Source organism: Vibrio sp. 10N.247.311.12, from assembly GCF_041467515.1.
Lineage (GTDB): Bacteria > Pseudomonadota > Gammaproteobacteria > Enterobacterales > Vibrionaceae > Vibrio > Vibrio crassostreae_C.
Window position 1 is genome coordinate 1 of sequence record NZ_JBFSUV010000002.1, and the last position, 115,343, is coordinate 115,343.

Annotated in this window: 110 protein-coding genes, 1 tRNA gene and 1 pseudogene; 80 read left to right on the forward strand and 32 right to left on the reverse strand. The window is 44.9% G+C overall.

Annotated features, from left to right (window positions below):
- Positions 1 to 333: 333 nt before the first annotated feature.
- The 5 genes from ychF to lolB form a co-directional block, all read right to left on the reverse strand.
- Complete coding sequence (gene ychF / locus AB6E30_RS01155) at positions 334 to 1,425, reverse strand: redox-regulated ATPase YchF (protein WP_010439159.1); 1,092 nt, start codon at positions 1,423 to 1,425, stop codon at positions 334 to 336.
- 10 nt (positions 1,426 to 1,435) lie between these two features.
- Positions 1,436 to 2,026, reverse strand: coding sequence for an aminoacyl-tRNA hydrolase (pth, locus tag AB6E30_RS01160; RefSeq protein ID WP_004739815.1), 591 nt, complete (start codon positions 2,024 to 2,026; stop codon positions 1,436 to 1,438).
- 223 nt (positions 2,027 to 2,249) lie between these two features.
- Positions 2,250 to 3,194: a ribose-phosphate pyrophosphokinase gene (locus tag AB6E30_RS01165; RefSeq protein ID WP_004739814.1), complete on the reverse strand. Its 945-nt coding sequence runs from the start codon at positions 3,192 to 3,194 to the stop codon at positions 2,250 to 2,252.
- Between the two features lie 27 nt (positions 3,195 to 3,221).
- The gene (gene ispE, locus AB6E30_RS01170) at positions 3,222 to 4,097 is read right to left on the reverse strand and encodes a 4-(cytidine 5'-diphospho)-2-C-methyl-D-erythritol kinase (RefSeq protein WP_170963334.1); all 876 of its coding nucleotides are present in this window, start codon (positions 4,095 to 4,097) and stop codon (positions 3,222 to 3,224) included.
- A complete protein-coding gene (gene lolB / locus AB6E30_RS01175; RefSeq protein WP_372102434.1) occupies positions 4,094 to 4,741 on the reverse strand; it encodes a lipoprotein insertase outer membrane protein LolB in 648 nt (215 codons plus the stop codon). Before lolB ends, ispE begins: the two co-directional genes overlap by 4 nt.
- A gap of 160 nt (positions 4,742 to 4,901) precedes the next feature.
- Here lolB and hemA point away from each other — a divergent pair, with 160 nt between their 5' ends.
- From hemA to ybaK, 8 genes are all read left to right on the forward strand, one after another.
- Entirely contained in the window at positions 4,902 to 6,161 is a 1,260-nt protein-coding gene (gene hemA / locus AB6E30_RS01180; protein WP_017062312.1) for a glutamyl-tRNA reductase, read from the forward strand.
- 28 nt (positions 6,162 to 6,189) lie between these two features.
- On the forward strand, positions 6,190 to 7,278 hold the full coding sequence (gene prfA / locus AB6E30_RS01185) for a peptide chain release factor 1 (protein WP_017062313.1): 1,089 nt from the start codon (positions 6,190 to 6,192) through the stop codon (positions 7,276 to 7,278).
- A 5-nt stretch (positions 7,279 to 7,283) separates the two neighbouring features.
- The gene (prmC, locus tag AB6E30_RS01190; protein WP_017062314.1) at positions 7,284 to 8,144 is read left to right on the forward strand and encodes a peptide chain release factor N(5)-glutamine methyltransferase; all 861 of its coding nucleotides are present in this window, start codon (positions 7,284 to 7,286) and stop codon (positions 8,142 to 8,144) included.
- A 194-nt stretch (positions 8,145 to 8,338) separates the two neighbouring features.
- The gene (locus AB6E30_RS01195) at positions 8,339 to 8,722 is read left to right on the forward strand and encodes a SirB2 family protein (protein WP_009848726.1); all 384 of its coding nucleotides are present in this window, start codon (positions 8,339 to 8,341) and stop codon (positions 8,720 to 8,722) included.
- Between the two features lie 27 nt (positions 8,723 to 8,749).
- Complete coding sequence (locus tag AB6E30_RS01200; protein ID WP_017064164.1) at positions 8,750 to 9,559, forward strand: SirB1 family protein; 810 nt, start codon at positions 8,750 to 8,752, stop codon at positions 9,557 to 9,559.
- Positions 9,560 to 9,581: 22 nt separating this feature from the next.
- Entirely contained in the window at positions 9,582 to 10,436 is an 855-nt protein-coding gene (kdsA, locus tag AB6E30_RS01205; protein WP_198927957.1) for a 3-deoxy-8-phosphooctulonate synthase, read from the forward strand.
- Positions 10,437 to 10,890: 454 nt separating this feature from the next.
- The gene (gene ushA / locus AB6E30_RS01210) at positions 10,891 to 12,552 is read left to right on the forward strand and encodes a bifunctional UDP-sugar hydrolase/5'-nucleotidase UshA (protein ID WP_136979867.1); all 1,662 of its coding nucleotides are present in this window, start codon (positions 10,891 to 10,893) and stop codon (positions 12,550 to 12,552) included.
- Between the two features lie 118 nt (positions 12,553 to 12,670).
- A complete protein-coding gene (gene ybaK, locus AB6E30_RS01215) occupies positions 12,671 to 13,144 on the forward strand; it encodes a Cys-tRNA(Pro) deacylase (RefSeq protein ID WP_016784757.1) in 474 nt (157 codons plus the stop codon).
- A gap of 91 nt (positions 13,145 to 13,235) precedes the next feature.
- Here the strand turns inward: ybaK and rluF are convergent, their stop codons facing one another.
- The 3 genes from rluF to AB6E30_RS01230 all read right to left on the reverse strand — a co-directional run bounded on the left by rluF (position 13,236) and on the right by AB6E30_RS01230 (position 15,444).
- Positions 13,236 to 14,375, reverse strand: coding sequence for a 23S rRNA pseudouridine(2604) synthase RluF (gene rluF, locus AB6E30_RS01220; RefSeq protein WP_372102436.1), 1,140 nt, complete (start codon positions 14,373 to 14,375; stop codon positions 13,236 to 13,238).
- Between the two features lie 176 nt (positions 14,376 to 14,551).
- Positions 14,552 to 15,133 (reverse strand): DNA endonuclease SmrA, encoded by a 582-nt coding sequence (gene smrA, locus AB6E30_RS01225; RefSeq protein ID WP_017062320.1) that lies wholly within the window; start codon positions 15,131 to 15,133, stop codon positions 14,552 to 14,554.
- Between the two features lie 170 nt (positions 15,134 to 15,303).
- Positions 15,304 to 15,444, reverse strand: a complete 141-nt coding sequence (locus AB6E30_RS01230; protein WP_017062321.1) for a DUF3149 domain-containing protein — start codon at positions 15,442 to 15,444, stop codon at positions 15,304 to 15,306.
- Positions 15,445 to 15,699: 255 nt separating this feature from the next.
- Here AB6E30_RS01230 and AB6E30_RS01235 point away from each other — a divergent pair.
- Positions 15,700 to 15,776, forward strand: a tRNA-Pro gene (locus AB6E30_RS01235).
- A gap of 102 nt (positions 15,777 to 15,878) precedes the next feature.
- Here AB6E30_RS01235 and AB6E30_RS01240 read toward each other — a convergent pair.
- The 3 genes from AB6E30_RS01240 to AB6E30_RS01250 all read right to left on the reverse strand — a co-directional run bounded on the left by AB6E30_RS01240 (position 15,879) and on the right by AB6E30_RS01250 (position 18,599).
- The gene (locus AB6E30_RS01240) at positions 15,879 to 16,547 is read right to left on the reverse strand and encodes a LuxR C-terminal-related transcriptional regulator (protein WP_102321508.1); all 669 of its coding nucleotides are present in this window, start codon (positions 16,545 to 16,547) and stop codon (positions 15,879 to 15,881) included.
- A gap of 494 nt (positions 16,548 to 17,041) precedes the next feature.
- Positions 17,042 to 17,899 carry a curlin gene (locus tag AB6E30_RS01245; protein WP_372102438.1) on the reverse strand — a complete coding sequence of 286 codons (858 nt, stop codon included), beginning with the start codon at positions 17,897 to 17,899 and terminating at the stop codon, positions 17,042 to 17,044.
- An 85-nt stretch (positions 17,900 to 17,984) separates the two neighbouring features.
- The gene (locus tag AB6E30_RS01250; RefSeq protein WP_372102440.1) at positions 17,985 to 18,599 is read right to left on the reverse strand and encodes a curlin subunit CsgB; all 615 of its coding nucleotides are present in this window, start codon (positions 18,597 to 18,599) and stop codon (positions 17,985 to 17,987) included.
- Positions 18,600 to 18,909: 310 nt separating this feature from the next.
- Here AB6E30_RS01250 and AB6E30_RS01255 point away from each other — a divergent pair, with 310 nt between their 5' ends.
- From AB6E30_RS01255 to AB6E30_RS01265, 3 genes are read left to right on the forward strand one after another with little or no spacing between them, the layout of a single operon-like run.
- Complete coding sequence (locus AB6E30_RS01255; protein WP_017064155.1) at positions 18,910 to 19,386, forward strand: curli production assembly/transport protein CsgE; 477 nt, start codon at positions 18,910 to 18,912, stop codon at positions 19,384 to 19,386.
- 10 nt (positions 19,387 to 19,396) lie between these two features.
- The gene (locus AB6E30_RS01260) at positions 19,397 to 19,807 is read left to right on the forward strand and encodes a curli assembly protein CsgF (RefSeq protein ID WP_372102442.1); all 411 of its coding nucleotides are present in this window, start codon (positions 19,397 to 19,399) and stop codon (positions 19,805 to 19,807) included.
- Positions 19,808 to 19,823: 16 nt separating this feature from the next.
- Entirely contained in the window at positions 19,824 to 20,660 is an 837-nt protein-coding gene (locus AB6E30_RS01265) for a CsgG/HfaB family protein (RefSeq protein ID WP_102285617.1), read from the forward strand.
- Between the two features lie 84 nt (positions 20,661 to 20,744).
- On the opposite strand, the gene AB6E30_RS01270 is transcribed toward AB6E30_RS01265, so the two are convergent.
- Together AB6E30_RS01270 and AB6E30_RS01275 are read right to left on the reverse strand one after the other, a co-directional pair.
- Positions 20,745 to 21,167: a hypothetical protein gene (locus tag AB6E30_RS01270; RefSeq protein WP_102321503.1), complete on the reverse strand. Its 423-nt coding sequence runs from the start codon at positions 21,165 to 21,167 to the stop codon at positions 20,745 to 20,747.
- Positions 21,168 to 21,298: 131 nt separating this feature from the next.
- Positions 21,299 to 22,159: a TraB/GumN family protein gene (locus tag AB6E30_RS01275; protein WP_372102518.1), complete on the reverse strand. Its 861-nt coding sequence runs from the start codon at positions 22,157 to 22,159 to the stop codon at positions 21,299 to 21,301.
- A 422-nt stretch (positions 22,160 to 22,581) separates the two neighbouring features.
- Here AB6E30_RS01275 and AB6E30_RS01280 point away from each other — a divergent pair, with 422 nt between their 5' ends.
- On the forward strand, positions 22,582 to 25,233 hold the full coding sequence (locus tag AB6E30_RS01280; RefSeq protein ID WP_372102444.1) for a beta-N-acetylhexosaminidase: 2,652 nt from the start codon (positions 22,582 to 22,584) through the stop codon (positions 25,231 to 25,233).
- Positions 25,234 to 25,766: 533 nt separating this feature from the next.
- Complete coding sequence (locus tag AB6E30_RS01285; RefSeq protein ID WP_017064150.1) at positions 25,767 to 26,459, forward strand: oligogalacturonate-specific porin KdgM family protein; 693 nt, start codon at positions 25,767 to 25,769, stop codon at positions 26,457 to 26,459.
- 254 nt (positions 26,460 to 26,713) lie between these two features.
- Here the strand turns inward: AB6E30_RS01285 and AB6E30_RS01290 are convergent, their stop codons facing one another.
- Positions 26,714 to 27,154, reverse strand: a complete 441-nt coding sequence (locus AB6E30_RS01290; RefSeq protein WP_017064149.1) for a DUF411 domain-containing protein — start codon at positions 27,152 to 27,154, stop codon at positions 26,714 to 26,716.
- Positions 27,144 to 29,948 carry a copper-translocating P-type ATPase gene (locus AB6E30_RS01295; protein ID WP_372102446.1) on the reverse strand — a complete coding sequence of 935 codons (2,805 nt, stop codon included), beginning with the start codon at positions 29,946 to 29,948 and terminating at the stop codon, positions 27,144 to 27,146. The genes AB6E30_RS01290 and AB6E30_RS01295 overlap by 11 nt, the downstream gene beginning before the upstream one ends.
- 300 nt (positions 29,949 to 30,248) lie before the next feature.
- Here AB6E30_RS01295 and gltX point away from each other — a divergent pair, with 300 nt between their 5' ends.
- The gene (gene gltX, locus AB6E30_RS01300) at positions 30,249 to 31,676 is read left to right on the forward strand and encodes a glutamate--tRNA ligase (RefSeq protein WP_372102448.1); all 1,428 of its coding nucleotides are present in this window, start codon (positions 30,249 to 30,251) and stop codon (positions 31,674 to 31,676) included.
- A 125-nt stretch (positions 31,677 to 31,801) separates the two neighbouring features.
- On the opposite strand, the gene AB6E30_RS01305 is transcribed toward gltX, so the two are convergent.
- The 4 genes from AB6E30_RS01305 to AB6E30_RS01320 form a co-directional block, all read right to left on the reverse strand.
- Positions 31,802 to 32,341 carry an isochorismatase family cysteine hydrolase gene (locus tag AB6E30_RS01305; protein WP_017060533.1) on the reverse strand — a complete coding sequence of 180 codons (540 nt, stop codon included), beginning with the start codon at positions 32,339 to 32,341 and terminating at the stop codon, positions 31,802 to 31,804.
- A gap of 40 nt (positions 32,342 to 32,381) precedes the next feature.
- Positions 32,382 to 33,779 carry an FUSC family protein gene (locus AB6E30_RS01310; protein WP_017060532.1) on the reverse strand — a complete coding sequence of 466 codons (1,398 nt, stop codon included), beginning with the start codon at positions 33,777 to 33,779 and terminating at the stop codon, positions 32,382 to 32,384.
- Between the two features lie 285 nt (positions 33,780 to 34,064).
- Positions 34,065 to 34,571 (reverse strand): Fe3+-citrate ABC transporter substrate-binding protein, encoded by a 507-nt coding sequence (locus AB6E30_RS01315; protein ID WP_123301878.1) that lies wholly within the window; start codon positions 34,569 to 34,571, stop codon positions 34,065 to 34,067.
- Between the two features lie 139 nt (positions 34,572 to 34,710).
- Positions 34,711 to 35,844, reverse strand: a complete 1,134-nt coding sequence (locus AB6E30_RS01320) for a flagellar assembly protein FlgT (RefSeq protein WP_017062267.1) — start codon at positions 35,842 to 35,844, stop codon at positions 34,711 to 34,713.
- 192 nt (positions 35,845 to 36,036) lie between these two features.
- On the opposite strand from AB6E30_RS01320, the gene AB6E30_RS01325 reads away from it, so the two are divergent.
- A complete protein-coding gene (locus AB6E30_RS01325) occupies positions 36,037 to 36,672 on the forward strand; it encodes a FlgO family outer membrane protein (protein ID WP_017064137.1) in 636 nt (211 codons plus the stop codon).
- Between the two features lie 9 nt (positions 36,673 to 36,681).
- Positions 36,682 to 37,113, forward strand: a complete 432-nt coding sequence (flgP, locus tag AB6E30_RS01330) for a flagellar assembly lipoprotein FlgP (RefSeq protein ID WP_017062265.1) — start codon at positions 36,682 to 36,684, stop codon at positions 37,111 to 37,113.
- A 257-nt stretch (positions 37,114 to 37,370) separates the two neighbouring features.
- Here flgP and AB6E30_RS01335 read toward each other — a convergent pair whose 3' ends face one another.
- The 3 genes from AB6E30_RS01335 to flgA all read right to left on the reverse strand — a co-directional run bounded on the left by AB6E30_RS01335 (position 37,371) and on the right by flgA (position 39,105).
- Positions 37,371 to 37,796, reverse strand: coding sequence for a flagella synthesis protein FlgN (locus tag AB6E30_RS01335; RefSeq protein WP_017062264.1), 426 nt, complete (start codon positions 37,794 to 37,796; stop codon positions 37,371 to 37,373).
- A gap of 66 nt (positions 37,797 to 37,862) precedes the next feature.
- Positions 37,863 to 38,180 carry a flagellar biosynthesis anti-sigma factor FlgM gene (gene flgM, locus AB6E30_RS01340; RefSeq protein ID WP_102321489.1) on the reverse strand — a complete coding sequence of 106 codons (318 nt, stop codon included), beginning with the start codon at positions 38,178 to 38,180 and terminating at the stop codon, positions 37,863 to 37,865.
- A 178-nt stretch (positions 38,181 to 38,358) separates the two neighbouring features.
- A complete protein-coding gene (gene flgA, locus AB6E30_RS01345) occupies positions 38,359 to 39,105 on the reverse strand; it encodes a flagellar basal body P-ring formation chaperone FlgA (protein ID WP_372102449.1) in 747 nt (248 codons plus the stop codon).
- 77 nt (positions 39,106 to 39,182) lie between these two features.
- Between flgA and AB6E30_RS01350 the strand changes: the two genes are divergently transcribed.
- From AB6E30_RS01350 to purF, 54 genes and pseudogenes are all read left to right on the forward strand, one after another.
- A complete protein-coding gene (locus AB6E30_RS01350; protein WP_017062261.1) occupies positions 39,183 to 40,109 on the forward strand; it encodes a chemotaxis protein CheV in 927 nt (308 codons plus the stop codon).
- An 11-nt stretch (positions 40,110 to 40,120) separates the two neighbouring features.
- On the forward strand, positions 40,121 to 40,948 hold the full coding sequence (locus tag AB6E30_RS01355) for a protein-glutamate O-methyltransferase (RefSeq protein ID WP_372102450.1): 828 nt from the start codon (positions 40,121 to 40,123) through the stop codon (positions 40,946 to 40,948).
- Positions 40,949 to 41,203: 255 nt separating this feature from the next.
- Positions 41,204 to 41,599 carry a flagellar basal body rod protein FlgB gene (gene flgB / locus AB6E30_RS01360; RefSeq protein WP_004736175.1) on the forward strand — a complete coding sequence of 132 codons (396 nt, stop codon included), beginning with the start codon at positions 41,204 to 41,206 and terminating at the stop codon, positions 41,597 to 41,599.
- A 4-nt stretch (positions 41,600 to 41,603) separates the two neighbouring features.
- Positions 41,604 to 42,017: a flagellar basal body rod protein FlgC gene (gene flgC / locus AB6E30_RS01365; RefSeq protein WP_004736176.1), complete on the forward strand. Its 414-nt coding sequence runs from the start codon at positions 41,604 to 41,606 to the stop codon at positions 42,015 to 42,017.
- 17 nt (positions 42,018 to 42,034) lie between these two features.
- Entirely contained in the window at positions 42,035 to 42,748 is a 714-nt protein-coding gene (gene flgD / locus AB6E30_RS01370; RefSeq protein WP_010439286.1) for a flagellar hook assembly protein FlgD, read from the forward strand.
- Positions 42,749 to 42,797: 49 nt separating this feature from the next.
- Entirely contained in the window at positions 42,798 to 44,102 is a 1,305-nt protein-coding gene (gene flgE / locus AB6E30_RS01375; RefSeq protein WP_017062260.1) for a flagellar hook protein FlgE, read from the forward strand.
- Between the two features lie 251 nt (positions 44,103 to 44,353).
- The gene (locus AB6E30_RS01380) at positions 44,354 to 45,103 is read left to right on the forward strand and encodes a flagellar basal body rod protein FlgF (protein ID WP_372102452.1); all 750 of its coding nucleotides are present in this window, start codon (positions 44,354 to 44,356) and stop codon (positions 45,101 to 45,103) included.
- Positions 45,104 to 45,124: 21 nt separating this feature from the next.
- Positions 45,125 to 45,913, forward strand: coding sequence for a flagellar basal-body rod protein FlgG (gene flgG, locus AB6E30_RS01385; RefSeq protein ID WP_017062259.1), 789 nt, complete (start codon positions 45,125 to 45,127; stop codon positions 45,911 to 45,913).
- Between the two features lie 88 nt (positions 45,914 to 46,001).
- Positions 46,002 to 46,778, forward strand: a complete 777-nt coding sequence (flgH, locus tag AB6E30_RS01390; RefSeq protein WP_017069006.1) for a flagellar basal body L-ring protein FlgH — start codon at positions 46,002 to 46,004, stop codon at positions 46,776 to 46,778.
- Between the two features lie 94 nt (positions 46,779 to 46,872).
- A complete protein-coding gene (locus AB6E30_RS01395; RefSeq protein ID WP_017062257.1) occupies positions 46,873 to 47,964 on the forward strand; it encodes a flagellar basal body P-ring protein FlgI in 1,092 nt (363 codons plus the stop codon).
- A 10-nt stretch (positions 47,965 to 47,974) separates the two neighbouring features.
- Positions 47,975 to 48,892: a flagellar assembly peptidoglycan hydrolase FlgJ gene (gene flgJ / locus AB6E30_RS01400; protein ID WP_017064131.1), complete on the forward strand. Its 918-nt coding sequence runs from the start codon at positions 47,975 to 47,977 to the stop codon at positions 48,890 to 48,892.
- A 220-nt stretch (positions 48,893 to 49,112) separates the two neighbouring features.
- Positions 49,113 to 50,993 carry a flagellar hook-associated protein FlgK gene (gene flgK, locus AB6E30_RS01405; RefSeq protein ID WP_017067655.1) on the forward strand — a complete coding sequence of 627 codons (1,881 nt, stop codon included), beginning with the start codon at positions 49,113 to 49,115 and terminating at the stop codon, positions 50,991 to 50,993.
- A 10-nt stretch (positions 50,994 to 51,003) separates the two neighbouring features.
- Entirely contained in the window at positions 51,004 to 52,194 is a 1,191-nt protein-coding gene (gene flgL, locus AB6E30_RS01410) for a flagellar hook-associated protein FlgL (RefSeq protein WP_017064129.1), read from the forward strand.
- Positions 52,195 to 52,612: 418 nt separating this feature from the next.
- Positions 52,613 to 53,749, forward strand: coding sequence for a flagellin (locus tag AB6E30_RS01415; protein WP_017064128.1), 1,137 nt, complete (start codon positions 52,613 to 52,615; stop codon positions 53,747 to 53,749).
- A 648-nt stretch (positions 53,750 to 54,397) separates the two neighbouring features.
- Positions 54,398 to 55,531, forward strand: a complete 1,134-nt coding sequence (locus AB6E30_RS01420; protein WP_048616124.1) for a flagellin — start codon at positions 54,398 to 54,400, stop codon at positions 55,529 to 55,531.
- 588 nt (positions 55,532 to 56,119) lie between these two features.
- Positions 56,120 to 57,250, forward strand: coding sequence for a flagellin (locus AB6E30_RS01425; RefSeq protein WP_017066381.1), 1,131 nt, complete (start codon positions 56,120 to 56,122; stop codon positions 57,248 to 57,250).
- A gap of 81 nt (positions 57,251 to 57,331) precedes the next feature.
- Positions 57,332 to 57,757, forward strand: coding sequence for a flagellar protein FlaG (gene flaG / locus AB6E30_RS01430; RefSeq protein ID WP_017066380.1), 426 nt, complete (start codon positions 57,332 to 57,334; stop codon positions 57,755 to 57,757).
- 22 nt (positions 57,758 to 57,779) lie between these two features.
- Complete coding sequence (gene fliD, locus AB6E30_RS01435) at positions 57,780 to 59,807, forward strand: flagellar filament capping protein FliD (RefSeq protein WP_372102454.1); 2,028 nt, start codon at positions 57,780 to 57,782, stop codon at positions 59,805 to 59,807.
- Between the two features lie 3 nt (positions 59,808 to 59,810).
- Positions 59,811 to 60,116 (forward strand): flagellar protein FliT, encoded by a 306-nt coding sequence (locus AB6E30_RS01440; protein WP_048661524.1) that lies wholly within the window; start codon positions 59,811 to 59,813, stop codon positions 60,114 to 60,116.
- Positions 60,117 to 60,128: 12 nt separating this feature from the next.
- Positions 60,129 to 60,539, forward strand: a complete 411-nt coding sequence (fliS, locus tag AB6E30_RS01445) for a flagellar export chaperone FliS (RefSeq protein WP_004736194.1) — start codon at positions 60,129 to 60,131, stop codon at positions 60,537 to 60,539.
- Between the two features lie 228 nt (positions 60,540 to 60,767).
- Entirely contained in the window at positions 60,768 to 62,234 is a 1,467-nt protein-coding gene (locus AB6E30_RS01450; protein WP_017064122.1) for a sigma-54 dependent transcriptional regulator, read from the forward strand.
- A 184-nt stretch (positions 62,235 to 62,418) separates the two neighbouring features.
- Positions 62,419 to 63,459: a PAS domain-containing sensor histidine kinase gene (locus AB6E30_RS01455; RefSeq protein WP_017060686.1), complete on the forward strand. Its 1,041-nt coding sequence runs from the start codon at positions 62,419 to 62,421 to the stop codon at positions 63,457 to 63,459.
- Positions 63,460 to 63,492: 33 nt separating this feature from the next.
- Positions 63,493 to 64,902: a sigma-54 dependent transcriptional regulator gene (locus tag AB6E30_RS01460; protein WP_017060685.1), complete on the forward strand. Its 1,410-nt coding sequence runs from the start codon at positions 63,493 to 63,495 to the stop codon at positions 64,900 to 64,902.
- 132 nt (positions 64,903 to 65,034) lie between these two features.
- Positions 65,035 to 65,346 (forward strand): flagellar hook-basal body complex protein FliE, encoded by a 312-nt coding sequence (fliE, locus tag AB6E30_RS01465; protein WP_017060684.1) that lies wholly within the window; start codon positions 65,035 to 65,037, stop codon positions 65,344 to 65,346.
- A 16-nt stretch (positions 65,347 to 65,362) separates the two neighbouring features.
- Positions 65,363 to 67,105 (forward strand): flagellar basal-body MS-ring/collar protein FliF, encoded by a 1,743-nt coding sequence (fliF, locus tag AB6E30_RS01470; protein WP_017068985.1) that lies wholly within the window; start codon positions 65,363 to 65,365, stop codon positions 67,103 to 67,105.
- Positions 67,098 to 68,159: a flagellar motor switch protein FliG gene (fliG, locus tag AB6E30_RS01475; RefSeq protein ID WP_017060682.1), complete on the forward strand. Its 1,062-nt coding sequence runs from the start codon at positions 67,098 to 67,100 to the stop codon at positions 68,157 to 68,159. Before fliF ends, fliG begins: the two co-directional genes overlap by 8 nt.
- A gap of 124 nt (positions 68,160 to 68,283) precedes the next feature.
- Positions 68,284 to 69,084 (forward strand): flagellar assembly protein FliH, encoded by an 801-nt coding sequence (fliH, locus tag AB6E30_RS01480; RefSeq protein WP_017060681.1) that lies wholly within the window; start codon positions 68,284 to 68,286, stop codon positions 69,082 to 69,084.
- Positions 69,084 to 70,403: a flagellar protein export ATPase FliI gene (fliI, locus tag AB6E30_RS01485; protein WP_017060680.1), complete on the forward strand. Its 1,320-nt coding sequence runs from the start codon at positions 69,084 to 69,086 to the stop codon at positions 70,401 to 70,403. The genes fliH and fliI overlap by 1 nt, the downstream gene beginning before the upstream one ends.
- A gap of 19 nt (positions 70,404 to 70,422) precedes the next feature.
- Complete coding sequence (gene fliJ, locus AB6E30_RS01490) at positions 70,423 to 70,860, forward strand: flagellar export protein FliJ (protein ID WP_017060679.1); 438 nt, start codon at positions 70,423 to 70,425, stop codon at positions 70,858 to 70,860.
- 182 nt (positions 70,861 to 71,042) lie between these two features.
- On the forward strand, positions 71,043 to 73,172 hold the full coding sequence (locus tag AB6E30_RS01495; RefSeq protein ID WP_102429083.1) for a flagellar hook-length control protein FliK: 2,130 nt from the start codon (positions 71,043 to 71,045) through the stop codon (positions 73,170 to 73,172).
- 90 nt (positions 73,173 to 73,262) lie between these two features.
- A complete protein-coding gene (gene fliL / locus AB6E30_RS01500; RefSeq protein WP_017060677.1) occupies positions 73,263 to 73,751 on the forward strand; it encodes a flagellar basal body-associated protein FliL in 489 nt (162 codons plus the stop codon).
- A gap of 7 nt (positions 73,752 to 73,758) precedes the next feature.
- Positions 73,759 to 74,805, forward strand: a complete 1,047-nt coding sequence (fliM, locus tag AB6E30_RS01505) for a flagellar motor switch protein FliM (RefSeq protein WP_017060676.1) — start codon at positions 73,759 to 73,761, stop codon at positions 74,803 to 74,805.
- A gap of 29 nt (positions 74,806 to 74,834) precedes the next feature.
- Positions 74,835 to 75,245: a flagellar motor switch protein FliN gene (fliN, locus tag AB6E30_RS01510; RefSeq protein ID WP_004739851.1), complete on the forward strand. Its 411-nt coding sequence runs from the start codon at positions 74,835 to 74,837 to the stop codon at positions 75,243 to 75,245.
- Positions 75,245 to 75,685, forward strand: coding sequence for a flagellar biosynthetic protein FliO (fliO, locus tag AB6E30_RS01515; RefSeq protein WP_017060675.1), 441 nt, complete (start codon positions 75,245 to 75,247; stop codon positions 75,683 to 75,685). Before fliN ends, fliO begins: the two co-directional genes overlap by 1 nt.
- A complete protein-coding gene (gene fliP / locus AB6E30_RS01520; protein ID WP_170791796.1) occupies positions 75,672 to 76,601 on the forward strand; it encodes a flagellar type III secretion system pore protein FliP in 930 nt (309 codons plus the stop codon). The genes fliO and fliP overlap by 14 nt, the downstream gene beginning before the upstream one ends.
- Positions 76,602 to 76,612: 11 nt before the next feature.
- Positions 76,613 to 76,882 (forward strand): flagellar biosynthesis protein FliQ, encoded by a 270-nt coding sequence (fliQ, locus tag AB6E30_RS01525; RefSeq protein WP_372102456.1) that lies wholly within the window; start codon positions 76,613 to 76,615, stop codon positions 76,880 to 76,882.
- 6 nt (positions 76,883 to 76,888) lie between these two features.
- Positions 76,889 to 77,671: a flagellar biosynthetic protein FliR gene (fliR, locus tag AB6E30_RS01530; protein WP_017060672.1), complete on the forward strand. Its 783-nt coding sequence runs from the start codon at positions 76,889 to 76,891 to the stop codon at positions 77,669 to 77,671.
- 9 nt (positions 77,672 to 77,680) lie between these two features.
- Positions 77,681 to 78,811: a flagellar biosynthesis protein FlhB gene (flhB, locus tag AB6E30_RS01535; RefSeq protein ID WP_017060671.1), complete on the forward strand. Its 1,131-nt coding sequence runs from the start codon at positions 77,681 to 77,683 to the stop codon at positions 78,809 to 78,811.
- Positions 78,812 to 79,021: 210 nt separating this feature from the next.
- Positions 79,022 to 81,121 carry a flagellar biosynthesis protein FlhA gene (gene flhA / locus AB6E30_RS01540; protein ID WP_136979579.1) on the forward strand — a complete coding sequence of 700 codons (2,100 nt, stop codon included), beginning with the start codon at positions 79,022 to 79,024 and terminating at the stop codon, positions 81,119 to 81,121.
- A gap of 27 nt (positions 81,122 to 81,148) precedes the next feature.
- Positions 81,149 to 82,711: a flagellar biosynthesis protein FlhF gene (flhF, locus tag AB6E30_RS01545; protein WP_136979577.1), complete on the forward strand. Its 1,563-nt coding sequence runs from the start codon at positions 81,149 to 81,151 to the stop codon at positions 82,709 to 82,711.
- 13 nt (positions 82,712 to 82,724) lie between these two features.
- Positions 82,725 to 83,612 (forward strand): MinD/ParA family protein, encoded by an 888-nt coding sequence (locus AB6E30_RS01550; RefSeq protein ID WP_017060668.1) that lies wholly within the window; start codon positions 82,725 to 82,727, stop codon positions 83,610 to 83,612.
- On the forward strand, positions 83,605 to 84,339 hold the full coding sequence (locus AB6E30_RS01555; protein ID WP_017060667.1) for an RNA polymerase sigma factor FliA: 735 nt from the start codon (positions 83,605 to 83,607) through the stop codon (positions 84,337 to 84,339). Before AB6E30_RS01550 ends, AB6E30_RS01555 begins: the two co-directional genes overlap by 8 nt.
- A gap of 42 nt (positions 84,340 to 84,381) precedes the next feature.
- Positions 84,382 to 84,750 (forward strand): chemotaxis response regulator CheY, encoded by a 369-nt coding sequence (cheY, locus tag AB6E30_RS01560; protein ID WP_016767062.1) that lies wholly within the window; start codon positions 84,382 to 84,384, stop codon positions 84,748 to 84,750.
- A 105-nt stretch (positions 84,751 to 84,855) separates the two neighbouring features.
- Positions 84,856 to 85,587 carry a protein phosphatase CheZ gene (locus AB6E30_RS01565; protein WP_017064113.1) on the forward strand — a complete coding sequence of 244 codons (732 nt, stop codon included), beginning with the start codon at positions 84,856 to 84,858 and terminating at the stop codon, positions 85,585 to 85,587.
- 9 nt (positions 85,588 to 85,596) lie between these two features.
- A complete protein-coding gene (locus AB6E30_RS01570) occupies positions 85,597 to 87,789 on the forward strand; it encodes a chemotaxis protein CheA (protein WP_372073040.1) in 2,193 nt (730 codons plus the stop codon).
- Between the two features lie 13 nt (positions 87,790 to 87,802).
- On the forward strand, positions 87,803 to 88,927 hold the full coding sequence (locus AB6E30_RS01575) for a chemotaxis response regulator protein-glutamate methylesterase (RefSeq protein WP_059021197.1): 1,125 nt from the start codon (positions 87,803 to 87,805) through the stop codon (positions 88,925 to 88,927).
- Between the two features lie 10 nt (positions 88,928 to 88,937).
- Positions 88,938 to 89,720, forward strand: a complete 783-nt coding sequence (locus AB6E30_RS01580; protein WP_372102458.1) for a ParA family protein — start codon at positions 88,938 to 88,940, stop codon at positions 89,718 to 89,720.
- 1 nt (position 89,721) lies between these two features.
- A pseudogene (locus AB6E30_RS01585) lies at positions 89,722 to 91,761 on the forward strand (FimV/HubP family polar landmark protein); the annotation flags it as partial.
- Positions 91,762 to 91,955: 194 nt separating this feature from the next.
- Complete coding sequence (truA, locus tag AB6E30_RS01590) at positions 91,956 to 92,750, forward strand: tRNA pseudouridine(38-40) synthase TruA (RefSeq protein WP_004734161.1); 795 nt, start codon at positions 91,956 to 91,958, stop codon at positions 92,748 to 92,750.
- Positions 92,751 to 92,926: 176 nt separating this feature from the next.
- Positions 92,927 to 93,853, forward strand: coding sequence for an acetyl-CoA carboxylase, carboxyltransferase subunit beta (gene accD / locus AB6E30_RS01595; protein WP_017062348.1), 927 nt, complete (start codon positions 92,927 to 92,929; stop codon positions 93,851 to 93,853).
- Positions 93,854 to 93,895: 42 nt separating this feature from the next.
- Positions 93,896 to 95,158: a bifunctional tetrahydrofolate synthase/dihydrofolate synthase gene (folC, locus tag AB6E30_RS01600; RefSeq protein ID WP_017062347.1), complete on the forward strand. Its 1,263-nt coding sequence runs from the start codon at positions 93,896 to 93,898 to the stop codon at positions 95,156 to 95,158.
- Positions 95,159 to 95,734: an SPOR domain-containing protein gene (locus AB6E30_RS01605; protein WP_017063432.1), complete on the forward strand. Its 576-nt coding sequence runs from the start codon at positions 95,159 to 95,161 to the stop codon at positions 95,732 to 95,734. It begins immediately after the preceding gene.
- Between the two features lie 61 nt (positions 95,735 to 95,795).
- Positions 95,796 to 96,287, forward strand: a complete 492-nt coding sequence (locus tag AB6E30_RS01610) for a CvpA family protein (RefSeq protein WP_009848678.1) — start codon at positions 95,796 to 95,798, stop codon at positions 96,285 to 96,287.
- A gap of 34 nt (positions 96,288 to 96,321) precedes the next feature.
- Positions 96,322 to 97,836 carry an amidophosphoribosyltransferase gene (gene purF / locus AB6E30_RS01615; protein WP_017062345.1) on the forward strand — a complete coding sequence of 505 codons (1,515 nt, stop codon included), beginning with the start codon at positions 96,322 to 96,324 and terminating at the stop codon, positions 97,834 to 97,836.
- 100 nt (positions 97,837 to 97,936) lie between these two features.
- Here the strand turns inward: purF and AB6E30_RS01620 are convergent, their stop codons facing one another.
- Positions 97,937 to 98,812: a LysR family transcriptional regulator gene (locus AB6E30_RS01620; RefSeq protein ID WP_017067604.1), complete on the reverse strand. Its 876-nt coding sequence runs from the start codon at positions 98,810 to 98,812 to the stop codon at positions 97,937 to 97,939.
- A gap of 228 nt (positions 98,813 to 99,040) precedes the next feature.
- Between AB6E30_RS01620 and AB6E30_RS01625 the strand changes: the two genes are divergently transcribed.
- From AB6E30_RS01625 to recR, 7 genes are all read left to right on the forward strand, one after another.
- The gene (locus AB6E30_RS01625) at positions 99,041 to 100,144 is read left to right on the forward strand and encodes a response regulator (protein WP_102320049.1); all 1,104 of its coding nucleotides are present in this window, start codon (positions 99,041 to 99,043) and stop codon (positions 100,142 to 100,144) included.
- Positions 100,145 to 100,292: 148 nt separating this feature from the next.
- Positions 100,293 to 100,430, forward strand: coding sequence for a hypothetical protein (locus AB6E30_RS01630; protein ID WP_017067606.1), 138 nt, complete (start codon positions 100,293 to 100,295; stop codon positions 100,428 to 100,430).
- Positions 100,431 to 100,504: 74 nt separating this feature from the next.
- Entirely contained in the window at positions 100,505 to 100,876 is a 372-nt protein-coding gene (locus tag AB6E30_RS01635; RefSeq protein WP_029225617.1) for a YbaN family protein, read from the forward strand.
- Between the two features lie 161 nt (positions 100,877 to 101,037).
- Positions 101,038 to 101,583 (forward strand): adenine phosphoribosyltransferase, encoded by a 546-nt coding sequence (apt, locus tag AB6E30_RS01640; protein ID WP_017062340.1) that lies wholly within the window; start codon positions 101,038 to 101,040, stop codon positions 101,581 to 101,583.
- Positions 101,584 to 101,601: 18 nt separating this feature from the next.
- Positions 101,602 to 103,818, forward strand: a complete 2,217-nt coding sequence (gene dnaX, locus AB6E30_RS01645) for a DNA polymerase III subunit gamma/tau (RefSeq protein ID WP_372102460.1) — start codon at positions 101,602 to 101,604, stop codon at positions 103,816 to 103,818.
- Between the two features lie 152 nt (positions 103,819 to 103,970).
- Positions 103,971 to 104,300, forward strand: a complete 330-nt coding sequence (locus AB6E30_RS01650; protein WP_017062338.1) for a YbaB/EbfC family nucleoid-associated protein — start codon at positions 103,971 to 103,973, stop codon at positions 104,298 to 104,300.
- Positions 104,301 to 104,378: 78 nt separating this feature from the next.
- Complete coding sequence (gene recR, locus AB6E30_RS01655) at positions 104,379 to 104,978, forward strand: recombination mediator RecR (RefSeq protein WP_019823189.1); 600 nt, start codon at positions 104,379 to 104,381, stop codon at positions 104,976 to 104,978.
- A 66-nt stretch (positions 104,979 to 105,044) separates the two neighbouring features.
- Here the strand turns inward: recR and aqpZ are convergent, their stop codons facing one another.
- Together aqpZ and AB6E30_RS01665 are read right to left on the reverse strand one after the other, a co-directional pair.
- Positions 105,045 to 105,734 (reverse strand): aquaporin Z, encoded by a 690-nt coding sequence (gene aqpZ, locus AB6E30_RS01660; protein WP_017070744.1) that lies wholly within the window; start codon positions 105,732 to 105,734, stop codon positions 105,045 to 105,047.
- Positions 105,735 to 105,834: 100 nt separating this feature from the next.
- On the reverse strand, positions 105,835 to 106,083 hold the full coding sequence (locus AB6E30_RS01665; protein WP_017059389.1) for a YkgJ family cysteine cluster protein: 249 nt from the start codon (positions 106,081 to 106,083) through the stop codon (positions 105,835 to 105,837).
- A gap of 159 nt (positions 106,084 to 106,242) precedes the next feature.
- Between AB6E30_RS01665 and AB6E30_RS01670 the strand changes: the two genes are divergently transcribed.
- Entirely contained in the window at positions 106,243 to 106,680 is a 438-nt protein-coding gene (locus tag AB6E30_RS01670) for a YcgN family cysteine cluster protein (RefSeq protein ID WP_229647121.1), read from the forward strand.
- 105 nt (positions 106,681 to 106,785) lie between these two features.
- On the opposite strand, the gene AB6E30_RS01675 is transcribed toward AB6E30_RS01670, so the two are convergent.
- The 6 genes from AB6E30_RS01675 to gap all read right to left on the reverse strand — a co-directional run bounded on the left by AB6E30_RS01675 (position 106,786) and on the right by gap (position 113,503).
- Positions 106,786 to 108,672, reverse strand: a complete 1,887-nt coding sequence (locus AB6E30_RS01675) for a BCCT family transporter (protein ID WP_372102462.1) — start codon at positions 108,670 to 108,672, stop codon at positions 106,786 to 106,788.
- A 122-nt stretch (positions 108,673 to 108,794) separates the two neighbouring features.
- A complete protein-coding gene (locus AB6E30_RS01680; RefSeq protein ID WP_017059386.1) occupies positions 108,795 to 109,148 on the reverse strand; it encodes a hypothetical protein in 354 nt (117 codons plus the stop codon).
- 276 nt (positions 109,149 to 109,424) lie between these two features.
- Positions 109,425 to 110,378 carry a ChaN family lipoprotein gene (locus AB6E30_RS01685; protein ID WP_372102464.1) on the reverse strand — a complete coding sequence of 318 codons (954 nt, stop codon included), beginning with the start codon at positions 110,376 to 110,378 and terminating at the stop codon, positions 109,425 to 109,427.
- A gap of 75 nt (positions 110,379 to 110,453) precedes the next feature.
- Positions 110,454 to 111,269: a 23S rRNA (guanine(745)-N(1))-methyltransferase gene (rlmA, locus tag AB6E30_RS01690; RefSeq protein ID WP_017059384.1), complete on the reverse strand. Its 816-nt coding sequence runs from the start codon at positions 111,267 to 111,269 to the stop codon at positions 110,454 to 110,456.
- 111 nt (positions 111,270 to 111,380) lie between these two features.
- Positions 111,381 to 112,265, reverse strand: a complete 885-nt coding sequence (locus AB6E30_RS01695; protein ID WP_017059383.1) for a D-hexose-6-phosphate mutarotase — start codon at positions 112,263 to 112,265, stop codon at positions 111,381 to 111,383.
- Between the two features lie 242 nt (positions 112,266 to 112,507).
- Complete coding sequence (gene gap / locus AB6E30_RS01700; protein WP_017059382.1) at positions 112,508 to 113,503, reverse strand: type I glyceraldehyde-3-phosphate dehydrogenase; 996 nt, start codon at positions 113,501 to 113,503, stop codon at positions 112,508 to 112,510.
- Between the two features lie 319 nt (positions 113,504 to 113,822).
- On the opposite strand from gap, the gene msrB reads away from it, so the two are divergent.
- Positions 113,823 to 114,260: a peptide-methionine (R)-S-oxide reductase MsrB gene (gene msrB, locus AB6E30_RS01705; protein WP_080582205.1), complete on the forward strand. Its 438-nt coding sequence runs from the start codon at positions 113,823 to 113,825 to the stop codon at positions 114,258 to 114,260.
- A 175-nt stretch (positions 114,261 to 114,435) separates the two neighbouring features.
- Here the strand turns inward: msrB and AB6E30_RS01710 are convergent, their stop codons facing one another.
- On the reverse strand, positions 114,436 to 115,242 hold the full coding sequence (locus AB6E30_RS01710; RefSeq protein WP_017059380.1) for a DUF2989 domain-containing protein: 807 nt from the start codon (positions 115,240 to 115,242) through the stop codon (positions 114,436 to 114,438).
- Positions 115,243 to 115,343: the final 101 nt, after the last annotated feature.

The following is a 115,343-nucleotide window of genomic DNA, read 5'->3' on the forward strand; positions in this document are numbered from 1 at the left end:
CTGCGACCCCATCATTATGAGTGATGTGCTCTAACCAACTGAGCTAAGTAGCCATTTCCATATTGTTGCTCATTTCGAAACGTTGCCGCTTCGCTGTGAACGGGGCGCATTATGCGGAGTTGAGTGAAACCCGTCAACTTTTTTTTTGAATAAATCGCGAATAAACATCTGTTCGGTTTCTTTTTAGGCAAAGAGGCGTATTTGTCGACAAAAAACAGGTCTAAAAGGCGATATATATAGGAAGTTAAGTTTCTGGTGAGGGACAATTTAGAAAGGGGAAAAACAAAAAGGCCAGTGAATTCACTGGCCTTTTTTCTAGATGTTTAATCAGAATTATACATTGAAGCGGAAGTGAACAACGTCACCATCTTTAACGATGTATTCTTTACCTTCAAGGCGCCATTTACCTGCGTCTTTCGCACCGCTCTCACCGTTAAATTCGATGAAGTGATCGAATCCAACAACTTCAGCACGGATGAAACCTTTCTCGAAGTCTGTGTGGATCTTACCCGCTGCTTGTGGCGCAGTTGCACCTACAGGGATTGTCCAAGCACGAACTTCTTTAACACCAGCTGTGAAGTAAGTCTGAAGAGTCAGTAGTTCGTAACCAGAGCGGATCACTCGGTTAAGACCTGGTTCTTCGATACCCATATCCGCAAGGAACTCTTCGCGATCTTCGTCATCAAGCTCAGAAAGCTCTGATTCGATTGCTGCACAAACAGCAACAACAACGTTGTTTTCGTTTTCTGCGTATTCACGAACAGCGTCTAGGTATGGGTTATTTTCAAAACCATCTTCTGCAACGTTTGCGATGTACATTGTTGGCTTAAGCGTTAGGAAGTTTAGGTAGCCGATTGCTGCCGCTTCTTCTTTGCCAAGTTCAACAGTACGTGCCATACCACCTTCAGTTAGAACTGGAAGTAGCTTTTCTAGTACAGTGATTTCGAATTTAGCGTCTTTGTCGCCGCCTTTCGCTTTCTTCGCGTTACGTTGAATTGCACGCTCACAGCTGTCTAAGTCAGCCAGCGCAAGTTCTAGGTTGATCACTTCGATATCTTCAATTGGAGATACTTTGCCAGCAACGTGAACAATGTTTTCATTTTCAAAGCAGCGTACAACGTGACCGATAGCGTCAGTTTCACGGATGTTAGCTAGGAATTTGTTACCAAGACCTTCACCTTTAGATGCGCCAGCAACTAGGCCCGCGATATCTACGAATTCCATTGTCGTTGGAAGGATCTTCTGTGGATTAACAATTTTTGCTAATGCATCTAAGCGTAGATCTGGAACCGGAACGATACCTGTGTTTGGTTCGATCGTACAAAATGGAAAGTTTGCTGCTTCGATGCCTGCTTTAGTCAGTGCGTTAAACAGAGTTGACTTACCAACGTTTGGTAGACCAACGATGCCACATTTAAAACCCATGATATAAACCTTATTCTGCTTTGAACGTATGTAAGCGATTTTGTGCTTTTGGTAGGCCATCTTTTAATAAGATGTCTAGGCTGCGAACCGATTCGTCAACGACGGCCTCGATACACTCTTGCTCTTTTTGAGGAGCTTTGCCTAATACATAACCTGCAACTTTATCTTTGTGTCCTGGATGGCCGATGCCTAATCTAAGACGATAGAATTCTTTATTGTTACCCTGCTTGCTGATGATGTCTTTCAGACCATTATGTCCGCCATGACCACCACCTTTTTTAAACTTTCCAATACCAGGAGGCAGATCTAACTCATCGTGAGCGACCATGATCTCTTCTGGTTTAATTTGGTAGAACTTTGCTAAGGCTGCAACTGCTTTGCCTGACAAGTTCATAAAAGTCGTTGGGATCAGCAAACGAAGATCTTCACCGTGAACCATGATACGACCCGTTAGGCCAAAGAACTTTGGTTCGTTCTTTAGTGTCACGTTATGTACACGCGCTAATTCTTCAACTACCCAAGCGCCCGCGTTGTGGCGAGTTTTGGCGTATTCTGGACCTGGATTAGCCAGTCCAACGAGAAGTTTTATTTGTTGGCTCAAGGTATGGATCTCTCTTGGGATTTCAAAAAGCGCCGTATGATATCACAGTTTATGAAAAAGGTGCGAGCTAGCTGATAGCTGCGCGATTATTCCTGTTTGTGATAACTAGCAGTGCAATATTACTCAGACATAAAAAAAGCACTTCATTGACTGAAGTGCTTAATATCTTTCTCTCGCGTGTTTCTAAAACCAAGCTTTTGTAAAAAAAGCTATTGGGCTTTGATTAGTTGAACATCGCTGAGATTGATTCTTCGTTGCTGATACGACGAATCGCTTCAGCAAGCATGCGAGAAAGGCTAAGTGTTGTCACTTTACCCGTCGCAGCCATCTCTGGAGATAGAGAGATAGAATCCGTTACGATAACTTGGTCTAGAACAGAGTTCTTGATGTTGTTCGCAGCAGTACCAGAGAAAACAGCGTGAGTTGCGTAAGCGAATACACGCTTAGCACCGCGCTCTTTTAGCGCTTCAGCTGCTTTACATAGTGTGCCACCCGTATCGATCATGTCATCAACGATCACACAGTCACGGCCTTCAACATCACCGATTAGGTTCATTACTTCAGAAACGTTAGCACGTGGACGACGCTTATCAACGATAGCGATGTCAACATCACCTAGCGCTTTAGCAGTAGCACGAGCACGTACAACACCACCAAGGTCTGGAGAAACCACAACTGGGTTTTCTAAGCCACGGTTCGCCATGTCTTCTAGAAGAACTGGAGTGCCGAAGATGTTATCAACAGGTACATCGAAGAAGCCTTGGATTTGCTCTGCGTGTAGGTCGATAGTAAGAACGCGGTCAACGCCAACGTTAGAAAGGAAATCTGCAACAACTTTTGCAGTAATTGGCACACGAGCAGAACGTACACGACGATCTTGACGGGCATAACCGAAGTAAGGGATTACAGCAGTAATACGGCCAGCTGAAGCACGGCGCATTGCGTCAATCATTACCACCAATTCCATTAGGTTGTCATTGGTTGGTGCACAAGTTGATTGAATCAGGAATACATCGCTACCACGAACGTTTTCATTGATTTGAACAGCGACTTCGCCATCAGAAAAACGGTCTACAGTAGCATCGCCAAGAGAGATGTATAGACGATCAGCAATACGTTGGGCTAGTTCAGGTGTTGCGTTACCAGCAAATAGCTTCATATCAGGCACGGTGGAAACCTCGGGTTGCGTCCAGTTTTAAATAGATTGTGGGTGGGCTGAGTGGTATTCAGCTAAAGTTTCTTTTAAAGGAGAAATGTTTCGTCCTTTCGCTACAAAAGCGGAAACTGTGTCAGGCAGTTGTTCCAACACCAATTCGGCTTCTTTTTTGCTGCTAAATTCAGCAAAAACGCACGAACCAGTGCCAGTCAATCTCGACGGCGCGTATTGTAGCAGCCATGAAAGTTGCTTATCAACCTCTGGGTACAGCATTCGCACAATTTTTTCGCAATCGTTTACGTATTCTTGCTCTAGAAGCGTTGATAGCGCTCGCTTCGGCGTATTTCGAGTTAATTCTGAATGTGTGAATATGTCTACAGTTGCTATGCTCACTTGAGGCTTAACAACAAGATACCATTTTTCATCCGGATTAGCGGGCTGAAGCTGTTCTCCAACCCCTTCCGCAAAGGCTGCATGGCCTCGAACGAACACAGGAACGTCAGCGCCAAGTTTCAATCCGATCTCTGCGAGCTGATCATCAGACAGGTTGAGTTGCCATAGATAGTTAAGTGCGACCAACACGGTTGCGGCATTTGAAGAGCCTCCACCAATGCCACCTCCCATCGGAAGTACTTTCTTAAGCTCAATATCGGCACCGAAAGAAGTCGATGTATATTGTTGAAGAGCGGTCGCGGCTTTCCAAATCAGGTTGTCTTCTGTTGCAACGCCTGGTATTTCCGGTGTGATTGTTATTGAGTTCGTTTCTTCATTAACGGCAACCGTTAGTTCATCGCCAAAATCAACAAACTGAAACAAAGTTTGAAGCTCGTGATAGCCGTTGTCACGTCGACCTGTGATGTAAAGAAATAGATTCAGTTTAGCCGGAGAAGGCCAATGCGTTGGCGTTGTTATCATTTTTTCAGTGTCCACTTCGAAACTACAATGTTGATTTTGTTATCGTCTTGCTTGAATGACAATCGAGTAGGGAGGGGGATGCTTTCTACATTAGTGTTGTCTTCATCTGAGAGGTGTTTACTCTGCATCTCAGTATTTCGATAATTAGCGAAGTTCAGTGTCCATAGCTGGCTGCTGACTTGTTTGGTGAGAGATTCAAGCGTGTTGGTGGTGTTCAATTGGTAGCTATCGGCTTGATCTGGAATGCCAAGGAACCATTGTGGTAAATGGTCAATGGGAATCTGTAATCCAGTAAGTTGCTCTACCAATACGGATGCACTTGCGTGAGTGAACACCTGATCATCATAAGTGACTACCTTGGCACCCGAACTGTCAATTGTGAGGTTCAAGGCGGTTTGACCAAGGAAAGTAGTGAGCCTCAATTGACTCTGATTTGGGGAATGTTTCCAAATGAAATTTAGGCTTTGGCGTTGCTCTGGAGAAATGTAAGCGAGCTTGCCTGAGGCTTGATAGTTTTCTATCTGTAAAAGCCGATCTTGGTGACTTTGCCACTCAACACTGGTCGGTTGTTCAGGTATAGACGAGCAACCCACCATAATTATGGTCATAAAAATAAGAGACGTGATTCTACGAAGTTTGCTCATATTTGCTCACAACTTGTTCAAATTTATCTAAAAAACGCTTCAACTATAGCATTGAATTCACGAACTCAGGAAAACAAATCCCGCTTGCTCTTTAAATAGAGCCATGCATCAAGTAAAATTCGCCCCTTGTTTCCATTCCCTGATCGAGAACTTCTGATACATGTCTTTGCTTGCCGTAGGTATCAATCACAATACAGCGTCGGTTGAATTGCGAGAAAAAGTCGCTTTTGGTCCAGATAAATTATCTGAGGCACTCAAGCAACTTAACGCAAATGCACACGTGAATGGAAGTGTCATACTTTCTACCTGTAATCGAACTGAAGTGTATTGCGACGTTAAAGGCGTGGCTAAAAACAAACTCATCGATTGGTTGTCGGTTTTCCATCAAGTTAGCCCAGAAGAGCTAAAGCCAAGCCTTTATATCCATGAAGAGCAGGCGGCGATTAAACACTTAATGCGCGTTGCTTGTGGTTTGGACTCTTTAGTCTTGGGTGAACCGCAGATCTTGGGTCAGGTGAAGCAAGCGTATACGGACTCGCGAGAGAACAAATCCGTTGATGCTTCAATGGAAAAACTATTCCAGAAATCATTTTCTGTTGCGAAGCGTGTTCGAACTGAAACTGAAATCGGCGGAAGCGCGGTTTCTGTAGCTTACGCAGCCTGTACCTTAGCCAAGCATATTTTTGAATCCATCGCAGATTCAACCGTGTTACTAGTTGGTGCGGGTGAAACCATTGAGCTGGTGGCTAAGCACCTTTCGGCGAATGGCTGTACAAAAATGATTGTGGCGAACCGAACTCGAGAACGTGCTCTAGGGCTAGCAGAAGAATTTGGTGCTGAAGTGATCAGCTTGAATGAGATCCCTGATCATCTTCATCGAGCGGACATCGTAATTAGCTCAACCGCAAGTCCATTGCCTATTATCGGTAAGGGTATGGTTGAGACTGCTCTAAAAACAAGAAAGCATCAGCCGATGTTATTGGTTGATATTGCCGTTCCACGTGATGTGGAATCGCAGGTTGGTGATCTAAATGATGCCTACCTTTATTCGGTTGATGATTTGCAGTCGATTGTTGATGGCAATATCGAACAACGTAAAGTTGAAGCGATTCAAGCTGAAGCGATCGTCAGTGAAGAAAGTGCCGCGTTCATGAGTTGGATGCGCTCTTTACAAGCGGTAGACAGTATTCGAGATTACCGTAAATCGGCTAACGAAATCCGCGAAGAATTATTAAGTAAAAGTTTACAATCGCTTGCCGCTGGCGGTGACCCTGAAAAAGTTTTACTCGAGCTCAGCAATAAGCTCACAAACAAATTGATCCATGCTCCAACGCGCGCACTTCAAAGTGCAGCTGAGCAAGGAGAACCTGCAAAATTAATGGTCATTAGACAGAGTTTGGGCTTAGAAAACCCTCAATAATATTAGACCTCCAACAAGATAAGACATTATGAAAGCCTCGATTCTAGTAAAGCTTGAAACACTTGTTGAACGCTATGAAGAAGTTCAACATCTACTTGGTGATCCAGATGTAATCGGGAATCAAGACAAATTCCGTGCACTTTCGAAAGAATACTCTCAACTTGAAGAAGTGACAGCTTGCTTCCAGTCATACCAGCAAGCGAAAGAAGATCTAGAAGCTGCTGAAGAGATGGCAAACGAAGACGACGCAGAAATGCGTGAAATGGCTCAAGATGAAATCAAAGATGCGAAAGCAGCAATTGAGCGTCTGACTGATGAGCTACAGATTCTTCTTATTCCAAAAGATCCAAACGATGAGCGTAACTGTTTCCTAGAAATCCGCGCAGGTGCGGGTGGTGATGAAGCAGGTATCTTCGCGGGCAACCTGTTCCGTATGTACTCTAAGTTTGCTGAGAAGAAAGGTTGGCGTGTTGAAATCATGAGCAGCAATGCTTCTGAGCAAGGCGGCTACAAAGAGATGATCGCTAAGGTTAGTGGCGACGCTGTTTACGGCACCATGAAGTTTGAGTCAGGCGGTCACCGTGTACAACGTGTACCTGAAACCGAATCTCAAGGCCGTGTTCACACGTCAGCATGTACGGTTGCGGTTATGCCTGAGATCCCAGAAGCGGATCTTCCAGAAATCAAAGCGGGCGACCTTAAAATTGATACTTTCCGTGCATCAGGCGCGGGTGGTCAGCACGTTAACACCACGGATTCAGCAATCCGTATTACTCACTTACCAACGGGTACAGTAGTAGAGTGTCAGGACGAGCGTTCTCAGCATAAAAACAAAGCGAAAGCGATGGCTGTTCTTGCTGCTCGTATTGTTCAAGCAGAAGAAGAGCGCCGCGCGGCAGCGGTTTCTGATACACGTCGTAACCTACTAGGTTCGGGTGACCGTAGTGACCGTATTCGTACGTACAACTACCCACAAGGCCGTGTTTCGGATCACCGTATCAACCTTACAATTTACCGTCTTAACGAAGTACTTGAAGGTGACATGCAAAGCTTGCTTGATCCTGTACTTCAAGAGCACCAAGCCGATCAGCTTGCTGCACTTGCAGAGAACAACTAACCAGTATGCAGTCAGCATATACGGTTGAAAGTGCTTTAAAAGCAGCAATCGTAAAGCTTCAAGAGGGTGATAACACATCACCCTCTATTGATGCCGCGGTACTGCTTTGTCACGCCTTAGATAAACCAAGATCTTACCTACTGACTTGGCCTGAGAAGCATCTCACCTCTGAGCAAGAGTCTGAATTCAATGCCCTTCTAAAACGTCGCTTAACCGGTGAGCCTGTGGCTTACATAATTGGTGAGCGTGAGTTTTGGTCACTGCCGTTAAAAGTTTCCCCTTCTACATTAATCCCACGCCCAGATACCGAGCGTTTGGTTGAGGTAGCTTTGGATAAAACCTTTGGCAAGCAAGGCGCGATTCTCGATTTAGGGACAGGTACAGGTGCTATCGCGTTAGCATTGGCGTCTGAGATGCCGAATCGACAGGTGACGGGTATTGATCTTCGCCCTGAAGCGCAGCAGCTTGCGACAGAGAATGCACAGCGTCTCAACATCACCAATGCGACTTTTTTGCATGGTAGTTGGTTTGAGCCTTTGAGCTCTGAAGGCGTTGTGAAATTCTCTCTGATTGTTTCTAACCCGCCATACATTGAGAAGAATGATCCTCATTTGTCTCAAGGCGATGTGCGTTTTGAGCCGATCACAGCACTGGTTGCTGAAGAGAAAGGGCTTGCAGATATTCGATACATTTCTGAAAACGCACGTGGCTTTTTGGAAAATGAAGGTTGGTTAGCATTTGAGCACGGCTATGACCAAGGTTTGGCAGTTCGTGAGATTATGCAGGCGCTCGGTTATCTCGATGTTGTCACAGAGAAAGATTACGGTGGTAATGACCGAGTGACATTGGGTCGTTACTGTTCATAGTTAGTGATTGTTAATCGTCTTGTGAGCAATGGATGATGAACTTGCTAAATTGATACCTTTAACTCGACAATACATTTAACCTGATAATGCATTTAACGCAGAAATACAGAGATTTTATGCAGAACTACAGAGCATTAACGGGTATTGTGAGGCTCGTGTTAACGAAAGCACATATAAAAATATAAAGGAATACCATGTACGAAGGTCTAAAACATTTTCACCTATTAACGATTGCTATAAGTGCGCTACTTCTCTCGATTCGTTTCGCTCTTATGATGGCTAACTCACCTAAGCTTAAGCATCCTTTCTTGCAGCGTTTCCCTCATATCAATGACTCGTTGCTATTGCTATCGGGTATTGGTTTGATTTTCATCACTGGCTTTATTCCATTTACACCAGCAGCACCATGGTTAACCGAAAAACTAACTTGTGTTATGGCTTACATCGCATTAGGTTTCTTTGCGCTTAAGCTAGGTAAAAACAAGCTACTGAGAGTATTCTCTTTCTTTGGCGCGCTTGGCTGGTTAGCGATGGCAGGCAAAATCGCAATGACCAAGACACCAACATTTTTCGGTTAATTATCTCCTTATTTCGGTTAGTTACGTATGTACGAATTTTTTGATGAAGACTTTGACCAGCTAGAGTTAGCTGAAGGTGCATTGATCTTAAATAAAGCGATTAACCCAGAAACTCAAGACAGCTGGGCTGAGCAAGAACTGGCGAGATTGTTAAAAGACGCCGAGTTTGCTTTGGTTAATGAAACCGATGAACAGCAGAAGTTTGAATCTTTTATTCGACTATTCTTTTATGAATGGGGTTTTGCTGGCGATAAAGATGCGTATTTCTCTTCGGAAAACGCGTTCATCGATAAAGTGCTTGAGAGAAAGAAAGGCATTCCAGTGAGTCTGGGGGCGATCTTTCTTTTTCTAGGTCGCAAGCTAGGCTTTCCTGTAGAGGGCGTCTCTTTCCCGACTCAATTCTTACTTAAAGTAAGTTGGTACGGGCAAGCTGCAGCCTATATTAACCCTTATAACGGTGAGTATGTTGGCGAACAAACGCTGCGAGCATGGTTAATTGGCCATGATGGCCCATTAGCTAAGGTGAAACCTGAGCACCTAGAAGTCGCCGACCACCCAACAATTATTGGTAAGTGGTTAGCCCTGCTCAAGAGTGCACTGCTGCGAGAAGAGCGTTATACGCTTGCATTGAAGTGTACTGACCTTGCTTTGACGTTTGTACCTGATGACCCATATGAAATCCGTGACCGCGGTTTTATCTATCAGCAGCTAGACTGTCACCAAGTAGCCGCAACCGATTATCAATATTTTATCGACCAATGCCCAGATGACCCTGCATCTGAGTTACTGAAATCTCAAGTGAACGTCATGAACGAAAAGACAGTGGTAGTTCACTAATTAATAATTACTTAGAGAGAATATGATGGAACAAAAAACAGTTCACATTGGCGATATGCCAATTGCAAACGACAAGCCATTTACGCTATTTGCAGGCATGAACGTTCTTGAATCTCGCGATCTTGCTATGCAGATCTGTGAGCACTATGTAAAAGTAACCGAAAAGCTAGGCATCCCTTACGTATTTAAGGCGTCTTTTGATAAAGCGAACCGCAGCTCAGTTCATTCATACCGTGGTCCAGGAATGGAAGAAGGTCTTAAAATCTTCCAAGAGCTGAAAGATACTTTCGGCGTGAAGATCATTACTGATATCCACACAGAAGCTCAAGCTCAGCCTGTTGCGGATGTGGTTGATGTAATCCAACTACCTGCATTCCTAGCTCGTCAAACTGACCTTGTTGAAGCAATGGCTAAGACTGGCGCAGTAATCAACGTGAAAAAGCCTCAGTTCATGAGCCCGAACCAAGTTGGCAACATCGTTGATAAGTTCTCTGAGTGCGGTAACGACAACATCATCCTTTGTGAGCGTGGCGCTTGCATGGGTTACGACAACCTAGTCGTTGATATGCTTGGCTTTGGCGTAATGAAGAAGTCTTCAAACGGTAGCCCAATTATCTTTGACGTGACGCACTCTCTACAAATGCGTGACCCATCAGGTGCTGCATCTGGCGGTCGCCGTGAGCAAACGGTTGAACTTGCTAAAGCTGGCCTGGCGACAGGTATTGCGGGTCTGTTCATTGAAGCTCACCCAAACCCAGACCAAGCTCGTTGTGATGGCCCATCTGCGCTACCTCTAGACAAACTAGAGCCGTTCTTGAAGCAGATGAAAGCACTTGATGACCTTATCAAAGGCTTTGAGCATATTGATATTAAATAATTGAGATGGATGTGAAGTAACGGAAACGTTATTTAACAAAGTTGATCTAAGAAAGCCCAGTTCTCTGAATTGGGCTTTTTTTAATCTCGTAAAAGCAGCCGAACATAAACCGTTCATTTAAAGAGTTGTTAACGTGGCGGGTTATTACCTAAGAAACTCTTATATGAGTGTGAGGTCAGTCCTGTTTGCAGTAAATTACTGATATTCATCACACTTTGTAAGTAAACGATTGCTTGTGATGCAGGGGAAGTTTGAGTGTAATCTCATAATTTTGTTACACTTAACTGTTGACCTATGCGTGACCAATTCGACATAAATATGAAATCGTCGTGTTACATCTAGAATGTTAATTTAAGATTAGTCATGTTGAAGTCTTATTGTTCGAACTCCAGGAAAGGGGTCGCAATAGATTATAAAAAGCAGTGGATTCCCTAAAAAGTTCAAAGGTATGACAATGAAGCAACGCCTTATTCTAAAGACAGCACTAAGTGCTGCAATTCTAGCTACTCTAGCTGGGTGTGCGTCTCAATCAGCTCATGATTGGAACCAAGACGAAACTTACAAGCTAACGATTCTTCACACAAACGATAACCATGGTCGTTTCTGGCAGAATAAATATGGCGAATACGGCATGTCTGCACGTAAAACGCTAGTTGACCAACTTCGTTCAGAAGTTGAAGCAGAAGGCGGTAGCGTGTTGCTTCTATCTGGCGGTGACATCAACACGGGTGTTCCAGAGTCAGACCTTCAGGACGCAGAACCTGATTTTAAAGGTATGAACAAAATTGGTTACGATGCCATGGCATTGGGTAACCACGAGTTTGATAACTCTTTAGACGTATTACAAAAGCAGATCGACTGGGCTAACTTCCCAATGCTATCTGCAAACATCTACGATAAAGCGACAGGTGAACGTAAGTTCCAAGCTTACGAGATGTTCGAAAAGCAAGGCATCAAGATTGCGGTTATTGGTTTAACAACTGAAGATACCCAAAAGATTGGTAACCCTGAATTTATCGCAGGCATCGACTTCCGTGATCCTAAAGAAGAAGCGAAGAAGCTAATCGCTGAACTTAAAGAAACAGAAAAACCGGATCTAATCTTTGCTGTGACTCATATGGGTCACTACGAAAATGGCCAACGTGGTGTTAATGCTCCGGGTGATGTCGCACTTGCTCGTTACCTAAACGAAGGCGATCTAGACATGATCGTTGGTGGTCACTCTCAAGAGCCTGTATGTATGGAAGGCCCTAACGTTGCGAAGAAAAACTTCAAGCCGGGTGATGAGTGTAAGCCTGACGTACAGAACGGTACTTACATCGTTCAAGCTCACGAGTGGGGCAAGTACGTAGGTCGTGCTGATTACGAATTCCGTAATGGCGAGCTAGAGATGGTTAGCTACGACCTGATTCCAGTTAACCTTAAGAAGAAAGTTAAGATCGACGGTAAGAAGCAACGTGTTCTTATTCAAGATGAAATCGCACAAGACCCAGAGCTACTTGAATTCCTACGTCCTTTCCAAGAGCAAGGTCAGGCACAGCTAGAAGTTCAAATCGCTGAGACAAATGGCAAGCTTGAAGGCGATCGTAACGTCGTTCGTTTCCAACAGACCAACCTAGGTCGTTTGATTGCGACTTCTCACATGGAGCGTGCAAAAGCAGACTTCGCTGTGATGAACTCTGGTGGCGTTCGTGACTCAATTGAAGCCGGTAATGTTACTTACAAAGATGTACTGAAGGTACAGCCTTTTGCAAACATCCTGACTTACACAGACATGACGGGTAAAGAAGTTCTGGATTACCTAAATGTAGTAGCGACTAAACCAATCGATTCTGGTGCTTACGCTCAGTTTGCTGGTATCTCTATGACAGTAGCGAACGGTGAAGTATCGAATGTATTCATCGGTGGCAAACAGCTTCGTCTAGACGAAACTTACCGCTTCACAGTGCCAAGCTTTAACGCTGCTGGCGGTGATGGTTACCCTAAATTATCTGATCACCCTGGCTTTGTGAACACAGGTTTTGTTGATGCTGAAGTACTAAAAGAGTACCTAGAAGCGAACAGCCCGGTTGACGTGAACAAGTACGCACCTTCTGGTCAAATGGTTTATAAGTAATTGACCCCAGTTGATGAGTCAATAGGTGCTAAATTAGATTGACTCTAGCACCATGATAAATTTAACTAAAGCGACGCCTCGGCGTCGCTTTGTGTTTATCTATCGTTTGGATTTTGTTATGACCCCTGCAATCAACCTTGCCAAGAAAAAGAAAATTGTTCATACCGTGCATCAGTATCATCATGATGCGAATAACACGAACTATGGATTAGAAGCCGTTGAAGCGCTTGGTCAAGATCCCAAACGTGTATTCAAAACGCTCTTGTTCTGTTTGAATGGCGTGGCGAAAAATTTGGCGGTTGCCGTTATTCCCGTCGACCAGAAGCTAAATCTAAAGTTGGCAGCAAAAGTGGCGAAAGGTAAAAAAGCAGAGATGGCTGATCCTGATATTGCTCAGAAAACGACAGGTTATGTGGTGGGAGGAATCAGTCCTCTTGGTCAGAAAAAAGCATTGCCTACCTTTGTGCATTCCAGCGCTACCGATTTTGAAACGATATGTGTGAGTGCAGGGAAGAGAGGATTAGAGATAGAGTTAGATCCGAAAGACTTAGTACTACTTACGCGTGGCCAGTTTGCGGAACTATGCCTGTAGCTTGTACTTTCCATAACGATAAACGTACATACTCACAAATAAAAACGCCCGCTAGACTAATCTAGCGGGCGTTTACCGGAAAGGGTTGTGACTACTTTTTCAGGCCTAAAGTGCCACCAACACGTTTAGCCGCTGGTTTGTTCGGTCTGTTTGAATCTTGGCTGCGGTTTGTTGGCTTACCGCTTCTACGTTCGTTATTGTCGCGATCTGTGCGATTGCGATCCGAACGGCTTTTATCTGAATTAGAACGCTCTGAACGAGAGTTTGATTTCCAGTTCTCGGTATTGCCACCGCCACTGCTTTCACTATTCGATGAATTACGGCCTCGTTTCGAGTTAGGTGCATGACGGAATTCGTCCGCATTGTTACCACGATAGGTGCGAGTACGATTTTCGTTTTGATTGCGGCGCGCTGTGGAAGTTTGGTTTTCTTCACGGCTGTCGAAAAGTTTTGCGTCTGTCGCTTTACGAATGCGTTGGCCCTTAGCGTTCATTTTTGACGCGTCTTCAGTACTTACAGAGCCTTCACACATCGCTAAAATTTCAGTGATCTCTTCGTCGCTCAGGTAGCGCCATTTTCCGTTAGGAATACCGTCTAGTGAGATGTTCATAATACGAACACGGCGCAGCTTAAATACTTCATAACCCAGAGCTTCACACATACGGCGAATTTGGCGGTTAAGGCCTTGCGTTAGTGTGATTCGGAACGAGAACTTAGTCTCTTTCTCTACCTTACATGGCAAGGTAACAGTATCGAGAATATGAACGCCAGCGCCCATTTGCTTCAAAAACTCAGTCGTAATTGGTTTGTCTACACGGACCACGTATTCTTTCTCGTGGTTGTTACCTGCACGTAGGATTTTGTTTACGATATCGCCATCGTTAGTTAAGAAGATAAGGCCATCAGAAGGCTTATCTAGACGACCAATCGGGAAAATGCGCTTGTGGTGGCCAATAAAGTCGACGATGTTGCCAGGAATATCACGCTCAGTCGTACAGGTGATACCTGTTGGTTTATTGAGAGCAATGTAAATCGGCTTCTCTTTTGAGCGAACAGGCTTATTGTCGATCTCAACATCATCACCTGGCAAGACTTTAGTACCCATTTCAGGGATCTTACCGTTAATAGTAACTCGGCCTGCATCAATCAGTTTATCGGCTTCGCGGCGTGAGCAAAAACCAGTTTCACTGATGTATTTATTAAGGCGTTTAGCTTGGGATTCTTGTGACATGATATTCTCTTAGCGTTTCACAACGGAAATGTAGATAAACAAAAAGCAACCTTTGGATAGTTGCTTTGAGTTGAAATTCGTTAACTGAGGTAATTTTAGCACTTGGTGTGAGTCTAGGCACGAAATATCGATCTTGATGCAAAATCGTTACTAGTCCATTTATCTATCTCAACCTATTAACTGGTGCGTTTTTGATGGCGCTCTCTGTTCTCTAGCTTTTTCTCATTACTCTTTCTGAGCATTACGTAGACTGCGCCCGTACCACCATGAAATTGCTGAGCAGAATGAACACATTGAACGTCGTTGATTTGTGTTAGCCAATTTGCCACGTAGCTTTTCATCATTGCAGGTGGATTCGAACGCTCACCCTTACCATGAACAATGATGACGGTACGAACATCCATTCTTAAACACTGACGCAAAAATGAAAGCACTTCGTTACGTGCGTCTTTCAGTGTTTTCCTATGAAGGTCGAGCTTGGCTTGAATAGGGTATTTTCCTAGGCGCAGCTTTTTGTATACGCCTTCTTGTACACCGTCTTTTTTATAAGCAACAACATCGTCTGGCTTGATCATTGGCGAATAGTCTAATGATAAGTAGTCTTTCTCGTCGTCAGACAGCCACATAGCGGCTTCACGCTTAGCAAGGTGAGATTCGGTGACTCGGTGTACTTTCTGGTGTTCAGCGGTGTCATGGTCGATACGTTTAACATCGCCCATCATTTCTTGGAATAGATCTAAGTCATCATCATGAGACATAGTGTGTATCTCAAGTTGGAGAAGGATAGGGTAAGTATACCTAAGTTGAGGTTAGGTTTAAAAATGAAAAAACCGGAGAAGACAATAAGTCTGCTCCGGTGCAAAGCGTTTTGACATTTACTTATAAAGTAAAAGAATACTTAAAAGTAAATGATTTAGGCAGAGCGATTCTAGTGAGGAGATTTTTCAGTCATAACTTTGTATATGAAGAAGCCTCCATAAAACATCATGAGACCCAGAGCCCCGAAGATTACTATCATTGAAGATAGTCCCACCGCATTACCAAATAGGAGATCTAGCCAAAAGTCCATGTGTATACCTCAAAGTTATATGACATGGCTTAGTGTATTAACAAGCATTATCAATTCACTGATCTGGATCAATCCTGTTTCATAAGTTAAATACTTGTTGGTAACTGTGTGTTTTTCGTCACATCATGCTCGTTGTTGTATGTCTTTTGTTCGAACGATTCAAAATCGCAATAAATATGAGAAAAAGCCCTTGCGGATAAATTCAGAACCCGTATTATACGCTCCATCGACAGGCAATGAGCCAGTTAGATATCTCGGTGAATAGCGCAGCTTGGTAGCGCATCTGGTTTGGGACCAGAGGGTCGGGGGTTCGAATCCCTCTTCACCGACCACATTAAAGAAAGCCGTAGCAGAGATGCTACGGCTTTTTTGTATTTGGGATTTCTACATTCTAACTGCATTGACTGTTTATGGTTGAGGGCAGAGAGTTAGGTCTATTGGACAAACTCATTTGTCGCAACGTTGTTCTTAACCCAGATCAAAGCTTGTAAGCGATTCTTCACCTTGATTTTTTTAAACGTGTTGTGAAGGTGTGCTTTGACCGTATTCTCACTGACATAGAGGGTATCTGCTATCTGAGTGTTAGATGCTCCATCACCGAGTAACTTAATGATCTGCTGCTCGCGTTTGGTCAGCTTGAGGTAATAAGGACTGGTTTTCGCGCACTGCCTCTCTCTGTAGAAGCTAATGTACTGGTAAATGAGCTTTCTACTCATCCACATCTCGCCTTGCAAAATGCAGTTAAAGCCGGCCACGAGCTTTTCAAGCGTGTCCGACGTATAAAAAATGCCGACAAGATACTGCCATTTAAGCATTTCAGAGTGCGGGAAATCGCCTGGTGTATTGAGTAGCACTTCATGGACATCACTTGCTACGTCATCTCTGAGCTCCTGGTATTTCTCAATGTATTGCTTACTCATTGTCGGGAAATCAATAATAATCAGAACTAAGTCATCGTTTTTTAGGGATTTAGCACTGAGCCTTTCCGGTGATATGAGTTTTATGTTCAGGTTAACTTTCTGTTCTATAGACTCTTTTAGTAGTATCGATTGTAAATTGTTCTCCGCAAGTAAAATGGTGTTATGAGCCTCCAGTTTAGCCATGTGGAACTCCTTTTCTTAACTCATTACTTGAACTTTAGGTGTTTTAGTTTAAAGCACGTATTGTTATTTTGCTAATTTTTAAAGCTAATTATTCATCAAATTTATGAAATTAATTTAATAGTATTGTCGAAGGTAAAATAATACTTAAGTAGAAAGAGGGAATTACCGAGATTTATGGTTTTATTTTATTGATTGTACAGTCTTTATGAATTTTCCAGATCCCCTTGTTTGGGTGAAGTTTTATAGTGGCAGGAAACTGATTTATATTAATAATCAACGTTGTAATACCACTATTCGTATTCTGGTTGAAATTAGAGTTGGTGTTCGTACTCAACGTTAATGAAGATGCCACACTGTTATTTATGGTCAGAATAAGACTTTTATTTTTTATCAGGCACTGTACTGAATTTAAATCAGAAGAAAATCCATTAAAATGGAAAGAAATAAATAAAACGGCGATCAACGCCGTTTTAATATATGCACTCTTTATCATATTAATTCTGATAAATTATACCGACATTACCACTTGCGCCATTACCTGAAACGAGAGCAGTATCATAAGAGGTTTGTTCAATCATAAATTGGTTTGAACTGCTGTTTGTTAAGCTAACAATGGCATCTGAATGAGATCCTGTTTGTAACGTGAATACTCGGTTATCGCTACTGCTCACGAGATCGATATAGACATAGTTATCGTCGCCACCACCAACATCGGTGTTGACTATCGTTTGAACATAGTTATTATCGCCGCTGATATCGATGTCTACATCATTATTATCAACACTCGCGTTACTAAACTCGGTATAGGTTGTATTGGAGTTACCAGAGACATTCACATCAGCTTCATTGTAGTCAGCACCACCTAGAGCATTGACGACAGAGATGTTCTCGTTACCCACTTGTGTAACTCGTAAATCATTGCTTCGACCATAAGGTTGAACTGTAATTTGGGCTTGGTTACTAACACCATCTTGATCAACCCAGGCGTTGTTGTTTACATAGCGTAACTTAACGTGAGCTTCATTGAGATTGCCATCTTGTTGAACCACTACGTCAGAGTCATAGCTAGCATGTGTGTCAACTAGTGCAACATGCCCATAAGTAACACCAGACGTGTTCTGGTTAATGGTGACATTGGCATTATTGCCACTACCCATTTGCCAAACGGCAGTATTATCCATCGCTAAAGGTTGAATACCGGCTACTGTCGATGATATGCCAAGATCGGTTGTTCCTTCTATTGTCCCCAACGCTGGCTCAGAGGCTGGAAAAGGAGCAGGTAAATTATCTGCGTATGCTGCATTAAAGCCCAGAATAGCACCGACTATAATTCCAATTTGTGTAACTTTCATAAGTTGTATCCTTATACATTTCCATGTCGACTATGTTGTTACTTCATCGAGAAGCAACGGTGAATCAAGCTTTCCATACTGCGCGCTAATTGGCTTGATTGATGTGAATTCTCATTGAGCTAGACGCTTTCACTAAAGCAAAGTCGTTGCCGTCTTGAGAAATTCCTAAATTACTTCTTCCAGAACCAACCAAATAAGCAGTATTGCCATTGCCTTTTTGGTCAATGCTCAGCTGACTACTCTGTCTTGAGAAGTTAGCTTGTCCGATAACTGCTAAATTGTTATTCCCGTCTTGGGAAATAAGCGCTTCAGAATTTACTCCGAGTTGCCCAATTGCGGCATCGTTATTTGAACCATTCTGGTCTATTAAGGCGGTATTATTGCGCCCTGTTTGACCAATGTATGCGGAGTTAGAACTTCCGCTTTGCGTTATCTTCGCTCTGTTGTTCGCGGTAATACCAGGACTGCGTTGCTTTATTATTGCTATTGAATTAGTAGCATTAGATATATTTAATTCTGAATAATTATCTAAATCTCCAGAAGAGAAGCTTTCTAAATAATTATAATCATTGACTATATCTTGATTAACATTATGTAAAAAATCCCCTTCTATATCTGACGCGATAGCATTATTAAAACCTCCTGATAAAAAATATAAACAAGTTAAGCTGATAAGTGATGCTTTCCCAATTACCATCATCTTTACCTTAAAGTGTTCGTGATTATGATCCCTACGAAAATAAACTGCGTAGGGAATGAGTGAACCTTTGTCTTATCGAAATCCTAGGCCTTGAATTTACGAACAGCTATAAACTTAAAGTTGAAAATATTTAGTTGTTCATATGAAATTTAATTAGTATTTGACCGAATCCTACCAACCTTAGTTAATCAATTCCCTTCAGTAATTAATTCGAAAGTTTATATATGCCACTGTAAGCATGAATTACGCTTTATTCAGTTTCAACGAATCACATTCTCATTTTGTAAATAGACTTTGAATGGGAGCACATATGAAAATCAAGCTGCTTACAATAACTCTGCTTTCCTTTGCTCTTCATGCAGAAGAAAAGAGTCATGGTCTTGAAAATGCTGCTCCTTTAGAAAATGGACAAAAACTTGAGGACTCGACAAATAATCTTAAGGAAAAATTCAATGACTTCAGTGAAGTCGATGGAATCATTGTGGACAGAACCATTACGCGGTTGGGAGAGGATTTCTATTTTTTCTTCTCGCAATCGCTCAATGATAGTTATCCCGACCTTAAGGAAAATTTGACGGTAAAAGAAAGGCCAACGGCGTTATCAGGAAGCATCATAGAGGTTCAACACTCTAGAAAACCGATCTTCCGTACGGCGTTGTCCCCTGGTCGTAGACAAGCGAAAGAACGCGCTGCCGATGCAACACGAGTGGTTGGGAATTACATCATCCGATGGCAAGCGGAACGGATCTTTCAGGACACTTACGATCTAGACCATGATGAATTTTAAGGAGCCAAGGATGTCGATATTTTTCAGAAAGGCCGCGCTCATTGCGCTGATAGTTTCGCCTTCGGTTTACTCAAGCGAATTAGTTTATACGCCCGTAAATCCAAGTTTTGGCGGAAACGCTTTAAACAGTTCTCACCTTTTTAATCACGCTAATGCCATCAATGATTTTGAAGACCCTAATGCTAGGGATATTTTTGATGAACAAGAGTCTGCGTTAGATCGCCTAGCTTCGAGTTTAGAGTCCCGTTTAATTAGCCAATTGCTTGCTGACGTGGGTAATGGTAATACAGGGCAGTTAGAAACAGATGACTTTTTCCTCAATATTGTTGACGACTCCGGGACCTTACTCGTTCAAATCGTCGATAAAGCGACAGGGGAATCAACAGAAATCAGTGTTTCGGGACTAAACCCAGACCTCTAATCACAAGGATTGTGTTATGAAATCGATCATTATCGTCTTCTTGACCTTTGTGTTGGGAGGGTGCACTTACTCTATGCAAATTCCAGAGACTTCTGAAACGCCAAAACTGATGCCGAGAGGATCGACTTATACCGATCTCATCTCATTACCTCAGCCTCGCGGCAAAATATTGGTCTCAGTTTATGACTTTAGAGATCAAACAGGCCAATACAAGCCTCAGCCAAACAGTAACTTTTCCACAGCAGTGCCACAGGGTGGGACGTCTTTATTGACGACAGCACTTATCGACTCTCAGTGGTTTGTACCTCTGGAGCGTGAAGGGCTCCAAAACTTATTGACTGAACGTAAGATCATTCGAGCGGCTCAGAAAAAAGATAAGGTCGTAAATAATCATGGGGCAGACTTGTCGTCTTTGAGTTCCGCTAACATCGTCATCGAAGGCGGGATTGTGGCTTATGACTCGAATATCGTGACAGGCGGTGCGGGTGCTAAGTATCTTGGGATCGGTGGTTCTGGACAATATAGAACGGATCAAGTCACTGTGAATTTAAGAGCGGTTGACGTTAGAACCGGGCAAGTTCTATTGAGTGTCACCACCACTAAAACTATCTCTTCACACGAGATTGGGTTCGGCGCATTTCGATTTGTTGACTACAAAGAACTATTAGAAGTTGAAATGGGCTACAGCCAAAATGAACCCGTTAATATCGCTGTGATGTCAGCGATTGATGCTGCGGTAATACATCTTATTGTAAAAGGCATGAAGCGTGGAATGTGGTCGCCGGGCGATCCTAATGCACTACAAAATCCAATTATTGCTCGTTATTCCGAAGAGAGCGCCGACATATTGTAAGCAACCGAGTAAGCAGCAAAATAGGGCTATGCGGAAAACGGACCTTTCCCTTAGCCCTGTTTTTTTCTTCAAGCAACTCAATGATCAATTCACATCGCACGTAATATCTTTTATCGGTGTTTCCGAGGTAACAAAACAAACATACGCTTCCGCTGGCTTATTCGGGCCTATTCGAATGTAACCTGCCTTTATTTCATCTTCATCAAACGTCACCGAGTGAGAGCTTCCCGTTTGGTTGTCGTAAAAGTTTGCTTCAAAATTGTTGTTCATTTGGCTTGCGATACGGTTTCGTGTTGTAGATGTTGTGAACGTAATATTGGCGCAGCGCATCGGTGGTTTCTCTGTAATCAAAAACTGTCCGCTTTCTTTATCTAATACACCGCCTTTGGTATCCGGTTGTATGTCTATCGCCTGAAACTGTTCGATGGTGCATGTTTCTTTGGCTGAGGCTATTGAGGGCATCAGCATCGTGAGGGCTAAAGGGAAAGCAAAAAGTACTGGTTTCATTAGAACAACGCCATAGGTAAAAAGAGCGAAAGATAATAGCACTGCAATGGTGCTATTAAATGTAAAGATTCTGTTATTAAGGAAATGCTTTTATAACGAAAACAAAATGAGGTTGAGCATCGTTAGCTTTTTTAGCTAGTCTCAAATTGACATTGGGCTGATTGGCTTTGTGATTGCTGAATGACACTGAAGCCTTTCTTTTCTAATAACTGTATAAGGTTACCTTCTCCAATTAGGTGCAAGGTACCAACTACTATCATGTAGTTCCCTTTAGTCTTAAGCTTCCAATCATTGGAGGATAGTTTGTTTGCCCAGTCTATGTTGCGATCGGTTAAGAATGCTTTCTCAAGTTCAGGCGACATCTCTGACAGTTCTGAGAAGGCTTCCAGCTTCGCTAAATCACCCGCTTTCCAGCTTTCAATCAGGCAATGAACCACGCGATCAGTTTGGTCAAATTCCTCTAGGCTACTGACTAACCATTCCTTACCGTCGTCCTTTTGTTTTGTCATCAGGTCTATTTGAAATTGCAGTGGCTCTAAGCTGATCACCGGAACGTCTTGGATGGTTGCCTTATAGGCTAATGTTGCGTCTACACCGCCCGCCGAGCCATAGCCAAGATTCTTTAATTGCTGCATTTGTATCGATAGAGATGTCGCCCAAGGTGGAGAGCTCAATAGTTGCTGAGTCGGCATACCCAAAGATTTTGAAATGCTTGTTAGTAACTGCTTTTGTTCTGTGCTGAGCACATCGGCAGTGGTGACGGTTGTAGCCGGGTATACGACACCTTCGGATTTCCTGATATCCGTTTCGATAATTAAGCCATCACTGTTTTTTAGCGCGTCGGTGATCGCCGAAGGAAGGGGGTACATACTCTCGTCTCCAACGTGCACTGAACCTAAGATAGTGAGTGTCAGATCATCCTTTTGTGCTTGCCAATAAAGGGGCTCGGCGACCGCTTGCCTAGCTGAAAAAGCGAGAACGAATAAAACCATGTACCAGAGTGGACGCAAAGGGAGCTCCTTAAGGAAGTATTAAACTCGTTAAAATCGATTTTGACGGTGTTTTTTAACGGTTTTTTTTGAGAACAATGTCACGTTGTTTGTACGAAAAGTATAACAATACGCTGAAACTCTAAATCCTTTCTGACTACCAATGACACGATTTTATGAAATCGGTAAAAAAGATTGTGATTCATTTCTCAAATTTTACGTCAAAATTAAAATGACGGAAGTGCCGTTGCTTGTAACTTGATGATTTTATTTAAATTAAATTTATCAATATTTTTGAGATTTGAAGCCGATCACTTTATTAGCTCGATTTAATTCACGGTAAAAAATAAGCCCATATAGTTTATCTAACTTTCGAAGCGCTCCATTTTGCTTCTTACTCAATTTTTAATTTATGGGTGAATACGATGTTGAAGAGAAACTTACTATCTGTAGCGGTATTGGCTGGCCTAACAGGTTGTGCAGTAACGCAAGCACCAGAACAAAAAGTAGTGAATGCACTGGCTGATAATCTTGATGTTCAGTACGAAATTCTAACTAATCATGGTGCGAATGAAGGCTTGGCTTGTCAGGACCTAGGTGCTGAATGGGCATCATGTAATAAAGTGAACATGACGTTAACTAACGATGGTGAAGCGATTGAGTCAAAAGATTGGACCATTTACTTCCACAGTATTCGCCTTATTTTAGATGTTGATAATGAGCAGTTTAAAATCACTCGCGTTACTGGTGACCTTCACAAGCTAGAACCTACTGAAAAATTTGACGGCTTTGCGGCTGGTGAAGAAGTGGTTCTTCCGTTAACGAGTGAATACTGGCAACTGTTTGAAACTGACTTTATGCCAGGTGCATTCGTGACGGCGCCAAACGCAGAACCTAAGATGATTGCATCATTGAATACAGAAGATGTTGCATCGTTCGTAACTGGTCTAGAGGGTAATAACCTTAAGCGTACGCCTGATGATAATAACGTAATGGCGACAGCGGTGACGCGTTTTGAAAAGAATGCTGATCTAGCAACGCAAGACGTATCAACTACTTTACTACCAACGCCAATGTCGGTAGAAGCCGGTGAAGGTTCAGTTAGCATTGCTGGTGGTATTGCCCTACCTAAAGACGCATTCGACGCTGAGCAATTCGCAGCAATTGAAGAACGTGCAGATGTGGTAAACGTAGATGTGAGTGGCGACCTACCTGTGAGTGTCGCTGTTGTTCCTACTCAGTTTACGGGTGATTTAGCGAAATCTGGCGCTTATGAACTAAGCATCTCGGAAGAGGGGATTGCAATTAAAGCGTTTGATAAAACGGGTGCTTTCTACGCAGTTCAGTCTATTTTTGGCCTAATAGATAGTCAGAACGCTGAATCATTACCACAACTGTCAATTAAAGATGCGCCGCGCTTTGATTATCGTGGTGTGATGGTGGACGTTGCTCGAAACTTCCACTCAAAAGGTGCCATCCTAGCAACGCTAGATCAAATGGCGGCATACAAGATGAATAAACTGCACCTTCACCTAACGGATGATGAAGGTTGGCGTTTAGAAATTCCAGGTTTACCAGAGCTAACGGATGTAGGGTCTAATCGTTGTTTTGATTTGGATGAACAAAGCTGCTTACTGCCTCAGCTAGGTTCTGGTCCAACAACAGACAACTTTGGCTCTGGTTTCTTTAGTAAAGCGGATTACGTCGAGATCCTAAGCTACGCTAAAGCGCGCAGCATCGAAGTTATCCCTGAAATTGATATGCCAGCACACGCTCGTTCAGCTGTGGTATCAATGGAAGCGCGTTACACTCGTCTCATGGCGGAAGGCAAAGAAGCAGAAGCGAACGAATACCGCTTGATGGATCCGCAAGATACATCGAATGTAACCACGGTTCAGTTCTACGATAAGCAAAGCTTCATTAACCCATGTATGGAGTCATCAACTCACTTCGTCGATAAAGTAATCTCTGAAGTGGCGGCAATGCACCAAGAAGCGGGCGTACCGCTAACGACTTGGCACTTCGGCGGCGATGAAGCGAAAAACATCAAGTTAGGCGCAGGCTTACAAGATATTAATGCAGAAGATAAAGTGGCTTGGAAAGGCAACATCGATTTGTCTAAGCAAGATAAGCCGTTCCAACAATCACCACAATGTCAGTCATTGATCGCTGATGGTACTGTAAGCGATTTCGGTCATCTACCAAGCCACTTCGCAGAACAGGTTTCTAAGATTGTTGCTGAGAAGGGTATTCCCCACTTCCAAGCATGGCAAGATGGTCTGAAATACAGCGAAGGCGAGGAAGCATTTGCGACCGAAAGTACACGCGTGAACTTCTGGGACGTTCTTTACTGGGGCGGAACTTCATCAGTATACGATTGGTCAGCAAAAGGGTATGACGTGATTGTCTCTAACCCAGACTACGTATACATGGATATGCCATACGAAGTTGATGCAGCTGAGCGTGGTTACTACTGGGCAACACGTGCAACCGATACTCGTAAGATGTTTGGCTTCGCACCAGAAAACATGCCACAAAACGCAGAAACATCATTAGACCGTGATGGCAATGGTTTTACTGGTAAAGGTGAGGTTGAAGCGAAACCTTTCTACGGTCTGTCAGCTCAACTTTGGTCAGAAACAGTACGTACTGACGAGCAATATGAATACATGGTGTTCCCTCGCGTATTGGCAGCAGCAGAGCGCGCATGGCACCGAGCAGATTGGGAAAACGACTACAAGGTTGGTGTTGAATACTCTCAAGAAACTAACTTAGTGAATAAGCAAGCGTTTAACAGCGACTTTAATCGCTTCGCGAATATTCTTGGTCAACGTGAGCTAGCTAAGCTAGAAAAAGCGGGTATTGATTACCGACTACCAGTTCCAGGTGCGAAGGTTGTTGACGGTAAGCTAGCGATGAACGTTCAATTCCCAGGTGTAGAGCTGCAATACTCTGCTGATGGCGAAAACTGGCTAACATACGATGAGCAACAACGTCCATCAGTTTCTGGTGAGACTTACATCCGCTCTATTTCAGAAAGTGGTGAGAAAGTAAGTCGAGTGACCTCAGTTAAATAATCGATAAGCACTATTAGTAGAAGAGCTCCTGACCTTTATCTTATTCAAGATAAAACGGGAGCTCTTTTTGTTTACTGCGAATTAGGTGCATATCCAAAACTGAAACATATAGAAATCGCCTTTGGTCATATCATCAACAATGCACATAAGGTGACTTTAATCCCAAAAGTGACGCGCTTCTCATTATTCTCTTCAAAAAATAAGCCCCCTGTAAAAAACTCTAAATCAGATGTGATTCAACTATCTAGATTTAATTTTTCTTCGTGAAATAACGTGATCCCGATCTGTATATTTTTCCATCTTAAGTTTTTTATCAATTTTTATGTTTTTAAGTTGTTGATTTTAAAGTTTTAAATAACTTGTCTTTTTTTGATAGTGAGAGGGATCACTCTGCTGTCCCTTTTATTTTTAAACGCGAATTAATTCGAGCAACATAGATTTCATGCCAGGGAGGCTACCAACTACTCAAGCGGTGAAGGTGAATGATGTACCGAAGATGTGCCGCTGAAAAAATTAAACTAAGGCAGTTTACTATGAAAAAAATTATCGCTCTAAGTGCTCTTTCTCTTGCTTTCGCTTCTAGTGCTTTTGCTGGTTCTTCTTACGTAACGGGTAACATCCAAATTCATGACGATGGCCGTATCCACGGTTCTGACATGACTTCTACGCTAGAAGCTGGTCACACGTTTGACAACTCTCTAGGCGGCTTCACGGTTTATTCTGAGTTTGATGGTATCCAACTGGGCAAACTTGAATCTGAAAATGGCGGTGCAGGTAATACTACTCCAGGCATCACTGTAGGTGGTGAGCAATCTTTCAACATCACTGACAACCTATGGGTTGCTGCGGGTTACCAACACCTATTCTCTGCAGGCGAAAGCATTCAGTTCCGTCCACTAGTTAAGATCGGTTACAACTTCGACAACGGCATCTCTATTAGTAACCGTACTCGTGCACACATCGATGATACTTCAGCTAATGCTGACACAGATTACCGTATGGATAACCGCATTGCTTACACAGTGAATGCTGATTTAGCGCTTAGCTACAACAACGTTTACATGATTGACGCTGAAGCGATGGACCACGAGTTACGTGCAACATGGACTCGTCAAGGCGTTCAACCTTACTTTGAGTTCCGTAGCCAAGCTAACGGTGTAGATTTCGCAAACGGCGATTCTAAGCAGAACAACGCATTCGTATTCGGTGCTTCTTACGGCTTCTAAGCTGATTCGCTTGGTTGCTTAGATTATTAGCCGAGTGAACTTCTTTGTTAAATAGCTTTGTTGTTGAATAACTTCTTAGCTAATTAGCGAGGGGAACATAGCGGTACTAACAGCCCGGTTGGTGCCGCGACAAGATTTGCTTTACTGTCCAAAAGCAAAGAGCCTAGCAAGTAAACCACAGTCTTGGGATTACTGAATGCTAGGCTCTATTTTTATGACTTCTTTTTATTGCTGTGTGTTGGTCTGTTTAGGTTCTATTTCCCGTTGTAGTGACGGTATTCAAACACCTGACCTTTTTCATTAAACGCATACACAGAATACTCGTCTTTCTTATCGCCATATTCCATGCCTGGCGAACCCATTGGCATACCCGGAACCGCTAAACCAATCGCATTACGTGGTGGGTTTTCTAGAAAGGCTTTAATGTCATCTGCTGGAATGTGTCCTTCAAATACGTATCCGTCGATCTCTGCAGTGTGGCAAGAGGCTAGCTCTTGTGTTATCCCTAGTTTCTGCTTGATTGGGTTCATATCATCGTGGAGCTTCTCAGTAACATCGAACCCAGCATCTCGCATATGTTCAGTCCATTCTGTGCAGCAGCCGCAGTATGGAGATTTGTGGTTTAGAACATCAGTAGCTAAAGCTTGTCCTGAGATTGCAGCGAGTGCAGTAAGAGTCATAATTTTACGAATCATGGTTAACCTCATGAATATGGTTTTTGTTGATATTAGAATGAGTGGGTTTGAACAGTCTTAATCTGTTGGCATTGCTGACTACGGTGATTGATGACATCGCCATCGCAGCGCCTGCAACGACAGGGCTAAGTAAAAATCCAAAGAATGGGTAGAGCACACCAGCCGCAATTGGAATACCAAGTGAATTATAGATAAAGGCACCAAACAGGTTTTGCTCCATGTTTCTCACGGTCGCTTGGGAAAGCTCAATCGCGTTACTGACAGATAATGGCGATGAGTTGAGTAGCGTCATTTGCGCACTTTCAATCGCCACATCGCTGCCGCTACCCATTGCTATGCCTATATCTGCTTGAGCAAGTGCAGGCGCGTCGTTAATACCGTCTCCGACCATGGCAACACTCTTATATTGCTGTTGCAGCTGAACAATGTGTTGAGCTTTCTGCTCTGGAAGCACTTCTGAAATCACTTCGTCGATACCGACGTTTTTACCTATCGCTTGAGCTACAGAGTCGTTGTCGCCCGTTAATAGCACAGTGTGAATTCCGGCGGATTTTAGTTGAGCTATCGCCTGTTTGCTATCTATTTTTAACGCGTCTGAAATGCCCAATATGCCTTCCAGTTTTTGGTCAATCGCAATGAAAATAGGCGTCCACGCTTGCGAGCGGCAAAGCTCGATGAAATCCGCGCCAACCTCTGTATTGATACCTAATTGGGTGAGGTACTTAAGCGAGCCAACTTGCACTTTCTTGCCGTTAATTGTTGCTTGAACCCCAAGCCCTCGTTGGTTTTCAAATTCGCTGTGTGGGAGTACTGAAACTTCCAAGCTCTCTGCATATTGGCAAACGGCTTTGGCAAGTGGGTGCTCAGATCCTACTTCTACTGAATAAGCACAAGCCAGTAATTCTTGTTCTGATAAATCGCCATAAAAGGCTTGCTGAACGGTTGGCTTACCTTGGGTTAATGTGCCTGTTTTATCAAACACGACAGCATCAATTTTGCTTGCAGATTGCAACACATCGGCATCTTTGATCAGAACGCCAAACTCAGCGGCTTTGCCAACGCCGACAGTAATTGAAAGTGGTGTCGCAAGGCCTAAGGCACATGGACAAGCGATGATCAGCACTGTGGTTGATACCACTAACATGTAACTGGCGCTTGGTTGTGGGCCAACAAAAAACCAAACTAAGGCGGCAGCAACTGCGATTGCGACCACAACCGGAACAAAAACGGCTGAGATAGAATCGGCAAGCTTGGCGATTGCTGGTTTACTGCTTTGCGCTTGGCGAACCATTTGAATGATGCGTGCCAACATAGTGCTTGAGCCAATTCCTGTCGCTTCAATAACTAAGCTGCCATCACCATTAATAGTGCCCGCTGAAACGCCATCATTAACTGATTTTACGTTGGGAAGCGGCTCACCAGTTAGCATGGATTCATCGATGTAAGACTCACCTGATACCACAACTCCATCAACCGGTACTTTCTCACCCGGTTTGACACGTATCTGCATACCCACTTGGATAGCTTCTACAGCAATGATTTGCTCTTTGCCATCGACGATAACCATCGCTTTTTGAGGCTGTAAATTAATCAGTGCCTGTAGCGATTTTGTAGTGCGAGCTTTGGCTTTGGCCTCGATGTAGTGACCCAAAGAAATAAGGCCAATGATCATCGCGCTCGCCTCAAAGTAGACGTGGCGAGAAGCTTCAGGGAACCATGATGGAATGAGCACAACCAACATTGAGTAGAACCATGCTGCGCCTGTACCCAAAGCTACTAGCGTGTCCATGGTCGCGCGTTTATGCATCAAGGATTGCCAAGCATTGGTGAAGAAGCTGCGTCCAGAAGTGGCTAACAACACTAAACAAACCACACCAATGAATCCCCAAGCCAGTTGGTCGTTAAATGTAGTAATGGTCATGCTGCCGCCGAACACGCCCCATGCCATTAGCGGTGCCCCAAGCAGTAGCGCACTCACTGAATTTTTTAGGAAGGCCTGTTGAGTGCGAAGTTGTTGCTCTTGCTGTTTTTGTTGTTGTGTTGCCGCATCATCAACAAACTCGGCGCCATACCCCGCAGCTTTGACTGATTCGATGAGCTTGTTTTCAATGAGATCACGTGTTTTGGAGGTGAAAACCAAGGCAGTTTGTTCGGCAAGGTTGATCTGAGCTTGGTCGACAAACTCATTCTTTTTCAGTGCTTTCTCTACCGAAGAGACACAACTCGCACAAGTCATCCCCTCAAGAACAAGGTGATAGGTATATTGGCTAGCTGCGGTTTTATCTTCACTCTTTTTATCTGCTTGTTCGTCTTCTAAATCTGAACTCGATGAAAGGTCATTCGTTTCTGAGTAGGGAGCTGCGTGGTAACCCAGGCTTTCGACCAGCTTAATCACCTCAGACTCAGAAAGCAGAGTAACCAGTGATAATTCCTGTTTGCTGACTTCTAGGTTTAAGGCTTGCTCAGTTTGTTCAAGCGCTTTAGTCAGTTTGCTCACACACTTGCCGCAACTCAGACCGGATAGCGAAAGGTGCAGCTGATTACCCATAGAATAGCCAAGCGTTGCTAACTGTTCGTTGAGCTGAATGTAACTAAATGGAGTCGAAATATCGATGTAGGTCGGCGATATGTCATTAATCATCGTGCTGTCGAGATCGCTAAGCAGTGTGCGAACTTTCTTCGCGCAACCCATGCAATTTAGGCCGTTGAGCGCCGTTGTGTAGTAGTTCATATCGATACTCCAATTCTCATCTACGCCTAACATAAACCTTCCCGTAAGGGTAAGGTCAAACATAAATTCAAGAATTTGATCTTGGTGGAGTGCTAGCTGGTGGTTTCAGTTTGGAATGGAAGAGGGAAATTAAGAATGTGCGGCTATAATCTACTTGCTAAGACTATCTATTTACGACTTTAAGGGCGTAATTGGCCTTTCAATAACGGCTTTCGTACAACAACAGCGCATTAATCATTCACTACTGATTGTAGATTTAAGCGGTGGTGATAAAATAGCGCCCAAAATTTAGTGATGTTTGACTATTGCAGGCCTTGTAATGGCGAGCACTAAAAGAATCACCTACATAATCAAGGTATTTAAATGACGGTTAAAACTCGTTTTGCTCCTAGCCCAACTGGCTATCTTCACGTTGGTGGTGCACGTACTGCACTTTACTCTTGGCTATTCGCTAAGAACCAAGGTGGTGAATTCGTTCTACGTATCGAAGACACGGACCTTGAGCGTAACTCTCAAGAAGCGGTTGATGCAATTCTAGAAGGCATGCAATGGATGGGTATGGAATGGGATGAAGGTCCTTACTACCAATCTAAGCGTTTTGACCGTTACAACGAAATGGTTGATAAGCTACTTGCTGAAGACAAAGCATTCAAATGCTACGCGTCTAAAGAACTGCTTGATGAAATTCGTGCAGAGCAAGAAGAAAACAAAGAAATGGCTCGCTACGATGCTAACCACCCTAAAATTGTTGCAGCAAACGAAGCAGCAAAAGAAGGCGATGCGTGCGTTATCCGTTTCCGTAACCCTAAAGAAGGCAGCGTAGTATTTGATGACCAAATCCGTGGTCGCATTGAAATCGCAAACAGCCAACTTGATGACCTGATCATTCGTCGTACAGACGGTGCACCAACTTACAACTTCGTAGTAGTAGTGGATGACTGGGACATGGGTATCACACACGTTGTTCGTGGTGAAGACCACATCAACAACACACCTCGTCAAATCAACATCTATGAAGCACTAGGCGCGCCAGTTCCAACGTTCGCTCACTGTGCAATGATTCTTGGTGATGACGGTGCGAAACTTTCTAAGCGTCACGGTGCTGTTTCTGTAATGCAATACCGCGATGAAGGTTACCTACCAAATGCATTAAACAACTATCTAGTTCGTTTAGGCTGGTCTCACGGTGACCAAGAGATCTTCTCTCAAGAAGAGATGATTGAATTCTTCAGCCTGAACGCTATCAGCAAGTCTGCTTCTGCATTCAACACTGATAAGCTACTTTGGTTGAACAACCACTACATCAAGACATCTGAGCCTGAGTACGTTGCAAAATACCTGCAATGGCACCTAGACGCACAGAAGATCGATACAACAAATGGCCCAGCTATCACTGAAGTGATCAAGCTAGTTGGCGAGCGTTGTAACACGCTTATCGAACTTGCTGAGCAATCTCGTTACTTCTACGAAGATTTCTCTGAGTTTGAAGCTGGCGCAGCGAAGAAGCACCTACGTGGTGTTGCTAAAGGCCCACTAGAGCTTGCGCTTGCTAAGGTTGAAGCGCTTGAAGATTTCACTACTGCAAACATCAAAGACGGTGTTATCGCAGCAGTATGTGAAGAGCTAGAGATCGGCATGGGTAAAATCGGTATGCCACTTCGCGTAGCAGTAACAGGCGGCGGTCAGTCTCCTTCTGTTGATGCAGTGATGGAGCTTGTTGGTAAAGAGTGCGTAATCGCTCGTATCAAGATGGCTCTTGAGTTCATCGCTGAGCGTGAAGCTAACGCTTAATCCTATTTCTCTTGTTTGAGATAGAATGTACTTGAGATAGAACGATCATCAGCCGACAGCTTAATTCGCTGTCGGCTTTTTATTGTTTAATGAAAATACGGTCAACGTATTTTAGGACGAGACAGTTATAGCAAGTCTTGAGCTTTTGCTAAAACACTGAGTTTTGGGAATATATTTTGGCAGCTGTGCTGGTGGTTCATCGGGTTCATATCTGCAATCGCATCTTCGACAATCACCACGTTATAACCCAGTTCAAATGCTTGTCTAGCCGTTGATTCGACCCCAATACTTGTTGCTACCCCGGTCAGATAAATATCCGTAATACCTTGCTCACAAAGCTGCTTCTGCAAATCTGTGTTGGTAAATGCACCCCAGGAATATTTGGTTAGATAGCGATAATTAGGGTTTAGGCGCAGGCTTTCGATGACCTCTCCCCATACGATCTTTGATGCGTCAGGCTGAGCCGCTTTATTTTGCAGTTCCGTTCGGCCTTGTGGACGACCGGCTACATTAACAATAATTACGGGTAAATCAGCATCATCAAATGCATCGCAGAGAGCAAGGCTATTCTCTATGATCGGTCGGGACACGGTTTCCGGTAATTGATCAACGATACCTTGTTGCAGGTCGATAACGACAAGCGCAGAGCATTTACTCATTTTCATTACTTTATGCCTTAGTGGTCTTTGTGTGAGGTTATAGTGGTTAACTTTTACGGTGTATTAAGCGGGTGTAAAAGCGGATGAAAGCCAGTGCAACCATCATATAAATGAGTAGGTTCAAAGGGGTAGTGACGTCATAAACAGGCACAAGTTGCGTTGCGCTCATGGTAATCATTACTAATAGGTTGCCCCCGAGAACTCGATAGACCATCCACTGATTACCAGCGAACAGGCGATACACCGTAAAGACATTAACAAAGTAAAATGCCATTAATTGCCATACTTCGGTCATCGAAGGTAACAGCAGAACATACTGAATGAGGAACAGTGACCCAAAGGCTAAGTAGCCAATGGTCCAGTGCTTTATCATTTGCCTAGGCATGTTGCTTAATATCAAGGCGCAAATGGCACTGTTAATGATGAACAGACTTCCCGATGATATTGGTAGATATATCCAGACTAGAATTGCTGAGATGAAGCTCATTGTGCCGACTAACGTATTGCTTAATCGTTGCTGGCTGTTGTCAAGTAATCGGGCAAATAAGCGCTTTTTCTTAAAGTTACCCTGGTAGAATTGTTTGACTGTCTCTGGAAAAGGGGGCTTGTAATCGACATTAACCGATGATGCTTCAATAAAAGCCATAGCCTGGTTAAGTATCGAAAAATCATTGTGATCAACCCCTTGATCATGGGCGTTTTGCAGTAACTGTTTGGCAACCCAGATTGCTTGAGTTTGCTGTTGATGCTTCCACTGCTTTCTGGCAGGCATACGGCCATGCAAATCGGGCAGGCGCATCAGATCGTTCAGCGCTTTGAAGGTCGGGCTTTCAATATTTAACTCGCAGCTCGTGTGTAACTGGAAACGCTGCGCTGAGTCATTGTAAGCGAGTGAATGAATGAGGGGAGACATCGCCTCTAAAACAACACTGACTTCGTTGTTAAAGCGTGTGTCATCATCCTCAGGCCAAACCACGCTATAGATGGTCGTATAGACCACGAAGCCAAGCAGGGTTTCTTGCAGCCTTAGTACCGCAATATTAAATGTAGCTACACCATCAAAGCTGCCAGATATCGCCAGCAGGATGCAGACAATAAATGCCGTAATGTAAGCATAGCCGATGACCGGATCGGAACCCATGTATATACAAATTGCGAGTAACAGTGCGATGTTTGCTAAAAAATAATATCGATCTTGCCCAAAAACAGCGATTAACCAAAGCCCGACAAACGCGCCACAAAGCGTCCCCAACAATCTGAGAATGCCTTTTTTCTTGCCAGCAGTAATAGTATCAGTGATGGCCAATATATTGACCACGATAGCCGCCCAGTAAGGCTTCTCAAGGTTAAAATACAACGCAAGGTAGATAGCTAAACAAAATGCTAGGGCAACCTTTATGGCATTCTTGGCTGGAGTGCTCAGTGACTTTATAATGAGTAGCATAGTGGGGTTTAGCGGCAGAGGGATCGAATACGAGGATATTGCCTGATCTTTTGGTCAGCCTAAACTCTAGTTTGAAGGCCTTGATCCATCAAATATAGCAACTCTATTGCATCGTTTAACATTCAGGGGAAGGGGGGGCGATCAGTCACTCTACTTATACGATATTGTTCGATGCTGATAATGATCGATAGATCTTCTAATAGTTAATAGCGATAGAACATCAGGTTTATCGTTCTTCTAAGCTGGCTAGTTGTTCCGATTATTTTAGCGCTGTTGAGAGTATGATTACTTCAGATCGATACTGTTTAGTCGACCCATAAAGATCAGCAGATCAATCACATCTTTGTGGGCATCCAGTAGCGCCCTTTTGGTTTGGCTATAAGCGGCAAGTCTGCCGTGCTTTCTAATGGAGCACACCTTAGTTTTGTATTTGTAGTCGCCGTTTTCTGAGAATACACGCCACTTAGCGATGTAGCATTCGTCGCGGTGTTCAGGATCACTCTGAGTTGGATTTGGTTTGAATACAATTTTGGGTTCTAAACTATGAGGCAGGCGCGTCATCAGGAAGGGCTCTTTGAGGACTTTGGGCCAAAATTTACCCCAAAGCTGTCTGCCCAGTTCATCTCTTAATTTAATGGTTTTCTTTAGTGCTTTGTCTTCACCCATACGAACAAAACCGACCGACCGATGCAGCACCGTATCTTCGGGAGTATGGATGTGGATCTTAAAAGCGGTTTTACCTTTCGAGATAAAGCGGTAACCGGTAGCACCAATTAGATTATTCTGACTCATAGTTTGCTAAGTGATGATTATGTTATTAATAAGATTACGCCAAATACTGCAAAACCGAAACTAATACCCATGAAAAAAATAAAGCCTTAGCATCTTTGCTAAGGCTTTATTAGAAACTCTGAGACGAGAGTGTCGCTAACTACATGATTTTCTGCATCACATCACCAATTTGAATGCTTCCCGCAAGGCTTGGCTGGTCAATCGTGAGTTCCGCTTCGTTTTCGTAAACGCGAGAAACCGTTAGGGTGATGTCGCTTTGAGAAACCTTGTTGCGTGGCAAACCGCGTTGGTCGATAAACGAACCTGTGTGCCACAGTTGCAACTTGTCACCTTGTTGTACGCCATGCATTCGACCTAAATCAATGGTCACAGTGTTACCAAATACCGCTGCAACCTCTGGAAGGGTGATCTTACATGACACTTCCGATTCTAAGTCCAACATAATATTACGGCTAACACGCAGCATCATGCTGCCGTAGGTTGATGCCCAGAAACGGGCACTGCGGGTGTCGACTTCACTGGTCTTAGCAAATGGCCACTTTGCCACTTCACGATAGCTACGGTTGTAAACTTGATGTCCTGTTTTACCATCGAAGACTTGCATCTCTAACGCAAACTGGCGATTGATGATGTCGTCTTTCAACAGTTTGGACTCGATGGTCGCGGTTAAATCGGTAATGTCGCCACCAATGATGTATTGTGCGCCAGTGTCTTGGGCGATCATCTTGATCACTTCAGGTCGACGTTTGTCGATGTCGTAATTGGTCGTGCCAACGGAAACAAAGCTGCGAGACTCTTGCGCCAGCTGTCGATCTACGACATGACCAAAATCATCACCGATGTTATAGATTCTGCCCATTACAGCTTGCTGTGGGGAAGTCACATCGATGTTGCCGACCAAAAATGTCTTCTTATATTGGCTCTCATGGCAAGCATTTGCCGAAGGATAGATATCGATCCTTGCGGTGATCATTATATTGCCACTGCGTTTTTTCTCTTTTTCTACCAAGATGTAGCGCACTTCATGATTGGTAAATTGAAACTCTTTTTTGTTTGCGTCGAGGTAGGGCGTGAGGTTGGCAATGCTACCAATGTCGGCTCCTGAGAACTGGATCGCTTTATATACCGCGTCTTCCAGAGCATGGACCCTTGCCGTTTCCTCTGACGATACGATGGCTGCGGTACCGGTAACCTCATACCAAGAGGCATGAGCACTGAAGCTTATGGTTATCAGTGAACTTATTGAAAATAAGTAAGAAATTATTTTTTTCATCTATTCGTTACCAGTTGGGTATAAATATTGCTTAACAAATAACTATAAGCTTGAAGCTGACTTAAGTGCGTTTTTCTTAATCTGAACCATTAATGAAAAGCAAAGACTGTTCCAACATTGTAATCCATTGAAAAGAATAATGGTGAGAACATATTGGAACAGGGAGCACTAAACCTATCTGGAGATAAGAGAATGAAAAAATGGCTCGTAGTAATGAGTGTCATGTTGTTGACCTCATGCGCTTATTCGCCAATCTATAACGGCAAGTCTGAATATTCAGGCAGTCAGTTTATGTTGATGGATAGCCCTCGTCATACCATGGATTTCTTCGTGGAAAGTATGACCGAAGATCTGATCATTTCGAATACGAGTATCTCAGCAAGAACTCCGATAGCGATTACGTCGTTTGTTGACCTGCAACACATGGACACAACGAACTGGCTAGGAAACTCGGTATCAGAAGGTTTCATTCATCAGTTTCAGCGTCGTGGCTTCAAGGTTGTTGATTTCAAAACAACAGGTTCTATTCAAGTGACTCATCAAGGTGACTTTGCGTTAAGCCGCGATTGGAAAGACTTAGCTCAAGAACAAGACGTACAGTACGTACTGACAGGCACTATGCTTCGCCAAGAAGGTGGTGTGTTAGTCAATGCTCGTGTTGTTGGCATGCAAACTCGCATTGTCGTGGCGACGGCACAAGGCTTCTTGCCTGCAGACCGTATTGGTCGTGACCTAGATACTCTAAACAGTATTCGAACTCAAGATGGCGTTATCATTCGTTCTGACCCAACGATCAGCCAGCCTTATACTGTTATTCTTCGCCCTTAGGAGTTCGAGATGAAGAAGTTAATATTTGTTGTTGCCGCTTTACTGCTTGTTGGCTGTCAGCCACTGCAAAACATGAGGCCAGACGACTACTTAGTTGCCGTTGGCTACGCGAGTATCAGTGAGCAGAAAGGACGTAACGATGAAGAAAGACGTATCCGTGCGATGAGAGCTTCTAAGATCGACGCCTATCGTGAACTTGCAGAACAAGTTTACGGTATGCGAGTGAGTGGTCGGGCAGAGTTGGAAGATCAACGCCTTGGTACGGAACGTACTTCTGGTGCGGTTGATGGCGTAATCCGCGGTGCAGAAGTGGTACGCAGCTACCCTGTGGGCGATAGCTATGTTACTGAGCTTCAGCTTGATATCCGTAAGATGGAACAGCTACGTAATTACGGTGAAGTTCAACCTGTACCTGAAAAGAGACAACAAACGCTGTTCTAGCCCAAGGGGCGTCTAGCGATAGGACTATCCAGTTATATTGGCTGCTTTCGTTTTCCAGATGGCGTATCGGCAACCAATAACTAATATGAATGTAAAAGCGGCAAGTATGAAAATACTTGCCGCTTTTTTGTTTATCGATTTTGTCAGGGCGTTCAAAGGCTGATTAGGTGTTTTAATAAAAGATAACGACAGGAATAGTCTGAGATACAGATAAACGGTTAACAAGGGGTATTACTGAAGAGGAAGAGTTAACTTAACTAGGCTTTTACGTTGGTTCCCAGCGTAGAGATAGTATGCGTTTGACCACCGGCATTGTAGGTCATGCCAATTTTTCCGTGACTTTGCTGCATCATATTGCTGAGTTTTTTGAAGCTAAGGTGCGCTCGATTTAAGGCTTCGCCATTCACAAGGTTCGCTTGCTGGCAATCGTGCACTATCGACTGGATCTTTGTGACTAACTGAGCAAGTTCAGGATTCTCGGTCAGTTCTGAGATATTGGTATGGGTCGCGATTCGCTGATCGGTTGATCTTAATTGTTCAACAAGGACTACTTTTTCTTTGGCGATTCGCTCAATATCGTTTGATTGTCGGCTCGTAATAGCGGTTTTCTCTGAACTTAATAATTCAGATAAGGCTTTGGCATTTTGAAGTTGAAAATTAACTAAATCTGCTAGTGCCGCCATAACGTAAACCTATTCATAACCTCGTATGCTTTAAGACAATCACTTCAATCAAAAGTGAGTGTTGGCTTAAAGACCTTTTAATTCATCTTCGAACTTGATCATGTTGTCTGCCAGTTTTTCTGGATCAACAGTGTATGAACCGTTCGCAATCGCTTCTTTGATCGCTGCTACTTTCACAGAATCAAAGCTTGGTTGTGCTGCCATATCTTGGTGGAGCTGACCAATCGCTTTGCCTTGTTGGCTAAGTGAAACCGCATCTTTGCTTGCTGGTGATTTAGTTGATACATCAGAACGTGATGCCTCAGAACTAGAATCAGAGCGTACTGCTGATCGGTTAGTGGTCGCTAGGGTTTGCCCTGAACGAATATTATCAATGCCTGCCATAGTTAAGCCTTTTTCTTCAAAAATGGGAACCTGTACAGTCAATATCGACCAAGGGTTCGAATACTTTAGCAATTTTTAGCTCAATAGTCGAAAAGCGACAAAACACCGCCGCCGTTATATTTGGCGTTAGAGTAGAGAGTGAAATCGCTAACGATACCGTCAATTTAGAAGTAAAGAGTTAAAAGTAAACTGTGACTTCAGACATGCTGGTAACAATTCCTTCAATTATACGCTGTGATTTGTCATTTTTCACTCTTACTTGATCACCCATAGAGCCATCGGTAAGCGCAGTTCCTTTGGTGGTAATGGTCATGCCACCTTTTACTGCCTGTATGATAACCTTCTCGTTTCGGCACACGACACAGATATCACCTCTTTCTACAACATCGCCCGGTCTTAGGTTCTTTTTTACCTTAGCGCCGATGACCTGATGTGGAGCTGTGAAACCTTGGCGACGAAACTTGTTAAGAGAAATCATAGCGGTGGTAACATCGTATTGACCGACGATTTCGCCTCTCGCGAGTGAGCGAGTGGTGGTGACAAGAGGCACCGACATCGAAAGGCGCACCGGTACATAAACTCGCCACTCATCAGGAACACATTGCACTAAAACCGTAATACTGCTGCGGGTATTGGTGGTCGTTGAAGCGCTGGTCTCTAAAGGCACTGGGCAGTCTGTCGCTTTGATTCTTGAGTCAACATTTGCTGAATTAACAAAGAGTTCGCCACCTTGTGGCTGCTCAACTGTATCAAGGATATGTTGCTCCGCTGCAGACTGAATCATCTCAATTTGTTCTGGGGTCGCAGCTTGTACAAAAAAACTAAACAATATTGATAAAATGCCGATAAACTTAGCGACAGTTTTAAAAGTAGCTCTACACATTGCTATGGAAAGAGGTGGCAAATTTGCTTTATAATACGTCATTCTGTTTCTCTGGTGGTTCGTAGCCTGCAGTAGACTAACACTTTTTATACAAAAAAGTTTGATATGGAGATGAGCTCATGACGGGTATTCTTGATTCGGTGAATCAGCGTACGCAACTCGTCGGTCAAAACCGATTAGAATTACTAACCTTTCGCCTAATGGGGCGTCAGCGTTACGGCATTAATGTCTTTAAAGTAAAAGAAGTGCTGCAATGTCCTAAGCTGACAAAGATGCCAAACTTGAACCCACTGGTTAAAGGTGTAGCACACATTCGTGGCCAAACGATCTCTGTGATCGACTTGAGCTTAGCGATTGGTGGCCGTCCTACAACGGATATTGAAAAGTGTTTTGTGGTTATCTCTGAGTTTAACCGAACCATTCAAGGTTTCTTGGTAAGTTCAGTTGAGCGCATTATTAACATGCACTGGGAATCGATTCTTCCGCCGCCAGATGGCGCAGGTAGAGCTAACTACCTGACAGCGGTAACCAACATTGATAATGAATTGGTAGAAATTCTTGATGTTGAGAAGATCCTTGCAGAAATTTCTCCTGTTGATGAAACAATGGACAGCAAGATTGCTGAAGATATTGCGAAAGTAGAACAAGAGAAAGAACTGGTTCGCCGCATCTTGATTGCTGATGACTCGACCGTTGCTCGTAAGCAGGTTCAGCGTGCTATTGAGTCGATTGGTTTTGAAGTTATCTCGGTGAAGGATGGTAAAGAAGCCTATGAGAAGCTGATGCAGATGTCATCAGAAGGCAGTATTTACGATCAGATTTCATTGGTGATTTCTGATATCGAAATGCCAGAAATGGATGGATACACGCTGACTGCTGAGATTCGTCGTCACGCCGAACTTAAAGATTTATACGTAATTTTACACTCATCGTTGAGTGGTGTATTTAACCAAGCCATGGTTGAGCGTGTTGGAGCTAACTCCTTCATCGCTAAATTCAACCCAGATGAGCTTGGTGCAGCTGTAAAAGCTGCGTTAACTAACTAAAAGAGACATTAATGACTGCTATAACAATAAGTGATCAAGAGTATCGCGATTTCAGCCGTTTCTTAGAATCTCAATGTGGCATTGTATTAGGTGACAGCAAGCAGTATTTGGTGCGCAGTCGTCTAAGCCCATTAGTAACGAAGTTTAAGTTAGCTTCTTTGTCTGATTTGTTGAGAGATGTAGTAACAGGTCGAAACCGTGAGCTGCGTGTGGCTGCTGTCGATGCCATGACGACGAACGAGACACTTTGGTTCCGTGATACTTACCCGTTTGATGTGCTTGCGGATAAGCTTCTACCGGAAATAGCGGCAAATAAACGTCCTATTAAGATTTGGTCTGCGGCAAGCTCTTCAGGCCAAGAAGCATACTCAATGGCAATGACGATTCTTGAAACTCAAGCTCGTAAGCCAGGTATGCTGCCAAATGTATCGATTACCGCAACTGACATCTCAGCAAGTATGTTGGATATGTGCCGCACTGGCGCTTACGACAACCTTGCATTGGGACGTGGACTTTCTCCAGAGCGCCGTCGTACTTTCTTTGAAGATGCGGGCGATGGCCGTATGAAAGTGAAAGATAACGTCAAGCGCATGGTGAACTTCCGCCCTCAGAACCTGATGGACAGCTATGCATTGTTAGGCAAGTTCGACATTATTTTCTGTCGTAACGTGCTGATTTACTTCTCGCCTGATATGAAGTCAAAGGTACTTAACCAGATGGCAAATAGCCTGAACCCTGGTGGGTACTTACTATTGGGCGCGTCTGAATCGTTAACAGGCTTAACCGATCGTTTTGAAATGGTTCGCTGTAATCCAGGCATCATCTACAAATTAAAGTAACGAGCGGCACCGATATTAGGTGTAAGGTTACCGTCTAAATTTAAAACCCAGCCAAGTGCTGGGTTTTCTTTTTCCTGCTTAAGCTATATCTTTAAGTCAGAGTGACATTCCAATTTACTCTATTTTTTGGCTTGTTTATTGCAAGTTTACCCACGAGTAACCTGTAAAAGCATTGATAGACCGCCTTGTTTCAAAAGTTGGTATATATATTGCTTTGGTTATTTCATAACAGTCAGTTCTTGAGTTGAGGTTTACATGGCTATTTCTTTTGACAATGCTTTGGGCATTCACCAGCACACAGTTGGTGTACGTGAGCGTAACGCTGAGGTGCTTTCCACCAATATCGCGCAAGCAAACACGCCTGGGTATAAAGCAAAGGGATTAGACTTTAAGAAATCACTGCAAGCGGCAAGTTCTGGGGCAAGCATTGGTCTTAGCCGTACAGATGGTCGGCACATTTCTGCCTCAACAACGGTGAACGGGGAAACGAAGTATCGCATTCCTACCCAACCTGATACAGGAGATGGCAACACGGTTGATTTGGATTTGGAAAGAAACCTTTTCATGCAAAACCAAATTAGGCATCAAGCCTCTCTCGACTTCTTAGGAAGTAAGTTCAAGAATTTAACTAAAGCGATTAAAGGGGAATAATTAGATGAGTTTATTCAATGTATTCAATGTGACTGGTTCTGCGATGAGTGCTGAATCTGTTCGTCTAAATACGACCTCGAGCAACCTTGCGAACGCGGACAGTGTAAGTAGTTCTGCTGAAGAAACTTACAAGGCTCGTCACGCAGTGTTCGGCGCTGAGTTAAATAAAGCACGCAACAGTGGTCACACTGTGCCTGTGAAAGTATTAGGTATTGTGGAAAGCGATAAGCCGCTAAGCGCGGAGTACAACCCGGATCACCCATTAGCGAACAACGAAGGCTATATCTACAAGCCTAATGTCAACGTTATGGAAGAAATGGCAAACATGATTTCGGCATCACGTGCGTACCAAACGAACGTACAGGTTGCTGACTCGAGTAAACAAATGCTGCTGCGTACGCTGCAGATGGGTCAATAAGGATAAGGAGGTAGCACATGGCTGGAATCAACAACAATGTTGGTCAAAGCGGCTTGTCCTATGTTGACCAGCTGAAGAGTCTTCAAGATGGCGCTAAAAAGCCCGATGAAACAACAGGTAAGCAGGATCTTAAACAAGAAGATTTCTTATCTTTGTTGACTAAGCAACTAGCACAACAAGACCCTTTCAAGCCGGTTAGCAATGACCAGATGATTGCGCAAATGGCTTCATTTGCGACCGTAGATGGCATTGGCAAAATGAATACACAGTTTGAAAGCTTGAATTCATCAATGACCTCTAACCAAGCTCTTCAGGCCTCCTCTTTAGTTGGGCGTGATGTATTGGTTCCTGGTGCGGCAGGTGTAAAACCCGGTGATGGCGGTATGGCGGCAATGGTTAAGCTTCCTCAGGCAATGGACAATGTAATGGTCCGTGTTGAGAACGAAGTTGGCCAATTGGTTCGCACATTTGATATCGGCTCTAAACCATCTGGTGATACACGTGTTGAATGGGACGGAAAAGACGAAGACGGTAACCCATTGCCGGCCGGTAAATACAACGTGAAAGCGTCGGGTTTGCTGGATGGCGAGAACACAGAGTTCCAAGTTTCCAGTTATGCGAACGTGAACAGTGTGCTTCTTGGTAAGGGCGATGGCAACGTACTACTCAATCTGGCTGGTTTCACATCGCCAGTACGACTTGCTGAAGTACTAGAAGTTGGTAAAGCGTAGCTCTTTATTGAGTGACTATGCTAGCTAGATAGATTAGGAGAATAATGGAATGTCATATGTAGCTTTAAGCGGCCTATCCGCTGCACAATTAGACCTTAATACAACCAGTAACAACATTGCGAACGCAAACACATTTGGCTTTAAAGAGTCTCGTGCCGAGTTCGGTGATGTTTATTCAAGCTCGTTGTTCACTAACGCAAAAACGACGGCAGGTGGCGGTGCGCAAGCTAGCCAAGTGGCGCAACAGTTCCACGAAGGTTCAAGTATTTATACGAACAACCCAATGGACTTACGTGTAAGTGGTACAGGTTTCTTTGCAGTATCGAAAGACCGCATGGTGCCAGAGATTAACGAATTAACGCGTAATGGTGCATTTCACCTAAACAAAGACAACTACATGGTTACCGCTAACGATGAGTTTCTTTTAGGTTACGATGTTGATCCAAACTCGGGTGAAGTTCTTTCTTACGCGCCAAAGCCTCTCGACATTCCTGCTGAGTTTGGTAAGCCAAAACAGACAGAAAACATTGAAGTAGGGGTTAACCTTCCTGCAAACGGTGATCTTAAAGACCCGGCTGCATTTAACTTCAAAGATGCTGATACTTATAACCGTGCAACGTCTTCGACGGTATACGATTCTATGGGTCAGTCTTACAAGTTAACGACTTACTACCTCAAAGATCAGACTCAACCAAACACTTGGCAAACGTACTACACCATGTCAGATGAGAACGGTGAAAAGCCGGTCAACATTACTGGTGGTGATGCGACGAATGCACAAGGTCATGTTGGTCACACAATGAAGTTCAACAATGACGGTACGTTAGCAAGCCTAAACAATGGTCAGCCGATTAACTCGGAACCACTGGGTGCTGGTGCGAACCCTATTGACTTGAACGGTGCTGATCCAACTCAAGTGCTTAAGTTTGGTTTAGATTCTTCAACTCAGTTTGCCGCTCCGTTTGAATTGACTAAGTTTGATGAAGATGGCGCGACAACAGGTTTCTTAACAAAAATCGATTTCGATGAGTACGGCAGTGTTCTAGGTACTTATTCAAATGGTGAAAACGTGATGCTTGGCCGTGTAGGCTTGGTTCGTGTACCAAATGAGCAAGGTCTGGATAAGAAAGGCGGTACTCAATGGGATTCTACCAACGACTCTGGTGACAAGATCTGGGGTGAATCGAACAAAGGTTCATTTGGTAGCATCAACAACGGCTCGCTAGAGCAGTCGAACATCGATATGACTCAAGAACTGGTTGATTTGATTTCTGCTCAACGTAACTTCCAGGCGAACTCGCGTTCTCTAGAAGTACACAACCAGCTACAACAGAATATTCTTCAGATTCGTTAATCGTTTAAAGCGTTTGAATCATCTGCGAATACCCAATTCAATGTTATTGAATTGGGTATTGTTGTTTGTCTTTTTATTTGCCGCCCCTATTGCCGCCCGGTAATGCCACTGGCAACAATTCTTCCTCAATGATCCTTTGATGATCACCCTTCTTGTTCGTTTTCTATTTAAATTATTGATAAATAACAGTTAAAAATATTGGCACAGTGTTTGCTTTATTAGCCCCAGAAGATGATTTTTGGAGCAAAATTATGGATCGCGCACTGTTTCTTGCCATGAGTGGCGCTAAGCAAAATATGCAAGCTTTGCAGCTACGTGCAAACAACCTTGCCAACGTAAGTACAACGGGTTTCCGTGCTGATTTAGCACAGGCACGTTCAATGCAAGCGTATGGCGAAGGCATGCCTACTCGTGTTTTCAGCATGACAGAGCGTCCGGGTCATAATTTCGCTCAGGGTAGTGTGGTTACTACTGGCCGAGATCTAGACGTTACCATTCAAGGTGATGGTTGGATTTCAGTGATGGACAATATTGGCCGTGAAGGTTTAACACGTAACGGTAACCTAAGGGTTGACCAAAACGGTTTACTAACCAACGCAAGCGGTCACTTAGTGCTTGGTGAAAACGATGCACCAATCACGCTGCCAATCCCAATCAGCAAAGTAGAAATTGGTACAGACGGTACGATTTCGGTGATTCCTCAAGGCGCTCCAGCTGAAGAATTGGCCGTGGTTGATCGTATTAAGCTTGTACGTCCAGACAACCAAAGTTTGTTTAAAGACACGAATGGTCTATTCCGTTCGAAAAACCCAGATCAGGCATACGAAGCAGATGCAGCGGTAACGTTGCTAAAAGGTGCTATCGAAGGCAGTAACGTAAATGCCGTAGGTGAAATGACCAGCCTAATTGACTTACAACGTCAGTTTGAAATGCAGGTCAAAATGATGAGCACAGCAGAGGAAATGGACAAGTCGTCTGATTCACTGCTTCGTATGAGCTAATAGAATTTAAAGGACATTGCTATGCATCCAGCATTATGGGTAAGTAAAACGGGTTTAGACGCCCAACAAACCAATATCTCAACGATTTCGAACAACCTTGCCAACGCCTCGACCATTGGTTTTAAAAAGAGCCGCGCGGTATTTGAAGATCTGTTCTACCAGAATATTAATCAACCGGGTGGTCAATCGTCTCAGAATACTGAGCTGCCAAGTGGTTTGATGCTGGGTGCCGGTTCTAAGGTCGTCGCGACTCAAAAAGTGCACACTCACGGTAACGCACAAACGACATCTAACAGCCTAGACATGATGATTGAAGGCGACGGTTTCTTCCAAGTTGAAATGCCAGACGGTGAAACAGGTTACAGCCGCAATGGTCAGTTCACACTGAACGGTGAAGGCGCGATCGTAACGTCGGGCCAAGGTTATCCTCTACAACCAGAAATTGTGATTCCTGAAGACGCGATCTCGGTAACGGTTGGTAACGACGGTGAAGTATCGGTTCGTCTACGTGGCGAGCAAAACAACGTCGTGGTTGGTCAAATTACCATTACTGACTTTGTAAACCCAGGTGGTCTAGAGCCAGTAGGTCAAAACCTTTACTTGCCAACTGGCGCGAGTGGCGACCCACAAGAGGGTGTACCGGGTTTTGATGGCCTGGGTAACATCCGCCAATCGATGCTAGAAACATCGAACGTAAACGTAACCGAAGAGCTGGTAAACATGATTGAAGCTCAGCGTGTATACGAAATGAATTCGAAAGTTATCTCGTCAGTAGACAAGATGATGAGCTTTGTTAACCAACAGCTGTAATTGGTTTATTCGCCGTTTACTTTTTTAATTAATCTATCTGTTTTTGCTAATTGACCCATTTACCACTGCCTGCTGAGAGTATATCGCCATGAAACGTATTTTTTGTTTAGCCCTGTTAGCTTCGATGACTGGTTGTACAGTACTGGATCCAATTGAGACGCCAGCACAAGAGAACGCGACCACAGTGGTTGATGCGGTTGAAGGCGATAAGTCGGCAGAAGAAAGTTCAGGAATTATCGACACGCTTCGTGGGCGAACCGATCCAATTGCTGGTGACCCTGCATGGGCGCCAATCAACCCCAAGCAGAAGCCAGAGCATTATGCAGCGGCAACGGGCTCACTGTTTAATGTGAACCACATTGGCAGCATGTATGACGACTCAAAGCCTCGTGGTATTGGTGACATCATCACTGTAGCGCTAGATGAGAGTACTCGAGCGACCAAAAAAGCCAACGCAGACATGTCTAAGTCGAATGATGCATCGATGGAGCCGCTGGCTGTTGGTGGTCAAGAGCTGACGATCGATAAGTACAACTTCTCTTACGATCTGAGCAACACCAATACCTTCGCTGGTGATGCATCAGCCAACCAAAGTAACAGCATCAGCGGCTATATCACCGTAGAAGTGATCGAAGTATTAGCCAATGGCAACCTAGTGGTTCGTGGTGAGAAGTGGATGACACTGAACACCGGCGATGAGTACATCCGCCTAAGCGGTACCATCCGTCCAGACGATATTGACTTCGAAAATACCATTGCTTCAAACCGTGTTTCTAACGCACGAATTCAGTACTCAGGGACTGGCGTACAGAAAGATATGCAAGAGCCTGGATTCTTGGCACGATTCTTTAATGTATCTCTGTAGAGCTTGATAGGACGACGACATACTGACAGCCTCTATCACTCAGCCACATTTAGCTAAGCTATTATAAATTAAAGCAATACAGACAGGTTACTCAATGAAAAAACTGACACTCGTACTATTCGGCATGCTATTTCTTGCCACCAGTGCCCATGCTGCGCGAATCAAAGACGTGGCAAAAGTGGCGGGTGTTCGTAGTAACCAACTTGTCGGTTATGGTTTGGTCACGGGCTTGCCGGGTACTGGTGAGACAACTCCCTTTACCGATCAAACATTTAACGCAATGCTGCAAAATTTTGGCATCCAATTGCCGCCCGGCACTAAGCCAAAAACCAAAAACGTCGCGGCTGTTATTGTGACTGCTGAACTGCCAGCATTCTCTAAGCAAGGCCAAGAAGTTGACGTAACCGTTTCTTCTATCGGTTCAGCAAAAAGCCTTCGTGGTGGTACCTTGCTACAGACCTTCTTGAAAGGTCTAGACGGTCAAGTGTATGCGGTCGCGCAGGGTAACTTGGTGGTAAGTGGCTTTAGTGCACAAGGTAACGACGGTTCTAAGATTGTCGGTAACAACCCTAACGTTGGTATCATCTCTAGCGGTGCGACGGTTGAACAAGAGATCCCAACGCCATTCGGTCGTGGTGACTACATCACCTTCAACCTAATCCAATCAGATTTCACAACGGCTCAGCGTATGGCTGATGCGGTTAATAATTTCCTAGGCCCACAAATGGCTTCAGCGGTAGACGCAACTTCAGTAAAAGTTCGTGCACCGCGTGAAATCAGCCAGCGTGTAGCATTCTTGTCGGCTATCGAAAACATCGAGTTCGACCCTGCTGAAGGCTCTGCAAAAATCATCGTCAACTCTCGTACAGGTACGATTGTGGTTGGTAAGCACGTTCGCCTAAAAGCGGCGGCGGTCACCCACGGTGGTATGACGGTTGCAATTAAAGAAAATCTAAACGTAAGCCAACCGAATGCATTCTCTGGTGGCCAAACGGTAGTGGTCCCTGATTCTGATATCGAAATCACGGAAGGCGATGGTAAGATGTTCAAATTTGAACCTGGCCTAACGCTGGACGATTTGGTACGCGCAGTCAATGAAGTGGGCGCTGCACCTTCTGATTTAATGGCAATCCTTCAAGCACTGAAACAAGCGGGTGCGATTGAAGGCCAATTGATCATTATCTAAGGAATAAAGCATGATTAAGAATAACAATGACATCGGCTTTATTCACGATATCGGTAGCCTAGACCGCCTTCGTCAACAAGCGGTAAACGGTGAAGAAGGTAGCGAGAAAGAAGCATTAACCGCGGCGGCAAAACAGTTTGAATCGATTTTCACCTCGATGTTGTTTAAGTCAATGCGCGATGCTAACTCGAGCTTTAAGTCGGATATGTTGAACAGCCAGAACGAGCAGTTCTATCGTCAGATGCAAGATGACCAAATGGCGAGTGAGTTAAGCGCTTCAGGTTCATTAGGTCTTGCAGATATGATCGTGGCTCAACTAAGCGCTGGCCAAGCAAGCGATACGTCTGAAGAGAAGGTTCGCAGTGAAGGCTTTGATGCTTCATTGCAAAGACCGCAATATTCAGGCCGTTCGGAAGAGCGAGCGTCAGACGTTCAACCTGCGCAAGCAGCAAAACAGCCAGTATCCTTTGATTCTCCAGAATCGTTTGTGACCTCAATGAAGCCTTACGCGGAAAAAGCGGCAAGTGCGCTTGGTGTGGACTCGTCTCTTCTATTGGCACAAGCTGCCCTTGAAACGGGTTGGGGTTCTAAAATGGTTAAGAACTCTTTGGGCAACAGCAATAACTTATTTAACATCAAAGCAGATAGAAGTTGGAAGGGCGATAAGGTCGCGACTCAAACTCTTGAGTTCCATGGCAAAACCGCCGTTAAAGAGTCAGCTTCCTTCCGTTCTTACTCTAATTTCGAAGATAGCTTTAATGATTACGTGAAGTTCTTGAACGAAAATCCAAGATACGAAACGGCGCTACAGCATCAAGGCAATTCAGAGAATTTCATCAAAGGTATTCATCAGGCTGGTTACGCAACTGACCCTAACTATGCAGACAAGGTTTTACGAGTTAAAGCCAAGATTGATGAGATGAACTAGCGTCATAAATCAACATAGAGAGCTTGCTACTGGCAGGCTCTTTTCTTCTCCGCCCCTTCAGTTCTTACGCGTAGTCCATAGTTATCTCCTTACACTTCAATAAATTATCGTCTTTTAATTCCCTATTGTTTTTGTTGGCACATATATTGCAATTATCTTAGTAATATACGGTTGTAGTTAATCAGTTCATTCTGGTTTTGTTAAGTTTTTTGGGGGCATTATGGCGTCGGATCTTCTGAATGTAGGGGCACAAAGTGTTCTTACGGCTCAGAGACAGCTCAACACCACAGGTCATAACATTTCTAACGCTAACACAGAGGGCTATAGCCGCCAGTCTGTGATTCAAGGTGTGAATGACCCGCGCCAGTACGGTGGGCAATCCTACGGTATGGGGGTACATGTGGAAAATGTTCGCCGCTCTTGGGATCAGTTTGCCGTCAAAGAACTTAACTTATCGACAACCAATGCCGCCAACAAAGGCGATACCGAAGCCAACCTCGATATGTTGTCGAGCATGTTGTCGTCGGTCGCTTCAAAGAAGATTCCAGAAAACCTCAACGAATGGTTTGATTCCGTTAAGACTCTCGCCGATACCCCAAATGATGTGGGTGCGCGTAAGGTCGTGTTAGAGAAAGCAGGGCTTGTAACTAAAACCTTGAATGAATTTCATGAAACAGTTCGTCAACAGTCTGATTCTACGAATAAAAAATTAGATATGGGTATCGAGCGAGTTAACCAACTTGCGTACGAGATCCGCGATGTTCAGCGTTTAATGATGCGGACTCCTGGGCCTCATAATGACCTACGAGATCAGCACGAAAAGTTGATTAATGAGCTTTCTGGCTACACCAAAGTCACGGTGACACCACGCTCAAATGCCGAAGGATTTAACGTCCATATTGGTAATGGTCACACCTTGGTTTCTGGTAGTGAAGCGAGCCAACTGAAGATGGTTGATGGCTTGCCCGATGCGCATCAGCGTCGCCTAGCAATTGTTGAAGGTAAGTCTTTAAAACCGATCACCAGCAGTGATATCGACGGAAAAATCGGCGCCATGCTAGATATGCGTGACGAACATATCCCGGCAATCATGGATGAGCTTGGTCGTTTAGCGACCGCGTTTTCATATGAGGTCAATAGTCTTCAAGAACAAGGTTTGGATCTTAACGGCAACGTAGGTAAGGACTTGTTTACCGACGTGAACTCAGAGCTGGTGGCAAAATCTCGTGTCACGGCTAGCGGGCAATCGAAAGCCGATGTTGCGGTATACATTGATGATACTTCTGCCTTAAAAGGCGGTGAGTATGGCCTGAAATACGATGGCAGTGACTATGTCGTGACTAAGCCGAACGGTGAGACCGTTAAGATGGCGACCGACTCTAGCGGTAGTGCTTTTTATCTTGATGGCATGCGAGTGGAAGTACGTAACCCTCCTGAATTAGGAGAGAAACTGTTACTGCGTCCAACGCGTAATTTTGCTGCGCAGATTCATATGGAAACCAAAGACCCGAAAGACATTGCTGCGCAAAGTTATGAGGCATCGACCACGTTTGCCAAGGGTACAGCGGGATTTAAAATCCTAGAAGCAGGTCAACTGCGTGAGTTTGAAGTGATTGTCTCACCAAAAGGTGAGCAGTTTGCTGTGACGGATCCGAAGGGTAACATTTTAATGCAGCCTCAACCGTATCCGCCACAAGGGCCAGTGACCATCAACGGTACAACGTTTGAGCTCACACCCGGTGCGGTGGCAAATGATAAGTTTACGGCAAACCTTGTCCCATCAGAAGGTGACAACGGTAACCTGCGTAAGCTACAAGATCTTCAAACAGGAAAGCTGTTGAATGATGGTGAGTCTACGATTTTAGACCTTTACCACAACTTGAATACTAATACGGGCTTGAAGTCTTCAACGGCAAATCGCCTGAGTGATATTGCGACATTAGAAAAACAGTCGGCTCAAGAACGTATTGCTTCTATCTCGGGAGTAAACCTCGATGAAGAAGCGGCAAATATGATGAAATTTCAGCAAGCGTATATGGCTTCTTCACGTATCATGCAAGCAGCCAATGATACGTTTAACACTATTTTGGCTCTGAGATAGGAAGGTATAAATGTTGAATCGTATCTCTAGCTTCCATAATTATCAGTCAGTACAAAACGACTTGCGCCGTCAAGAGAACAAGGTGCATCACAACCAAGCACAACTTGCTTCGGGTAAGAAGTTACAGTCGCCAAGTGATGACCCATTAGCGACGCACTATTTACAGAACATTGGTCAGCAGTCAGAACAGCTTAAACAGTATGTCGATGCGATTACTCTAGTCAGAAACCGTCTTGAGCATCATGAAGTATTGGTTTCTAACACTGAAGGCTTTGCTGATGAAGCAAAACGAACCGTGATGGAAATGATCAACGGTGCGCTTTCTCCGGAAGACCGTTTAGCTAAGAAGCGTGAAATTCAAGAACTGGCGAATAACTTCCTGCATTTAGCCAACTCTCAAGATGAGTCGGGTAACTACACGTTTGCAGGCACTAAGCCGAAAAATCAGCCTTTCTTTCGAGATAACGAAGGGAATGTGACATATCAAGGTGATGACTACCAACGCAAGATGCGTGTGGCAAGCAGCTTTGAAATGGCAATGAATGATCCGGGCAGCAAGATGTTTATGGAAATAGACAACCCGTTCGGTGACTACGAACCTCAGTACGAGCTTGAACCTGCGTCTGAGTTATTGCTCGGGCGTGCGACCAACAGCGATGAAGATGGGTCTACTTATAAAGTGACGTTTGTCGACATGCAGACGGGCAATTTCGCTTATCAGCTTGAAAAAGACGGCGCAGTGGTTGCGGCAGAAGATTTTGATCCTTCGACAGGCATTGTTTATGAAGGGCTGAATATTCAAATCAAAGGCCAAATCACTAAAGGTGATTCGATCACCTTAGAACCACGAGAGACTTTCTCTATCTTTGATACGTTCAAAGAGGCTGCTGAGCAGGCTGAAAACCCGGTATCGGATGCATCAGCAACAGCGAAACTGCACCAAGTAACTGAAGAGTTCCACGCTGCGTTTATCCATTTGACCAAGGCAAGAACCGATGTTGGTGCACGCTTGAGTACTTTGGATATTCAAGAGCAACAACATGAAGATTTCAAGTTGTCTTTAGCAAAAGCAAAAAGCAACTTTGAAGACTTGGATTACTCGAAAGCGATCATTGAGTTCAATGAAAACTCTCGAGCACTACAAGCTTCTCAACAAGCGTTTGGCAAAACCAAAGACCTGACCTTGTTTAACTATATTTAATGATCAATCGGTATTTAATGGTGGCTTGTCGATCACCATGGCGTTGATTCCTTGCCGTATGTGCTATGCCATACGTGCGAATGACGCCACAGTTTGCCGCTTTTTTGTACGAAGCATGATGTTTCTAGAATAGCGGCAAAAAACGGCAATAAGGAAGGTGAATGTTTTTCATCTTCTAATAGTAGAAAATCATAATTGCGCAGTGTTGTTTGTAAGCTTCTGATTTTTAGATAATTAAAAAATTATTTATATGATATTAAACTTGGCATACAACTTGTATCTGTGTTGGTTATAAATGATTAATACAGATCTTAAACCTTGTATAGGGTTTATCGAGTAATACACGGTCAGTGCTTATCCATATGAGAGTAAAGCTGGCCGCTTCGCAGAAACTTTGCGAACTCATAAGGAGAGCAAAATGGCTATCAATGTAAGCACTAACGTATCTGCTATGACAGCACAGCGTTACCTGAATAAAGCATCTAATGACTTAGCGACTTCTATGGAGCGTTTGTCATCTGGTCACAAGATCAACAGCGCGAAAGATGATGCGGCAGGTCTGCAAATCTCGAACCGTCTAACCGCTCAGTCTCGTGGTCTTGATGTGGCAATGCGTAATGCCAACGACGGTATTTCGATTGCTCAAACAGCAGAAGGCGCGATGAACGAATCGACTAACGTACTACAACGTATGCGTGACCTAGCGATTCAATCATCAAACGGCACTAACTCGCCGGCAGAGCGTACTGCACTGAACGAAGAGTCAATGGCACTTCAAGATGAGCTTAACCGTATTGCGGAAACCACATCGTTTGGTGGTCGTCGTCTACTGAACGGTTCATTCGGTGAAGCTTCATTCCAGATCGGTTCTAACTCTGGTGAAGCAATGATCATGGCTCTGACAAGTATCCGTGCAGATGACTACCGTATGGGTGGTACTACGTTCGATTCAGAAAACGCGAAAGATAAGAACTGGGAAGTGCCGCCAACAGCGAGCGATCTTAAGTTCGAATTCAAAACCAAAGCGGGTGAAGACATCGTTTTAGATATCAATACCAAAGCGGGCGATGATATCGAAGAGCTTGCGACTTACATTAATGGTCAGTCTGATCTTGTGAACGCATCGGTTACTGATGATGGTCGCATTCAACTGTTCGTTGCTGAACCTGACCTTGACGGCCCAATGTCTATCTCTGGTGGTCTAGCGTCTGAGCTAGGTATTAAGAGTGAAGGCCGCGCAACCTCGGTTCAAGATGTTAGCTTAACCAGCGTTGCGGGTTCACAGAACGCGATCAGCGTGATTGATTCTGCAATGAAGTACGTGGATTCACAGCGTGCTGATTTGGGTGCAAAACAGAACCGTCTAAGCCACAGTATTAATAACTTGGCAAACGTACAAGAGAACGTAGACGCTTCAAACAGCCGAATCAAAGATACGGACTTTGCGAAAGAGACGACGCAAATGACCAAATCACAAATTCTGCAACAAGCAGGTACTTCAATACTTGCTCAAGCAAAACAGTTGCCTAACTCTGCAATGTCATTATTGCAATAGTTATTGGTTGAACTTGCTGCTCGTGTTCAGACGTGAGCCATGCAGCAAGGGAAACTGGCAAGCATACTTACTATTGAATGTTTAGCTCTCTCATCTCTCACCTGCTATCCATTTTTGCAGTAAGAATGCAACGGCAAGTCGGAAATGTGTTCATTTCTCGATGATCTCCACACAGGCTCTGACGCGCCAACTAGCCCCGGTTCTCTCAAAGGAAAAGGGGCTTTTTCCTTTCTGTATTTCTTGTTTTTGCTATTTATTTTCCTGTGAACTTTCTCGCACTACCTTTTCCAAATCTCTATTTGATGGTTCTTCTTCACGACAAATAATGTCATCTATTACACAAGATTTGCGTAAGTCAGAGATCTTTGGCGATTGATCATTTCTCGACCTTGAGCCATTTAGACGGCGGTTCGTACGCTTTCTGAACAGATTAAGATCTTTTTCCAATTGAAATCTATCGCTGTATTAGAAAATGATAAAAATTAAGTTGTTGATAAATATTAGATTAATATTTTTTTTGTGGTTTTTTGAAAGTTTTTCTAAAGCTTCTGATTTTCGCGCCGTTATTAAAAGTAACTTTGAGAGAACTACTTGGTTTTCCGAGACGTCGGAAACCGCTATACCGGAAAATCAATTGGAGAAATCACCATGGCAGTGAATGTAAATACAAACGTTTCAGCGATGACAGCGCAACGTTACCTAAACAACGCAAACAGCGCACAACAAACATCAATGGAGCGTCTAGCTTCTGGCTCAAAAATCAACAGCGCAAAAGATGACGCTGCGGGTCTACAAATCTCGAACCGTTTGAACGTTCAAAGTCGTGGTCTTGATGTTGCTGTACGTAACGCGAACGACGGTATCTCAATTGCACAAACAGCTGAAGGTGCAATGAATGAGACGACTAACATCCTGCAACGTATGCGTGATTTGTCTCTACAATCTTCAAACGGCTCAAACTCAAAATCTGAGCGTGTAGCGATTCAAGAAGAAGTAACAGCGCTGAACGACGAACTGAACCGTATCGCGGAAACGACGTCTTTTGGTGGCAACAAGTTGCTTAACGGTACTCACGGTACTAAATCATTCCAAATCGGTGCAGACAACGGTGAAGCGGTAATGCTTCAACTGAAAGACATGCGCTCTGATAACGCTCAGATGGGTGGTAAGAGCTACCAAACTGAGAACGCGAAAGATAAAGATTGGAACGTTCAAGCAGGCTCTAACGACCTAAAAATGTCGTTCACTGATAACTTCGGTCAAGCACAAGAAATCGACATCAGCGCAAAAGCGGGTGACGACATCGAAGAGCTAGCAACGTACATCAACGGTCAACAAGACTCTGTTAAAGCGTCTGTAACTGAAGACGGTAAGCTACAAATGTTTACTGGTAACAACAAGGTTGAAGGCGAAGTGGCATTCTCTGGCAGCCTGGCTGGCGAACTAGGCATGCAACCTGGCAAAGACGTAACGGTTGATACTATCGACGTAACATCAGTTGGCGGCGCACAAGAGTCTGTAGCTATTATCGATGCGGCACTTAAGTATGTAGATAGCCACCGTGCTGAGCTAGGTGCTTTCCAAAACCGTTTCGACCACGCTATCAGCAACTTAGACAACATTAACGAGAACGTTAACGCATCTAAGAGCCGTATTAAAGATACCGATTTCGCGAAAGAAACGACTCAGATGACTAAGTCTCAGATCCTTTCTCAAGCTTCAAGCTCGATTCTTGCTCAAGCGAAGCAAGCTCCGAACTCGGCACTTAGCCTACTAGGTTAATCGATTAAAAAGCCACGTTGACTATAAGCGTCAACGTTAGGCTTCCACAAATTAGCTCGTGGTGAGAGATGAGCGCTAAACAGACCCAGCTTCGGCTGGGTTTTTTATTGCCTGCAATTTGGAGAAGGGGGGAGTTTTGGTGTTGGTCGTTGATTGGAAAGCGAGATTCCCTATCACGCTCGCTCCTCACTGTAGGGAGTGACGGGAATTGGGAAATGATGGTTTCCTCGCTTACTACATCGAAGCAGTCTTTCGTCACCCCAGAATCGAGTAGAACGAGATATCAGGGATCTCTTCTGACTTTATATTCAACACTACGCTCATTAACTTAAATAATGGGGCAACTTTAGCGAATGTCGCCCTATTAATTGAAGCCCGATCACACTTTCCTTTGTTGTTGAAAAGAATATGAAAAAAAGCGCATTTTTTATTAAAGCTTCTAATTAAGGCGCCGTTAAAGGGATTGAGAGAAATGATATGTACCAATGTAAGGTGAGAGAGACACTGGTGCATAAACAAAATTGACATGTATTAGTGTGAGGTGAGAGTCACATAAGTACATTAAAAAATGCCTAAAGGAGATCAACTATGGCGATTAATGTAAGCACAAATGTGTCTGCAATGACGGCTCAGCGCTACCTAAATAGCGCGGCTGAAGGTACTCAAAAATCAATGGAGCGTTTGTCTTCTGGCTATAAAATCAATAGCGCAAAAGATGATGCTGCAGGCCTACAAATCTCTAACCGCTTAACGTCGCAAAGTCGTGGCCTAGATATGGCTGTGAAAAACGCGAATGACGGTATCTCTATTGCACAGACAGCTGAAGGTGCAATGAATGAGTCAACCAACATTCTGCAACGTATGCGTGACCTTTCTCTTCAATCTTCAAACGGTTCGAACAGCAAATCTGAACGTGTTGCGATCCAAGAAGAAGTCTCTGCTCTAAACACAGAACTTAACCGTATCGCTGAAACGACCTCTTTTGGTGGTAACAAGCTTCTGAACGGTACTTACGGCAGCCAATCTTTCCAAATCGGTGCTGACTCAGGTGAAGCAGTAATGCTATCTATGAGCAACATGCGTACTGACACTCAAGACATGGGTGGTAAGAGCTACGGCGTTACAGAAGGCAAAGATGCTTCTTGGCGTGTAGGTGCGGGTGCTGATTTAACAATCAAATACAACGATAAGTTTGGTGAAGCGCAAGAGCTATCTATCTCTGCTAAAGAAGGCAACGATATCGAAGAGCTAGCAACTTACATCAATGGTCAAAGCCAAGACGTTAAAGCGTCTGTGGGTGAAGGCGGTAAACTGCAACTTTTCGCTTCAAGCCAAAAAGTTGAAGGTGATGTTGAGTTTGGCGGCAGCCTTGCGGGCGAACTAGGTATCGGTGCTGGTAAAGACGTTACCGTTAACGATATCGACGTAACTTCTGTTGCAGGTGCAAACGAAGCAGTATCTATCATTGATGGTGCTCTAAAATCTGTTGATAGCCAACGTGCTTCTCTAGGTGCTTTCCAAAACCGTTTTGACCATGCAATCAGCAACTTAGACAACATCAACGAAAACGTTAATGCGTCTAAGAGCCGTATCAAAGATACCGATTACGCGAAAGAAACAACAGCTATGACGAAGTCTCAAATCCTACAACAGGCGAGTACTTCTATCCTAGCTCAAGCAAAACAGTCACCATCAGCAGCTCTAAGCTTATTGGGCTAAACTTACCTCGGTAAGTAGCGGTAAACTCTACTCTGGGTAGAGTTTTACTGTTTGGCTCATAAAGGAGGGAGGGAGAGTGTTATGGAAATATCATCCAACGCATCGAACATCCAGCCTTATGGCTCACCTAATGGCATTAAAATTGCAAGCGATGAAGGTAGTAGTGCGTCGAGTCTTTCGCGACTAAAAGAAGCAACATCTTATGACAAGGTAGAGAAATCGAAAGAGGAAGCTACCGAAGCGGCGATTCAATTAGCTCAACATAGACAAGAGTTAAATGATGAAGAGCGAGTCAAAATGGTGGAGAAGGTAAACGAGTTTATCTCCTCTCTCAATAAAGGTGTGGCTTTTAAGGTCGATGAAGAATCTGGGAGAGATGTGGTTACCATTTATGAGACCACAACCGGTGATATTATTCGCCAGATCCCTGATGAAGAAATGCTTGAAATTCTAAGACGCCTAGCAGCCCAAAACTCGAATAGTCGAATATTTGAGGTGAAGGTTTAAGTCGTATTATTGAGGTGATTTAATGAGTTTTGGCCCAATGGGGATTTCGTCTGGCATGGATATCAATTCCATGGTCAGCAAAATTGTTGATTCGGAGCGTGTACCTAAACAGCAACGAATCGACAATGAACGAACGCGAATCGATACCAGCATTAGTGCCTATGGAAGACTCAGAGAATCCCTTGATTCGATGAAAAACCTGATGACAAACTTTCGTCAGGAAAAAGCTTTTGCTGTGCGAACAGTGGAAAGTACCGATGAAGCGCTTGTCTCTGCAACCGCGACTACCGAAGCGATCGCTGGCAAATATGCCATCGATGTGTTGCAGCTTGCCCAAAGCCATAAAGTGGCTTCTGATGTACTGTCAGAGGACATGAAATTTGGCCCAGGTAAGCTGCAGGTTTCGCTTGGTGATGACAGCTTTGACGTGCAAGTTGGCGACAGATCGAGACTTATCGAAGTTGTTCGTGGTATCAACGGTGCAGATAGCAACCCAGGCGTTCGTGCATCTATTATCAACGATGTCGAAGGTCCAAGACTTATTATTGCCTCGAACCAGTCTGGTTCAGATCAGCAGATCAGCATTAATGTTGAGTCAGATGCTGCCAATCCCTTAAAAAAACTCGAATACAAAACGCTTGAAGAACGTGTTAAAGCGCTAGAGAAAGCGCGCGTTGCTGCTCAAGATATTCTAGCTCTAACCCCTGCAGGAAAAGCCGTTGAACTCATCGATGAAGTGATCGCTAGCGATGACCCAAATGCGAATGAAACACTCGATAAAGATGGCAATGTCATCCCTGCATCCCAAACTGATTCTACCTCCGTTGCTGACGAAGACTCTCAAAGCCTTAGCTACGGAGAACAAGCCGCCGCCGACGGCCAAGCAGCTCTTGATGCAGCTAAAGCGGCAAAATCTGTCATGCCTGAAGACAATATCCCAGGTTGGACGGAAACTGCCTCTGGTACGCTTCTTGACTCTTACTATACACCAGAACTTGAGCTTGATGAAAAAGCAATAGAGAAGGCACCTGATGTACCGGGATGGTCAAATGCTGCCTCAGGTACGTTGACGGATTCCTACGTGACACCGAAAGAAGCCCAACAAAAGCTTGAGGCTGAGCAAGCGCGTATCGAAGAGAAGATTTCACAAGAAAAAGCGGAGTTGGCTGAGAAAGTTCAAAAAGGCGAACTCACCGCAGAGCAAGCCAAGAAAATTGAGCGTGCCAAATTAGAACCCGAAGAGCGCGAGCTCTTAGAGAAGGTCGATAAAGCGCAAGCAGATCTTGAACAAGCACAGCAATCTTTTGATACCTATAGTGGAATGACTGAAGTTCAGGCTGGCCAAGATTCTATGGTTGTCCTAGATGGTGTTGCTCAACTCTCTAGTAATAACAATGTGATTGAAGATGCCATTGAAGGTATTGATATTACGGTAAAAGGAAAAACGCCAAAAGATAAGCCGCCGGCAGAAATTGGTGTGGAGTACGACCGTAACAGTGTTCGCCAAGATATCGAATCCTTTGTGAGCTCTTATAACCAGTTCTATCAAGTGTCGAAAGACCTCGCGGGTGTTGATCCAACGACTGGTCAAAAAGGCCCGCTCTCTGGTGACAGTACAGTGCGTAACGCCGACTCCCGATTGAAAGGGGTGTTCTCATCAAGTATCGAAGGCGCGCCTGATAACCTAAAATCTTTGACCGAGTTTGGTATCACGACCACAAGACAAGGCTCGTTAGAAATCAACTACGACATGCTTGACCGTCAACTTAACAATAACTTTGATAAGTTGGGTGAGTTCTTTGGTGGCAACAACGGCTTCGCCAAAAAAGTGGAAGACGCGATTCAAGGCATTACAGGTATCACGGGTTCAATCCGTACTCGAGAAAAGAGCTTGGTCGAGCAAAATTACCGCCTAGCAGATGACCAAAGCGCGCTTGACCGCCGCATGGACAGCCTTGAGATCCGTACCCACTCTAAGTTCACGGCCATGCAAGATGCGACCAGTAAGATGCAATCTCAGTTGGGCAGTATGATGAATGCGTTGGGCTAATAGATGAATAGCCAGCTAAAAGAGCTTTGTGAACTCGATCAATTAATTCTCTCTAAGCTTGAATTTAGTGAAATTAATGCTGAAGAAATAACGCTGCTTGTCGATAACAGAGAACAGTTATTGCAAAACGTGCTTCAAATAATCGACTCACACCCCGACGTTAAGCAAAGTTCTGAATGGTTTGAAGCCATTATCAGAACCAGAAAATTAGTCGAATTGATGCAGTCTGAGACGAGTCGAGTAGGTAAGGCCCTACACAAATATCGTCACGGTGCTAAATCAGTTCAACAATACAAAAAGTTTTTATAGAAGAGGTTTACTATGCGCGGTTCTTTACAGGCATATAAAAAGGTATCAGTGGATAGTCAGCTAACGGCTGCCTCACCGCATAAGATTGTACAGATGCTAATGGCAGGTGCTATCGAGCGTTTGATTCAAGGTAAAGCGGCAATGCAAGCGGGTAACATCCCGGTGAAAGGTGAGCGACTTGGTAAGGCTCTAGATATCATTATTAGCCTACGCAGTTGCCTATCTATGGACGATGGTGGCGATATTGCGAAAAACCTAGATCAACTTTATGAGTTCATGATCACGCAAATTTCTGCGGCAAATCACAAAAATGACCCACAGCCTATTGATGATGTTATCGATATTATTCGCGAAATTAAGAGCGCTTGGGACCAAATTCCGAACGAATATCACAACTTGACGTCCGCTGACGTAGGTATTTAAAGAAAAATTGCAGTTTTAACCAATCTCATATCCCTTGATTGGTTGGTTGCCTTATTTTTTTAATCAAATAAAATAGAAGCCATTAGATAGCCTAATGGCTTTTTTCGTTGCTGATTTCCTAAATTTGTCCACGTAGACCATAATCATTGATACATCTCACTGTTTTATAGACTACGTTGCTCACCGTTTTTCCGCATCGCACCAAAATAAAGGCAATAATTCCTACTTATGCAAGGTTTGGCAAAACTGCTTGTCGTCGACGATAACGCTCAAGATCGTCACAATTTAAGCACAATATTAGAGTTTGTAGGAGAGAGCTGCGAAGTAATCAGCTCTGAACAAGCACGTAAAGTTGACTGGTCACTACAGTGGGCCGGCTGCATTATTGGTACCATTAAAGGTAAAGGCTTCAACGCATTACTGAATGAGAAGCTTGTTCACGCCAATCACATCCCTTTACTGGTGATTGGCAAAAACAATCACCCGGTTGACGAGTTGACTAACTATGTTGGTGAGCTTGAACTTCCTCTTAACTACCCGCAATTAAGTGATGCATTAAGACACTGTAAAGACTTCTTAGGCCGCAAAGGTGTTCAAGTTGTGTCTTCGGCACGCAAGAACACCCTGTTTCGCAGCCTAGTAGGACAAAGTGCTGGCATTCAAGAAGTACGTCACTTAATTGAACAAGTCTCTTCTACGGAAGCGAACGTGCTGATTCTTGGTGAATCTGGTACAGGCAAAGAAGTCGTAGCGCGTAACATTCACTATCACTCTAAACGTCGTTCAGGGCCTTTTGTTCCTGTAAACTGTGGCGCGATTCCACCTGATTTGCTTGAAAGTGAACTGTTTGGTCATGAGAAGGGCGCATTTACTGGGGCGATTACCGCACGTAAAGGCCGTTTTGAATTGGCTGAAGGTGGCACACTGTTTCTTGATGAAATTGGCGATATGCCGATGGCGATGCAAGTTAAGCTGCTACGAGTACTGCAAGAGCGATGCTTTGAGCGTGTAGGTGGCAATAGCACCATACAAGCTGATGTTAGAGTGATTGCGGCAACCCACCGCAACCTTGAAGATATGATCGACGATGATTCGTTCCGTGAAGATCTTTACTACCGCTTAAATGTATTCCCGATTGAAATGCCGGCGCTTCAAGATCGTAAAGAAGATATTCCACTGTTGCTTCAAGAGCTGATGACTCGAATGGAAGCGGAAGGCAGCATGCCTATCTGTTTCACGGCTCGTGCTATCAACTCTTTGATGGAGCATTACTGGCCAGGTAACGTTCGTGAACTAGCGAACCTGGTTGAACGAATGGTTATCTTGTATCCAAACAGCTTGGTTGATGTGAATCACCTGCCAACTAAATATCGATACAGCGATATCCCTGAGTTCCAGCCAGAGTTTAATAGCTTTGGATCTGAAGAGGAGCAAGAGCGTGATGCACTTGCTGACTTATTCTCAGAAGATTTCAGTTTTGATCAGCAAGATGATATTGCCGACAATGCTAATGCGCCTCAAGAGTTACCGCCAGAAGGGGTTAACTTGAAAGAGCTACTCGCGGATATGGAAGTGAATATGATCAATCAAGCGTTGGAAGCGCAGGGCGGCATTGTTGCTCGTGCTGCTGACATGCTTGGAATGCGTAGAACCACTCTGGTTGAAAAAATGCGTAAATATAACTTGCAGCGATAGTGTCCAGTTTTCGATGAAAACGAAAAACTAGCACACACTTTTTAGCTATTTGGTAACTCTAGCTAAGTGAACAGATAAACCATAGTCGAGTTGTTGCTTGCTTAACTATGTGATAAATATAGCAAATAGCCTGACTCGTGTTGTACGTCTCAGGCTGTTTTAGTATTTGAGGCAAATTTTTGACATGCGCGTATCTAACGAACCAGAAAATCAATCACACCTAGATTCTGTTGAACAGCAGGTTGAGCGCTATAAGCAAGTACTCGACGTGATGCCAGCAGGGGTTATCTTGTTAGATACACACGGCGAAGTGAGAGAAGCGAACCCTGAAGCGCATCGTATTCTTGGTGTTGAGTTGGTTGGTGAGAAGTGGTTTTCAGTGATTCAAAGTGCCTTTGACCCAAAAGACGATGACGGTCATGAGATCTCATTGAAGAACGGGCGAAAAGTGCGTTTGGCGATTTCAGCCTCTACCACGGGTCAGCTGATTTTGATTACCGATCTGACCGAGACCCGACTATTGCAGTCTCGCGTGAGTGATCTTCAGCGTTTGTCTTCATTAGGTAGAATGGTGGCCTCGCTTGCCCATCAAGTGCGAACGCCGCTTTCAAGTGCGATGCTGTATGCATCAAACCTTGCCGCGCCAAATCTGCCGCCGGCAACAAAAACGCGTTTTCAATCTAAGCTTATGGATAGATTGCATGACTTAGAGAAGCAAGTGAACGACATGCTGTTGTTTGCCAAAGGTGGTGACAACAAAGTCGTTAAGCCATTTACTGTGGCTGAATTGATCACTGAATTTCACCCTATGGTGGAAGCGGCATTGAAAACTAACCAGATTGATTATTGCCAAGAAGTTGAGGGCGAACAGACTCAAATGTTCGGCAACGCCAATGCTATCGCCTCAGCGTTAAGCAACCTAGTGTTGAACGCGGTTCAAATTGCGGGTAAGGAATCGCAGATCGATGTGTTTTTTAGGCCCGTAAATGGCGAGCTTAAGATATCAGTGCAAGACAGTGGCCCCGGCGTACCGAAAGAGCTTCAAGGTAAAATAATGGAACCCTTCTTTACCACTCGTTCACAAGGTACAGGTCTAGGCTTAGCGGTTGTACAAATGGTATGTCGAGCACATGAAGGCCGACTGGAATTGATATCAGAAGAAGGCGACGGCGCATGCTTTACCATGTGTCTACCGCTTGAAAGAAGTGCTTCTTCTGAAGACTAATAAGTTTTAACTGAATTTACACTGGAGAATCCTATGGCTCAAAGCAAAGTGTTAATCGTCGAAGATGATGAAGGTCTACGCGAAGCCCTTGTCGACACACTCGCGCTTGCTGGCTATGAATGGCTGGAAGCGGATTGTGCGGAAGATGCTCTGGTCAAATTAAAATCGAACTCCGTTGATATTGTCGTATCTGACGTGCAGATGGCGGGCATGGGTGGCTTGGCACTATTGAGAAACATTAAGCAGCATTGGCCAAATTTGCCGGTATTGCTAATGACAGCGTACGCCAACATCGAAGATGCCGTTGCTGCAATGAAAGAGGGCGCTATCGACTATATGGCAAAGCCATTTGCGCCAGAAGTGCTGCTCAACATGGTCAGCCGTTATGCGCCTGTAAAGTCGGATGACAATGGTGACGCTATCGTTGCTGATGAAAAAAGTATCAAGCTAATGATGCTGGCTGATAAAGTTGCGAAAACCGATGCCAACGTCATGGTGTTGGGCCCGAGTGGTTCTGGTAAAGAGGTGATGTCTCGCTACATTCACAATGCTTCTAGCCGAAAAGATGGCCCGTTTGTCGCGATTAACTGCGCGGCGATCCCAGACAACATGTTAGAAGCGACCCTGTTTGGTTATGAAAAAGGCGCATTTACTGGCGCTATTCAAGCTTGCCCGGGGAAATTCGAGCAAGCGCAGGGCGGTACAATTCTGTTGGATGAGATCAGTGAAATGGATCTTAGCCTACAAGCCAAACTACTGCGTGTTTTGCAAGAGCGCGAAGTTGAGCGATTAGGTAGTCGTAAGAGCATCAAATTGGATGTTCGTGTATTAGCGACCAGTAACCGAGACCTTAAACAGTATGTTTCTGAAGGGAATTTCCGTGAGGATTTATACTACCGCCTGAATGTATTCCCAATTTCTTGGCCTCCATTGTGCGAGCGTAAAGGCGATATTGAGCCTTTAGCCAAGCACTTAGTTGAGCGCCACTGCACCAAACTTGGTATGCCTGTACCCGTTATGTCAGCACAAGCGATCAGCAAACTCGTCAATTATCCGTGGCCGGGCAATGTTCGCGAATTAGACAATGTGGTACAGCGTGCGCTAATATTGAGCGAACAAGAGAACATCTCTGGTGAGCATATCCTTCTTGAAGGTGTCGATTGGCAAGACGCAAGCAGCCTACAACAAATCGTCGAAGGCAGTGACGTAGCTGCGCCAGAAATTAAGCCTATTGCCGAAGCAAACCCAATCAATAAAATCGCGGCTAGCAGCGAAGGGTTAGGTAATGAGCTTAGAGATCAAGAGTATGCGATCATTCTTGAAACCCTGATTGCATGTAATGGCCGACGCAAAGATATGGCTGAAAAACTGGGCATTAGCCCTCGTACACTGCGTTACAAGTTGGCTAAAATGCGCGATGCTGGAATAGATATCCCAAACTGAGGATAGATTAGTAGTGTCAGCTTTCTGACTAGTGTAATACGATATCTAGTCAATTAAATGTGTGGCACGCTAATTGCTCTGTCAATAATATAGCTAAATAGATGGTCATAATTTTGACTCCTGAGGTAGTAGATGAGAATAGATGGTTTACAAGGCGAAATGCAGGCAATGATGGTCGAAGCTGCCAGCGCGCGTCCCGCAGCAACGGGGCAAGCGGTCGGTGCAGATTTTGGCAACATGCTGACTAATGCCATCAATAATGTGAACTCATTACAAAAGACCTCAGGTGATCTTCAAGCTCGTTTTGATAGTGGCGACCAAAGCGTATCCCTATCGGACGTGATGATTGCTCGTAATAAATCTAGTGTGGCTTTTGAGGCGACGATCCAAATTAGAAATAAATTGGTCGAATCGTACAAAGAGCTGATGAATATGCCGGTATAAGTTGGGTAGTTAAATAGTGGCAGATAATAGTCAAACAACAGATTTAACCGTAAGCGATAGCAACGACCATGCACTTATTGCAGGCTCTGAGCTAGACGGAGAAGGGCAAAATCCCGATCTAGGTGAACGCAGTTCATCGAAGTTCGATATGGCTGTCGGTGATCTTGATTTACTTCGTCAGGTCGTCTTAGTCCTTTCTATCTCTATCTGTGTAGCGCTGATTGTGATGCTGTTTTTCTGGGTAAAAGAGCCAGAAATGCGTCCATTAGGGGCTTACGAAACAGAAGAATTGATCCCCGTTCTTGATTACTTAGATCTGCAAAAGATCGATTACACGCTTGAAGGCAATACCATCTCAGTACCGGCGAGTGAGTACAACTCATTAAAGCTTAATATGGTACGAGCGGGTTTGAATCAAGAGCGAAACGCGGGTGATGACATCCTCATGCAAGACATGGGTTTTGGTGTATCACAACGTTTAGAACAAGAACGCCTTAAATTAAGCCGCGAAAGACAACTTGCCAAAGCCATTGAGCAGATGAAACAGGTGCGTAAAGCTCAGGTTTTATTGGCCCTGCCGAAGCAGAGTGTTTTTGTACGTCATAATCAAGAAGCCTCTGCTTCTGTATTCCTAACTCTAAAAACAGGTACTAACCTCAAGCAGCAAGAAGTTGATTCTGTTGTGGATATGGTGGCAAGTGCCGTTCCGGGAATGAAAACCTCACGTATTACGGTGACCGATCAGCATGGCCGATTGTTGAGCTCAGGCTCTCAAGACCCTATGTCAGCGGCGCGTCGTAAAGAACACGAGTTAGAGCGCAATCAAGAACAAGCGCTGCGTGAAAAAATTGACTCCATCCTGATTCCTATTCTTGGGTTTGGTAACTACACCGCTCAGGTTGATATCCAGCTCGATTTCAGTGCTGTGGAGCAAACCAGAAAACGTTTTGATCCGAATACACCGGCGACTCGAAGTGAATACACCTTAGAAGATTACAACAATGGAAATACGGTGGCGGGTATTCCGGGTGCGTTGAGTAACCAGCCTCCAGCGGATGCCTCAATTCCACAGGATGTGGCTCAGATGAAAGACGGCGCGATGACAGGTCAAGGCTCTGTTCACAAAGAAGCGACTCGAAACTTTGAGCTAGACACCACCATCAGTCATGAACGTAAACAGAGCGGCACGGTTAATCGTCAGACGGTTTCTGTTGCGATCAAAGACCGCCAATCCTTGAACCCAGATACGGGTGAAGTGGTTCATACTCCGATTCCGGCGAGCGAGATCAATGCGATTCGCCAAGTACTGATTGGTACGGTGGGCTTTGATGAAACTCGTGGTGATTTGCTCAACGTATTAAGCATGCAGTTTGCACCTCAAGTAACAGATGTTGTTGCTGATGTGCCAATCTGGGAGCATCCAAACTTCAATGATTGGGTTCGTTGGTTTGCAAGTGCCTTGGTTATCATTGTGGTGGTGTTGGTACTTGTTCGCCCTGCAATGAAGAAACTGCTTAACCCAGCAGCAGACAACGATGAACAGATGTACGGACCTGATGGCATGCCAATTGGTGCCAACGGCGAAACCAGCTTAATTGGTGGTGATATTGAAGGTGGTGAGCTGTTTGAATTTGGTTCAAGTATCGACTTACCAAACCTTCATAAAGACGAGGACGTGCTGAAAGCAGTACGTGCACTTGTAGCGAATGAACCAGAGCTAGCAGCTCAAGTAGTTAAGAATTGGATGGTAGATGGCTAACGAAATAGTTCCACAACAAACTGAAGGCGGTGAAGTGCTTGATGTCTCTAGCGTGGATATCGGCTCTATCTCAGGCGATGAGCGCGCTGCGATCTTGTTGCTCAGTTTAAATGAAGAAGATGCTGCTGGTATTATTCGTCACCTAGAGCCAAAGCAGGTTCAGCGTGTGGGTAGTGCGATGGCGCGAGCTACAGACCTATCCCAAGAGAAAGTAGGCGCTGTGCACCGTGCTTTCTTAGATGATATTCAGAAGTACACCAACATTGGTATGGGCAGCGAAGACTTCATGCGTAATGCGTTAGTTGCTGCTCTGGGTGAAGACAAGGCGAATAACCTTGTTGACCAAATCCTTCTCGGCACAGGTTCGAAAGGTTTGGATTCGCTTAAGTGGATGGATCCTCGTCAGGTGGCGAGCATTATCATCAACGAGCACCCTCAAATTCAAACTATTGTGTTGTCGTACCTCGATGCCGATCAATCGGCTGAGATCCTGTCTCAGTTCCCAGAGCGAGTTCGTCTGGATCTGATGATGCGTATTGCCAACCTTGAAGAAGTTCAACCTTCGGCGCTTGCTGAACTGAATGAAATCATGGAGAAACAGTTCGCGGGTCAAGCGGGTGCTCAAGCTGCCAAAATTGGTGGCCTGAAAGCCGCGGCTGAGATCATGAACTACATGGACAACAACGTGGAAGGCGTCTTGATGGATCAAATCCGTGACCAAGACGAAGACATGGCAACACAGATTCAAGATCTGATGTTTGTCTTTGAAAACCTTATTGAAGTTGATGACCAAGGTGTTCAACGACTACTACGTGATGTTCCACAAGATATTCTACAGAAAGCACTTAAAGGTGCAGATGAAGGTCTACGTGAGAAGATCTTCAAGAACATGTCTAAACGTGCTGCCGATATGATGAGAGACGATATTGAGGCGATGCCGCCAGTCAAAGTCTCTGATGTTGAAGCGGCTCAGAAAGAGATTTTGGGTATCGCGAGGAAGATGGCAGACAGTGGCGAAATTATGCTGTCTGGTGGCGCCGACGAGTTCCTTTAATACAGAAATCTCAAAAGCCCCACACTGTTGGGGCTTTTCTTTATCCAATCTCGAACCACAGATTAACTCAGTTTAACTGCTTGAATTCACAATACAGTTAAGCCACTCATAGATAGGTACTGATATGTCAGGTGATAGAAAACGCGGCTTCCTTCGCCCTGAAGAAGATAATACGGTTGCCCAACCTCAGAAATGGGGGCTGCCTGACTACACCTCTGACGTGAGCAAACAAGCCAAAGAAACCGCTTTTAACTACGACCCTAGTTGGATGCCAACGGTTGAAGAAGCCATTGAAGATGAAGAGCTGGTTCTGACTGAAGAGCAAATCGAGCTGATTAAACAAGGCGCTTATCAGGAAGGGCTGCATCAAGGCCAAGAGGCGGGCTTTAAGCAAGGCTATGAAAAAGGCAAAGAAGAAGGTTTTGCTGCCGGTCACGAAGAAGGCAACGAAGCCGGCAAGCTTGAAGGCGTAACCGCGGGTCAAGAGTACATTCAACAGCAGGTGGCCGTCTTCATGGGGCTGGCAAACCAGTTCGCTCAACCATTAGAGTTGATGAACGCTCAGGTGGAGAAGCAATTGGTCGACATGGTGCTTACCATGGTCAAAGAAGTGGTTCATGTTGAAGTGCAAACCAACCCACAAATCATATTAGATACCGTTAAAGAATCGGTAGAGTCGTTGCCGATTTCTGGTCACGCAATCACATTGAAACTCAATCCGGAAGATGTGGCGATCATTCGCTCTGCGTATGGCGAGACTGAATTGGACTGCCGTAATTGGACGCTGGTCGCAGAGCCAGCACTCAACCGTGGTGATGTACAAATTGAAGCGGGTGAGTCGAGCGTTAACTACCGCATGGAAGATCGTGTAAAGAACGTTATTCAAAATTTCTGCGGCGCAAATCGTCACCAAGGTCATGAGTAATGCTTGAGTTAGCGAATCGTCTCAGTCAGTACAAAGTCGAGGGGCTAAAATCGCGACCAATTGCCTCTGGTAAATTAGTACGCGTTGTTGGCTTAACGCTTGAAGCGACCGGCTGTAAAGCGCCAATCGGCAGTTTGTGTTTAGTCGAAACCATGTCTGGTCAGATGGAAGCCGAAGTCGTCGGTTTCTCTGGCGATAACCTATTTTTGATGCCGAGTGAGCAAATCACCGGGATCTTACCTGGCGCTCGCGTCACGCCAATGACTACCGAAAGTGGTATCCCTGTTGGAATGGAACTGCTCGGTCGAGTGATCGACGGCGTAGGTAATCCACTCGACGGTTTAGGTCCAATCTATACAGAGCAACGCGCTTCATTTAATGCGGAGCCAATCAACCCGTTAGCTCGTAAACCGATTTCTGAACCACTCGATGTCGGCTTGAAAGCCATTAATGGTTTGCTAACCGTGGGTAAAGGGCAACGTATCGGTCTGTTTGCTGGCTCTGGTGTCGGTAAATCCGTAACTCTGGGCATGATGACTCGAGGCACAACTGCGCAAGTAGTGGTCGTAGGCCTAATCGGTGAGCGTGGACGAGAAGTTAAAGAATTTATTGAAGAGATTCTTGGTGAAGATGGCCGTAAGCGTTCGGTTGTTGTTGCCGCTCCTGCCGACTCATCACCATTGATGCGCTTAAAAGGCTGTCAAACCGCGTTGGCTGTCGCCGAGTACTTCCGCGACCAAGGCTTAGATGTTCTGCTACTCATGGATTCATTGACCCGTTTTGCTCAAGCTCAGCGTGAAATTGCTCTGTCTGTGGGTGAGCCGCCAGCAACCAAGGGCTATCCGCCATCAGTCTTCGCTAAGCTTCCTGCGCTGGTGGAACGAGCAGGTAACGGCAATGATGAACAAGGTTCTATCACGGCTTTCTTTACCGTGTTAACCGAAGGCGATGACTTACAAGATCCGATTGCGGATGCGTCGCGAGCAATTCTCGATGGTCACGTTGTGTTATCTCGTGAGATGGCCGATGCCGGTCACTACCCAGCGATTGACGTTGAGAAATCCGTCAGTCGTGTTATGCCGCAAATCACCACTGAAGAACATGTCTTGATGTCGAAAGCGGTAAGGCAAGTGCTGTCGATCTGCCGTAAAAACCAAGATTTGGTGTCGATTGGTGCTTACAAGCCAGGAACGGATCCAGCAATCGATAGTGCCTTCACGTTGAAACCAAAACTGGATGAGTACTTGCAGCAGAAGATGAAAGAGACCGTCCCATACGACATGTGCGTCAACATGTTGAAACATGTATTGGGTGGCTAACGGGTGAATAAGGTTAGTCATGGATAACGCATTAGAATTTTTGCTCGATCAAGCCAAAGATCAAGAGAACCAAGCGGTACTTGCGCTCAACAAAGCGAACTCTGAGCTGCAAGGCTACTATGAGCAGGTTGCGCAGATTGAAAAGTATCGACTGGATTACTGTCAGCAGCTCGTTGACCGCGGCAAGGCAGGCTTAACGGCGAGCCAATATGGTCACTTGAACCGCTTCTTAACTCAGTTGGATGAAACATTATCCAAACAGAGAGAAGCCGAGCACCACTTTAAAAATCAAGTCGACAACTGCCAAAGCTACTGGATGGAGTTACGCAAAAAACGTAAATCCTACGAGTGGTTGATGGAGAAAAAGCAGAAAGAGAAAGCAAAGCTGCAAGATCGAAGAGAACAAAAGCAAATGGATGAGTTTTCGACTCTGTTATACAGCCGAAAGAAGATGTGATCCTAAGCCACGAATGACGTCAGTGCTGTTCTCTATATTGTGAAAACCGAACTTATAGGCATGTTTCTTGCTCCGTTTTATATAAAATTGCGCGTTATGCCCACCAAAGGCATGAAAAGCATCCGACTTTCTTTTTGTTGCCTGATTCATGGCAGCAAAGCTAGTAGATAGAGCTTGTATATATGAATGTTAGTCTTTCCTCAAATTCAGCGACCAACAAAATGTCATCGTTGTTGGACACCGGTTCTGCCTCTTCCAAGGTAGAAGAAACCGGCGACTCTAAAGGTTTCTTTGAGTCCTTTAAAGAAGCGCTCGGCTTTGAAGAAAGTGACAGTAAAGTCGCAGCAAAAGACACAGAAAGCACTGCGAAACCTGATACTAAACAGACATCTACCGAAGGTGAAGCGTCAGCCGAAGCGAACAAAGGTGATTCCGCTGAATCAAAGGCTACTGACGAAGTGAGCGAAGCGCAAAGCAAGCAAGCAGCTTCAGAAGTAGAAGGCGAGAAAGCTGCTGATAAAACATCAGCAGAGGCTGCGTCTGGATCTGAGGCTCAGCTCAAAGCCAATTCGGGCACTGATAGCACTGTCGCTGATAAGACTGTTGCAGATAAGGCAGATGGTAAAGATGCGCAGGATACGACTAACGAGTCTAAAGAACATATTGCTCAATCCCAAACTCAGGGTCCATCAGCGGTAGATGGTGCTACGCAGGCATCGCAAGCCAATGCAGCGATGAGCGAAGGCAATAAATTGCTTGGTCAATTGGATGAGGCAAACAAAACCCTAAATCAAGCGCCAAACGGCAAAGGCTTGCCTCAGCAAGGTCAGGTAGAACAAGCCCAAGGTAATATCACCGGTGCTTCTGTTGCAGGAGTTTCCGTTACGGATAAGGCGACACAACAAGCTAAGGCTGCAAATCAGGAGAAGAGCCTTGAAGTCGATTCTGAAATCGCTGTACTTACCGGAGGTAAGGGTGTTTCTCAGCTAACTGATACTGAAATTCGACAGTTGATGGATAAAGGCGTCACTCCAGAACAAATTGAAGCCAGTATGAGCCGAGAGCTGAGCCAAAAGAATGCAGCTAGTGCGGTTGCTGCCGAGCAGAGCCAAGCATTGTCAGCCGTGGATATTGAACTGGCAAAGCAAGTAGATGCCCATACCAAAGCGCTAAACCAATTGAATGGACAAATCGAATCAGAGCAGTCTGTTGTCGATAGCTTGCTTGATAAGCAACAAAGTGGCGCTAAGTTGACGGTTGATGAGCAAGCCGCTTTGGCTAAAGCGACCTCTAACCTAGACCTGTTGAATCAACAGCTCGCTAACGTTCAACAACAAGTAACAGCTTTGCTAAGTCAAGCTCCGGCTGCGAACAGTGCGTCTGGTGAACCCACTGCTATCGATTGGGATAATACGGATTCAAGCGAAACTAAAGCCTTAGCTGCGGCAGCATCAACAGCAGCTGTAGCGACGGCTACACAACAAGTGTCAGCGCAGGCCGCTTCTCAATCAGCAAACAATGCTCTTACGGACAAGGCGGCAATGCTGCACGCCAATAATGCACATGCAGCCCAACAGGCCGCAGCTCAACAAGCTAATGTGGCTTCACCTCAGCAGCAAGCAACGTTGGATCCAGCTTTAACCGCGCAAGGAATGGCGATGAATGCAACGCCAGCTGCCACAAAAGCAGGCTCGACTGATACGCTTCTTAAAGCGGGCGCCGGTGCAGCAGCACTGTCTGGTTTGGGTAAAGCGGGTGCTAAAGAAGATTCTAAAGATTCGACCTTTGCTCAGCAGATCGCTTCTGCGGCTGGTGCACAAGGTACGGCAACGGTGGGTTCAGCACCTACGCGAGCTGAAATTCAAGCTGCCCAACAAGCGCCCTTACAGCTCACCAAAGAGCTAGCCAATGAGCAAGTGGCTGAAAAAGTACAAATGATGATGTCTAAGAACCTTAAGAACTTGGACATTCGTCTCGACCCACCAGAATTGGGCCAAATGAAAATCCGCATGACCATGAATAATGACGTGGCAAACGTGCACTTTACGGTGAGTAATCAGCAAGCGAGAGATGTGATTGAACAAACCTTACCTCGCTTGAGAGAGATGCTTGCTCAGCAAGGTCTGCAGCTTGCCGATTCGTCTGTTCAACAACAGAACTCCGGTCAGGGACAAGATAGATACAACAATGGTGAGCAACAATCCGGCGCTAACCGCACAAATGATACGCAAGGTGATGAAAACCTTGATAGTGACAGCAATCTTGAATTGAATGTCGCATCAAAGCGTGATGGAATTAGTTATTATGCCTAATATCAGGCTAAGAACGCTTGGTTAATAGAAAAAACCAGTTAATAAAAAGAACCATCAGTTAATCGCAAGAACAGGAAGTTAGAGTAAGATATGGCCGAAGAACAAGATGCACCTAAAGGGAAGAGCAAGCTCCTTATAATTATTATTGCCGTAGTTGTGTTACTGCTTGGTATAGGTGGTGCGCTGTACTTTTTCTTAGGTTCTGACGATAGCGCCTCTGAATCTCAGTCTCAGCCAGCAACGGCTGTGGTCGCTGCAGAGCCGGTTATGTATGTTAATATTCCTCAGCCCTTCTTGTTTAATGTGACAGGTGACAAAAAAGATCGCCTAGTTCAGATAAAAGCACAGCTCATGGTACGTGGCAGTAAGAATGAAGACCTGGCTCGTTACCACTCTCCACTTGTAGAAAGTACGCTACTGGCCACGTTCGCTTCGGCAACGGTTGATCAATTGCGCTCACCAACAGGCCGCGTGGAACTGCGTAATAAGGCAACAGAAGATATTAAAGCAAGCCTGGCTCAAGCTGTTGGCCAGCCTGTGATTGAAAAAGTGTTATTCACTGACTTCGTAATTCAATAGGTAATTTGTGACCGATTTATTAAGCCAAGACGAAATTGATGCGCTGTTACATGGCGTTGATGATGTTGAAGAAGTTGAAGATGTCTTAGAAACCGAAAATGACAATGCGGTCAATTTCGACTTCTCATCTCAAGATCGAATCGTCCGTGGTCGAATGCCGACCCTTGAACTTATTAACGAGCGCTTCGCACGTCATATGCGTATCAGCTTGTTTAATATGTTACGTAAAACGGCTGAAGTGTCGATCAACGGCGTACAGATGATGAAGTTTGGTGAGTACCAAAACACATTGTATGTACCCACCAGTTTAAACATGGTTCGTTTCCGTCCATTGAAAGGTACGGCACTCATCACCATGGAAGCTCGTCTGGTTTTCATTCTCGTAGAGAACTTTTTTGGCGGTGATGGTCGTTTCCACGCCAAGATTGAAGGTCGTGAATTCACGCCTACTGAAAGACGAATCATTCAGTTACTGCTGAAAATTGTTTTTGAAGATTACAAAGAAGCTTGGTCGCCAGTGATGGGGGTTGAGTTTGAATACTTGGATTCCGAAGTGAACCCAAGTATGGCGAACATTGTGAGCCCAACCGAAGTGATTGTTGTGAGTTCGTTCCACATTGAAGTGGATGGCGGTGGTGGTGACTTCCACGTTGTCATGCCTTACTCCATGGTTGAGCCGATCCGTGAACTGCTTGATGCGGGTGTTCAATCAGACAAGATGGAAACCGATGTTCGTTGGAGTACCGCACTGCGTGATGAGATCATGGATGTGCCCGTCAATTTCCGCGTGAATTTGCTAGAGCAAGATATTTCCCTTCGTGATCTGATGGAGCTGCGCCCTGGTGATGTTATCCCAATGAACATGCCTGAGCACGCAACCATGTTTGTCGAAGAACTGCCGACTTATCGTGTGAAAATGGGCCGTTCTGGTGAGAAGCTTGCAGTACAGATTTCGGAAAAAATTCAAAGACCACATGTGGTTAAAACTGATCTCGCTTTTCTAGGTAAAGACTTATTGTCTGAGCTCGAAAACAGTGATGATGACGACGAATAGTAAAATAGATAAAAGTATAGGAATTGGTAATGGAACCTAGTGAAGATCAAAAGCTAGCAGACGAATGGGCTGCAGCACTTGGTGAAGATCCTTCAGCGCCGTCAATTGATGTTGATGATGTGCTTGCGGCACCACTTGATGAGCTAACCGATTCATCATCTCCGATTTCTGAAGATGAGCGTCGTAAGCTGGATACCATTATGGATATTCCAGTGACTATTTCGATGGAAGTTGGTCGCTCTCAGATCAGTATCCGTAATTTACTTCAGTTGAACCAAGGTTCGGTTGTTGAGCTAGATAGAATTGCTGGTGAGTCACTGGATGTGATGGTAAACGGTACCTTGATTGCTCATGGTGAAGTGGTTGTGGTGAACGACAAGTTTGGTATTCGTTTGACTGACGTTATTAGCCAAACAGAACGAATTAAGAAGCTGCGTTAATGAGCTTTTTGTCTCAAAGACTTGCGGGCTCCTTTCTCGGAATGACAGGTTTGTTACGAGGAATCTTGGGAGTAGGGCTATTAACGGCTCCTTCCATTGCCTTTGCAGCAACACCGCCTTCTCTCGATTTAGCGACCACCTTTGGGTCGCTAATTTTCGTTATAGCCTTCATTTTATTTATTGCTTGGCTACTCAAGCGAATGCAAGTACCTGCGATGTCGAATCAACAAGGTTTGGCGATTGTTAGGCAAATCCCTGTTGGTACTAAAGAGCGTATCGCTATTGTGCAAGCGGGTGATGAACAGTTCTTGGTAGGGATTACCACACAATCGATTCAGCTGATCTCTAAGCTCGATAAACCTCTTACTCAGGAGATGCTGGAAAAAAGTACATTTTCAAGTCAGCTTTCCCAGCTAATAAAAAAAGATGCAAACAAGTAACGGACTTTTGAACTCCTCTTACTTTCACCAAGCCGGAGCTTTCCGAGCGGTGAAAGTGTGGTTGGTTCAGCTTATTCTCCTATGCTCAATCGTATTCAGTGTGTCGGTATTTGCACAAGCTGAAGACGGCACCGTCATTCCTGCGAATACCGCTGGCTCGGAATCGGTCACTATCAGCACGATGGAACAAGACCAAGCCAAATCGACAACCATGACCACGGGCAGCTTGACTGGCAATGGTGGCGGCATACCTGCCTTTACCATGACAACCAATGCCAATGGCGGTGAAGACTACTCGATTAACCTGCAAATTCTCGCGTTAATGACCATGCTTGGCTTCTTGCCGGCGATGGTGATTTTGATGACGTCGTTCACTCGTATTGTAGTCGTGATGTCTATTTTGCGTCAGGCGATGGGTCTACAACAAACACCGTCTAACCAAGTGATTATTGGTATCGCGATATTCTTGACCTTCTTCATCATGTCGCCAGTGATTAATCAAGTTAACGAACAAGCAGTTCAGCCTTATCTTAATGAGCAGATATCGGCGCGACAGGCATTTGATGTTGCCCAAGAACCGATTAAGTCCTTCATGCTCAAACAGACTCGAATCAAAGATCTTGAAACCTTTGTTGAGATTTCTGGCGCGGAAGTGACTAACCCTGAAGATGTTTCGATGGCGGTGCTGATTCCAGCATTTATCACCTCAGAATTGAAAACGGCTTTCCAAATCGGCTTTATGCTGTTCTTGCCTTTCCTAATCATCGACTTGGTGGTGGCATCGGTATTGATGGCTATGGGTATGATGATGTTGTCACCGATGATTGTATCGCTGCCGTTTAAGTTGATGCTATTTGTTCTGGTAGATGGCTGGAACTTGATACTTTCCACACTCGCCGGCAGTTTTGCCTTGTAGCTGGGGGAATAATGAATCCTGAAATATTCGTAGAGTTGTTCCAAGACGCCCTTTGGATGGTATTAGTCATGGTTTGCGCCATCATTATTCCTAGCCTGCTGATCGGTTTGGTTGTGGCTGTTTTCCAAGCTGCGACCTCAATCAACGAACAAACACTGAGTTTCCTACCGCGTTTGATCGTAACTTTGTTGGCGTTGATGCTATTCGCACACTGGATGACCCAGGTGATGATGGAGTTCTTTTTTGAGCTCATCGAACGCTTGCCGCAAGTTCTGTATTAAACCGATATGGAATACCCAACGAGCCTTGTACTAGAGTGGTTAGCCAATTATTTTTGGCCATACACTCGCATCTCAGCGATGCTGATGGTGATGACGGTAACAGGGGCACGCTTCGTGTCGCCGCGTATTCGTCTGTATTTAGGCTTGGCGATCACTTTTGCGGTGATGCCTGCGATTCCGGCCGTTCCCAAAGAGATTGAACTTCTGTCCTTTCAAGGCTTCCTGACTGTCTTCGAGCAAATTGTGATTGGCGTGGCCATGGGTTTTGTTACCCAGTTCATGATTCAAACCTTTGTTATGCTGGGTCAGATCCTCGGTATGCAATCGAGCTTGGGTTTTGCATCAATGGTCGACCCGGCTAACGGGCAAAATACGCCGGTACTTGGTCAGCTGTTCATGCTGCTAGCGACCATGTTTTTTTTGGCGACCGATGGTCACTTGAAAATGCTGCAGCTGGTGGTGTTTAGTTTTAAGACCTTGCCGATTGGCAGTGGCTCTCTAACCTCTGTGGATTTTCGAGAGCTCGCGTTGTGGCTCGGCATCATGTTCAAAACGGCATTAGCGATGTCATTGTCGGGGATTATTGCGCTGCTAACGATTAACCTTTCTTTTGGTGTAATGACGCGTGCGGCACCTCAATTAAACATCTTTTCTTTGGGTTTTGCATTTGCGCTACTCGTGGGTCTGTTACTTTGTTGGTACATCCTTGGCGGCTTGTATAGTCACTATGAGCTATTCTGGATGCAGGGCGAACAACAGATATGTCGTCTAATCCGGTTAGATTGCTAGGAGACTGAAATGGCAGAGTCAGACGGTCAAGAACGCACAGAAGACGCCACGCCCAAACGCTTGCAACAGGCCAAAGAGAAAGGGCAGGTTGCAAGGTCAAAAGAGCTAGCGTCAGCATCGGTATTAATTGTCGGCGCGATTGCTTTAATGTGGTTTGGCGAATCGATGGCGAAGGCTTTGTTCGAGGCGATGCAACGTCTGTTCTCTTTGAGTCGCGACGAAATTTTTGACACTAACAAACTCCTAGAAATCGCTGGTGGTGCACTGGTGAACCTGCTGTTCCCGCTGTTTTTGATACTGATAACCTTGTTTGTTGCTGCCGTCATCGGCGCTGCGGGTGTCGGTGGGATTAACTTCTCAATGCAAGCAGCAATGCCTAAGGCGTCTAAGCTCAACCCACTCAGTGGCATCAAGCGTATGTTTGGCCTGCAAAGCTGGGTTGAACTGCTCAAGTCTATTCTTAAAGTAGCGCTCGTATCGGGGATGGCGATTTATCTGATTCAAGCCTCTCAGCATGATTTAATGCAGCTGAGTATGGATGTGTACCCACAGAACATCTTCCATGCCTTGGATATCTTGCTCAATTTCATCCTGTTGATCAGTTGCTCGCTGCTTATTGTGGTGGCGATTGATATCCCGTTCCAGATCTGGCAACACGCCGATCAATTGAAGATGACCAAACAAGAAGTCAAAGACGAATTCAAAGACACTGAAGGTAAGCCGGAAGTGAAAGGCCGAATTCGTATGCTTCAAAGGGAAGCGGCTCAGCGTCGCATGATGGCAGACGTTCCTCAAGCGGATGTGATTGTGACCAACCCGGAACACTTTTCAGTGGCGCTGCGCTATAAGCAGAATCAAGACAAAGCACCAATTGTGGTTGCTAAAGGTGTCGACCACATGGCGATGAAGATCCGAGAGATTGCGCGTGCAAACGACATCTATATAGTTCCAGCGCCGCCATTGGCGAGGGCGCTTTATCACACCACTGAGCTAGAACAACAAATTCCTGACGGTCTGTTTACGGCAGTTGCACAAGTGCTTGCATATGTTTTCCAGCTTAAACAGTACCGAAAACGAGGTGGTGAGCGACCAAAACTGCAAGATTCTAATATGCCGATCCCACCTGATTTACGTCATTAGATCAATTGCTTGAGCTCTGCGTGATGAACCCTGATAATAGCGAGCTAGCTAATCTTCCTTTTATAGAGGTGATGGCGATAATTTGACGTGAGATGTTGGTACAGTGTTTGCTGTAGTAGCCTGAACATTATAAGCCCATAGCAAACAGCCCTGACTAAGACCTAATCCACTTGTTCAGAGAGCTACAACATAGCGAAACTGTCTAGATTTATGAAATTCTCCCTGCCTTTTGCGGACAAGCTACCTAAAATCCCTAACCGTGCCATGCCTGCGATTGGTGCACCTATTATGGTACTTGCAACGCTTGCTATGGTGGTGTTGCCCATTCCAGCTTTCTTGTTGGATATGTTCTTCACCTTCAACATTGCACTGTCTATGGTTGTGCTACTGGTCTCGGTATATACCCGCAGGCCTTTAGACTTCGCTGCATTCCCGACCGTCCTGCTGATTGCGACTCTACTTCGATTGGCCTTGAACGTTGCTTCGACACGTGTGGTATTGCTCCATGGTCACGAAGGTGGCGACGCGGCAGGTAACGTGATTGAAGCCTTCGGTAACGTGGTTATCGGTGGTAACTATGCGGTAGGTCTAGTGGTGTTCTTGATTCTTATGATCATCAACTTCATGGTTGTAACCAAAGGTGCGGGTCGTATCTCGGAAGTAAGCGCGCGTTTCACGTTAGACGCCTTACCGGGTAAACAGATGGCAATCGATGCCGACTTGAACGCAGGTTTGATCGACCAAGACCAAGCGCGTCTGAGACGTTTTGAAGTCACCAAAGAAGCTGACTTCTACGGTTCGATGGACGGTGCTTCTAAGTTTGTTAAAGGCGATGCGATCGCTGGTATCTTAATCTTATTCATCAACATCATTGGTGGCTTGAGCATTGGTATGGCTCAGTTTGATCTTGGTTTTGGTGAAGCAATCGAAATCTACACGCTACTGACTATCGGTGATGGTCTGGTTGCACAAATTCCATCTCTATTACTGTCTATTGCAGCTGCGATGATGGTAACGCGCCAAAATACTGATGAAGATATGGGTGAGCAACTTGTCTTCCAGATGTTCGACAATCCAAAAGCCTTGATGATCACCGCCGCCATCCTTGGCATCATGGGTATTGTTCCGGGTATGCCACATTTCTCGTTCTTGAGCCTTGCCATCGTTGCCGGCGCGGGGGCGTATTACATCGATAAAAAGAACAAGAAGAAGGCGGAAGAGCCTAACCTTCCGGCGACAGTTGAAGCGAATGGAGAAGTAGGCTCTCAGAAGGAGCTCTCTTGGGATGATGTTCAACCTGTCGATATTATTGGTTTAGAAGTGGGTTACCGTTTAATTCCTTTGGTTGATAGAGACCAAGGTGGTGAATTGCTTGAACGCGTTAAAGGTGTGCGTAAAAAGCTGTCTCAAGACTTTGGTTTCTTGATCCCAGCGGTACACATTCGCGATAACCTAGAACTGACACCAAACAGCTACCGTATTACCCTGATGGGTGTTGCTGTGGGTGAAGCTGAGATAAAGCCAGACATGGAGCTCGCGATTAACCCGGGCCAAGTCTATGGCATGATCGATGGCGAGCCGACGATTGACCCTGCCTTTGGCCTTGAAGCGGTTTGGATTCGTGAAGAGCAGCGTGAACACGCACAAGCTCTAGGTTATACCGTTGTAGATTCTTCTACAGTACTGGCGACACACCTTAGCCAGCTGCTAACCAACAACGCATCGCAGCTCATTGGCCACGAAGAAGTTCAGAACTTACTTGAGATGCTCAGCCGCTCAACACCTAAGCTGGTGGAAGGTTTTGTACCGGATCAATTGCAGTTGGGTGTGGTTGTGAAAGTGCTACAGAACCTGCTGAATGAAGCGATTCCAATTCGTGACATTCGAACCATAGTCCAAACTTTGTCGGAGTATTCAGGTAAGAGTCAAGAACCTGACATACTTACTGCGGCGGTTCGCATCTCATTGAAACGATTAATTGTTCAGGAAATCAATGGTATAGAGCCCGAGTTACCAGTGATAACCTTGATTCCTGAGCTGGAACAAATCTTGCATCAAACCATGCAGGCATCCGGCGGAGAATCTGCTGGTATTGAACCTGGTTTAGCCGAACGTTTACAGACCTCTCTCAGCCACGCTACACAAGAGCAAGAGCTGAAAGGTGAGCCCGCGGTACTATTGACCTCTGGCGTGTTGCGTTCGACTCTGGCTAAGTTCGTGAAGAACACGATTCCAAGCTTGCGAGTCTTGTCTTACCAAGAAATACCGGACGAAAAGCAGATACGTATCGTACAAGCTGTTGGTAATTAAGCCGCCTAATTAGAACGGACAATCGAATTGAAAATTAAACGATTTTTTGCAAAAGATATGCGAACGGCTCTGCTCCAAGTTAAAGAAGAACTTGGTTCAGAAGCTGTGATCATGTCTAACAAAAAGGTCGCAGGTGGCGTGGAAATTGTTGCCGCTATTGATGGCGAATCCAGCCCGTCGACAGCGAGCCAGAGACTAAATAAACCTCAGCAGCCTGCCCAAAGCCAATATACGCAAATGGCCGCGCCCGCAACTCCTGCAGGGCGACGTCAACTAGACGATGACAAGGTTAGCCTGCAGTCGAATGCTGAAGGTGGACGCTCAATGACCAAGCGCTTTGCGAATATGCTAAAGCAATACAGTCATGGCGCCGATGATGAGCCACAACATCGTGCTGGAAATGAAGATTCATTGTCAGCATTGCTCAATCGTCAATCAAGCACGGGTCATAAGCCTCATAGTCATCAGACTCAAAGCAATTTGCAGTCTCATGGCCATCAGCAATCTCACGGAAACCAACAGTCTCACGGCAATCTTGATTCAGCATTTGCTCGTGAAACGGGTTTGTCTAAGTTGATTGCTGAAGACCGCAGAGTAGAGCGCCCGACACCTCGCTTGGATCCTACCCGTTATGATCGTGGTCGAGAGAACACTCAGTCCAAAGGTTCTGATACTGAAATGGAAACGATGCGCGAAGAGATGACCTCAATTCGTCGTCTGTTAGAGCATCAAGTTTCTGGGTTGATGTGGCAAGAAGTTGAGCGCCGTGAACCACTGAGAGCCATGCTTATTAAGCGCCTTGAACGTATGGGTGTATCTGCAGAGCTTGCTGATCAAATGGCTTGCTACATTCCTGAAGATACTAAACCTGCACGTGCATGGAAGGCTCTGTTAGCTCTGGTTGCTGACCAAATCTCCGTTACACAAAAAGATATTTTAAAACGCGGCGGTATTGTGGCTCTACTTGGCCCAACCGGCGTGGGTAAAACAACGACTGTTGCAAAGCTAGCTGCACGTGCTGCCATGGAATATGGCGCTGATAACGTCGCACTAGTGACAACTGATACATATCGTATAGGTGCACATGAGCAGTTATCGATCTACGGCCGAATTATGGGTTGTCCTGTAAGAGTTGCTAAAGATTCTAGCGAACTGGCCGATGTAATATATCAGTTACGTAATCGTCGCCTGATTCTGGTCGATACTGCAGGCATGGGACAACGAGATGTTCGCCTATCTGAGCAGTTAGACACATTGATGCAAGAGAGTGGTTCCGTTATCAATAGCTACCTTGTGTTGCCTGCAACCGCGCAACGCAAAGTGCTGCAAGAAACAATTGAACACTTCAGAAGAATCCCGTTGTCGGGATGCATCATGACTAAGCTGGATGAATCCCTAAGTCTAGGTGAATTCATCAGTGTCGTAATACAAAATGCATTACCAGTTGCTTACATAGCAAATGGTCAACGAGTTCCTGAAGATATCGTTATAGCTCAGCCAAAGTACATGATTGCTAAGGCTAATGAGCTATTAGAAAAATCTACAGAGAATGAACCTCATTACTGGAATAGCGATTCTGAAGGGCTCTAGGCGGCGGATAAATATGAATGAAAATATGATACATGACCAAGCTAGCGGCCTCCGTCGCTTAACCAAGCCTTCACTCACAAAAGTTATCGCTGTAACCGGTGGTAAGGGAGGCGTTGGTAAATCTAATGTGACGTTAGGTATGGCTATTTGCATGGCGCGCCAAGGCAAAAAAGTCATGGTGCTAGATGCCGATTTAGGACTAGCGAACGTCGATATCATGCTAGGTATTCGTTCTAAACGAAACCTTGGGCATGTGTTGGCTGGCGAATGTGAACTTAAGGATGCGATTGTCGAAGGGCCGCACGGAATTAAAATTATTCCAGCGACATCGGGCACTCAAAGCATGACTGAACTTTCACACGCACAGCATGCTGGTTTGATTCGCGCATTCGGTTCGCTTGAAGACGAGATGGATATCTTGTTGGTTGATACCGCAGCCGGTATTTCGGACATGGTGATCAGCTTCTCAAGAGCGGCGCAAGACGTGGTTGTCGTGGTATGTGATGAACCTACCTCGATCACGGATGCATATGCTTTGATTAAGCTTTTAAGCAGAGAACACCAAGTTCAGCGATTCAAAGTTGTTGCAAATATGGTCAGAAGCTACCGCGAAGGCCGAGAATTATTTGCAAAGTTGACTTTGGTCACAGAGCGCTTCTTGAATGTGAGCCTCGAACTCGTAGCATGTATTCCTTTAGATGATAAAGTACGTCAATCAGTCAAGAGACAGAAAATCGTAGTCGATGCGTTTCCTCGCTCTCCAGCTGCATTGGCAATCAGCTCTTTGGCTAACAAAGCCTTGACCTGGCCAATACCAAAAACACCGAGCGGACACTTGGAGTTCTTTGTTGAAAGGCTGCTGAATCGTACTGAATTTATAGAGGAACCATTTGGTGAATAAAGCGCTTACTTACGACCAACACGCTAATCACAATAGCCAACAGGCTTTTTTTGAGAAGTACTCTGTGTTGGTTAAACGTATCGCTCATCACTTGTTGGGGCGATTACCGCCTAATGTATTGGTTGATGACTTAATTCAAGCTGGCATGATCGGCTTGATTGAAGCGCAACAAAACTATGATGGTACCAAAGGCGCAAGCTTTGAGACGTATGCTGGTATTCGGATTCGCGGGGCAATGTTGGATGACATTCGCCGTGGGGACTGGGTGCCGAGATCGGTTCATAAGAACAATCGAGAAATCAGCAGTGCAATTGCGGAATTAGAGGGTATCCTCAACCGCGACCCGAGTGATGCCGAAGTGGCAAAACACATGGGGCTCAGTTTAGAGCAGTATCACAGTGCTTTAACTGACATTAATTGCTCAAGACTGGTTGGAATTGAAGATTTAGGCGTCTCAGATGATGTAATATCTCCGAATGAAGACTCTCAAGATAATACGCCTTTTCAAGGGGTTGCTGATGAGTCATTCCGCCAAGCTTTGATCGATTCGATAAAACAACTTCCGGAAAGGGAAGGCCTTGTGCTTTCGCTTTATTACGACGAAGAACTCAATTTAAAAGAGATTGGGGAAGTGTTAGGTGTCAGCGAATCTCGTGTCAGCCAAATACTGAGCCAATCTATGCAGCGTTTACGCACTAAGTTAAGTGCTTGGACACAGAACGACTAACAACACTGATCCTATTCAGTGGAGGCTAATTTGAACAAAAACATGAAAATTCTCATTGTTGATGATTTTTCAACGATGCGCCGAATTGTTAAAAACCTACTTCGCGATTTAGGTTTCAACAACACTCAAGAAGCAGATGATGGCTTGACCGCGTTGCCTATGCTGAAAAAAGGCGAATTTGATTTCGTGGTAACTGACTGGAACATGCCAGGCATGCAAGGGATTGACCTGCTTAAACACATTCGCGCAGACGCAGAACTTAAGCACCTTCCAGTGCTTATGATCACAGCTGAAGCGAAGCGTGAGCAGATCATCGAAGCTGCGCAAGCGGGTGTTAATGGTTACATTGTGAAGCCTTTCACTGCTGCAACGCTGAAAGAGAAACTTGATAAGATTTTTGATCGCTTATAAGCATCAATAAATTTAGGCACTTCTAGGTAAACACTGACTGATAAGTTATCTGTTTATCTCGATAGCCTAAGCGCACAAAGTATGCGGAGTAAGGCCGAATTCAGGATGATTTCATTAGAACAAGCAAAAAAATTAGTAGAGCTGCTTGAGAACGATGAGCAGCAAAATGCTGATTCTCTTGTGAGAAGCATTTATGAAGATAACTTTAGTCTTCAAGACAATCCAATGCTTCAAGAAATAGGAAGTCTGACACGCGACCTCCACGACTCTTTGACTCAATTCAATTTCGATGAACGCATCAGCGTTATCGCAAATGACGAAATCCCTGATGCAAGGGATCGCCTTCAGTATGTCATTGATAAAACGGAAGTTGCGGCAAATAAGACGATGGACGCTGTCGATCGCTGTATGCCAATCGCAGACAACCTACACGAGTGTTTACTTCAAGTAAGGCCTCAATGGAATGAACTGATGCATGGCCGCATTGAGCTGGCACAATTTAAAGCTTTATGTCACCGCATTGATGGATTGCTTGTCCAAGTAGAAGGCGACAGTACTGAACTACGCGGACAATTGACTGAAATCTTGATGGCTCAGGATTTCCAAGATTTAACTGGGCAGATAATCAGCAAAGTTATTACCTTGGTGAATGAGGTGGAAGGACGTTTGGTCGAGATTCTCACGGTATTCGGTGCGAATCAAAAAGAGCCAACTCCAGAGTCAGAGAAGAAAGCATCGATTGCGCCTGAAGGTCCAATTATGAACCCAGAAGAGCGCGAAGACGCTGTCGCATCTCAAGATGAAGTCGACGATTTGTTATCCAGTCTTGGATTTTAAAGGTAACGTATGAGCTACGATTTAGACGAAGATATTCTTCAGGACTTTTTAGTCGAAGCAGGAGAGATCCTTGAACTCCTATCAGAACAACTGGTAGAGCTTGAGAATAACCCTGACGACAAAGACCTATTAAATGCTATTTTCCGTGGTTTCCATACAGTAAAAGGTGGTGCTGGTTTCCTAGCATTAACTGAGCTGGTGGATACTTGTCATGGTGCTGAGAATGTGTTCGACATTCTGCGAAACGGCCAACGCAGCGTAACATCAGGTTTGATGGATACCATGCTGCAGGCGCTAGATACAGTCAATGTACAGTTTCGCGCCGTGCAAGATCAGGAACCTTTAGTGCCAGCCGACCAATCTTTATTGGATGAACTTCACCGTCTCTGTAAACCAGAGTCTGCGGATGAAGTGGCACCAGTAGAAGCGCCTGCACCTATTATCCCTGAACCTGTTGTTGCAGCGCCTGAGCCTGTTATTGCTCCGGAACCTACTGCTGAAAGCTCAAACATCAATGCATCTTCAGTCGATGATATCTCTGAAGATGAGTTTGAACGCTTGCTTGATGAGCTTCACGGTAAAGGTGGTTCACCAACAGCGCCTTCTGCACCAACACCGCCGCCAGCACCCGCTGCACCTCAGTCTGTTGCTGACAGTGGTGATATTACTGATGACGAATTTGAAAAGTTATTAGATGAATTGCACGGTGCGGGTAACAGCCCGACAGCGGCAAGTTCAACGCCTCCTCCACCGCCAACGCCGCCAGCAGCACCTGTTTCGGCGATGTCTGAAGGCGATGATCTGATGACTGACGAAGAGTTCGAGAAGTTACTTGACCAACTACATGGCTCAGGTAATGGACCTTCGATTGAAGAATTGGATGCCGCGACTAAGCCAGCAGAAGTTAAGGCAGTAGCACCTCAAGCTGCGCCTAAACCTGCTGCGCCAGTTGCCGTTAAAGCTGAGCCAAAACCGAGCGCTCCAGCAAAAGCTGAAGTTAAAGTGCCGGCTAAGAAGCAACAAGCTGAAGCGACAGTTCGTGTTGATACATCAACACTGGACACCATCATGAACATGGTGGGTGAACTGGTATTGGTGCGTAACCGACTAGTCAGCCTAGGCCTCAACAGCAACGACGAAGAAATGTCGAAAGCTGTCTCTAACTTAGATGTTGTTACTGCAGACCTTCAAGGTGCGGTAATGAAGACTCGTATGCAGCCGATCAAGAAAGTATTTGGTCGCTTCCCACGAGTTGTCCGTGACCTTGCTCGTAGCTTGAAGAAAGACATCGTTCTTGAAATGCGTGGCGAAGAAACGGACCTTGATAAAAACTTAGTAGAAGCACTTGCTGATCCCCTGATTCACTTGGTGAGAAACTCTGTCGATCATGGTATTGAAATGCCAAACGACCGTGTTGCTGCGGGTAAATCACAAACGGGTAAAGTGATTCTGTCTGCCTCTCAAGAAGGTGACCACATTGAACTGGCTATCGTTGATGACGGTGGCGGTATGGACCCTGATAAGCTTCGTGCTATCGCGGTTAAACGTGGCCTGATGGATGAAGATGCAGCGTCTCGCTTATCAAATAAAGAGTGTTTCAACCTGATTTTTGCTCCTGGCTTCTCAAGCAAAGAGCAGATCTCGGATATCTCTGGTCGTGGTGTGGGCATGGACGTTGTGAAAACAGCGATCAACACACTGAACGGCTCTATTGATATTGATTCAGAAATGGGACAGGGCACCAAGATCACCATCAAGGTTCCACTAACCCTAGCGATTCTACCAACCTTGATGGTCGGTGTTGCCGGTCATCCATTTGCATTGCCATTGGCTTCTGTAAACGAGATCTTCCACCTAGATTTAAGCCGCACAAACGTGGTTGATGGCCAGCTGACGATTATCGTTCGCGATAAGTCTATTCCGTTGTTCTACTTGCAAAACTGGCTTGCTCCTAAAGCGGGTATTGTTGAGCTGCGTAAAGGGCACGGCCATGTTGTTATCGTACAACTTGGTAGCCAACGTGTTGGTTTTGTTGTCGATACGCTTATCGGTCAAGAAGAAGTCGTGATCAAGCCGCTTGATAAGCTTCTGCAAGGCACGCCAGGAATGGCAGGTGCGACAATTACAAGTGACGGACACATAGCATTGATTCTAGATGTGCCGGACTTGTTGAAGCAGTACGCAGCTGCGTCAAGAATTTAATTTAAGGATAAATATGGCGATTAAAGTATTAGTCGTTGATGATTCGAGTTTCTTTCGTCGTCGCGTTAGCGAGATCATCAACTCAGAGGCTCGCCTAGAAGTCATTGATGTAGCAGTAAACGGTAAAGAAGCCGTTGAAAAAGCGAAACAGCTAAGACCTGACGTAATCACGATGGATATTGAAATGCCTGTCATGGACGGTATCACTGCCGTTCGTGAAATCATGGCCGCGTCTCCAACGCCTATTTTGATGTTTTCATCGTTAACGCATGATGGAGCGAGAGCAACGTTAGATGCGTTAGATGCAGGTGCTCTCGACTTCCTTCCTAAGAAGTTTGAAGACATTGCACGTAACCGCGACGATGCAGTTGCATTGCTTCAACAGCGTGTGATTCAGATTGCAGCGAAGCGTGCATTTATGCGTCGTGCTCCTATTGCGCCGAGAGCGACTGCAACGACTTCAACATCTACGCCATTGCGCCAACCGATTTCAACAGCAGCTTCGACTTCGACAGCGAAGCCTGCGGTTGCATCAACGGCGAAATTCAGAGCGTCAGGTAAGAAGTATCAATTAACAGCAATTGGTACGTCGACTGGCGGCCCTGTTGCTCTACAGAAGATTTTGACTCGCATCCCTGCTAACTATCCACACCCAATTGTGTTAGTTCAGCATATGCCAGCAACATTCACCGCTGCTTTTGCAAGTCGATTGAACACCTTGTGTAAGATTGAAGTTCGTGAAGCGCAAGACGGTGATGTGCTAAAGCCTGGCGTGGCGTATCTTGCACCGGGTGGAAAACAGATGATGGTGGATGGCCGCGCAGGGTCTGCACGTCTAAGAATTATCGATGGCGGCGACCGCATGAACTACAAGCCTTGTGTGGATGTCACATTTGGCTCTGCAGCGAAGATCTACGGCGACAAAGTCTTGTCTATGATACTGACCGGTATGGGCGCAGATGGTCGAGAAGGTTCGCGTATGTTGAAAACTGCGGGCTCGACGATTTGGGCACAAGACGAAGATAGTTGTGTTGTATATGGTATGCCTCAAGCTGTAGCAAAAGCTGGCATTTCTACTGAAGACCTACCTCTAGACCGCATCGCGGAAAGGATCTTGGTTGAAGTTGGGTTGGCTTAGGTAAATCGAAATGATTGTTTGGAGTGTTGCAAACCAAAAAGGTGGTGTTGGTAAAACGACCACGACCGTGACTCTAGCAGGTTTACTTGCGTTGAAGGGGCACCGTGTTCTGTTGGTTGATACTGACCCACATGCATCACTGACTACCTACCTGGGTTACGACTCAGATACGGTGGAATCGAGCCTGTTTGATCTGTTCCAGTTGCGTGAGTTTAATGCGCAGACGGTAAGACCTTTGCTTCTACAAACGGAAGTTGAAGGTATCGATATTATCCCTGCGCACATGTCTTTGGCGACATTAGACCGTGTAATGGGAAATCGAAGCGGCATGGGGTTAATCTTGAAGCGTGCTTTGGCCACTTTGAAAGACGATTACGACTATGTATTGATCGATTGCCCGCCAATTCTGGGTGTGATGATGGTCAATGCATTGGCTGCTAGTGATCGTATTTTGATTCCGGTACAAACTGAGTTTTTGGCGATGAAGGGCTTAGAGCGCATGATTCGCACTTTGACCATCATGAAGAAGTCTCGCAAAACACCGTTTAAGGTGACGATTGTCCCAACGATGTACGACAAGCGAACCAAAGCCTCACTGCAAACATTAACGCAGCTCAAAGATGATTACCCAAACCAAGTTTGGACGTCTGCTGTGCCGATTGATACCAAGTTTCGAGATGCGAGCCTAAAGCGCTTGCCAGCCTCTCATTTTGCATCGGGTAGCCGTGGTGTATTTGCTTATAAACAGTTGCTTATTTATCTCGAAAGGTTGGCGATAAATGAGCGCGAATAAAGAATCAACATTGGCGCAGCCAAGTCTCTCCAGTGAACAAGCACTGGATGATTATTTTACTGCGCTGTTAGGTGATGAAAGCTTTGAATCTGACGATTTTTTTGTTGACGAGTCGAGCGACGAATCGCAATCTGAAGAGCCAGAGCCAGAGCCAGAGCCAGAGCCAGAGCCAGAGCCAGAGCCAGAGCCAGAGCCAGTTCGTGCTGCAAACATGCCAGAGATCATTCCAAATGAATTTGGTGTGCCAGAAGACGATGATTGGCTGATTGAAGACGAGGCGTTTGAACCAGAAGCATTAGCGGAAACTGACGTAACACCAGAGCTAGTGACACCAGTCGCTGACCCGCAAGTTGGAGCTACACCACAAGCGGAAGTAGCAGAACAAGCTGAAGTTCTAGGACAAGAAGGCGAAGAAGAATTCTCGTTTGATGACTTTGAACTACCAGAGTTTGGTGAAGAGGATGCACTAGCGGAAGCTGAAGCAGCTGCACCACAAGCAGAAATAGCAGAACAAGAAAGCGCAGAAGAATTCTCGTTTGATGACTTTGAGCTACCAGAGTTTGGTGAAGAAGACACACTAGCGGAAGCTGATGCTGAATCAACAGCAGAACCAGTAACGCCAGCTATTGATGCTCAACCAAGTGTTGAACCTCAAACTGAAGCCCAAGTTATAGCTCAGGCGCGAGACGACGAAGAGTTTTCGTTTGATGATTTCGACTTACCAGAGTTTAGTGAAGAAGACGCACTAGCGGAAGCTGATGCTGAATCAACACCAGAGCCAGCAACGCCTGCTATAGACTCTCAATCAAGTGTTGAATCGCAACCTACCGCTGAGCCTCAGTTAGATGCTGCACCACAAGTTGAAACTGCGAAACCAGAAAGCGAAGAAGAATTCTCGCTTGATGACTTCGAACTACCAGAGTTTGGTGAAGGCGATGCGTTAGCGGAAGTGGTGAGTGAACCAGATGAAGCACAGTTAGAGCAAGACTTAGCGCCTGACACAGAGAAGTTCGAGTTCGATGACCTTGATCTTCCGGAGTACGATGAAGAAAGCGCAAAAGCAGACTCTGTTTTAGATGATATTGAGCAAAGCAATGCCGAGCCGGTGGCGGAAGCCCAAGGCGTAGAGTTCGATGAGTTTGATTTACCGGAATATGGTGAAGATGAAGCCATCTCTGATGCGTTTGCTGAGAAGCCAACACCACTGACTTCTTTCAGCCCACAAGGCGAAGAGCAAGATGCGTTGCATGATCTGTTCTCAAATCCGCAGAGCTATAGTCAGGCTGATGATTTCTCGAATGCTGAAGACTCTGAACCGGCTGGTTTTGCACAGCCAGAACAATCACTGAGCGCGGCTTCAGAGCCAAACTCAACGCCTGCAGCGGTTCAAGACGAGCCACTAGAAGGCTTTGATGACTTTGATGAGACAGCATTAGCTGAGTTGCTTTCTGAAGATGTTCAAGACTCTGTCGACAACATGTTCGATAAGCCATTGGACGCAACTTCGATTGATAGCGCAGGGTTAGATATTGACGCCATGCTTGAAGTCGGCGGCGAAGACTGGAAAGGCTTTAACCTAGCGCCAGAACAACAATCGAGCATGCATAATGATGTGCCTGATGACCAACAAGAGATTTGGGCATCGGCTGAACAGCAAGCTGAACCGAAAATCAAAGAAGAGAATTGGGCTGAACAAGACAATCTAACCGAATCAGGCAACAGTCGTGATAAGCAGTACATGACGATTGATGAGCTAATGGCTCAAGTCGAGCAAGAAGGTGAAGAAGTCATTAATCCAGACGATGAAGAGCTTAAACTGGATGTGGGTCTTAACGAATTCCCTGATGTTATCGGTGATATTGGCAATTATGATGTCGACAGCAATGCAGAAGCTGCGGGTAAGCTTGATTTGGCCAAAATTTACATCGAGATGAGTGACTCGCAAGGGGCAATTAAGCTTCTAGAAGAGGCAATCGTTGATGGCAGCGATGATATTCGTCGAGAGGCAAAAAATCTTATCGATACGTTAAACGGTCGATAAATTTAAAAATCAGAAAGGGTAGCGTTGGCTACCCTTTATTTTAAGGCAATACAGAGCGCTATCGTTTCATTTGGTTTTTCAACAGCATCGTCTCGGTCGATGCTGATTGTTTATTGAAGTTTTAGCCCCATCCTATTTGGGCTAGCACTGATTTCCGTATATACTTCTCGCCCATTTTCAAAGAGAACAAGAACATGAAAATTGCTTTAGGTATTGAATATAACGGTACCCACTACTTTGGTTGGCAGCGCCAACGAGACGTGAAAAGTGTCCAAGAAGAATTGGAAAAGGCTCTTTCAGTTGTCGCGAATCACCCTGTAGAAGTTATGTGCGCAGGTCGTACAGATGCCGGAGTTCACGGTACGGGACAAGTCGTTCACTTTGAAACTAATGTCGATCGTAAAATGGTGGCATGGACAATGGGCGCGAATGCCAACATGCCGAAAGATATTGCGGTTCGTTGGGCGACAGAAGTGAATGAGGATTTCCATGCTCGTTTCTCGGCAACTGCTCGCCGTTATCGCTACATTATCTTTAACCATGCACTACGCCCAGGCATTTTGAATTCAGGCGTGAGCCATTATCATGGTCACCTTGATGAGAAAAAAATGCATGAAGCGGGTCAGTACTTACTTGGTGAGAATGACTTCACTTCGTTCAGGGCAACACACTGTCAATCTCGTAGCCCATGGAGAAACATGATTCACTTAAACGTGACTCGTCATGGACACTACATTGTGATCGATATTAAAGCGAATGCGTTTGTTCACCACATGGTGAGGAATATTACTGGTAGCCTTATTGCCGTAGGTAAAGGTGAGCAGAAACCAGAGTGGATCCAGTGGCTTTTAGAAGCTAAAGATCGAAAAGTAGCCGGCGCAACTGCAAAAGCGGAAGGTTTGTATCTGGTGGATGTTGATTATCCTGAACATTTTGAGCTACCACGAGAGCCAATTGGTCCTCTATTTTTGCCGGATAATTTGAACTAAATGTGAGACTTAGGTTCAAAAATTATTACGGTTTAGTGCGTAAGATAGTCCCAGAAAATAGGTACAACCAGTTTTTTATCTACAGTCGCTGTTTTATGTGCTTTAATTCCCACGCATAATTCCCAAATTTATTTCTTTCGCAATCAAGCGGAAGAATCGAAACAAAAAGGTCTTCCATGAGTTGGCTTGAAAAGATTTTAGAAAAAAGCAACATCGTAACATCTCGTAAAGCATCTATCCCTGAGGGTGTTTGGACTAAATGTACTTCTTGTGAGCAGGTTCTGTACCATGCTGAACTAGAGCGTAACCTAGAAGTATGTCCAAAATGTGACCATCACATGCGCATGAAAGCACGTCGTCGTCTGGATACATTCCTAGACAAAGGTGAGCGTGTTGAACTAGGTGCTGATCTTGAGCCACAAGACAAGCTGAAGTTTAAAGACTCTAAGCGTTACAAAGAACGTATCTCTGCTGCTCAAAAGAACAGTGGTGAAACAGACGCATTAGTTGCAATGAAAGGCGAACTATTGGGTTTACCTATCGTAGCGTGTGCTTTTGAATTCTCATTCATGGGCGGCTCAATGGGTTCTGTTGTTGGTGCTCGTTTCGTGAAAGCGGTAGATGCTGCTATCGAGAACAACTGTGGTTTAGTGTGTTTCTCTGCAAGTGGTGGTGCTCGTATGCAAGAGGCATTGATGTCTCTAATGCAAATGGCGAAAACCAGTGCTGCGCTTGAGCGTTTATCTGCGAAAGGCCTACCGTTTGTTTCAGTTATGACTGATCCAACAATGGGTGGTGTTTCTGCAAGTTTGGCAATGCTTGGCGATATCAATATTGGTGAACCAAAAGCACTAATCGGTTTTGCTGGACGTCGTGTAATCGAACAAACGGTACGTGAAGACCTTCCTGAAGGTTTCCAACGCAGTGAGTTCCTACTAGACCACGGTGCTATCGACATGATTGTTGACCGTCGTGAGATGCGTCAGCGCGTTGCAAGCCTTGTTGCTAAAATGACCAACCAGCCTTCACCATTAGTAGTTTCTGTGAACGATTCACCGAATGAAGCTACTTATGAAGTACCAGAAGCGCCAGAAAAAGGGTAAAGTACCTTCTAACAAACCAACTTAATTATGGTTATGAGTTAGATGAGTCAACAACCTATTCCTCAAGCCACATCCTCTTTGGAGATGTGGCTTGATTATTTATCAAACATCCACACAAGCGCTATTGATCTTGGATTAGACCGAGTTCAGGCCGTCGCCTCTAAGGCAAACCTCACCAAACCTGCTCAACATGTTATTACTGTTGCCGGAACCAATGGCAAAGGCTCAACATGTGCACTGATGGAAGCGATTCTATTGGACGCTGGTTACTCAGTTGGTGTCTACAGCTCTCCTCACTTAATTCGCTATAACGAACGTGTTCGTATCAACGGCCAAGATCTATCTGATGAAAAGATGGTTCAGTCTTTCGATTTCATTGAGAAAGAGCGTGGCGAAATCAGCCTGAGTTTTTTCGAATATGGCACTTTAGCGGCGTTACGTGCATTTCAAACTGAAGCGGTTGATGTTGTGCTTTTAGAAGTGGGTTTAGGCGGGCGTTTAGACGCGACCAATATCGTTGAGCATGATGTTTCTGTGATTACTAGTTTGGCTGTCGACCATGTTGACTGGCTAGGTGATGACATCAATGTGATTGGTTTTGAGAAAGCGGGCATTTATCGTAGCGGTAAACCCGCTATCTGTGGTCAACCCAAGCCACCGGCTACGGTTGCAGCGCACGCTGATGACATTAAGGCTGAGTTCTACCAAGTCGGTATTCAATACACTTATGATGTTGACGGTGATACGTGGAACTGGCGCAGTGGTGCATTCCAACTAGAATCACTACCTATTCCAAGCCTGCCGTTACCTAACGCTGCAACAGCGTTGATGGCATTGGGCACATCAGAGCTTAGTATTAGCGACGTGAACGTGGTTAACGGCATGAAGAATGCGCAGCTTCCAGGTCGTATGCAGCAAATTAGCGAACAACCCGTGATTGTGCTTGATGTGGCGCACAACCCGCATTCTGCTGAGTACTTTGCGCAGCAAGTCGCGAAGAAGTATGCAGGCAAAAATTTACACGTTGTAGTCGCCATGCTTCATGACAAAGATATCCCCGCGACATTGGAAGTATTAGCGCCAATCACAACACATTGGTACCCAGCTTCGCTGAACGGCCCACGAGCCGCAACAGCCGCTGAATTGTGTCAAAGCTTACCTGAAGGTGTAGAGCGGTATTCAAACCCTGTTGTAGCGTTTGAAGCGGCTTTAGCTTCTGTTAAAGGTGACGATGTTGTGTTGGTTGTCGGTTCTTTCCATACAGTGGGTGAAGTGTTGGAGCATTGGCAGAAAAAAGGAAACTAAATGGCAAGTAAATTCCAAAGCCGGTTAGTCGGCACCATCATTTTAGTGGCCATTGGCGTGATTGTATTGCCCGATGTACTAGATGGTAAGAAGCTCCACTACAAAGAAGAGTTTGCAAGCATTCCAATTAAGCCTGAGCTTGATAGTAATGTTGAAGTGTTTGAAGTACTCGATCCCGTTGAAGATCAGATAGCGCTACCGGATTCTCCGGTTGAGCAAGTGGTTGAAAGTGGTCGTACTGATAATTCAAACACGCAAACCGCGTCTTCTTCTAATGATAAAGAAGCAGACAAAGTGGCAGTTGTGGTTAAGCCGGTACCTGAAAAAAATGAATACCAAGACAGTGCTTGGATTATTCAATTGATGGCTTTGAAGAATGCTGACAACGCAAAAAACGTTGTTAAGGATCTGCAAAAGCGCGGTTATCAGGCTCACACCAAGCAAGAAAAAACTTTTACGCGAGTAATTATTGGCCCGGATGTCTCTAAATCCAAACTTGAGCGACAAATTAAGGAATTAGAAAAAATTACGGGTTCAAAAGGCCAGTTGCTCAAATTTAAACCGTTAAATCCATAAGAAAACGTTTGCGTCAGCATTTTTTCTGTTAAAATGCGCGCCAACTTAAGATGAAGAATTCATGAATTGGTTAGATTTTGTCATTTTAGGCGTGATCGGCTTCTCTGCCGTGATCAGTTTAGTTCGTGGTTTCGCTAAAGAAGCCTTGTCACTCGTTATTTGGTTTGGAGCATTTTTTATTGCTAGCCAGTACTACGCTAAATTAGCGATGTACTTCACCAATATCGAAGATGAGATGTTTCGAAACGGAACTGCGATAGCAGCATTGTTTGTTGCAACGTTAGTTGTGGGTGCCTTAGTTAACTATGTCATCGGTCAACTAGTTCAGAAAACAGGCCTGTCAGGTACAGACAGAATCCTCGGTGTCGTCTTTGGTGGCTTACGTGGTGTTTTGATTGTTTCTGCAGTGTTGTTTTTCATGGATGCGTTTACTGCATTCCCAAGTTCTGAGTGGTGGAAGAATTCGCAATTGGTTCCAGAATTTAGTCGAATCATTGCGCCGTTCTTCGAGCATTTACAAGCAACATCTAGTTTCTTATCTGGCGCGCTCTAGCGCCAGTTAATGTCGAAAAATCGAGGATTAGGACATGTGTGGTATTGTTGGAATCGTGGGTTCAACACCTGTAAACCAGTCTATTTATGACGCTTTAACGGTATTGCAGCATCGTGGCCAAGATGCCGCTGGTATTTGTACCATAGAAAGCAATCGTTTCCGTCTGCGTAAGGCGAACGGTTTAGTAAAAGATGTTTTTGAAGCAAAACACATGCAGCGCCTACAAGGTGAAGTTGGTATTGGCCATGTTCGTTATCCTACTGCGGGTAGTTCAAGTGCGTCTGAAGCTCAGCCTTTCTACGTAAACTCTCCTTTTGGCATTACGTTGGCGCACAACGGTAACCTGACGAACGCAAACGAAGTTCGTGAGAAGTTGTTCGAAAAAGACCGTCGTCATGTAAACACAACCTCTGACTCTGAAGTTCTACTGAACGTATTAGCTCATGAGATCGATACTGTTAAAGGTAACGTAACTTCAGATGACGTTTTCCGCGCTGTGGCAAATGTGCATCGTACAATTCGTGGTGCTTACGCCGTAACGGCGATGATCATCGGCCACGGTATGATCGCATTCCGTGACCCACATGGTATTCGTCCATTGTGTCTTGGTAAGCGTGAAGTTCAAGGTAAAACAGAGTACATGGTTGCGTCTGAATCGGTAGCACTCGATGCTGTTGGTTTCGACTTCATGCGCGACGTAGCACCAGGTGAAGCTATCTACGCAACGTTTGACGGTGAGCTTTTCACTAAGCAATGTGCAGACAACCCACAACTAAACCCATGTATCTTTGAGTTTGTATACTTTGCACGCCCAGATTCATTCATCGACAAAATCTCGGTTTACAGCGCACGCGTTGAGATGGGTGAGATGCTTGGTATGCGTATTAAAGAAGAGTACGCAGACTTAGACATTGATGTAGTTATTCCAATCCCTGAAACATCAAACGATATTGCGCTACGAATCGCTCAAGCGATCAATAAGCCATACCGTCAAGGTTTCGTGAAAAACCGCTATGTTGGCCGCACATTCATCATGCCAGGTCAGCAACAACGTAAGAAGTCGGTTCGCCGTAAGCTCAACGCAATCCGTTCTGAGTTTAAAGGTAAGAACGTTCTTCTGGTTGACGATTCTATCGTTCGCGGCACAACATCAGAGCAGATCATTGAGATGGCTCGTGATTCCGGCGCAAATAAGGTCTTCATGGTTTCAGCTGCTCCAGAGGTTCGCTTCCCTAACGTTTACGGCATTGATATGCCGAGCGCGACAGAGTTGATTGCTCATGGTCGTGATAACGAAACGATTTGTAAGCAGATTGGCGCAGACGCCTTGATTTTCCAAACGCTACCAGATCTGATTTCTGCAGTGGGCATGGGCAATCAAGACATCTCTCGTTTTGATACTTCTGTATTTAACGGCGAGTATGTAACGGGCGATATCGACCAAGTGTACCTAGATTTCCTAGACTCTTTGCGTAATGACGACTCAAAGGTTCAGCGTGAGATTCAACAAGATCTTGCTAACTTAGAGTTACACAACGAAGGCGCTTAACTAGCGTTTCGTTAGTCATACAGAGTTTCGCTAGCGATACAGAAAATAAAAAACCAGAGCATTGGCTCTGGTTTTTTGTTTATAGAGAAGGGGATTGACCTTAATGAATGTGGTATGCGATCACAAAATCAATAAACAACCTCACTTTCTCTGGTAGATGGTCTTTGTGGTTATAAAGCATGTAAATATCACGAGGGTTAGCGCTCCAGTCTTCTAAGACTTGCACTAAGCTGCCATCTTCAATGTATTCACGAATCATCACGTCAGGCATCAGGGTGATACCTAGGCCTTCTGAGCACGCTTGTCTTACGACATTAAGCGCATTGGCGTTGAAACGGCCTTTCTCGCTATTCACCACCGTCTCTTCATTCGAATTACTCAGCTGCCACTTAATCAGCGGGTAGCCTTTGAGTAGCGAATGGTTCGCTAGCTCTTCAGCATGGCTTGGAGCTGGGTTCTTCGCTAAGTACTCAGGGCTCGCTATAAGAATATCTTTGACTTCACTGATTTTTCGAGCGATTAGGCTTGAATCACGCTGAGGGCCGACTCGGAAAATTACGTCCCACTCCGTTGGATCCAGCTGATCCGCTTGGTTGTTCATCATCAGCTCAATATTGATATCAGGGTATTGAGTCATGAATTCACTGAACATTGGCATCATCATGCGCTTGGTCAGGTTTGAGGGTGCCGTAATACGAATCTTACCGGAAGCGCCTTTGCACACGTCAGTTAACTCTTCTGCAGTAGAAGAGAGACGTTGCAATAGCGGAGAGCATTCATTGAAGAAACGTTCGCCTGCCTCTGTTAAAGAAAGTTTACGCGCGTGTCTATTGAGAAGCCTAAGGTTCAAAGAATCTTCTAAGGCTTGGATGCGTCGTGTGATGGTCGCAACCGGAATCATAGTCTTGCGCGATGTTGCGGTGTAGCTCCCATTTTCAACGACGAGTCGAAAGAGGTTTAAATCATCTAATTTCATAAATCCAGACACATTTGTTTACAATCTCATCTAATTTATACGTAACAGTGAGATCAATGTTTGCGTTACGTCAACTCGTTGCACTATTTACAAGTATTCCAACCCTCGTCACGAATTACCAGCAAAGAGTGCAAATTTGTGTATTTAGCATTTTATTACTAAGTTTTATATTAGTTCTTAGAACAGATAACAATAATAATTCGACTTAGTTTTGTGAGGTTATAGATTATGTACAAAACTCACAGTCAGCCAGTAATGACCTCGGCTCAGGAAGTAATTAACCAAAAATGCGTGATGTTGGTTGATGATGATCCTATTTTTCGCCGTATAACCAGCGCGTACCTAGACAAGGTCGGTTATAAAGTGGTTGAGGCTGAAAATGGACTGGACGCTTTGCAGAAACTTAGAGACTCAGCGCCAGATTTAATTGTGTGTGACTTATCAATGCCAATACTTGATGGCATAGAGCTTGTGGAAGAGATCAGTTTAGAGTACCCGTCACTGCCTATGATCGTTGTGTCTGGCACTGATGATATGTCTGACGTGGCGAAAGCCTTGCGATTTGGTATTAAAGACTTCTTGGCGAAGCCGTTAGAGGATCACCGTCACCTAGGAAGTGCGATTGCGAATACATTGACAGATTCGTTCGATAACATTTCAGACCAACGAGATTTTTCGAGCCAATGGTTCTGTGTGGATGATGGGGGAGAGATCCCTGAAGACCAAGAACTGCATTGGCACCTGAATTACCTTCAAGATAACCCAAGCGCAGCAAAAGACTTACTGCATGCGCTGCTTCCAGAGAAAGATACGCGACAAGGCTCATGGCGTTGCAGTTACCGGTTACTGCAATCAACAGAGATGATGCCACTTGTGTTTGACTATGCGTGGATGATGAACGGGCAGTTTGCTTTTTACCTCGTCGATTCATCGTCGTCTGATAATGGCGGCTCCGCGACAACATTGTTAGTGAGAGCGCTGTTCCACGATTACATAAGAAACAGAAAAGATTTTAATGTTGATCTCAAAGATATTGCTGAAATCTTAGAGAAGGGGATTCGTTGCTCTAAATGCTCCACCCCAGTGAATGCCTTGTTTGGTGTTGCTGACCTTGCCGAGGGAACCATCTCCATTTTGCCTGCGGGTCTAGACGGGCAATGGTCGAATGGTGAATTGAATCAATATATTGCAGCAGGTGAGCGCTTGGGTGAGAACTGCAAGAAGAACTTTATTACGCGGGACCTTCCGATCGAACAGGGCTGCCAACTGTCGTTGAGCCTACTTGGAGCGGCAAGTTTTAGTTTAGACATACACCAAGGGTCTACTGATTAACCCTATATTTCCTCGGTTTTTGTGAATAATTGATTAAGGTATAGTTGCGCAAATGGTGTGGCTATGCCTTTTTTGTTAAATGTCGATTTAGCAAAGCGGGTTTGGTTCGCCGGATACTTACCTTCACTAACAAAAACAAGAAGCAATCATGGCAGATAACAAAGACTTTCAAGACCCGTTTAATGTATTCTACTTTTTAGGATTTTTAGCCGCATTTTTAATGATTCCATTGCTACCAGCAACACTTACGTTGATCCGTGTATTCAATGGTTACGCAACATTCTAGTTAAGCTGTCGTCGCCGATTGGTGATAGCTAACTCAAGGAGGCCACAATTAGCGTTCGAGTTTTAAGCCTCAATATTGCTGGTGGCCTTTGTATATTTCTCGCAGTTCTAGGGATAGTTTTGCCCGTTCTGCCAACCACTCCTTTTCTCCTTCTTGCCAGCGCATGCTTCATGCGAAGCAATCCGAAAGTTCATAAATGGATGCATGAGCACAAAACGCTGGGTCCTTTGCTGAACAATTGGTATCAACACGGTGCCGTCACCAAACAAGTTAAAACGCGTGGCGTATTCTTTATCTTGTTGAGTTTTGCGTTATCCATCTACTTTGCCCCTATCATTTGGGTCAAGGCTTTCCTAATTTGTGTACTTGTTATTCTTCTCACATGGTTTATGCGACTTCCAACCCATGAGTTGGTTGCTGACAGCAAAGAAAATCACTACCATTAAGCCAGTGTGCCTGCTTGTATAGCGGGCGTTTATTATTTCAGCAATCAGAGTTATGACTCTCGTTGCAATGAATACCAATCGTACCTTTCCTTAATTCCGAGCGTTGATGTTTGATTCGTTAACGAGAGTTTGGAAAGCGGCCTAATGAAGTGCATAAGATTATGAACACAGAAAAAATCTCTCTGATCAAAGCAAGCATCAAAAGCATTCCTGATTACCCTAAAGCGGGTATTTTGTTCCGTGACGTAACAAGCTTGATGGAAGATCCAGTAGCTTACAAAGCGACTATCGACCTGCTAGCGGAAACATACAAGGACATGGGCTTTACTAAGATCGTTGGTACTGAAGCTCGTGGTTTCCTATTTGGTGCGCCTTTGGCACTTGAGCTAGGTGTTGGCTTCATTCCTGTTCGTAAGCCGGGCAAGCTGCCTCGTCAAACTGTGGCACAATCTTATGAGCTTGAGTACGGCACCGACACTCTAGAAATCCATACTGATGCTATCGTTGAAGGCGATAAAGTGTTGATGGTTGATGATTTGCTAGCAACGGGCGGTACGATTGAAGCAACAACAAAGTTGATTCGTCAGCTTGGTGGTGTGGTAGAACACGCTGCATTTGTTATTAACCTTCCAGAAATCGGTGGTGACAAGCGCTTACAAGGCTTAGGTCTAGAAGTGTTTAGCATCTGCGAATTCGACGGTCACTAATCCTTTTCGGAATTATTCATGAGCTATCTTGCGTTAGCGCGAAAATGGCGACCAACCAAATTCAAAGAAGTGGTTGGTCAAGCCCATGTTTTAACAGCATTAGAGAATGCCCTTAGCCAGAACAGGTTGCACCATGCATACCTGTTCAGCGGTACACGAGGTGTTGGTAAAACAACCATCGGTCGTTTGTTTGCTAAGGGACTCAACTGTGAAACAGGCATTACCTCAACACCTTGTGGTGAATGTGCAACCTGTAAAGAAATCGATGAAGGTCGCTTTGTTGACCTGCTCGAGATCGATGCGGCATCACGAACTAAGGTAGAAGATACCCGCGAGCTTCTGGACAATGTTCAGTACAAGCCTGCACGTGGTCGCTTCAAGGTTTACCTAATCGATGAAGTCCACATGCTTTCCAGGCACAGCTTTAACGCGCTTCTAAAGACCTTAGAAGAGCCGCCTGAGTATGTGAAATTCTTGCTCGCAACAACGGATCCACAGAAGCTTCCAGTGACTATCTTGTCGCGTTGTTTGCAGTTCCATCTTAAGCCGATCAGCGTTGATAATATTCACGAGCAGCTCGATCATATTCTTGAACAAGAAGATGTGACGTCTGAATCTCGTGCGCTTGGAATGATTGCTCATGCTGCTGATGGCAGTATGCGTGATGCGCTAAGCCTTACAGACCAAGCTATCGCATTGGGTAATGGCAATGTCGTAACAGATACTGTTGCTCACATGCTCGGAACACTGGATACCGACCAAGCTATCCACTTGCTTGAAGCGATTAGCAGTAAGCAGCCACAGCAAGCGATGGCGTGTATCCAAAGCCTTGCTGAGAACGGTGTTGAGTGGGATGGTTTGCTGAATCAGCTTGCGGCCCAACTGCATCGTCTTGCGATGTTCCAAGCTTTGCCATCTACATTAGATAAGGCACAGCCTGACGCTGAGAAGCTTGAACTACTGAGCAAAGCGCTTAGCCCACAAGACATTCAACTCTACTACCAGATCGTGTTGAAAGGTCGTGAAGACTTACCGTTATCGCCAACTGCTCGTGTTGGTATTGAGATGGTAGTTTTACGCATGTTGGCCTTTAGACCTGCTGAACAAGCGGTTGCTACTGCAATCTCGACTCAGTCGGCAAGCCCAGCGCCAGTTCCAGCAGCTCAAGCTCAGAACGTTGCTCAGTCAGTGAGTCAACCTGCGCCAATGGCAGCTCCGAGACAGCCTCAGATGCAACAACAGGCGCCTCAACAGCAAGCTATGCAGCAGCAACCGGTGCAACAGGCTCCAGCACAGTATTCAGATTCGCAAGGTTACGCTGAACATTCAGGCAACCAAGGTTATCCTGAGCAGGATTACCCGCATAGCCAGTATGACGCGCCTCCTGCTTATGATGAGCGTCCAAGCTACGGTGCAGAGCAGCCTCAGCAGCAACAAACGAATTATCAAAACCAGAGTCCGGTTCAACAGCCAAGCGCTGCACCTTCTGCTCCGCAAGAGCAGCCAGCGCGTGCAACTTCGCCTATGAGTGGTTTACGCCACCAATTACGTTCTCAACGTAGAGGCAGTTCGGCAACAGAAAACAAAGGCTCGGCGCCAAAAAAGGCTAAAGCGACACCAGCTAAAACTTCAGTTCTTGATCGAGTTGCTCAGCAACACGGTGGTTCTGAGCGGGTGTCGCCAGCTTCTTTATCAGCCTCTTCGACAGAAAATGTGACCAACGATAATGAACCTTATCGCTGGAAACCGTCTAAACCTGTAGTGAAAGAGGTGAGCAAAGAGCTTACACCTACTCAGATCAAACGTGCGTTGGAGCATATTAAGACACCAGAAATGGTCGATAAATTGCTTCAAGAGTCGATTGCTCAAGATGAATGGTCAGCCACGATTCAAAAGCTAGACACAGCCAAGCTTGTTGAACAGTTAGCATTGAACTCAGTGTTTGCTAAAAACGACACATCAATCACTTTAACGTTAAGAGCGAGCCAAGCTCACTTGAATACCGACCGCGCGCAGAGTGAGTTATTGCAGTCTCTCAATACTGTGCTTGGAGAAGAGTGTCATTTGAGTGTTGAAATCGGTGATGGTGGAGAAACGCCGCTAGAATTACGAGAACGATTGTATCAAGGTAAGTTGAAAGACGCGTTTACCGCTTTAGAAAACGATGCCAACGTACAGTTCATTGAAAGACGTTTTGCCGCTGAACTCGACAGAGACAGCGTTCGTCCTATCTAGAACGTTTTCTTGTTTAGTGACCGGCATATCATCCCAGATAAGCAAATCTGAGAACTGAACATCGAGGGGTTGAATCACACTGTTTTAACCCCCATTTAAGCTCGTATAGCTTAATTAATTTTAATAAACCAATTAGACCAGAGAGTATTAACATGTTTGGTAAAGGCGGTATGGGCAACATGATGAAGCAAGCCCAGCAAATGCAAGAGCGCATGCAAAAGCTTCAAGAAGAAATCGCAAATATGGAAGTTACAGGTGAGTCAGGTGCTGGCCTTGTAAAAGTAACGATCACTGGTAGCCACAGCGTTCGCCGTGTTGATATCGATGAAAGCCTAATGGAAGACGATAAAGAGATGCTTGAAGATCTTATCGCTGCTGCTTTCAACGATGCGGCTCGTCGCGTTGAAGAAACTCAAAAAGAGAAAATGGCTAGCGTAACTGGCGGAATGCAACTTCCACCAGGTATGAAGATGCCTTTCTAAGTAACTTATTCTTAAAGGTTAATTCAGGTGGTGGTTTGTGTTGAACAGGCTATTACTTGAACATTAGAACGGTTAAATATGCGTACCAGTCATATGCTGGAGCATTTGATGGAGGCCTTACGTTGTCTACCTGGGGTTGGCCCCAAGTCGGCGCAGCGTATGGCCTTTCATTTGTTACAGCGCGATAGAAAAGGCGGCCTACAATTGGCTGAAGCTCTTAGCCAAGCAATGACCGAAATTGGTCACTGTAATGAGTGCCGTACTTTTACTGAAGAAGATACTTGCCACATTTGTACCAATCCTAAACGTCAGGAAAATGGTCAAATCTGTGTAGTAGAAAGCCCTGCAGACATTGCAGCAATAGAAGCGACTGGCCAATATTCAGGCCGTTACTTTGTATTGATGGGCCACCTTTCACCACTTGATGGTATTGGTCCAAGTGACATCGGTCTCGATGTTTTGGACTACCGCCTGCGTCGTGGTGATATCTCTGAAGTAATCCTAGCGACTAACCCAACAGTTGAAGGGGAAGCGACAGCGCACTACATTGCTGAGCTATGTAATGCCCATGAAGTGAACGCTAGCCGTATCGCTCATGGTGTTCCCGTTGGTGGTGAGCTAGAGCTGGTGGATGGCACCACGCTTTCGCACTCCTTACTCGGTCGTCATAAGATCTAAAAAAGCCGCTTGGTGAAGCATCACTAAGCGGCTTTTTCTTTTATTGCTTTAGACGTTTTTCAGCGCTTAATCTGAACCTCTTACCGCTTTGTATATCATCGCGCCAATTACAGCACCAATAATCGGTGCAACCCAGAATAGCCACAATTGCGAAACGGCCCAATCACCGACAAATACAGCCACGCCGGTACTTCGAGCAGGGTTCACAGAGGTGTTGGTTACAGGAATACTGATAAGGTGAATCAAGGTCAAACAGAGACCAATCGCAATGGGTGCAAACCCAGCAGGCGCTTTTGAATCAGTTGCGCCCATGATCACGAATAGGAACACCATGGTCATGACCACTTCACAAACGAGAGCTGCTGTGAGCGAGTAGCCGCCCGGTGAGTGTTCACCATAACCATTTGAAGCAAAGCCAGATGCTGCAGCGTCAAAACCAGCTTGGCCTGAAGCAATCACGAATAACACACCACCCGCGATAATACCGCCAATGACCTGGGCAATAATGTAAGGTGCGACGTCTTTGGCATCAAAGCGGCCACCGCTCCAAAGACCTATTGTAACAGCAGGGTTGAGATGACAGCCGGATATATGGCCAATAGCAAAAGCCATGGTGAGTACGGTTAAACCAAACGCGAGGGAAACCCCGAGTAAGCCGATACCTACATCGGGAAAAGCAGCGGCTAAGACGGCACTACCACAACCACCTAACACCAACCAAAATGTACCGAATATTTCTGCGATATACCTATTCATAACGATCCTTATTAATCTGTACCAGTATCAACAAGATAGTTTAGATTTCGAAGAATTGTGAAATCTTAGATATATAGGAGGAAGAAAAGGTCAGATAATCTTAGGTAATGGCTTCTAACTCGATCAGGTTATCAAGGGCTTCTTGGTCGGTTTTACCACAAATGACAGGGCAAGCTTTGAATTGGTGACATACCTTCGGGCGTGAAGGTTGACCAAATAATTTGCAGAGATCTTGCTCATTTAATTGGATGCAGCGTACCCCAGCAGGCTTACCATTAGGCATTCCAGGAATAGCAGATGTAATACTTGGAGCGATACAGCATGCTCCACAACCTAGGCGACATTCCATCAAATTAAACTCACTAAATAACAGGGTGCGCGATAGTAGCAAAAAATGATGAGAGTGACAGCTGTTGATTGAATCAAAGAATGAACAATTATTATCCTTGAACTTTTTATGGGCTAGCGGTATAACACGCACCCCAGTAAAAGAGTAAGAAGTAATCCTATGACGAATCCATTTTGGCAAGAAAAGACACTAGAACAGATGACCGAGAATGAGTGGGAATCACTTTGCGACGGTTGTGGTAAGTGCTGCCTACATAAACTAATGGATGAAGATAGCGATGAAGTTTACTACACCAATGTGGCGTGTAGCTGGTTAAACGACAAAACATGTTCGTGTAAAGATTACCCGAACCGCTTCACTTCAGGTGAAGAGTGTTTGAAGCTGACTCGTGACAAGATCGATGAGTTTCACTGGCTACCAGACACTTGTGCTTACCGCCTTTTATCAGAATCTAAGCCGATTCCTGAATGGCACCCGTTGATCACCGGATCAAAAACAGAGATGCATGCAGCAGGTGAAAGCGTTCGTAACAAAGTGGTATACGAAATCGATGTTGTCGATTGGGAAGAACACATCTTGAACCACCCGAACCGCTAGTTAACGAAGACTAGTCAATCACCCGAATAAAAAAAGGCTCACATTTCTGTGAGCCTTTGTCGTATTTAGGAGGGTCCAAATCAATGGACTGTGTCATGGCTAATGTCAAGCAAGCGGTAAGTCTGCAACCACCTGGTTGAACGTGATACGAGCATTCTGAGCTTGCTCAGATAACTCGATCTTTTTCGCTTGTGCGGCACTAAGATTACTCTCGGCCTGCTCAAGTGCTTGTTGTAGGTTCTCTGGTAACTCGTGAGTTTCCATTTGTGAACCTTGTTCTAACACATAAGCGCGAATTTCTTTCTTCACTGCGGCAAGTTCTGTGTAAGCAACACGCTCAAGTTCTGCGGCTTCTTGTGCTGCATCTCTTTCTTTCTCAAACTGAGCCAACGCCATACCTTCAGCAGACCAAGGGTCCATGTCTGGCAGTTCTTCGATGTTGATCGTTGGCTCGATATACGCATCTTGATGGCGTAGGTCGAGGTTAGTCGCACGAACCGCTGAAATCATCAGCATCACAGAGATAGCAAGCAGTGGTAAGCCACCAACAATCGCCGCCGTTTGTAGCGTACTTAGACCGCCTAAGAACATTAGAATCGTTGGTAAGAACGACAGAGTAAATGCCCAGAACATACGGTTCCAGCGCATTGGCTCTTCGGTCACGTTGTTCTGAACCACAGAAGCCAGAATGTAAGATATAGAGTCAAAGGTTGTCGCAGTAAAAATAATACACAACAGTGTAAATACGGCGATCACTAACGTGCTCATTGGCAATTGTGCAAGCATCGAGAAGATAGCTTTGGTTGCGCCTTCCGCATTCAAAATGGCAACGACATCTAGCTCACCAGAAAGCTGCAGTGATAGGCCGTAGTTACCTAAGATCATGAAGAACAGGAAACAACCTAGAGAACCAAAGAAGATCGACCCTGACACCATTTGTTTGATGGTTCTGCCGCGAGATATACGCGCAACAAACAGACCCATACTCGGTGCAAATACTAGCCACCATGCCCAGTAGAAAATCGTCCAGTCTTGTGGGAAGTGAGTGTTTTCGAATGTACCGTAACCACCAAATGGTTCAGCCCACGTTGCCATCACGAAGAAGTTAGACAGTAGACGACCAATTGAGTCTAAGCCTGTTTCTAACATGAAGATTGTTGGACCCGCGATCAGAACGAAAGCCAGTAGACCCATCGCACCCCAGAAGTTGATGTTACTTAGGATCTTGATGCCTTTTTCCAATCCAGCATAAGATGAGTAAGCAAAAATCGCAGTACACACTAAAAGCACCATCACTTGCGTTAGGTTATTTTTAGGTAGACTAAATAGGTGATTTAGACCTTCAGTGATCAGAGGAGCGGCTAAACCTAATGTTGTTGCAGCGCCGCCTAATAGACCGAAAATGAATAGGATATCAACGATCTTTCCTGGTACGCCTTTACTACGGTGTTCACCAAGAACAGGCATTAATGCGCTTGAAATCTTTAGAACAGGTTGTTTACGTACGTAGAAGAAGTAAGCGATAGGAATTGCCGGGATTAGGTAGATAGACCATGCGATTGGTCCCCAGTGGAATAGGCCGTAGGTCGCAGCCCAGCGTACTGCTTCTTCACTGCCAGGTTCTAGTTGGAAAGGCGGTGATTGGTAGTAGTAAGCCCACTCAATACAGCCCCAATACAAGATACTTGCACCGATACCGCCACAAAATAGCATGGCAGCCCATGATGCAGTTTTAAACTCAGGCTCTTCATCAGCTTCGCCCAGTTTAATTTGTCCCATATCACTGAATACTACGTACACCATAAATGCACAGGCTGCGAGACCTAGAGCAAGATACAGGAATCCGAGTTGATCAGTCATGAATGTTTTCGCAACCGCAATCCAGTCTGCGCCCTGTGCAGGGAACAAAATGAGCGGGAAAACTATCGTGAGTAGGAGTGCTATAGCACCAAAAAAGGTTGGCTTATCGATAAGCTCAAAAGTGTTTTTCACGAGTATTATTCCATTAAAATGAGAGCGGAATTATGGAATGAACTCGTTTTTTAGACCTAATCGGGTCTATTGTCGTAACGATAAATCGCTTTTATTCTAGAGAATGCGATAGGTTGGCAAGGCTAAATGAGTGCGAGAAGAATACCGCCTACGGTTGCCGCTGCGGACAGGTATTGCCCCGCTGAATAAGAACCATCATCTTCTTCTTCAATCTTATCTGGGTGATCCATACCCAAGGCACCATGAGCGAATGACTCAACTTTATCGGTAACTGTCGCGTTTTCTGCTTCGACTTTCTTCGCTTCTTTATCAATTTCTTTTAGGGCAGATAAGAGTGCTTTGCCTTCATCAGAAAGCCTAACCGTATTTTGCTCAACCTTAAGCGGTGTAGGCTTTTCAGCTTCGTTAGCTGAACTCTTAGCGTTCATCTGCGAAGGCGAATACAGCTGAGTATTACTCGTTCCTACTGGCGTCATATAGCTCTCCTTACCTATCCTTAAATATAGTATCGGCAGAGGTGTGAAAAACTTGTGCAATTAATCATCGATAGTGATGTTTTTTTATTCGCACATTACATTTTCGTCTGCTTGGTTAAATCGTCTATTTACTAAGCAAGTCTTGTGCCGATAAGAATGTTTGATTTTAGATAGAGTTAGGATGAATGACGGGAACGTGATCAAGTTGTGACGATGGGCTAATTATCTAGGATTAGCCCATCGACTCTTTAGCTTAGAAGAGTGGATCAACAGATCCTACTCACACTCTAGGCTAGCGCTACGTTTTGACAGATGCTTGTATGCCTTCATTCGGTTCTGTTTCTTTACAAAGCGAGCCGGCGGCGAAAGCACTTCAAGCTGATAATCACCGCTATCCGATGAGATCGCTTCAACCGGGCTGATGATGGCGATTTTTAAATCAGGGTTACGACGTAGAATTGATGCCGCCGTCCCTAAACCACCCTCGGTGTGGAACTTGCCAGCCACGTGAATCACTTGTTTATCAGGGTTTGATGCTAGGTAATCCACAATCGACTCAGCCATGGTTTCGTCCCAGGTAACCTGAGCGGCAAACTGCTTTTCTGTTTGCTCTGGCGTACCGTGATGCATAGAAGCCATGAACTTTTCTTTGTAAGGGCTATCGCCAGTATCCACTTCGGCAGCAATCCATTGGCGTTGCTCGGTCGATAATTGGTCTAGGTAAGGCAATCCTTTACGGCCAATACACTGCACGAATGGCTTTGGTGCATTTGCCGCAATAACATCGACGTCGTTGGCTTTTGCGAACTCAACTAACGCGCGGTAATCACTTTCGTAATTTGGCCAAGCTGCCGCTTGAGACATGAGAATTTGTTCGCCAATTTCGCCGTTTAAGTATTGGTCAAGTGTGGCTTGGTGCTCTCGAGTGAACTGTTCCATTGAAAGCGCAATGTTTGATGTTGCGTTGCGGCGCGCTTTTAAGAAGTCGGTTTGGAAGCGGTGAATGGCAGAATGCGTGTGCCATTCGCCAATTAGAACCACATCAGCGTCAATCAGCTGCTCGGGTAATGCATCGAGAGAAAGTGTTTCGCCTTGTGGAGAAGCGAACTGGTAGTCATAGAATGTGGAAACGGATTCCGTTTGAGCCACTTTTTGAGAAGTGTCTTTTGCAGGTTGACTAGCACAAGCCGTGAGAAGAGTAGCTAATCCGATAAGAATAATACGTTGCATGAAATGCCTCCTTGAAGAACACGCATACTAAAGGAGGCAAGATAAGATTTCAATGCAAACGATAATCAATATCAATTAAATTTGTTTGCGGTACACTCGCAGCATAAAGTCAGCTTCACAGTTGAATTGCTCTGCCTCGGTGAGTTGTAGTTTAAACTCTTCACTCGCCTTCCAAGCAAACGGCGTCATCTGTAGCAGGTCGAATGCATCTGACCCCGATAGTTCCATCATATAGTTTAGTTGCTCTTGATGCTCAAGCGTAAAACCTTCGATCACTTCTGGATCTTCGTCGTGCAAGCGAACGCCATCATAAATTGCATCACGCAGTTGATACAGGTGTCGGCTAGCTGGTGTCACGGTGATCACCACACCATTATCTTTGATGGTGCGTTGTAACTCTTCAGCCTTGCAAGGCGCGTAAATGCGTAGAATTCCGTCTAAGCTGTTTTCAGCAAAGGGTAGGCGATGGCTTGATGCAACTGAGAAGTCGACAGCAGGGTAGCGTTTAGCGGCGTATTTGATAGCAATCTTAGAAATGTCTAGGCCAAAAGTAGCCCCTTTCTTTTCTTGAAGATTCACAGCAATTTCGTTGGTGTAATAACCTTCGCCACAACCAATATCCAATAGGCTAGGCGTCTCTTCTGGTAGATAGCGAGAACACAACGTCACCACCGCTTGGCGCATTGGGTCATAGTGGTTACCTTCAAGGAAGCGACGACGTGCCTGCATCATCTCTTTGTTGTCACCTGGATCTTTTGAGCGTTTGTGGTGCGCAGGCATCAAATTGACGTAGCCTTCTTTCGCTAGGTCGAACTGATGGTTCTTTTCACACTTAAACGTACGATCGTTTTGAGATAAAGGTTGGTGACACAAAGGGCATTGGTAAGTCATGGAGACCTCTAAAGGAGAATAGACAGCGCAAGTGTAACGAGCTAAAACCAAAAAGTAAAAGAGCGACATAAAGCCGCTCAAAAATCGTTTTTTATAACTGTATTTATACGGTTATTGGGCACTAATCACAGTGATCAGTTGGTGGTTTTCACCCGGCCGGAGTGTTTTACCGGCTTCTAGGCTTGGCGCGTGCAGTGTTGATTCTACGCACATCATAGTTAGGTAACCATCGTCTTGCATGTCGCCCATACTTGCAGCGCCTTCTGCCCACGGGTTCCACAGTACTGCAGAGTTATGACCGTGGTTTTCAACTGTTAGCGTGCGATCCAGCTTCTTGTCAGCAACAAAGATTTGCGCTTCTGGTTGCGTGTAAACGCGGTCAATCGTGTCGGTCAGTACCAGTTCAGATCCACCTTGGCAGTTCTTGCCACCTTGCAGGCTATCAATGTACTCAGCACCCATACCAGTGGTGGTTGTGTTGTGGATATCGCCAACGTTTAGGTAAGTGTGTAGTGCACCAGAGAAAGTCCATGGCTGAGAATCAGTGTTCTTCACGTCCAGCGTTACTTTTAGTTGTTCGCCGATCTCAACATTCAAGCGAGCATCAAACTGATGAGGCCATACTGCTAGCGTCTCTTCGCTTGGCTTCAGACCTAAGCTAACAATCACGCCAGCTTCGCTTTCACGGTGTTCAACCAATTGCCATTCACTTGAACGGGCAAAACCATGTGCTGGTGCTGCAATGCGACCAAACCAAGGCCAACATACTGGAATACCACCACGCAGAGCCGTTTTACCATCGAACTTAGCTTGTTGGCTCATCCAAATTAGGTCTTCTTGACCTTGCGGTTGGAATGACACCACATGGCCGCCAAACAGTGAAATCGCTGCGTTTGCTTTATCGTGGATAACGCGAACCAGTTTTACACCTTCGTGTTCAACGATAGTGACGTTGTCAGAAAGTACCGCCAGTGCAGGTAGAGTAGATAAATCCATTACATGATCCTTCTAAGGAAATTGAATTCAAATGCTGACTAGAGTGATGCTTGTGTTTTCATGAGTAACAAGCAGAGTCAGTATTAGAATTGAATTTTGCGTTTGGGCTATCTTGATGAGCTTAGACAGACGCGGTTTAAAAGATAGCAGGCATTAAAAAGGCGACACTAAGGTCGCCTTTTTCAAAGTCTGCTCAAAACAGTCTTCGCTAATGCTTATCTAAAGCGATTTCTAAAAAGAAATTACTTAGAGATGTGAGCGATTAGGTCTAGAACTTTGTTTGAGTAACCGATTTCGTTGTCGTACCAAGATACAACTTTAACGAATTTGTCAGTTAGAGCAACACCAGCTTTAGCATCGAATACTGAAGTTTGAACTTCACCGATGAAATCTTGTGATACTACTTGGTCTTCAGTGTAACCAAGAACGCCAGCCATTTCGCCTTCAGAAGCTTCTTTCATTGCAGCACAAATTTCTTCGTAAGATGCAGCTTCTTTTAGGTTAACTGTTAGGTCAACTACAGATACGTTAGCAGTTGGTACACGGAAAGCCATACCAGTTAGAAGGCCGTTTAGTTCTGGAAGAACAACGCCTACAGCTTTAGCAGCACCAGTTGAAGATGGGATGATGTTTTGAGAAGCACCACGGCCACCGCGCCAGTCTTTAGCAGAAGGGCCATCTACAGTTTTTTGAGTTGCTGTAGTAGCGTGAACTGTAGTCATAAGACCAGACTCAATGCCCCACTTATCGTTAAGTACTTTAGCGATAGGTGCAAGACAGTTAGTAGTACAAGAAGCGTTAGAAACGATGTCTTGACCAGCGTAAGATGCTTGGTTAACGCCCATTACGAACATTGGAGTTGCATCTTTAGAAGGACCAGTAAGAACTACTTTCTTAGCGCCAGCAGTGATGTGCTTACGTGCAGTCTCGTCAGTTAGGAAAAGACCAGTTGCTTCAGCAACTACGTCTACGTCGATAGCATCCCACTTAAGGTCTTCTGGGTTACGCTCAGCTGTAACACGTACAGTTTTACCGTTAACGATTAGGTTACCGCCTTCAACTTCAACAGTACCGTTGAAACGGCCGTGAGTTGAGTCGTACTTAAGCATGTATGCCATGTACTCTACGTCGATTAGATCGTTAATACCTACTACTTCGATGTCTGCACGCTCTTGAGCTGCGCGGAATACGAAACGGCCGATACGGCCAAAACCGTTAATACCTACTTTGATAGTCATTGTAGTTGCTCCACAACTTAATTTCTGATTAAAGATAACTGGTAGTAAAATTACAGAATCCAGTATACATCTGCAATAGATAATCCGACTTAACTTGTTTAATGTCAAAAAAAAGCGACGCTTTTCTTAACAATTGGGTGTAAGTGATTGAAAATTGACCATTGCAAGTGGCTCTGTACCCTTCCAGTTGGGTAAAATACCCCTAAATGATGATTCACTTATGAGTGTATATGTACAATGTTTCCTGGTGAGAAAGTATGTGCTACAAAACGACTCATATGCAAGCCTTTATAGAAAAAAGTAAATATAATAACTGAGAATGTGGAGAGATATTAACGTGATTCAAAAGGGAGGAAATATGATAAAGCCTGATGAATACTGGCGTGAGCGCCTAACGGACGACGAATTTTCAGTGTGTCGTGAGCGTGGTACTGAAGCCCCATATAGCGGCAAGTTACTGCACAACCATAAGACTGGCGTCTATAGCTGCACATGCTGTGAAAGCCCTTTGTTTCTGTCGGATAACAAATATGACTCTGGGTGTGGTTGGCCAAGCTTTGATGCCCCAGTGAATGATGAAGCAGTACGCTATATAGAAGATCTAAGTCACGGAATGAAGCGTGTAGAGATCCGTTGTACCGCCTGTGATAGCCATTTAGGTCACGTTTTTCCAGATGGCCCAAAGACCACAGGTGAACGGTTCTGTGTTAATTCAGTGTCGTTAATTTTCAACAAAAATGACGAAAGTACGAAATAACTTGTAACTATTGTCTAATCCTTACAGGTCGCATTTGTCGATTTAGGAATGCTGAAACGCCCAAGGTTTCAGATTTAACTCTAGTACAAATAAAAACAGCTACTAAAAAGGTAGCTGTTTTTATTTGAAAGCAGGTGAATAACAAGCTTAAGTAAGAACACTATAAATGAAGCGATCAGTAACTCGGGACGATTGAAGGGCTGTAAATTCCATCTTCAATCGCTTCGACGATGTTATCTGCGTCTTTATTTAGCTTCTTATAGGTTGCCTTGTCGAAATGGTACAACACCGTGAGCTCGGCTTCAGAAGCAATCGGCACGTCAAAGTCTTTGGCAACCATTGCCCAAACGTACGCTTTTTCCATATGTCCCAGGCTGTGGTTGATACTGGCCATCGACTTGAAGATTTCAGTGTTGGCTACCGAGCCATTAGAAAGCGTTAGCGCATTATTGAGTAGCTTAAGTGTCTTTATATGATTGCGGGTGGTATAGAAGGTTGCCAAGGCATATTGCATCTCAGCTGTGTTTAACGCTTCAGAGCCTTCTAGTTGTAGGAAACTGCGTCTGGCATTGGTGTCCCCAGTTTGCGACCACAAGAAGTAAAGCGTTTCCGGTGTATCAGATTTCGATAGCTCATCAACAATGCGCTCAGACTCTTCGATACTGTGCATTAAAGAGGTAAAGCGACGCTCTTGCAGCTTAGATTGATCGATCGTTTCGATCTGTGCCGCGAGCTCTAGGCACTTTTTGTAGGCAGTGACTAATTCGAATTCTTTAATTTTGTTGATTTCGGTGGGTTGCTTCTGAACTTCAAATCGATGCCAGATGAGGTCGGTACGTGCGACACGACATTGCCCATCGTTCATGTTCAATTGTTCACACTGAAGACCCGGATTGCTTTGGCACAGTTGATCGGTATTTTTGTTCCCTTCAAGACACCCAACCAGAGTGAAAGGCAATAGGCTAATCGCCAACCATTTCATAATTTTCATATTCCTTCACTTGTGATCAGATGCACTTATTATTGGTCAGGTTCTTGACTCAATTCTGTTACGGGTTATTTTCTGGTGAAAATTGTTAAAAC

Coding starts and splice junctions, on each gene's coding strand:
- ychF (WP_010439159.1), bottom strand. CDS start 1,425: ATGGGTTTTAAATGTGGCATCGTTGGTCTACCAAACGTTGGTAAGTCA.
- ispE (WP_170963334.1), bottom strand. CDS start 4,097: ATGATAACAACGCCAACGCATTGGCCTTCTCCGGCTAAACTGAATCTA.
- lolB (WP_372102434.1), bottom strand. CDS start 4,741: ATGAGCAAACTTCGTAGAATCACGTCTCTTATTTTTATGACCATAATT.
- hemA (WP_017062312.1), top strand. CDS start 4,902: ATGTCTTTGCTTGCCGTAGGTATCAATCACAATACAGCGTCGGTTGAA.
- prfA (WP_017062313.1), top strand. CDS start 6,190: ATGAAAGCCTCGATTCTAGTAAAGCTTGAAACACTTGTTGAACGCTAT.
- prmC (WP_017062314.1), top strand. CDS start 7,284: ATGCAGTCAGCATATACGGTTGAAAGTGCTTTAAAAGCAGCAATCGTA.
- AB6E30_RS01195 (WP_009848726.1), top strand. CDS start 8,339: ATGTACGAAGGTCTAAAACATTTTCACCTATTAACGATTGCTATAAGT.
- AB6E30_RS01200 (WP_017064164.1), top strand. CDS start 8,750: ATGTACGAATTTTTTGATGAAGACTTTGACCAGCTAGAGTTAGCTGAA.
- kdsA (WP_198927957.1), top strand. CDS start 9,582: ATGATGGAACAAAAAACAGTTCACATTGGCGATATGCCAATTGCAAAC.
- ushA (WP_136979867.1), top strand. CDS start 10,891: ATGAAGCAACGCCTTATTCTAAAGACAGCACTAAGTGCTGCAATTCTA.
- ybaK (WP_016784757.1), top strand. CDS start 12,671: ATGACCCCTGCAATCAACCTTGCCAAGAAAAAGAAAATTGTTCATACC.
- rluF (WP_372102436.1), bottom strand. CDS start 14,375: ATGTCACAAGAATCCCAAGCTAAACGCCTTAATAAATACATCAGTGAA.
- smrA (WP_017062320.1), bottom strand. CDS start 15,133: ATGTCTCATGATGATGACTTAGATCTATTCCAAGAAATGATGGGCGAT.
- AB6E30_RS01230 (WP_017062321.1), bottom strand. CDS start 15,444: ATGGACTTTTGGCTAGATCTCCTATTTGGTAATGCGGTGGGACTATCT.
- AB6E30_RS01240 (WP_102321508.1), bottom strand. CDS start 16,547: ATGGCTAAACTGGAGGCTCATAACACCATTTTACTTGCGGAGAACAAT.
- AB6E30_RS01245 (WP_372102438.1), bottom strand. CDS start 17,899: ATGAAAGTTACACAAATTGGAATTATAGTCGGTGCTATTCTGGGCTTT.
- AB6E30_RS01250 (WP_372102440.1), bottom strand. CDS start 18,599: ATGATGGTAATTGGGAAAGCATCACTTATCAGCTTAACTTGTTTATAT.
- AB6E30_RS01255 (WP_017064155.1), top strand. CDS start 18,910: ATGAAAATCAAGCTGCTTACAATAACTCTGCTTTCCTTTGCTCTTCAT.
- AB6E30_RS01260 (WP_372102442.1), top strand. CDS start 19,397: ATGTCGATATTTTTCAGAAAGGCCGCGCTCATTGCGCTGATAGTTTCG.
- AB6E30_RS01265 (WP_102285617.1), top strand. CDS start 19,824: ATGAAATCGATCATTATCGTCTTCTTGACCTTTGTGTTGGGAGGGTGC.
- AB6E30_RS01270 (WP_102321503.1), bottom strand. CDS start 21,167: ATGAAACCAGTACTTTTTGCTTTCCCTTTAGCCCTCACGATGCTGATG.
- AB6E30_RS01275 (WP_372102518.1), bottom strand. CDS start 22,159: ATGGTTTTATTCGTTCTCGCTTTTTCAGCTAGGCAAGCGGTCGCCGAG.
- AB6E30_RS01280 (WP_372102444.1), top strand. CDS start 22,582: ATGTTGAAGAGAAACTTACTATCTGTAGCGGTATTGGCTGGCCTAACA.
- AB6E30_RS01285 (WP_017064150.1), top strand. CDS start 25,767: ATGAAAAAAATTATCGCTCTAAGTGCTCTTTCTCTTGCTTTCGCTTCT.
- AB6E30_RS01290 (WP_017064149.1), bottom strand. CDS start 27,154: ATGATTCGTAAAATTATGACTCTTACTGCACTCGCTGCAATCTCAGGA.
- AB6E30_RS01295 (WP_372102446.1), bottom strand. CDS start 29,948: ATGTTTGACCTTACCCTTACGGGAAGGTTTATGTTAGGCGTAGATGAG.
- gltX (WP_372102448.1), top strand. CDS start 30,249: ATGACGGTTAAAACTCGTTTTGCTCCTAGCCCAACTGGCTATCTTCAC.
- AB6E30_RS01305 (WP_017060533.1), bottom strand. CDS start 32,341: ATGAAAATGAGTAAATGCTCTGCGCTTGTCGTTATCGACCTGCAACAA.
- AB6E30_RS01310 (WP_017060532.1), bottom strand. CDS start 33,779: ATGCTACTCATTATAAAGTCACTGAGCACTCCAGCCAAGAATGCCATA.
- AB6E30_RS01315 (WP_123301878.1), bottom strand. CDS start 34,571: ATGAGTCAGAATAATCTAATTGGTGCTACCGGTTACCGCTTTATCTCG.
- AB6E30_RS01320 (WP_017062267.1), bottom strand. CDS start 35,844: ATGAAAAAAATAATTTCTTACTTATTTTCAATAAGTTCACTGATAACC.
- AB6E30_RS01325 (WP_017064137.1), top strand. CDS start 36,037: ATGAAAAAATGGCTCGTAGTAATGAGTGTCATGTTGTTGACCTCATGC.
- flgP (WP_017062265.1), top strand. CDS start 36,682: ATGAAGAAGTTAATATTTGTTGTTGCCGCTTTACTGCTTGTTGGCTGT.
- AB6E30_RS01335 (WP_017062264.1), bottom strand. CDS start 37,796: ATGGCGGCACTAGCAGATTTAGTTAATTTTCAACTTCAAAATGCCAAA.
- flgM (WP_102321489.1), bottom strand. CDS start 38,180: ATGGCAGGCATTGATAATATTCGTTCAGGGCAAACCCTAGCGACCACT.
- flgA (WP_372102449.1), bottom strand. CDS start 39,105: ATGACGTATTATAAAGCAAATTTGCCACCTCTTTCCATAGCAATGTGT.
- AB6E30_RS01350 (WP_017062261.1), top strand. CDS start 39,183: ATGACGGGTATTCTTGATTCGGTGAATCAGCGTACGCAACTCGTCGGT.
- AB6E30_RS01355 (WP_372102450.1), top strand. CDS start 40,121: ATGACTGCTATAACAATAAGTGATCAAGAGTATCGCGATTTCAGCCGT.
- flgB (WP_004736175.1), top strand. CDS start 41,204: ATGGCTATTTCTTTTGACAATGCTTTGGGCATTCACCAGCACACAGTT.
- flgC (WP_004736176.1), top strand. CDS start 41,604: ATGAGTTTATTCAATGTATTCAATGTGACTGGTTCTGCGATGAGTGCT.
- flgD (WP_010439286.1), top strand. CDS start 42,035: ATGGCTGGAATCAACAACAATGTTGGTCAAAGCGGCTTGTCCTATGTT.
- flgE (WP_017062260.1), top strand. CDS start 42,798: ATGTCATATGTAGCTTTAAGCGGCCTATCCGCTGCACAATTAGACCTT.
- AB6E30_RS01380 (WP_372102452.1), top strand. CDS start 44,354: ATGGATCGCGCACTGTTTCTTGCCATGAGTGGCGCTAAGCAAAATATG.
- flgG (WP_017062259.1), top strand. CDS start 45,125: ATGCATCCAGCATTATGGGTAAGTAAAACGGGTTTAGACGCCCAACAA.
- flgH (WP_017069006.1), top strand. CDS start 46,002: ATGAAACGTATTTTTTGTTTAGCCCTGTTAGCTTCGATGACTGGTTGT.
- AB6E30_RS01395 (WP_017062257.1), top strand. CDS start 46,873: ATGAAAAAACTGACACTCGTACTATTCGGCATGCTATTTCTTGCCACC.
- flgJ (WP_017064131.1), top strand. CDS start 47,975: ATGATTAAGAATAACAATGACATCGGCTTTATTCACGATATCGGTAGC.
- flgK (WP_017067655.1), top strand. CDS start 49,113: ATGGCGTCGGATCTTCTGAATGTAGGGGCACAAAGTGTTCTTACGGCT.
- flgL (WP_017064129.1), top strand. CDS start 51,004: ATGTTGAATCGTATCTCTAGCTTCCATAATTATCAGTCAGTACAAAAC.
- AB6E30_RS01415 (WP_017064128.1), top strand. CDS start 52,613: ATGGCTATCAATGTAAGCACTAACGTATCTGCTATGACAGCACAGCGT.
- AB6E30_RS01420 (WP_048616124.1), top strand. CDS start 54,398: ATGGCAGTGAATGTAAATACAAACGTTTCAGCGATGACAGCGCAACGT.
- AB6E30_RS01425 (WP_017066381.1), top strand. CDS start 56,120: ATGGCGATTAATGTAAGCACAAATGTGTCTGCAATGACGGCTCAGCGC.
- flaG (WP_017066380.1), top strand. CDS start 57,332: ATGGAAATATCATCCAACGCATCGAACATCCAGCCTTATGGCTCACCT.
- fliD (WP_372102454.1), top strand. CDS start 57,780: ATGAGTTTTGGCCCAATGGGGATTTCGTCTGGCATGGATATCAATTCC.
- AB6E30_RS01440 (WP_048661524.1), top strand. CDS start 59,811: ATGAATAGCCAGCTAAAAGAGCTTTGTGAACTCGATCAATTAATTCTC.
- fliS (WP_004736194.1), top strand. CDS start 60,129: ATGCGCGGTTCTTTACAGGCATATAAAAAGGTATCAGTGGATAGTCAG.
- AB6E30_RS01450 (WP_017064122.1), top strand. CDS start 60,768: ATGCAAGGTTTGGCAAAACTGCTTGTCGTCGACGATAACGCTCAAGAT.
- AB6E30_RS01455 (WP_017060686.1), top strand. CDS start 62,419: ATGCGCGTATCTAACGAACCAGAAAATCAATCACACCTAGATTCTGTT.
- AB6E30_RS01460 (WP_017060685.1), top strand. CDS start 63,493: ATGGCTCAAAGCAAAGTGTTAATCGTCGAAGATGATGAAGGTCTACGC.
- fliE (WP_017060684.1), top strand. CDS start 65,035: ATGAGAATAGATGGTTTACAAGGCGAAATGCAGGCAATGATGGTCGAA.
- fliG (WP_017060682.1), top strand. CDS start 67,098: ATGGCTAACGAAATAGTTCCACAACAAACTGAAGGCGGTGAAGTGCTT.
- fliH (WP_017060681.1), top strand. CDS start 68,284: ATGTCAGGTGATAGAAAACGCGGCTTCCTTCGCCCTGAAGAAGATAAT.
- fliI (WP_017060680.1), top strand. CDS start 69,084: ATGCTTGAGTTAGCGAATCGTCTCAGTCAGTACAAAGTCGAGGGGCTA.
- fliJ (WP_017060679.1), top strand. CDS start 70,423: ATGGATAACGCATTAGAATTTTTGCTCGATCAAGCCAAAGATCAAGAG.
- AB6E30_RS01495 (WP_102429083.1), top strand. CDS start 71,043: ATGAATGTTAGTCTTTCCTCAAATTCAGCGACCAACAAAATGTCATCG.
- fliL (WP_017060677.1), top strand. CDS start 73,263: ATGGCCGAAGAACAAGATGCACCTAAAGGGAAGAGCAAGCTCCTTATA.
- fliN (WP_004739851.1), top strand. CDS start 74,835: ATGGAACCTAGTGAAGATCAAAAGCTAGCAGACGAATGGGCTGCAGCA.
- fliO (WP_017060675.1), top strand. CDS start 75,245: ATGAGCTTTTTGTCTCAAAGACTTGCGGGCTCCTTTCTCGGAATGACA.
- fliP (WP_170791796.1), top strand. CDS start 75,672: ATGCAAACAAGTAACGGACTTTTGAACTCCTCTTACTTTCACCAAGCC.
- fliQ (WP_372102456.1), top strand. CDS start 76,613: ATGAATCCTGAAATATTCGTAGAGTTGTTCCAAGACGCCCTTTGGATG.
- fliR (WP_017060672.1), top strand. CDS start 76,889: ATGGAATACCCAACGAGCCTTGTACTAGAGTGGTTAGCCAATTATTTT.
- flhB (WP_017060671.1), top strand. CDS start 77,681: ATGGCAGAGTCAGACGGTCAAGAACGCACAGAAGACGCCACGCCCAAA.
- flhA (WP_136979579.1), top strand. CDS start 79,022: ATGAAATTCTCCCTGCCTTTTGCGGACAAGCTACCTAAAATCCCTAAC.
- AB6E30_RS01550 (WP_017060668.1), top strand. CDS start 82,725: ATGAATGAAAATATGATACATGACCAAGCTAGCGGCCTCCGTCGCTTA.
- cheY (WP_016767062.1), top strand. CDS start 84,382: ATGAAAATTCTCATTGTTGATGATTTTTCAACGATGCGCCGAATTGTT.
- AB6E30_RS01565 (WP_017064113.1), top strand. CDS start 84,856: ATGATTTCATTAGAACAAGCAAAAAAATTAGTAGAGCTGCTTGAGAAC.
- AB6E30_RS01570 (WP_372073040.1), top strand. CDS start 85,597: ATGAGCTACGATTTAGACGAAGATATTCTTCAGGACTTTTTAGTCGAA.
- AB6E30_RS01575 (WP_059021197.1), top strand. CDS start 87,803: ATGGCGATTAAAGTATTAGTCGTTGATGATTCGAGTTTCTTTCGTCGT.
- AB6E30_RS01580 (WP_372102458.1), top strand. CDS start 88,938: ATGATTGTTTGGAGTGTTGCAAACCAAAAAGGTGGTGTTGGTAAAACG.
- truA (WP_004734161.1), top strand. CDS start 91,956: ATGAAAATTGCTTTAGGTATTGAATATAACGGTACCCACTACTTTGGT.
- accD (WP_017062348.1), top strand. CDS start 92,927: ATGAGTTGGCTTGAAAAGATTTTAGAAAAAAGCAACATCGTAACATCT.
- folC (WP_017062347.1), top strand. CDS start 93,896: ATGAGTCAACAACCTATTCCTCAAGCCACATCCTCTTTGGAGATGTGG.
- AB6E30_RS01605 (WP_017063432.1), top strand. CDS start 95,159: ATGGCAAGTAAATTCCAAAGCCGGTTAGTCGGCACCATCATTTTAGTG.
- AB6E30_RS01610 (WP_009848678.1), top strand. CDS start 95,796: ATGAATTGGTTAGATTTTGTCATTTTAGGCGTGATCGGCTTCTCTGCC.
- purF (WP_017062345.1), top strand. CDS start 96,322: ATGTGTGGTATTGTTGGAATCGTGGGTTCAACACCTGTAAACCAGTCT.
- AB6E30_RS01620 (WP_017067604.1), bottom strand. CDS start 98,812: ATGAAATTAGATGATTTAAACCTCTTTCGACTCGTCGTTGAAAATGGG.
- AB6E30_RS01625 (WP_102320049.1), top strand. CDS start 99,041: ATGTACAAAACTCACAGTCAGCCAGTAATGACCTCGGCTCAGGAAGTA.
- AB6E30_RS01630 (WP_017067606.1), top strand. CDS start 100,293: ATGGCAGATAACAAAGACTTTCAAGACCCGTTTAATGTATTCTACTTT.
- apt (WP_017062340.1), top strand. CDS start 101,038: ATGAACACAGAAAAAATCTCTCTGATCAAAGCAAGCATCAAAAGCATT.
- dnaX (WP_372102460.1), top strand. CDS start 101,602: ATGAGCTATCTTGCGTTAGCGCGAAAATGGCGACCAACCAAATTCAAA.
- AB6E30_RS01650 (WP_017062338.1), top strand. CDS start 103,971: ATGTTTGGTAAAGGCGGTATGGGCAACATGATGAAGCAAGCCCAGCAA.
- recR (WP_019823189.1), top strand. CDS start 104,379: ATGCGTACCAGTCATATGCTGGAGCATTTGATGGAGGCCTTACGTTGT.
- aqpZ (WP_017070744.1), bottom strand. CDS start 105,734: ATGAATAGGTATATCGCAGAAATATTCGGTACATTTTGGTTGGTGTTA.
- AB6E30_RS01665 (WP_017059389.1), bottom strand. CDS start 106,083: ATGGAATGTCGCCTAGGTTGTGGAGCATGCTGTATCGCTCCAAGTATT.
- AB6E30_RS01670 (WP_229647121.1), top strand. CDS start 106,243: ATGACGAATCCATTTTGGCAAGAAAAGACACTAGAACAGATGACCGAG.
- AB6E30_RS01680 (WP_017059386.1), bottom strand. CDS start 109,148: ATGACGCCAGTAGGAACGAGTAATACTCAGCTGTATTCGCCTTCGCAG.
- AB6E30_RS01685 (WP_372102464.1), bottom strand. CDS start 110,378: ATGCAACGTATTATTCTTATCGGATTAGCTACTCTTCTCACGGCTTGT.
- rlmA (WP_017059384.1), bottom strand. CDS start 111,269: ATGACTTACCAATGCCCTTTGTGTCACCAACCTTTATCTCAAAACGAT.
- AB6E30_RS01695 (WP_017059383.1), bottom strand. CDS start 112,265: ATGGATTTATCTACTCTACCTGCACTGGCGGTACTTTCTGACAACGTC.
- gap (WP_017059382.1), bottom strand. CDS start 113,503: ATGACTATCAAAGTAGGTATTAACGGTTTTGGCCGTATCGGCCGTTTC.
- msrB (WP_080582205.1), top strand. CDS start 113,823: ATGTGGAGAGATATTAACGTGATTCAAAAGGGAGGAAATATGATAAAG.
- AB6E30_RS01710 (WP_017059380.1), bottom strand. CDS start 115,242: ATGAAATGGTTGGCGATTAGCCTATTGCCTTTCACTCTGGTTGGGTGT.